Source organism: Pikeienuella sp., from assembly GCF_046290545.1.
Classification (GTDB): Bacteria; Pseudomonadota; Alphaproteobacteria; order Rhodobacterales; family Rhodobacteraceae; genus Pikeienuella.
Window position 1 is genome coordinate 1 of sequence record NZ_JBKAGV010000011.1, and the last position, 108,773, is coordinate 108,773.

At 69.3% G+C, this 108,773-nt stretch carries 104 protein-coding genes, 3 tRNA genes and 1 pseudogene (1 of these 108 running past the window's edge); 57 read left to right on the plus strand and 51 right to left on the minus strand.

Annotated elements, in window-relative coordinates; genetic code table 11:
• The first annotated feature begins 171 nt into the window (after nt 1–171).
• The 4 genes from ACE37J_RS09380 (at nt 172) to ACE37J_RS09395 (ending at nt 8,550) form a co-directional block, all read left to right on the plus strand.
• Entirely contained in the window at nt 172–729 is a 558-nt protein-coding gene (locus ACE37J_RS09380; RefSeq protein WP_409710558.1) for a T4SS efffector SepA family protein, read from the plus strand.
• Between the two features lie 163 nt (nt 730–892).
• Nucleotides 893–1,723 carry an HNH endonuclease gene (locus ACE37J_RS09385; RefSeq protein ID WP_409710561.1) on the plus strand — a complete coding sequence of 277 codons (831 nt, stop codon included), beginning with the start codon at nt 893–895 and terminating at the stop codon, nt 1,721–1,723.
• A 24-nt stretch (nt 1,724–1,747) separates the two neighbouring features.
• Nucleotides 1,748–7,564, plus strand: a complete 5,817-nt coding sequence (locus ACE37J_RS09390) for a hypothetical protein (protein ID WP_409710564.1) — start codon at nt 1,748–1,750, stop codon at nt 7,562–7,564.
• A 92-nt stretch (nt 7,565–7,656) separates the two neighbouring features.
• On the plus strand, nt 7,657–8,550 hold the full coding sequence (locus ACE37J_RS09395) for a hypothetical protein (RefSeq protein WP_409710567.1): 894 nt from the start codon (nt 7,657–7,659) through the stop codon (nt 8,548–8,550).
• Between the two features lie 117 nt (nt 8,551–8,667).
• On the opposite strand, the gene ACE37J_RS09400 is transcribed toward ACE37J_RS09395, so the two are convergent.
• The 3 genes from ACE37J_RS09400 to ACE37J_RS09410 all read right to left on the minus strand — a co-directional run bounded on the left by ACE37J_RS09400 (nt 8,668) and on the right by ACE37J_RS09410 (nt 14,184).
• The gene (locus ACE37J_RS09400) at nt 8,668–12,525 is read right to left on the minus strand and encodes a P-loop NTPase fold protein (protein WP_409710570.1); all 3,858 of its coding nucleotides are present in this window, start codon (nt 12,523–12,525) and stop codon (nt 8,668–8,670) included.
• A 372-nt stretch (nt 12,526–12,897) separates the two neighbouring features.
• Nucleotides 12,898–12,972: transfer RNA gene (locus ACE37J_RS09405), tRNA-Glu, on the minus strand.
• A gap of 60 nt (nt 12,973–13,032) precedes the next feature.
• On the minus strand, nt 13,033–14,184 hold the full coding sequence (locus ACE37J_RS09410) for an iron-containing alcohol dehydrogenase (RefSeq protein WP_409710573.1): 1,152 nt from the start codon (nt 14,182–14,184) through the stop codon (nt 13,033–13,035).
• Nucleotides 14,185–14,328: 144 nt separating this feature from the next.
• Between ACE37J_RS09410 and ACE37J_RS09415 the strand changes: the two genes are divergently transcribed.
• Genes ACE37J_RS09415 through ACE37J_RS09425 form a run of 3 tightly spaced genes read left to right on the plus strand, consistent with a single transcriptional unit; the run spans nt 14,329 to nt 15,959 of the window.
• The gene (locus tag ACE37J_RS09415; protein ID WP_409710576.1) at nt 14,329–15,564 is read left to right on the plus strand and encodes an acyl-CoA dehydrogenase; all 1,236 of its coding nucleotides are present in this window, start codon (nt 14,329–14,331) and stop codon (nt 15,562–15,564) included.
• A gap of 4 nt (nt 15,565–15,568) precedes the next feature.
• On the plus strand, nt 15,569–15,808 hold the full coding sequence (locus tag ACE37J_RS09420) for a hypothetical protein (protein ID WP_409710579.1): 240 nt from the start codon (nt 15,569–15,571) through the stop codon (nt 15,806–15,808).
• Between the two features lie 10 nt (nt 15,809–15,818).
• Nucleotides 15,819–15,959, plus strand: a complete 141-nt coding sequence (locus tag ACE37J_RS09425; protein WP_409710582.1) for a hypothetical protein — start codon at nt 15,819–15,821, stop codon at nt 15,957–15,959.
• Here the strand turns inward: ACE37J_RS09425 and bchO are convergent.
• Genes bchO through crtA form a run of 4 tightly spaced genes read right to left on the minus strand, consistent with a single transcriptional unit; the run spans nt 15,944 to nt 20,256 of the window.
• Nucleotides 15,944–16,816, minus strand: a complete 873-nt coding sequence (gene bchO, locus ACE37J_RS09430) for an alpha/beta fold hydrolase BchO (protein ID WP_409710585.1) — start codon at nt 16,814–16,816, stop codon at nt 15,944–15,946. The genes ACE37J_RS09425 and bchO overlap by 16 nt on opposite strands.
• Before the next feature lie 2 nt (nt 16,817–16,818).
• Entirely contained in the window at nt 16,819–18,477 is a 1,659-nt protein-coding gene (locus tag ACE37J_RS09435) for a magnesium chelatase subunit D (protein WP_409710588.1), read from the minus strand.
• 37 nt (nt 18,478–18,514) lie between these two features.
• Nucleotides 18,515–19,468 carry a magnesium chelatase ATPase subunit I gene (gene bchI, locus ACE37J_RS09440; protein ID WP_409710963.1) on the minus strand — a complete coding sequence of 318 codons (954 nt, stop codon included), beginning with the start codon at nt 19,466–19,468 and terminating at the stop codon, nt 18,515–18,517.
• Between the two features lie 47 nt (nt 19,469–19,515).
• The gene (gene crtA, locus ACE37J_RS09445) at nt 19,516–20,256 is read right to left on the minus strand and encodes a spheroidene monooxygenase (protein ID WP_409710591.1); all 741 of its coding nucleotides are present in this window, start codon (nt 20,254–20,256) and stop codon (nt 19,516–19,518) included.
• Between the two features lie 77 nt (nt 20,257–20,333).
• Between crtA and ACE37J_RS09450 the strand changes: the two genes are divergently transcribed.
• From ACE37J_RS09450 to ACE37J_RS09460, 3 genes are all read left to right on the plus strand, one after another.
• Complete coding sequence (locus ACE37J_RS09450; RefSeq protein WP_409710594.1) at nt 20,334–21,878, plus strand: phytoene desaturase; 1,545 nt, start codon at nt 20,334–20,336, stop codon at nt 21,876–21,878.
• Nucleotides 21,875–22,918, plus strand: a complete 1,044-nt coding sequence (gene crtB / locus ACE37J_RS09455; RefSeq protein ID WP_409710597.1) for a 15-cis-phytoene synthase — start codon at nt 21,875–21,877, stop codon at nt 22,916–22,918. The genes ACE37J_RS09450 and crtB overlap by 4 nt, the downstream gene beginning before the upstream one ends.
• A gap of 76 nt (nt 22,919–22,994) precedes the next feature.
• Nucleotides 22,995–23,573, plus strand: coding sequence for a class I SAM-dependent methyltransferase (locus ACE37J_RS09460; RefSeq protein ID WP_409710599.1), 579 nt, complete (start codon nt 22,995–22,997; stop codon nt 23,571–23,573).
• Nucleotides 23,574–23,580: 7 nt separating this feature from the next.
• On the opposite strand, the gene ACE37J_RS09465 is transcribed toward ACE37J_RS09460, so the two are convergent.
• The 5 genes from ACE37J_RS09465 to argH all read right to left on the minus strand — a co-directional run bounded on the left by ACE37J_RS09465 (nt 23,581) and on the right by argH (nt 29,389).
• Nucleotides 23,581–26,196 (minus strand): TIGR02302 family protein, encoded by a 2,616-nt coding sequence (locus ACE37J_RS09465; protein ID WP_409710602.1) that lies wholly within the window; start codon nt 26,194–26,196, stop codon nt 23,581–23,583.
• Between the two features lie 18 nt (nt 26,197–26,214).
• The gene (gene lysA / locus ACE37J_RS09470) at nt 26,215–27,483 is read right to left on the minus strand and encodes a diaminopimelate decarboxylase (RefSeq protein ID WP_409710605.1); all 1,269 of its coding nucleotides are present in this window, start codon (nt 27,481–27,483) and stop codon (nt 26,215–26,217) included.
• Nucleotides 27,483–27,782, minus strand: coding sequence for a DUF2834 domain-containing protein (locus tag ACE37J_RS09475; protein WP_409710608.1), 300 nt, complete (start codon nt 27,780–27,782; stop codon nt 27,483–27,485). Before ACE37J_RS09475 ends, lysA begins: the two co-directional genes overlap by 1 nt.
• A 69-nt stretch (nt 27,783–27,851) precedes the next feature.
• The gene (locus ACE37J_RS09480; protein WP_409710610.1) at nt 27,852–27,977 is read right to left on the minus strand and encodes a hypothetical protein; all 126 of its coding nucleotides are present in this window, start codon (nt 27,975–27,977) and stop codon (nt 27,852–27,854) included.
• A complete protein-coding gene (argH, locus tag ACE37J_RS09485) occupies nt 27,974–29,389 on the minus strand; it encodes an argininosuccinate lyase (RefSeq protein ID WP_409710612.1) in 1,416 nt (471 codons plus the stop codon). The genes ACE37J_RS09480 and argH overlap by 4 nt, the downstream gene beginning before the upstream one ends.
• 27 nt (nt 29,390–29,416) lie before the next feature.
• On the opposite strand from argH, the gene ACE37J_RS09490 reads away from it, so the two are divergent.
• Together ACE37J_RS09490 and ACE37J_RS09495 are read left to right on the plus strand one after the other, a co-directional pair.
• A complete protein-coding gene (locus ACE37J_RS09490; RefSeq protein WP_409710615.1) occupies nt 29,417–30,037 on the plus strand; it encodes a TlpA disulfide reductase family protein in 621 nt (206 codons plus the stop codon).
• A 68-nt stretch (nt 30,038–30,105) separates the two neighbouring features.
• Entirely contained in the window at nt 30,106–30,936 is an 831-nt protein-coding gene (locus ACE37J_RS09495; protein WP_409710618.1) for a transporter substrate-binding domain-containing protein, read from the plus strand.
• On the opposite strand, the gene ACE37J_RS09500 is transcribed toward ACE37J_RS09495, so the two are convergent.
• Nucleotides 30,933–31,679 carry a helix-turn-helix transcriptional regulator gene (locus tag ACE37J_RS09500; protein ID WP_409710621.1) on the minus strand — a complete coding sequence of 249 codons (747 nt, stop codon included), beginning with the start codon at nt 31,677–31,679 and terminating at the stop codon, nt 30,933–30,935. The genes ACE37J_RS09495 and ACE37J_RS09500 overlap by 4 nt on opposite strands.
• Before the next feature lie 87 nt (nt 31,680–31,766).
• Here ACE37J_RS09500 and ACE37J_RS09505 point away from each other — a divergent pair, with 87 nt between their 5' ends.
• Nucleotides 31,767–32,162: a RidA family protein gene (locus tag ACE37J_RS09505; RefSeq protein WP_409710624.1), complete on the plus strand. Its 396-nt coding sequence runs from the start codon at nt 31,767–31,769 to the stop codon at nt 32,160–32,162.
• Between the two features lie 102 nt (nt 32,163–32,264).
• On the opposite strand, the gene ACE37J_RS09510 is transcribed toward ACE37J_RS09505, so the two are convergent.
• Nucleotides 32,265–33,371 (minus strand): SMP-30/gluconolactonase/LRE family protein, encoded by a 1,107-nt coding sequence (locus ACE37J_RS09510; protein WP_409710627.1) that lies wholly within the window; start codon nt 33,369–33,371, stop codon nt 32,265–32,267.
• A gap of 190 nt (nt 33,372–33,561) precedes the next feature.
• Here ACE37J_RS09510 and ACE37J_RS09515 point away from each other — a divergent pair, with 190 nt between their 5' ends.
• Nucleotides 33,562–35,163, plus strand: a complete 1,602-nt coding sequence (locus ACE37J_RS09515; RefSeq protein WP_409710630.1) for a calcium-binding protein — start codon at nt 33,562–33,564, stop codon at nt 35,161–35,163.
• 22 nt (nt 35,164–35,185) lie between these two features.
• Here the strand turns inward: ACE37J_RS09515 and betI are convergent, their stop codons facing one another.
• On the minus strand, nt 35,186–35,764 hold the full coding sequence (gene betI, locus ACE37J_RS09520) for a choline-responsive transcriptional repressor BetI (RefSeq protein ID WP_409710633.1): 579 nt from the start codon (nt 35,762–35,764) through the stop codon (nt 35,186–35,188).
• 158 nt (nt 35,765–35,922) lie between these two features.
• On the opposite strand from betI, the gene ACE37J_RS09525 reads away from it, so the two are divergent.
• The 5 genes from ACE37J_RS09525 (at nt 35,923) to ACE37J_RS09545 (ending at nt 41,236) form a co-directional block, all read left to right on the plus strand.
• The gene (locus tag ACE37J_RS09525) at nt 35,923–37,131 is read left to right on the plus strand and encodes a BCCT family transporter (protein ID WP_409710636.1); all 1,209 of its coding nucleotides are present in this window, start codon (nt 35,923–35,925) and stop codon (nt 37,129–37,131) included.
• Between the two features lie 51 nt (nt 37,132–37,182).
• The gene (locus ACE37J_RS09530; protein ID WP_409710639.1) at nt 37,183–37,821 is read left to right on the plus strand and encodes a glutathione S-transferase family protein; all 639 of its coding nucleotides are present in this window, start codon (nt 37,183–37,185) and stop codon (nt 37,819–37,821) included.
• 3 nt (nt 37,822–37,824) lie between these two features.
• Nucleotides 37,825–39,483 (plus strand): choline dehydrogenase, encoded by a 1,659-nt coding sequence (gene betA / locus ACE37J_RS09535; RefSeq protein WP_409710642.1) that lies wholly within the window; start codon nt 37,825–37,827, stop codon nt 39,481–39,483.
• Nucleotides 39,480–40,466: an aldose epimerase family protein gene (locus tag ACE37J_RS09540; protein WP_409710645.1), complete on the plus strand. Its 987-nt coding sequence runs from the start codon at nt 39,480–39,482 to the stop codon at nt 40,464–40,466. The genes betA and ACE37J_RS09540 overlap by 4 nt, the downstream gene beginning before the upstream one ends.
• Nucleotides 40,467–40,564: 98 nt before the next feature.
• Nucleotides 40,565–41,236, plus strand: a complete 672-nt coding sequence (locus tag ACE37J_RS09545; protein WP_409710647.1) for a hypothetical protein — start codon at nt 40,565–40,567, stop codon at nt 41,234–41,236.
• 111 nt (nt 41,237–41,347) lie between these two features.
• Here the strand turns inward: ACE37J_RS09545 and ACE37J_RS09550 are convergent, their stop codons facing one another.
• Entirely contained in the window at nt 41,348–41,923 is a 576-nt protein-coding gene (locus ACE37J_RS09550) for an RsiV family protein (protein WP_409710650.1), read from the minus strand.
• Between the two features lie 43 nt (nt 41,924–41,966).
• Complete coding sequence (locus ACE37J_RS09555; protein ID WP_409710653.1) at nt 41,967–42,845, minus strand: branched-chain amino acid aminotransferase; 879 nt, start codon at nt 42,843–42,845, stop codon at nt 41,967–41,969.
• Between the two features lie 206 nt (nt 42,846–43,051).
• Here ACE37J_RS09555 and ACE37J_RS09560 point away from each other — a divergent pair, with 206 nt between their 5' ends.
• A complete protein-coding gene (locus ACE37J_RS09560; protein WP_409710656.1) occupies nt 43,052–43,567 on the plus strand; it encodes a MarR family winged helix-turn-helix transcriptional regulator in 516 nt (171 codons plus the stop codon).
• A gap of 11 nt (nt 43,568–43,578) precedes the next feature.
• The gene (locus ACE37J_RS09565) at nt 43,579–44,289 is read left to right on the plus strand and encodes a response regulator (protein WP_409710659.1); all 711 of its coding nucleotides are present in this window, start codon (nt 43,579–43,581) and stop codon (nt 44,287–44,289) included.
• A gap of 8 nt (nt 44,290–44,297) precedes the next feature.
• On the opposite strand, the gene ACE37J_RS09570 is transcribed toward ACE37J_RS09565, so the two are convergent.
• The 6 genes from ACE37J_RS09570 to ACE37J_RS09595 all read right to left on the minus strand — a co-directional run bounded on the left by ACE37J_RS09570 (nt 44,298) and on the right by ACE37J_RS09595 (nt 49,275).
• Nucleotides 44,298–45,014, minus strand: coding sequence for a cytochrome c biogenesis CcdA family protein (locus ACE37J_RS09570; RefSeq protein ID WP_409710662.1), 717 nt, complete (start codon nt 45,012–45,014; stop codon nt 44,298–44,300).
• 10 nt (nt 45,015–45,024) lie between these two features.
• Nucleotides 45,025–45,420, minus strand: coding sequence for a thioredoxin family protein (locus ACE37J_RS09575; RefSeq protein ID WP_409710665.1), 396 nt, complete (start codon nt 45,418–45,420; stop codon nt 45,025–45,027).
• A 94-nt stretch (nt 45,421–45,514) separates the two neighbouring features.
• Nucleotides 45,515–46,624 (minus strand): pyridoxal phosphate-dependent aminotransferase, encoded by a 1,110-nt coding sequence (locus ACE37J_RS09580; protein ID WP_409710668.1) that lies wholly within the window; start codon nt 46,622–46,624, stop codon nt 45,515–45,517.
• A gap of 67 nt (nt 46,625–46,691) precedes the next feature.
• Nucleotides 46,692–47,114 carry a hypothetical protein gene (locus ACE37J_RS09585; protein WP_409710671.1) on the minus strand — a complete coding sequence of 141 codons (423 nt, stop codon included), beginning with the start codon at nt 47,112–47,114 and terminating at the stop codon, nt 46,692–46,694.
• Nucleotides 47,115–47,137: 23 nt separating this feature from the next.
• The gene (locus ACE37J_RS09590; protein ID WP_409710674.1) at nt 47,138–48,535 is read right to left on the minus strand and encodes a TolC family outer membrane protein; all 1,398 of its coding nucleotides are present in this window, start codon (nt 48,533–48,535) and stop codon (nt 47,138–47,140) included.
• Nucleotides 48,536–48,606: 71 nt separating this feature from the next.
• Nucleotides 48,607–49,275, minus strand: a complete 669-nt coding sequence (locus tag ACE37J_RS09595; protein ID WP_409710677.1) for a protein-L-isoaspartate O-methyltransferase family protein — start codon at nt 49,273–49,275, stop codon at nt 48,607–48,609.
• 125 nt (nt 49,276–49,400) lie between these two features.
• Between ACE37J_RS09595 and ACE37J_RS09600 the strand changes: the two genes are divergently transcribed.
• Together ACE37J_RS09600 and ACE37J_RS09605 are read left to right on the plus strand one after the other, a co-directional pair.
• Nucleotides 49,401–49,474: transfer RNA gene (locus ACE37J_RS09600), tRNA-Cys, on the plus strand.
• A gap of 28 nt (nt 49,475–49,502) precedes the next feature.
• Nucleotides 49,503–49,787 (plus strand): PQQ-binding-like beta-propeller repeat protein, encoded by a 285-nt coding sequence (locus ACE37J_RS09605; RefSeq protein WP_409710680.1) that lies wholly within the window; start codon nt 49,503–49,505, stop codon nt 49,785–49,787.
• Between the two features lie 212 nt (nt 49,788–49,999).
• Here the strand turns inward: ACE37J_RS09605 and ACE37J_RS09610 are convergent, their stop codons facing one another.
• A complete protein-coding gene (locus ACE37J_RS09610) occupies nt 50,000–52,177 on the minus strand; it encodes a tetratricopeptide repeat protein (RefSeq protein ID WP_409710683.1) in 2,178 nt (725 codons plus the stop codon).
• 349 nt (nt 52,178–52,526) lie between these two features.
• On the opposite strand from ACE37J_RS09610, the gene der reads away from it, so the two are divergent.
• The 4 genes from der (at nt 52,527) to ACE37J_RS09630 (ending at nt 57,156) form a co-directional block, all read left to right on the plus strand.
• Nucleotides 52,527–53,891 carry a ribosome biogenesis GTPase Der gene (gene der, locus ACE37J_RS09615; protein ID WP_409710686.1) on the plus strand — a complete coding sequence of 455 codons (1,365 nt, stop codon included), beginning with the start codon at nt 52,527–52,529 and terminating at the stop codon, nt 53,889–53,891.
• Nucleotides 53,892–53,981: 90 nt separating this feature from the next.
• Nucleotides 53,982–55,010, plus strand: a complete 1,029-nt coding sequence (locus tag ACE37J_RS09620; protein ID WP_409710689.1) for a C4-dicarboxylate TRAP transporter substrate-binding protein — start codon at nt 53,982–53,984, stop codon at nt 55,008–55,010.
• Between the two features lie 116 nt (nt 55,011–55,126).
• Complete coding sequence (locus tag ACE37J_RS09625; RefSeq protein WP_409710692.1) at nt 55,127–55,780, plus strand: TRAP transporter small permease subunit; 654 nt, start codon at nt 55,127–55,129, stop codon at nt 55,778–55,780.
• Nucleotides 55,777–57,156, plus strand: a complete 1,380-nt coding sequence (locus ACE37J_RS09630) for a TRAP transporter large permease (RefSeq protein ID WP_409710698.1) — start codon at nt 55,777–55,779, stop codon at nt 57,154–57,156. Before ACE37J_RS09625 ends, ACE37J_RS09630 begins: the two co-directional genes overlap by 4 nt.
• 6 nt (nt 57,157–57,162) lie before the next feature.
• Here the strand turns inward: ACE37J_RS09630 and ACE37J_RS09635 are convergent, their stop codons facing one another.
• From ACE37J_RS09635 to proS, 3 genes are read right to left on the minus strand one after another with little or no spacing between them, the layout of a single operon-like run.
• A complete protein-coding gene (locus tag ACE37J_RS09635; RefSeq protein ID WP_409710702.1) occupies nt 57,163–57,837 on the minus strand; it encodes an ABC transporter ATP-binding protein in 675 nt (224 codons plus the stop codon).
• Nucleotides 57,830–59,092, minus strand: coding sequence for a lipoprotein-releasing ABC transporter permease subunit (locus ACE37J_RS09640; RefSeq protein ID WP_409710705.1), 1,263 nt, complete (start codon nt 59,090–59,092; stop codon nt 57,830–57,832). Before ACE37J_RS09640 ends, ACE37J_RS09635 begins: the two co-directional genes overlap by 8 nt.
• Nucleotides 59,089–60,411 (minus strand): proline--tRNA ligase, encoded by a 1,323-nt coding sequence (proS, locus tag ACE37J_RS09645; protein WP_409710708.1) that lies wholly within the window; start codon nt 60,409–60,411, stop codon nt 59,089–59,091. The genes ACE37J_RS09640 and proS overlap by 4 nt, the downstream gene beginning before the upstream one ends.
• A 161-nt stretch (nt 60,412–60,572) precedes the next feature.
• On the opposite strand from proS, the gene ACE37J_RS09650 reads away from it, so the two are divergent.
• The 3 genes from ACE37J_RS09650 to ACE37J_RS09660 all read left to right on the plus strand — a co-directional run bounded on the left by ACE37J_RS09650 (nt 60,573) and on the right by ACE37J_RS09660 (nt 64,076).
• Nucleotides 60,573–61,484, plus strand: a complete 912-nt coding sequence (locus tag ACE37J_RS09650) for an AAA family ATPase (protein WP_409710711.1) — start codon at nt 60,573–60,575, stop codon at nt 61,482–61,484.
• Nucleotides 61,485–61,782: 298 nt separating this feature from the next.
• Nucleotides 61,783–63,111 carry a vWA domain-containing protein gene (locus ACE37J_RS09655; protein ID WP_409710714.1) on the plus strand — a complete coding sequence of 443 codons (1,329 nt, stop codon included), beginning with the start codon at nt 61,783–61,785 and terminating at the stop codon, nt 63,109–63,111.
• Between the two features lie 77 nt (nt 63,112–63,188).
• The gene (locus tag ACE37J_RS09660) at nt 63,189–64,076 is read left to right on the plus strand and encodes a hypothetical protein (protein ID WP_409710717.1); all 888 of its coding nucleotides are present in this window, start codon (nt 63,189–63,191) and stop codon (nt 64,074–64,076) included.
• Nucleotides 64,077–64,133: 57 nt separating this feature from the next.
• Here ACE37J_RS09660 and ACE37J_RS09665 read toward each other — a convergent pair whose 3' ends face one another.
• Genes ACE37J_RS09665 through ACE37J_RS09680 form a run of 4 tightly spaced genes read right to left on the minus strand, consistent with a single transcriptional unit; the run spans nt 64,134 to nt 66,444 of the window.
• Nucleotides 64,134–65,006 carry a DMT family transporter gene (locus ACE37J_RS09665; protein WP_409710720.1) on the minus strand — a complete coding sequence of 291 codons (873 nt, stop codon included), beginning with the start codon at nt 65,004–65,006 and terminating at the stop codon, nt 64,134–64,136.
• The gene (gene rlmJ, locus ACE37J_RS09670; protein ID WP_409710723.1) at nt 65,003–65,779 is read right to left on the minus strand and encodes a 23S rRNA (adenine(2030)-N(6))-methyltransferase RlmJ; all 777 of its coding nucleotides are present in this window, start codon (nt 65,777–65,779) and stop codon (nt 65,003–65,005) included. The genes ACE37J_RS09665 and rlmJ overlap by 4 nt, the downstream gene beginning before the upstream one ends.
• Before the next feature lie 6 nt (nt 65,780–65,785).
• The gene (locus ACE37J_RS09675; protein ID WP_409710726.1) at nt 65,786–66,130 is read right to left on the minus strand and encodes an antibiotic biosynthesis monooxygenase family protein; all 345 of its coding nucleotides are present in this window, start codon (nt 66,128–66,130) and stop codon (nt 65,786–65,788) included.
• Nucleotides 66,127–66,444: an NIPSNAP family protein gene (locus ACE37J_RS09680; RefSeq protein ID WP_409710729.1), complete on the minus strand. Its 318-nt coding sequence runs from the start codon at nt 66,442–66,444 to the stop codon at nt 66,127–66,129. Before ACE37J_RS09680 ends, ACE37J_RS09675 begins: the two co-directional genes overlap by 4 nt.
• A 71-nt stretch (nt 66,445–66,515) precedes the next feature.
• Between ACE37J_RS09680 and ACE37J_RS09685 the strand changes: the two genes are divergently transcribed.
• The 6 genes and pseudogenes from ACE37J_RS09685 (at nt 66,516) to ACE37J_RS09710 (ending at nt 70,169) form a co-directional block, all read left to right on the plus strand.
• On the plus strand, nt 66,516–67,205 hold the full coding sequence (locus ACE37J_RS09685) for an ArsR/SmtB family transcription factor (protein WP_409710732.1): 690 nt from the start codon (nt 66,516–66,518) through the stop codon (nt 67,203–67,205).
• Between the two features lie 11 nt (nt 67,206–67,216).
• The gene (locus ACE37J_RS09690) at nt 67,217–67,651 is read left to right on the plus strand and encodes a GFA family protein (protein WP_409710735.1); all 435 of its coding nucleotides are present in this window, start codon (nt 67,217–67,219) and stop codon (nt 67,649–67,651) included.
• 137 nt (nt 67,652–67,788) lie between these two features.
• Nucleotides 67,789–68,427, plus strand: a pseudogene (locus ACE37J_RS09695) (MotA/TolQ/ExbB proton channel family protein); the annotation flags it as partial.
• Nucleotides 68,424–68,810, plus strand: a complete 387-nt coding sequence (locus ACE37J_RS09700; protein ID WP_409710738.1) for an ExbD/TolR family protein — start codon at nt 68,424–68,426, stop codon at nt 68,808–68,810. The pseudogene ACE37J_RS09695 and the gene ACE37J_RS09700, both read left to right, overlap by 4 nt.
• Nucleotides 68,811–69,197: a biopolymer transporter ExbD gene (locus tag ACE37J_RS09705; protein WP_409710741.1), complete on the plus strand. Its 387-nt coding sequence runs from the start codon at nt 68,811–68,813 to the stop codon at nt 69,195–69,197.
• A gap of 669 nt (nt 69,198–69,866) precedes the next feature.
• A complete protein-coding gene (locus ACE37J_RS09710) occupies nt 69,867–70,169 on the plus strand; it encodes a TonB family protein (protein WP_409710744.1) in 303 nt (100 codons plus the stop codon).
• Nucleotides 70,170–70,193: 24 nt separating this feature from the next.
• Here the strand turns inward: ACE37J_RS09710 and ACE37J_RS09715 are convergent.
• A tRNA-Val gene (locus tag ACE37J_RS09715) sits at nt 70,194–70,269 on the minus strand.
• A 180-nt stretch (nt 70,270–70,449) separates the two neighbouring features.
• Between ACE37J_RS09715 and aroC the strand changes: the two genes are divergently transcribed.
• The 5 genes from aroC (at nt 70,450) to ACE37J_RS09740 (ending at nt 77,280) form a co-directional block, all read left to right on the plus strand.
• On the plus strand, nt 70,450–71,550 hold the full coding sequence (gene aroC / locus ACE37J_RS09720; protein WP_409710747.1) for a chorismate synthase: 1,101 nt from the start codon (nt 70,450–70,452) through the stop codon (nt 71,548–71,550).
• Between the two features lie 40 nt (nt 71,551–71,590).
• Nucleotides 71,591–72,778 carry a chromate efflux transporter gene (chrA, locus tag ACE37J_RS09725; RefSeq protein ID WP_409710750.1) on the plus strand — a complete coding sequence of 396 codons (1,188 nt, stop codon included), beginning with the start codon at nt 71,591–71,593 and terminating at the stop codon, nt 72,776–72,778.
• A gap of 69 nt (nt 72,779–72,847) precedes the next feature.
• Nucleotides 72,848–74,962 (plus strand): NAD-dependent DNA ligase LigA, encoded by a 2,115-nt coding sequence (gene ligA / locus ACE37J_RS09730; RefSeq protein WP_409710753.1) that lies wholly within the window; start codon nt 72,848–72,850, stop codon nt 74,960–74,962.
• 1 nt (nt 74,963) lies between these two features.
• Nucleotides 74,964–77,060, plus strand: coding sequence for an ATP-dependent DNA helicase RecG (gene recG / locus ACE37J_RS09735; protein WP_409710756.1), 2,097 nt, complete (start codon nt 74,964–74,966; stop codon nt 77,058–77,060).
• Between the two features lie 94 nt (nt 77,061–77,154).
• A complete protein-coding gene (locus ACE37J_RS09740) occupies nt 77,155–77,280 on the plus strand; it encodes a hypothetical protein (RefSeq protein ID WP_409710759.1) in 126 nt (41 codons plus the stop codon).
• Between the two features lie 13 nt (nt 77,281–77,293).
• Here the strand turns inward: ACE37J_RS09740 and ACE37J_RS09745 are convergent, their stop codons facing one another.
• The 3 genes from ACE37J_RS09745 to ACE37J_RS09755 all read right to left on the minus strand — a co-directional run bounded on the left by ACE37J_RS09745 (nt 77,294) and on the right by ACE37J_RS09755 (nt 79,938).
• Nucleotides 77,294–77,953 (minus strand): hypothetical protein, encoded by a 660-nt coding sequence (locus tag ACE37J_RS09745; protein ID WP_409710762.1) that lies wholly within the window; start codon nt 77,951–77,953, stop codon nt 77,294–77,296.
• Nucleotides 77,954–77,956: 3 nt separating this feature from the next.
• Entirely contained in the window at nt 77,957–79,357 is a 1,401-nt protein-coding gene (locus ACE37J_RS09750) for a selenium-binding protein SBP56-related protein (RefSeq protein ID WP_409710765.1), read from the minus strand.
• Nucleotides 79,358–79,488: 131 nt separating this feature from the next.
• Entirely contained in the window at nt 79,489–79,938 is a 450-nt protein-coding gene (locus ACE37J_RS09755) for an iron-sulfur cluster assembly scaffold protein (RefSeq protein ID WP_409710768.1), read from the minus strand.
• Between the two features lie 63 nt (nt 79,939–80,001).
• Between ACE37J_RS09755 and hisI the strand changes: the two genes are divergently transcribed.
• Entirely contained in the window at nt 80,002–80,370 is a 369-nt protein-coding gene (gene hisI / locus ACE37J_RS09760) for a phosphoribosyl-AMP cyclohydrolase (protein ID WP_409710771.1), read from the plus strand.
• A 94-nt stretch (nt 80,371–80,464) separates the two neighbouring features.
• On the opposite strand, the gene ACE37J_RS09765 is transcribed toward hisI, so the two are convergent.
• The 6 genes from ACE37J_RS09765 to ACE37J_RS09790 form a co-directional block, all read right to left on the minus strand.
• Nucleotides 80,465–80,587 carry a hypothetical protein gene (locus ACE37J_RS09765; protein ID WP_409710774.1) on the minus strand — a complete coding sequence of 41 codons (123 nt, stop codon included), beginning with the start codon at nt 80,585–80,587 and terminating at the stop codon, nt 80,465–80,467.
• Between the two features lie 68 nt (nt 80,588–80,655).
• Nucleotides 80,656–82,278: a thiamine pyrophosphate-dependent enzyme gene (locus ACE37J_RS09770; protein ID WP_409710777.1), complete on the minus strand. Its 1,623-nt coding sequence runs from the start codon at nt 82,276–82,278 to the stop codon at nt 80,656–80,658.
• Nucleotides 82,279–82,288: 10 nt separating this feature from the next.
• A complete protein-coding gene (gene speB / locus ACE37J_RS09775; protein ID WP_409710780.1) occupies nt 82,289–83,239 on the minus strand; it encodes an agmatinase in 951 nt (316 codons plus the stop codon).
• Nucleotides 83,240–83,318: 79 nt separating this feature from the next.
• The gene (locus tag ACE37J_RS09780; protein ID WP_409710783.1) at nt 83,319–83,531 is read right to left on the minus strand and encodes a hypothetical protein; all 213 of its coding nucleotides are present in this window, start codon (nt 83,529–83,531) and stop codon (nt 83,319–83,321) included.
• Between the two features lie 63 nt (nt 83,532–83,594).
• The gene (locus ACE37J_RS09785; protein ID WP_409710786.1) at nt 83,595–84,359 is read right to left on the minus strand and encodes a sterol desaturase family protein; all 765 of its coding nucleotides are present in this window, start codon (nt 84,357–84,359) and stop codon (nt 83,595–83,597) included.
• Nucleotides 84,360–84,363: 4 nt separating this feature from the next.
• Nucleotides 84,364–85,116, minus strand: a complete 753-nt coding sequence (locus tag ACE37J_RS09790; protein ID WP_409710789.1) for a sterol desaturase family protein — start codon at nt 85,114–85,116, stop codon at nt 84,364–84,366.
• 121 nt (nt 85,117–85,237) lie between these two features.
• Between ACE37J_RS09790 and ACE37J_RS09795 the strand changes: the two genes are divergently transcribed.
• The 7 genes from ACE37J_RS09795 (at nt 85,238) to ACE37J_RS09825 (ending at nt 91,406) form a co-directional block, all read left to right on the plus strand.
• Nucleotides 85,238–86,128 carry a DMT family transporter gene (locus tag ACE37J_RS09795; protein WP_409710792.1) on the plus strand — a complete coding sequence of 297 codons (891 nt, stop codon included), beginning with the start codon at nt 85,238–85,240 and terminating at the stop codon, nt 86,126–86,128.
• 9 nt (nt 86,129–86,137) lie between these two features.
• The gene (dnaE, locus tag ACE37J_RS09800) at nt 86,138–89,578 is read left to right on the plus strand and encodes a DNA polymerase III subunit alpha (RefSeq protein WP_409710795.1); all 3,441 of its coding nucleotides are present in this window, start codon (nt 86,138–86,140) and stop codon (nt 89,576–89,578) included.
• 65 nt (nt 89,579–89,643) lie between these two features.
• Nucleotides 89,644–90,114 carry a CreA family protein gene (locus tag ACE37J_RS09805; protein ID WP_409710798.1) on the plus strand — a complete coding sequence of 157 codons (471 nt, stop codon included), beginning with the start codon at nt 89,644–89,646 and terminating at the stop codon, nt 90,112–90,114.
• Between the two features lie 63 nt (nt 90,115–90,177).
• Entirely contained in the window at nt 90,178–90,582 is a 405-nt protein-coding gene (gene mce / locus ACE37J_RS09810; protein ID WP_409710800.1) for a methylmalonyl-CoA epimerase, read from the plus strand.
• Nucleotides 90,579–90,848 (plus strand): DUF1467 family protein, encoded by a 270-nt coding sequence (locus ACE37J_RS09815; RefSeq protein WP_409710802.1) that lies wholly within the window; start codon nt 90,579–90,581, stop codon nt 90,846–90,848. The genes mce and ACE37J_RS09815 overlap by 4 nt, the downstream gene beginning before the upstream one ends.
• Nucleotides 90,849–90,927: 79 nt before the next feature.
• Nucleotides 90,928–91,065, plus strand: a complete 138-nt coding sequence (locus tag ACE37J_RS09820) for a hypothetical protein (protein WP_409710804.1) — start codon at nt 90,928–90,930, stop codon at nt 91,063–91,065.
• Between the two features lie 143 nt (nt 91,066–91,208).
• Complete coding sequence (locus tag ACE37J_RS09825) at nt 91,209–91,406, plus strand: hypothetical protein (RefSeq protein WP_409710806.1); 198 nt, start codon at nt 91,209–91,211, stop codon at nt 91,404–91,406.
• Here ACE37J_RS09825 and ACE37J_RS09830 read toward each other — a convergent pair.
• Entirely contained in the window at nt 91,403–92,098 is a 696-nt protein-coding gene (locus tag ACE37J_RS09830; protein ID WP_409710808.1) for an EI24 domain-containing protein, read from the minus strand. The two genes, ACE37J_RS09825 and ACE37J_RS09830, sit on opposite strands and share 4 nt — an antisense overlap.
• A complete protein-coding gene (locus ACE37J_RS09835) occupies nt 92,098–92,676 on the minus strand; it encodes a nitroreductase (protein WP_409710810.1) in 579 nt (192 codons plus the stop codon). Before ACE37J_RS09835 ends, ACE37J_RS09830 begins: the two co-directional genes overlap by 1 nt.
• 144 nt (nt 92,677–92,820) lie before the next feature.
• Here ACE37J_RS09835 and lpdA point away from each other — a divergent pair, with 144 nt between their 5' ends.
• A complete protein-coding gene (gene lpdA, locus ACE37J_RS09840) occupies nt 92,821–94,215 on the plus strand; it encodes a dihydrolipoyl dehydrogenase (protein ID WP_409710812.1) in 1,395 nt (464 codons plus the stop codon).
• Between the two features lie 115 nt (nt 94,216–94,330).
• Nucleotides 94,331–95,035, plus strand: coding sequence for a class I SAM-dependent methyltransferase (locus tag ACE37J_RS09845; RefSeq protein ID WP_409710814.1), 705 nt, complete (start codon nt 94,331–94,333; stop codon nt 95,033–95,035).
• Here the strand turns inward: ACE37J_RS09845 and ACE37J_RS09850 are convergent.
• On the minus strand, nt 95,022–95,621 hold the full coding sequence (locus tag ACE37J_RS09850; protein WP_409710816.1) for a LysE family translocator: 600 nt from the start codon (nt 95,619–95,621) through the stop codon (nt 95,022–95,024). The genes ACE37J_RS09845 and ACE37J_RS09850 overlap by 14 nt on opposite strands.
• Before the next feature lie 72 nt (nt 95,622–95,693).
• Here ACE37J_RS09850 and ACE37J_RS09855 point away from each other — a divergent pair, with 72 nt between their 5' ends.
• Nucleotides 95,694–96,146: an Lrp/AsnC family transcriptional regulator gene (locus ACE37J_RS09855; protein ID WP_409710818.1), complete on the plus strand. Its 453-nt coding sequence runs from the start codon at nt 95,694–95,696 to the stop codon at nt 96,144–96,146.
• Between the two features lie 51 nt (nt 96,147–96,197).
• Here ACE37J_RS09855 and glnA read toward each other — a convergent pair whose 3' ends face one another.
• A complete protein-coding gene (glnA, locus tag ACE37J_RS09860) occupies nt 96,198–97,604 on the minus strand; it encodes a type I glutamate--ammonia ligase (RefSeq protein ID WP_409710820.1) in 1,407 nt (468 codons plus the stop codon).
• A gap of 51 nt (nt 97,605–97,655) precedes the next feature.
• Nucleotides 97,656–97,994: a P-II family nitrogen regulator gene (locus ACE37J_RS09865; RefSeq protein ID WP_409710822.1), complete on the minus strand. Its 339-nt coding sequence runs from the start codon at nt 97,992–97,994 to the stop codon at nt 97,656–97,658.
• Nucleotides 97,995–98,190: 196 nt separating this feature from the next.
• Here ACE37J_RS09865 and ACE37J_RS09870 point away from each other — a divergent pair, with 196 nt between their 5' ends.
• Nucleotides 98,191–99,735, plus strand: a complete 1,545-nt coding sequence (locus ACE37J_RS09870; RefSeq protein WP_409710824.1) for an NAD(P)H-hydrate dehydratase — start codon at nt 98,191–98,193, stop codon at nt 99,733–99,735.
• Nucleotides 99,736–99,745: 10 nt separating this feature from the next.
• On the opposite strand, the gene ACE37J_RS09875 is transcribed toward ACE37J_RS09870, so the two are convergent.
• Nucleotides 99,746–100,354: a riboflavin synthase gene (locus ACE37J_RS09875; RefSeq protein ID WP_409710826.1), complete on the minus strand. Its 609-nt coding sequence runs from the start codon at nt 100,352–100,354 to the stop codon at nt 99,746–99,748.
• 87 nt (nt 100,355–100,441) lie between these two features.
• On the opposite strand from ACE37J_RS09875, the gene ACE37J_RS09880 reads away from it, so the two are divergent.
• Nucleotides 100,442–101,746, plus strand: coding sequence for a capsule biosynthesis protein CapA (locus ACE37J_RS09880; protein WP_409710828.1), 1,305 nt, complete (start codon nt 100,442–100,444; stop codon nt 101,744–101,746).
• Between the two features lie 81 nt (nt 101,747–101,827).
• On the opposite strand, the gene ACE37J_RS09885 is transcribed toward ACE37J_RS09880, so the two are convergent.
• Nucleotides 101,828–103,447 carry a DUF4157 domain-containing protein gene (locus tag ACE37J_RS09885; protein ID WP_409710830.1) on the minus strand — a complete coding sequence of 540 codons (1,620 nt, stop codon included), beginning with the start codon at nt 103,445–103,447 and terminating at the stop codon, nt 101,828–101,830.
• Nucleotides 103,448–103,613: 166 nt separating this feature from the next.
• Between ACE37J_RS09885 and ACE37J_RS09890 the strand changes: the two genes are divergently transcribed.
• Nucleotides 103,614–103,913, plus strand: coding sequence for a hypothetical protein (locus tag ACE37J_RS09890; RefSeq protein WP_409710832.1), 300 nt, complete (start codon nt 103,614–103,616; stop codon nt 103,911–103,913).
• A gap of 58 nt (nt 103,914–103,971) precedes the next feature.
• Complete coding sequence (locus ACE37J_RS09895) at nt 103,972–104,382, plus strand: hypothetical protein (RefSeq protein ID WP_409710965.1); 411 nt, start codon at nt 103,972–103,974, stop codon at nt 104,380–104,382.
• 3 nt (nt 104,383–104,385) lie between these two features.
• Here ACE37J_RS09895 and cobT read toward each other — a convergent pair whose 3' ends face one another.
• From cobT to cobS, 3 genes are read right to left on the minus strand one after another with little or no spacing between them, the layout of a single operon-like run.
• A complete protein-coding gene (gene cobT / locus ACE37J_RS09900) occupies nt 104,386–106,263 on the minus strand; it encodes a cobaltochelatase subunit CobT (protein ID WP_409710834.1) in 1,878 nt (625 codons plus the stop codon).
• On the minus strand, nt 106,263–106,955 hold the full coding sequence (locus ACE37J_RS09905) for an aspartate/glutamate racemase family protein (RefSeq protein ID WP_409710836.1): 693 nt from the start codon (nt 106,953–106,955) through the stop codon (nt 106,263–106,265). The genes cobT and ACE37J_RS09905 overlap by 1 nt, the downstream gene beginning before the upstream one ends.
• Before the next feature lie 4 nt (nt 106,956–106,959).
• Complete coding sequence (cobS, locus tag ACE37J_RS09910; protein WP_409710838.1) at nt 106,960–107,934, minus strand: cobaltochelatase subunit CobS; 975 nt, start codon at nt 107,932–107,934, stop codon at nt 106,960–106,962.
• Between the two features lie 109 nt (nt 107,935–108,043).
• Here cobS and ACE37J_RS09915 point away from each other — a divergent pair, with 109 nt between their 5' ends.
• Nucleotides 108,044–108,773: the 5' portion of a trans-sulfuration enzyme family protein gene (locus ACE37J_RS09915; protein WP_409710840.1), read on the plus strand. The gene runs 464 nt beyond the window's last position; only the first 730 of its 1,194 coding nucleotides appear in the window; it begins with the start codon at nt 108,044–108,046; its stop codon lies beyond the right edge, outside the window.

Consider the following 108,773-nt stretch of genomic DNA (forward strand, 5'->3'; position numbering starts at 1 on the left):
TCCTGCCTTCGCACCGGCCTCCTGCTCCCGCAGAACCCCGATGATCTGCTCTTCCGTGAACCGCTTCCGCTTCATCTGTCCGTCCTTCGATCAAGGGCCGGACTCTAATCTCAGATGGAGGAAAAACTCAGTGGCAGGTCAATATGAAATTATGAAGGAAAGGGGAATCGCATGCCGACCATCGAGATCACCGACCACGACTTCGCGCGCCTCCAGAAGGTCGCCGTCCCATTCATCGACACGCCGGCGACCGTCTTCACCAAGATCCTGGATGTATTCGAGCGCAGCAACGCACCTGCGGGCGCAACGGAGACGCCCCTCCGGGAGCAGAGTGCACTTCGCGTCTACCACCATGACAACCTGCCTCCGCTGACCCACACGAAGCTCCTCGAAGCCCGGTTCGGCGATCTCCAGCCGGAAAGGGACACCTGGGATGCGCTGGTTCGCCTAGCGCTCATCGAAGTGAAGGGCCGTGTCGGCACCCTACAGGACCTGCGCAGGATATCCGCGGCAAACGTCGTGGAAGGGCGAAAGGAAGACGAGGGCTACAAGTTCCTCCCCGGGCACGGTTTTTCCTATCAGGGCGTTTCGGCGGAAGACGCCGTCAAGATCGTCTTCCGTTGCGCCAAGGGGCTGAAGGTCGATTTCGCTGCCGAATTCGAGTGGCGTTCAAAGGACGAAGCGTATCTGCCGGGTGAGCGGGCCCGTCTCGAATACCGCGTGCGGTAGGCGCCAAGTTCGTTAGGAGAGAGAGCTACCCCTCCAAAGCTTTCGGCGTAATAAAGACCACCAAAATTCGCAAACTTGGCGAATACCGGACCCGTCGCTTCACCGTCGACGAGTGGGACCGAAGAGAGGCGGGGAGAGAGTTCACGGCTATGGGGATTTAGAAATGGAACGTGAATTGTACTTGATCAAAACGGCCGAGCAGGCCGTGCAGAACATTGTCCGATTGAACACATTTCTTGCTGAACATCCGATGGCCCTGAACAGGTCGATCTCCAGCGTTCGCCGTTGGTACGCTGCGCGGGTCGACGGATGCTGGCGGTTCGGTTTCTCAAAGTTCATCGGCTACGCCGACATGACGCCGGAACTCTACGACGATAACCTTGATCGCCTGCGTGGCGGTCGAACGGAGAGGGCGCTCAACTCCCTTTCGATGACCGTCGATGCATCCTCGCCTCTGTTTGCCTCCCTGTCTTCCCAGCTGCACGAGTTTCTTACGACTCTCGGGCGAGACAAGCCGAGCTCGAACGCTACCATCAGTTTTTTGCTGACGCTTCCCACATCCAACCAATCCTTCATCGAGGCGCGGACAACCGGTCTGCCGCGCGCGACCGAAGCGGAACAGCTCGTCATCCGCCGCATTGGGCAGGACGTATTCCGCGAAAGCCTGATGCGCTACTGGGGCGGCCGCTGCCCCATGACCGGCGTCGCTGAGCCCGAACTGCTGCGCGCCTCCCACATCATCCCGTGGGCGCAGTGCGAGAGCGACGTCGCGCGCCTCGACGTCCACAACGGCTTGCTTCTCTCGGCACTCTGGGACGCCGCCTTCGATTCCGGCCTAGCAACCTTTGACGATACGGGCACCCCGCTCTTCTCCACGCGTCTGTCGGAAGAGGCCCGCGCCCGCCTTACCACCCTCGCGCCGCTGCCTTTGACCGAGGCGCACCGAGCCTACATGGCATGGCATCGACAGGAGGTTTTCGAGCCGTCGCCGTGACAGAGATTGACGCGCGCCAAGGGCGTGCAGTTCAAGACCTTCCTTGACGAGCGACCTGCCGAAGGGGAAATCTTAAGCGCCATGCGAAAAGGCTGCGCGACACTGCGCATGAACGAGGTGCGCGCCAAGGTTACGTTATTTCGTTTCGATTTTGGATCGACTGGGGGGGGTATGGAAGACAACGCAGAGCAAGAATTCACGGCGGGCATAAGCGCTGACCTTGCGCAGGCGATCTTTCCCATAGCCCGGAGCGACAGGCGCAAGCACAAGGATCTGTTCAAAGACGTGATCCCTGAGGATCGGCTCAAGGATGACGACGCCTTCTACAAGGGTCTGCTTAAGATTGTCGCCGCCGGCGATCACGCGCGGCTGCGCCGTTACGATGAGCGAATGGTCAGGGCGGGCGACAGATCCAAGAGCTTCGGCTTCCGTGCGCTCCGGTGGCTCGTCAACCAGACGTCCGGTCAGTTTACGCCAGAAGACTTCGGAGGTCTTCCTGCGGATCATTTTCCCTTCGCAACGCCTGAGAGCGCGGTTCATCGGCTCTATCTCAGCATTGTGGAAACCGAACGTCAGACGCGGACCTCCTCGACGGTTATCGAGACGCATGGGGACCCAACTCGCGACTGGGCAGTCTTCGCTCGGGAACTGGCTGAAGACGCGCTGGCTCTCGTCCGGCCTGACGTGGAGGCGGCCGAACAACTGGTGGCGCTCGCCGAAGCGCTCGCCAAAGCGTGCCGCGTCGCCGCCAAGGCCGAGGCGGCCGAGACGGCCGTCGTCAACCGCGCCGTCGTCCTCCGCGACCGGCTCAACGTGCTTGACCAACAACTGGGCGCTACTTGGCCGGATGACGCCAAGTTGGAAGGCCTTGACGAAATCGAAGAGGCGATTGCGCAGGCAGAGGCCGCGTTCAAGGCGGCTGATGAAGCAGCGCAAGCTTTCGAGTCCGCTGATCTGGATTTGCGCAAGGCCGTGGAAGCGCGCGCCTACGCGCAGGCGTCAGATCTATCGCAGCGAGCTAGCAAGGCGGACAAGCGATCGCAAACCGCGCGCGCCCTCCGAAACGATTCTGTCATGCGGCTTATTGAGCTTTTGCGACTTGAGGGAGCCGGTGACGCTCCAGCCGAGAGCGGTCATGACACGGCGACCGCCACTGACGAACCTGAGTCGCCGCCAGACAGGGAGCGCGCGGGGTTCGAACCGAAGCCTGCTTCGCTCATGGTTACTCACTGCGAACCTGCTGAAGCGTCGAATTTGGTGGCCGGACCGGACCATTCGGCTGACACTGCCGTGTCTTTGCTTCACGCCGATGAACCGCCAGAAGCGCAAGTCTCGACTGATGTCGGTCGTGCCGGCGAGGGCGCCTCTGAGGAGGAACTGTCGGCAATCACGGCTGCCGGCACCGAGATTCTGCAGGACCTGAACGACGAAGATCTTGCGGCGCTGCTCGCAAGGTATCTAAAGAATGGAGATATCGCCTTTGCGTGGCATCTGGCGAGGCTTCGTTCTACGCCGACTCCAGCCCCTATCCTGCGAGCGCTCGCGATCCTGTCCTCGATCCAGCAGGCGGAGGACCTAGCCGATCCACGGCGCAGCAGCGCGCTGGCAGAACTGGCGTCCTCTCTTCCGGAAGCTGCCGATCGCATCGCAGCGGGCCGCCTCGCTCTAGCGGCGCTGTTGCGCCCGGCCTTGTTCGACCCTGACCACGGCGCTCGCGGGCATCTCGAGAACATGCTCGGAACGCCTGGGCTCGAATCGCAGACTGCGCTCATCGAGGCGCTCTCCAGTCTCGGCTATGATGTTCGCCTTTCCGTCGGACTGCTCGCGGAGCTCGCCGGAACCCGGCCATCGTCGGCGGAACCGGCGGCTCGCAGCCGCCTTGCAGGCTGGCTGACGGAGGCGCGCGTCCGAAAGACTTTGCATCAGCCTACCTATGCGATTTTCCATCGCGAGTTGCACCCCGAAGGCGAGATCGGACGCGTGGCGGAAGCCGTTCTGGCGGAAGCGGTTGACGCAGAAGCGCTCGCAGATTCAATGATCGAACGGCTGGCCCACGACCGGAGCGCGCAGGAAGCCTTCGTTTCAGAAGCCGAACGTCGCAGCGGCCGGCCGCGGCGCGACCGTATCGAAGGCATGGCCCTCGACTGGTTCTGCCGGGGCATTCAGGAGGCCTGCGAGCAACTTGCCGACTGGCTCGAGTCGCGGCGTCAAGACGCGCGCCAAATGAAGAGCCTCGGCCCGGAACGGCTCCTGCGCGCGCTTGGACCCATCCGAAAGGCGCTCGCTGGCAGCGCTGTAGAGCATGTCGAAGGCGAAGGCGCGCTTGCCGAAGCCGCAGGTCTCGTCCTGCAATCGAAGCTGGACGATCTCTCAGCGCTGATTGAGGGGCGGGCCGGCATCGCCGCGTCTCCTCGTTTGCGCGAGAGTCTAGAAGCGCCGCTCCTACGGCTTCCCGGCGGTTGCCAGGACTGGACGGAAGAAGGTCTTCCCGCCTTCGATGATGAACGCGATGCGCGAGATCGCCGCCTCGCCGCTGCCTTGTCCACGCCCGACTCGATCGCGCCAGATGAAGCGGCCGCCTTCGAAGCGCGGATGGCGGAGTACGCGACGCTAGCGGCCCGGCGCCTGCTTGATCGAAGGAAGTCAGGCGAGGCCGACTCTGGCCGGCACGGTGCGAACCTGCAGCGGCTCGACGAAGCGGTTGAAGCCGCCAGAAGGCGGGCGCGGGAGCGATTGGCGCGTCTTCGGCAATCATTGACCACGATAGGCTATCTTGATCTCGACGCCGCGACGGCGCTGCCTGAGGATCTTTCGCGGCTCTCGGTAATCGACACCGCTCTGTCCGCCCCGGCAAAAGGTGACGACATCAGCTTGCCGGCGCTGAACCAGATCCGTCGGCCCGACGTGCCGCCCGATTTTCCGGAGCTCGACGCTCTCCTCAGTGAGATGGAGGCGCGCCGCGATACATTGCGGGCCCAGATCGCCGCTCGCCAGCGCTCGGAGCTTGAGCGGCTGGCGCGCTCGACCCAGGGGGAATCGGCGGAGGCGCTTCTTGCGATTTTCGACCGGCTCGATCCGGTCACGGCGGACGATGCGATCGCCGAGATCAAGGCAGGGCGCGCCGTTCCGATGCCGGAAGCGGTCGGTCCCGACGTCTTCACCCGATTCTACCCGGGCTTCGTGGCCGCATTAAAGGCGGAACCTGAAGAGAGCAGACGCGGGCGCATTCTCGCCGCCCTTGAAGGGCGCGGATCAGCTGGGCCACTCGACTTTACGAATGTCGAAGAGCGGCGGGCCCGGAGGCTCAGGGAACTTCTGGAGGTCTGGGGTCAGGGTGAAAACGCGTTGCGGCAGGGCCAGTCTGCCCGGCTGCGCGACGCTTTGGCGAAGCTTTTCGAACTCATCGGTTTCAGCGGCGTGCTTCTCGCCGATGGGCGTGACGCCATTCCCGGGCGGCTGCGCCTGTTGACGATGAACTGTGATGCACCGCGCCGGATCGATGGCTTTCTTCCCCCTGTCTTCGGCAGCGCTTCGGGAGGCCGATATCACTTGATAGCGGCGCGAGCGGACGCGACGATCGACCAGCTGCTGCGCCAGATCGGCGGCGAAGCCCCTGATGCGCCATGGATCGTCATGCTCTTCGGTCGTCTAGACGCGAAGGATCGAGCTCGCCTCGCGCGACAGCTGCGTTCGGACGCCCGGTGCGCCCTCGTTGTGGACGAGGCCTTATTGCTTTTCGCCGCCCTCGAAGGCGATGACCCATTCGCAACCTTGCTTGACTGCGCCATGCCCTTCGCTTGGGTGCAGCCTTACACGATCAGTCCCGGCCAAATCCCTCCCGAGATATTCTTCGGGCGCGAGGCCGAGATTGACAGGATCGTAGCGCGCGATGGCGGCGGATGCCTGATCTATGGCGGTCGCCAACTGGGAAAGTCCGTCCTTCTCAATCACATCCGCGGAGAGCGGCATCGCCCCGAACGCGGCGAGTTGGCGCTCTATCTGGACATCAGGTCGATTGGCGGGCCGGGCACGCCCAGCGAGGAAATATGGCAATCGCTTGCGCACGATCTTCGTCGGCTTAAGGACTTCGAGAAGTGCCCGATCGATTCCAAGAATCTGGTCGGCGCGATCGGAACCTGGCTGGAGAAAGATCCGGCCCGGCGGCTGCTCGCGATGTTCGACGAGGCCGACAACTTCCTCCGCGCGGAGCATGCTGCAGGCTATCCCAATCTCCTCCAGCTCAAGGGACTCATGGAGAGGACCGGACGGCGCTTCAAGGCGGTTTTCGCCGGCCTGCACAATGTCCGTCGAATGGCGCGGGCGCCGAACTCGCCGCTGCCGCATCTCGGCGAACCGATCTGCATCGGACCGATGAACCAGACCCCCGCCAACCGTTCGGCGCTGCGGCGACTTGCGGTCGAACCGATGCGCGCGGCGGGTCTCGACTATGCCGATCCCGGACTGGCTTCGGACATGCTGGCGAGGATGAATTACTATCCGTCGCTGGTTCAGGTCTTCGGCCGCCAGATCGTGGAGAGCTTCGGCAAGCGCCCGCGGCCCGGCGAAGAGGGGCCGCGCTGGACCCTCGATCGGGAAAGCCTTTTCGAGGGCCCCGCGGCCGAGCGTATCGCCGAACAGATCCGGGACCGGTTCCAGCTGACGCTGAACCTCGACGTCCGGTACGACTGCATTGCCCGCTCCATCGCCCTTCATCGGCTGGAGGCGACGGGCGGCGACAGCCGGGTTCTGGCGCAAGGGCTGACGGCTGCGGAAGTCCGCAAGGTAACTCATTGGCCGAAAGCGCTCGCCCACCCGACCATGACGGATTTCGAGGAACTGCTTGAGGAGCTGGTGGATCTGGGCATCCTCAGCCGCTTCCCAGACAGCCGGTATGGCTTGCGCAGTGCTCAGGTGGCGCAGATGCTCGGCAGGCAGGATGAGCTGGAGGAGGCGCTCCTACGCCTCGACGAACGCGAGGACGACCCAGCCTATGATGCGGCTCTATTCTTCCGGTTGTTGAGGCCGGAGTCGACGGTCGCCCGCGCCCCGCTCTCCGACCGCGACCTCCAGCGGCTGTTTGATCGAGGCGCACCCGGAGCGAGGATGGTGCGCTCCTGCCCGGCGGTGGCCGGGGGCGACGTAGCCGCGCGTATCCTCACCGCGGCGCGGCTTTGGTTGCCGGAGGGGGACCATGCCCGCGCGGCGGGGGAAGATGCACAGCTGCGGCGCGCGCTAGACAGCGTAAAGTTGGCCCCGGCTGTTCTCGTGATCGAAGGCGCAATGTCCGCCGCCTCCGCCGCCCAGCTCATCCGGCAAACGAAGGTCGCGCGGGGTGACGTTCTGCCGGTCTGGTGCGCGCCACCGGGCGCCGCGGAGGTTCGGGGGATGATCGTCTTCGATGCGGGCGCATGGCCCGAGGCGATGCTCCGCCACTGGCTGGCGGACGAGGGGCTGGCTCCGGCGCTGGACGACCCGTCGACGCGTGAGGCCTTGATGAGGGCAACAGGGGGCGCACCGGCCAGGCTCGCGGTCCTGCGCAACATCCTTTCAGACCTTACGGTCCGGCCGGTCGCCGAGCGCGTTGGGGATCTCATCGACTGGGCGGAGCAGACGCCACTTTCCGCTGCTGCGCTGGGCCTTCATAGCGCCGACATATCCTGTCTGAACACGCTTCGCGAATTCGAGGGGCTTGACCCGTCGCTCGAGGACCTGGTCGCGGAGTGCCCCGCGGCGACCGAAGAGAGACTGGAAAAACTCAGCTCCCTGCGTCTGCTTCGACAGGGAAGGGAGCCCGACGCCGCGCCCATACTGACACCGCTGGGCCGGCTTATCGCCCCATGACGACGAGCCCAGACCCGTGGGCGCTGCCGGGCCTCGGCCGGTGGCTTGACGCTCTTGCGCGGACGCTAGCTCATGGGTTGGCAGTTCTCCCGGTGGACCTGAGCCGCCCGCCCGGCGCCGTCGAGGCGCTGCGGCGGTGCGTGCCGCATCAACCTGTCGAAATATTCGCGACGGCGTCCCAGTCGCCCGCTTCCGCCATAGCCGACGCCTTCGGCACGGCTCCGACGCTTGAGGCGTTGCTCAGCCCGGTTCTAGATCAGGAAGTGGCCGTCCTTCGTCTTTACGGGGGCGATCTGCCGGCCTGGTCGGTGTTCCTCGAGCGATTCGCAGCGGCTCGAGCTTCCGGGCGTTCCGGCCCCGCATTGCTTGTCGTCGATCCTCCGTCAGGCCTTGGCGAGCCGGCCGGCGCGCTATTGGCGAGCTGGCGAACAGGCCTAAGACGCGGCGATCTCGTGATCTGGGCGGAAGAGCATCTGCCGGCCGCACGGGAAGGCGTCGCGGCCGATGTCGCCGTCGCCCTGGCGGTGGATCTCTGCGGATGGCGGCTGGATCTCGGAGCGGCCTTCGTGCAGGCCAGCCTTGAAGACCTAGCCGATCCCGTTGCCTGGCTCTCTCGGCGCGCCGAGCGGCCAATCTTCAGCGGAGAGGCGCCCTGTCCTCTCGCGCTTCTCGCCGAAGAGCGCTCGAAGGAGTTGCATCAGCGAATCTGGAAGGCGCAATTGATGTCGCTGTTTCCAGAGCTAGAAAGTTCGCGTCTGGCCATCGTGGAGACATACAGGGTTCGACTGCATGTGGACGAGCACCTTCTCGGCCTCGGGGTGAGATCGATCGAGGAAATCGAGTTCGGCGCCCTTCGGTTTCAGCTCCGGCGCAGCCTTTCCAGACCCGAGGCTGACCGGCTGGACGCGCTTACGCGCGCGCGAAACGCCCTGGCGCACCGGAAGCCGGTTGATCCGCAAGACGCTCTCCAGATCCTTCGTGCATGAGGCGGGCGCGCCGGGGCCAACCTTGCGGACGGCGCTCCGCTGCGCCGGCCCGATGCAGGGCGCTCCTGAAGTCAGCGGAGGCGTCGACGCCTTCGCTTCCGCCGCCGGCGCTTCCGCTCACGACAATGACGAACGAGCCGCGTCCCCTCGCGCGAACCACGGGGGCAACACACCGGCGATCTCCTCGAACGCCGCCCGTTGCTCCTCATCGACGGAGCGCGCCATCACTGCAAGGCGCGCTCGGTCCTCTTCCGTCGAGGCAGCCTGCGCCGCCCCGAGGAGTATGAGTGTACGCTCGTCCAGGCCGGGCTCGCTCCGCGCGAACCAGCTGCCCGGAAGCCAGCGGCGGAACAGCCGCTCGATCCAGTCCGGGCGGCGCGGGTTGGCTTCGGCGTCGAGCCTCGCAGCGAGGTAGCGCATCCGGTTCTCGAACCGCTTGACCGCACGCGGCGTGGCGTTCGCGTTGCGCACGAAGGGGATCGCCGTGAGCAGCGCCTCGGTGAAGGCGGGCGAGTCGCGCTCCACCTCGATGCGCCGTCGGGCAGCGTCGATGGCGAAAAAAAGAAAGCCGAGGCCGGTAAGCGCGGCTGAGGCGACCCACCAGAGCCAGCGAAGGGCTGGGCCGCTCTCCGACGCCGGTGACAGTGCGAATTCGAAGGACGGTTCATCCAGCGCCGGTTCCGGCGCCTGCGCGGCGATGGCAGGCGCGGGCGTGTCGGCGGCCGCCGCGTCGACGGGAGGCGGAAGCTCACCTTCGGCGGAGACCGGGGCAATAGGTGGAGGGGTCTCCCCGCCCGAACTGGGCGCGAAGACTACGGTTGCTAAAGCGGCGGCGAGGATGCCGGCCAGAGCCGCCACAAAGGCCATGCGGAGATAGTCGTGGACGAAACGCGCCGCCCGTCGCGCCGGGGCGAGCCAGCCCGGTTCCGCCTCCGGATCGGGCCCCTCCGACGCGACCATCGCCTTCGCTTTCGCCTCGTCCATCTCCGGCGCAGGAACCTCGATGTTGACCAGCTTCTCCAGGTAATGGCGGGCATAGGCGCGGCGCCGGCGCGTCTGCTGCGCCGTCTCGCTCTCTCCCGCCGACTTGGCTTCGAGCCCCGGGATTTCTTCGTCCGGCAAACCGTCCACAAGTTCGGCATGGGCAAGGCCGATCACATGCTCGATTTGTCGCCGGTCCATCCCGAGCACGATGAAACACGGCCCCGCGGAGACAAGGTAGTTCACCGCCTCCAGCACCTGCATCACCGCTCCAAGGTCGCAGCGGTCGAGATCGTCGACGATGATGACGAGCCCTGGCTCGTCATCCCTGCGGAGCGCGCGGCAGACATCCTCGAACGCCGCCGCGAAATGGTGGCGAAAGCTCAGCTTGTCCTGGAAGTCCCTCACCCGCGCACGGGCCGAGAGATCGGCGAGGAGCCGCGCCGGGTCCTGAGGGAGCGCACGCGCCTTCACGAGGACGAGGAGGAGCGCGCCAGCTCCGCCGAGCCCGGCGGCGAGCGGCGCAAGTTGCGCCTCCAGCCACGCCGCGGCCTCCCCGCCGACAAGCGCTTCCGCATCCCCGGCCCGTGCGGCTAAAAAGGTGAGTAATCCCCCGTCGAGTCCGGCATGGAAGGCGAGGCCGGCCACGGCGATCAGGCTGAGCGCGAGGAGCGCGGCGAGGGCTTGACCTTTCGTCCGCCGCCACACGAGGCGGGCGCGGAAGGCGAAGCCGCGCCAGGCGAGCGCGGAAGGGATCGCCTGCGCGCGGATCGCCTCCAGCAGCGCGGCGAGGAGATGCGTCTCCTCCCGGTGATGCCAGGCGTTGAACCATACCGGGCGGCCGCCATGCCGGCGGATATCCTCCTGCATCAGGTTCATGAGAGAGGATTTTCCGGTTCCCCATCCGCCGGTTACGGCGATGGTGAGGGGCGGCCTTGTGTCCACGTTCCGCACGAAGCGGGAGAGCGCTCGCGCCAGCGGCTTGAAGGCGAGCGCGTCGCGGTCGTCCCAGCCGATCGGCCGGTCGGACACCGGAGCGGGGGCGATTCCCAGCGCCTCGCGGGCCCCTTCGCGCCACGCCCCGATGGCGAGAAAGCCGGTGAGGAGGATGAATGCGGGCGCCGACAGGAAGGCCCAGATTGCCGGGTCGTCCCGCCGCTCAACCCAGGGGCCCGCCGCCGGGTCCGCTGCATGGATCACGAAGCGCCGCCGCTCCGGCTCCTCCCCGCGAAGGAGGCGGGGAAGGACGAGCGCGTTTTCCACGAAACTACGGAGGAGGGAGCGCGAAGCCGGCATGTCCCCGGCGATCCAGCCGCCCGAGGCGTCGAAACGGAGGCCCGTCAGCCGCTCCTCCGGCGCGGCGCGAAGGAGGGCGAAGGCCGGCTCCTGCGCCTCCGGGTCCTCCGCCCGGAGGATCACGCCTTCCGTTCCGATCACGTAGAGCGCGCCTTCCGGCCCATAGGCGAGCGCCGTGAGCGTCGCGCCTTCGGGAAGGTCCGGGAGGATGGCGGGCGCGGGCTCCGCGCGCTGGACGAGCGGCTGCGGCAGGAGCTGTTGCTGTTGCTGTTGCTGCTGTTGCTCCTGTTGGAGCGGCGCCTCCTTCCCGTCGCCCCCTGCCTCGTCCGGCCCGAGCGTCCGCGCGAGCGGCCCGAGCGCGGCGGCGGGATGGGCGCGGATACGGGAGAGGACGCGCGGCGCCGCCGCCCCCTCCGCGCATTCCCAGCCGAGCCCCGGCCCCGGCAAGCAGACATCGCCGGAAGGCAGGACCACGCCGGAGGCGAGGAGGGACCAGAGCCGCGCAGGTCCGAACCCGGAGCCGGTGAGGACGAGAGATTTGTCGTTCGAGAACGCGCCTTCCACGACAAAGCCCATAATCCCTTCAAAGCGCCTTATCTCCGCCCCGGTCGCCGCGTCCCAGAGCCGCGCTGTGAGGTCCGACAATCCTGTGAGGACGCGCGCGCCGTCCGCCGAGAGTGCGACGCTCGTGACCACCTCCTCATGCCCTTCGAAGCGCCTGATCTCCGTTCCCGTCTCCGCGTCCCAGAGCCGAGCGGTCATGTCCCTCGACCCCGTGAGGAGGCGCGCTCCGTCCGCCGAGAACGCAACTCCCAATACTGCGCTATCATGCCCTTCGAAGCGCCTGATCTCCGCCCCAGTCACCGGATCCCAGAGCCGCGCTGTGTTGTCCTCCGACCCTGTGAGAACGCGCGCGCCGTCCGCTGAGAGCGCGACGCTCCAGACAAGGCTTTGGTGCCCTTCGAAGCGCCTGATCTCCGTACCCGTCTCCGCGTCCCAGAGCCGCGCGGTCCTGTCGTCGGACCCTGTGAGGACGCGCCTGCCGTCCGCCGAGAGCGCGACGCTATTGACGTCGCCCTCATGCCCTTCGAAGCGCCTGATCTCCGTCCCCGTCTCCGCGTCCCAGAGCCGCGCGGTCATGTCCCTCGACCCTGTGAGGAGGCGCGCCCCATCTGCCGAGAGCGCGACGCTGTTGGCTCCACCCTCATGCCCGTCGAAGCGACTAATCTCCGCCCCCGTCGCCGCGTCCCAGAGCCGCGCCGTGTTGTTGGCCGACCCGGTGAACACCCGCGCGCCGTCCGCCGAGAGCGCGACGCTTGCGATCACGCCCCCGTGCCCCGCAAACTGCCTAACCTCCCCCCCGCTTCTTGCCCGGAACGGAGTCCGCCCCGGAAGATAGGCCCGCCCGTCCTCCGCCACGAGCCCGGCGCGCCCGCTGGCCCAAAGCGCGCGGCCCGATATCCGCCCGGCATGGGTCACAGAGAGTGCGCCCGACGCATCGTCCCATTCGAGCCCTTCTCCGCCGCCCGCGGGCGCCCAGCCCGTTCCGGGCCAAGGCAGGGGCCGCTCCGGGAGCGCGGTGAGCGCGGGGTCGGGCCACGTGGCGAAGATCCGTGCTACGTGCCCGGGCTCCGGCGCAAAGGGATCGGCGCGCGGCGGCTGGAGGAAGAAGCCGTAGAGGATGGTCAGCGCGGACATGACCGCCGCGGCGCCCGCATAAGCCCACTGCGCCCGAGCGCCACGCCGGCGAGATGGCCCCTGGGGCATGACTTTGGTCGTCGCAACCATCGGAGGACAATGCCAGCGACCGCGCCTGATGCGCCAGAACTATCCCGGTAGTTCTGGCCGCGGTAGGTGTAATCGGCCGGGTCGGTCCGACCCTCGCGAGATTAACCTCGGGCACCGTTCGGATAAGGGAAGCGGATCACAATTTCAACTTAGCCGCAGATGAGTCCCCCAGTCCGGTGGCGGAAACTCGCGTTTCAAATTCATTCTGGCGGGAAAAATGGCGGGAAGGAAGCCAGCTTGCGCCAAATTTCCCTTTTCCACCAAAACTTTACGGAAAGCCGATGGTATCCCGTAGGGGAATCGAACCCCTGTTTACGCCGTGAGAGGGCGTTGTCCTAACCGCTAGACGAACGGGACGCTTGCGATGGGGCTCACCTAGATAATCGCCGCGGCGGCGTCAACCCCCGGCGGTTGCGGTCAGAGCGCGGCCTCGTAGATCGCCTGCGCCGCCTCCAGCGTCATCTCCCGGGGGTTGTTCACAAGGAGGCGGGTCTGCTTCATCGCGTCCTCGGCGAGCATCGGGATGTGGTTGTGGCTCACGCCGACCTCGGAGAGGCGGGATTGCATGCCGAGTTCCGGACCGAGCCGGCCGAAGGCCTCCGCCATCGCCGCCGCGCCGTCCCTCGCGCCGGCGAGTTCCGGGAAGGCCAGCGGCGCGATCTCCGCATAGAGCCCCGCCGCCTCCGGCATGTTGAAGCGCAGCACATGCGGCAGCACCAGCGCGTTGGAAAGCCCGTGCGGCACGTGGAAATGCCCGCCGAGCGGATAGGCCAGCGCATGGACCGCGGCGACCGGCGCATTGGCGAAGGCCATGCCCGCCAGCATCGAGCCGAGCAGCATCGCCCCCCGCGCCTCCCGGTTTCCGGGCTCGGCGCAGACGGTGCGGATGTTCGCGCCGAGAAGGCCGAGCGCCTGCCGCGCCAGCGCGTCCGACATCACGTTCTTCTTGTGGCGGGAGGTGTAGGCCTCGATCGCGTGCACCATCGCGTCGATCCCCGTCGCCGCCGTCACCGCCGCGGGCAGGCCGACGGTTAGCTCGGCGTCCAGCACCGCCCAGTCGGGGAAAAGCTGGGGCGAGACGACGCCCTTCTTCTCCGCCGCGCCCGTGGTGACGATGGAGATGGGCGTGACCTCGGAGCCGGTGCCGGCGGTCGTGGGCGCGAGGATGAGGGGGAGGCGACCGCCCTTCACGTTGCCGATTCCATACATCGTTTCAATCGGCTGGTCGGAAATGGCGAGAACGGAGACAAGCTTCGCCGCATCGAGCGAGGAGCCGCCGCCCACCGAGATCACGCCGTCCACCCGCTTCTCCCGCGCGAAGGCGGCGGCGCGGAGGATCATCGCCTCCGGCGGGTCCGGCACGACATGGTCGATCAGGATAACAGCGATCCCGGCCTCCTTCAGGCTCTCCATGGCCGGCCCCGCGATCCCCGCCGCGAGGATGCCCTTGTCCGTCACGAAGGCGGCGCGGGTCATGCCGAGCCCCTTCGCGAGCTCGCCGATTTTCGCGGTCGCGCCCGTCTCGGAGAGAATCGCGCGGGTGGTCTGGAAGGTGAAGGCGGTCTGCATGGTCGGGCTCCCTCGATTCGCGGGAGGATAGGTAAGGCCGCGGCGCGCCGGAAGGGCGGGGCGACATTTCATGCCTGAAGCGTTCATTGCCGCGAGGCCCCCGCTGCGCTATCCCCTTCCCGCAGATGACGGAGGAGCGAACCCATGCTGAAAGCGGTTGACGACCACGAGACGCAGACCCCGGAAGCCGCGCGCGCGAAACCCGCGGCGTTCACCTGGGACGATCCCTTCCTCCTCGACGACCAGCTGTCCGAGGACGAGCGGATGATCCGCGACACGGCGGCCGCCTATTGCCAGGACCGCCTGATGTCCCGCGTCACCGAGGCGAACCGGCACGAGATCTTCCATCGGGAGATCATGAACGAGATGGGCCAGCTCGGCCTTCTCGGCCCGACGATCCCGGAGGCCTATGGCGGGCCGGGGGTCAACTATGTCTCCTACGGCCTCATCGCGCGGGAGGTGGAGCGGGTGGATTCGGGCTATCGCTCGGCGATGTCAGTCCAGTCCTCCCTCGTCATGCACCCGATCTTCGCCTACGGGACGGAGGAGCAGCGGCTCAAATATCTCCCGAAGCTCGCGACAGGCGAATGGGTCGGCTGTTTCGGCCTCACCGAGCCGGACCACGGCTCGGACCCGGGCGGGATGATCACGCGGGCGAAGGCGGTGGACGGCGGCTACCTCGTCTCCGGCGCGAAGAACTGGATCTCCAACTCCCCCATCGCGGACGTCTTCGTCGTCTGGGCGAAGTCGGAGAGGCATGGCGGCGGCATCAAGGGCTTCATCCTCGAAAAGGGCATGAAGGGCCTCGCCGCGCCGAAGATCGAGGGCAAGTTCTCCCTCCGCGCCTCGATCACCGGCATGATCCAGATGGATGAGGTCTTCGTGCCGGAGGAGAATCTCCTGCCGAACGTGCAGGGCCTCGCCGGCCCCTTCGGCTGCCTCAACCGCGCCCGCTTCGGCATCGCCTGGGGCGCGATGGGCGCGGCGGAGTTCTGCTGGCATGCCGCGCGGCAATACACGCTCGACAGGAAGCAGTTCGGCCGGCCCCTCGCCGCCAACCAGCTCATCCAGAAGAAGCTGGCGGACATGCAGACCGAAATCTCCCTCGGCCTCCAGGGCGCCCTGCGCCTCGGCCGGCTGATGGACGAGCACCGCGCCCCGGCGGAGCTCATCTCCCTGATGAAGCGCAACAATTGCGGCAAGGCGCTGGACGTGGCGCGCGTGAGCCGGGACATGCACGGCGGCAACGGCGTCTCTGACGAATACGGCGTGATTCGCCATGTGATGAACCTCGAGGCGGTGAACACCTATGAGGGGACGCACGACGTCCACGCGCTGATCCTCGGCCGGGCGCAGACGGGGATTCAGGCGTTCAGCTGAGCGGATGTCGAAGCACGCGGCGAAGGTCTTCAACGAAAGGCTGAAGGCCTTCGTCTCCGTCGTGAACACGCTGGCGAGCGGCGTGCTCCTCCTCGGGCTCATCAAGCCGAACCTGGAGGGCGCGCCGCCGCCGACCAATCCGTCTTGGGTTCCGCCGGATTACGACATATATTGGGTTGTGGGAGCCGTGCTCGGGTATGCCGCAGGGCAGTATTTCCTGGGCTTCATGAAGGACGAAAGTTGAGGAGACAGCGATGATCGTCAGCGCTCCGGACTGGGTCGTGCCGCTCGGCCTTCTGATTTTCGCCGGTTCCGGTGGGATTTTCTTCTGGTTCTACGGTCGCCGCGTCGACCGCCAGATGCGGGAAGAACGGAACCGTCACCCCGCCGAATAGGCCTTCGCCGCCGTCCTGATCGCCTCCGCCGCCCGTTCCGGCGCCTCCTCATGGGCGAGGTGGCCGAGGCCGGGCCAGCGTTCCGCCCGCCCCGCCTTTATCCTCCCCGCCGCCTCCTCCGAGGTTTCCGGCGGCACGGCGAGGTCCTTCTCCGCCGCGATGAGGAGCGCGGGAAGCTCGAGCCGCGGCAGGTCCGCGTTCAGCCGGTCGAGGGACCATTGCGCCATCATCCGCAGCGCCCCGTCCACATGCGCGCGGTCGGAGATGAGGCGGCCATAGAGCGCGAGCCCCTCCGCGTCGATCCGGCTCCCCGTCCCCTCGATCAGCCGCGCGACGCTCGCCTCCGTCGAGAGGCGGGAGGCGACGAGGGCGGTGAGCGGGTTCGCGGCCAGCATCTTCGCCATGATCGGGAAGAGCCAGCCGGCAAGGCCGGGGAAATTGCCGAGCGCGGCGTTGAAGCCGATCACGAGCCGTGGCGGCCGCTTCATGTCGAGCGCGAGGCGCAGCGCCACGGCGGCGCCGGCGGAATGGCCGACGATGACATCCGGCGCGAAATCCTCCGCCGCCATCAGCGCCGCCGCATCCTCCGCCATCGCCGGAAGGCCGGAGCGCCAGCGGGCGCCGAGCCGGGTGAAGCCGTGCCCCGGCAGGTCCGGCGCCATCACGCGATGATCGCGCGCGAGATCGGGGAGAACGCCGCGCCAGCTATGCGTCGCCCCGCCCGCGCCATGGAGCAGAAGCACACGCGGCGCATCCGCCGGCCCCATGATCTGCAGATGCCAGCGATGCGGGCGGCTGTCCACGAAGCGGCTCGCCTCCCGGTTCGGCCAGCCCGCGCCCTGCCGCGCCCAGTCCACGCTCAGGCCCCGAGCGCGGAGGAGACGGCGGCGGCGAGCCGGCCCGAATCGGCGCGCGGCAGGGCGAGCCAGGCCGCGCCCATCGTCTTCGCCAGCGCGGCGAGCTGCGGCTCCGGCCGGGCGCCCATGTCGATCACGAGCGCGGGAAAGCCGTAGGCGCGAAGCGCGCGCGCCATCGCCTCCGCATCCGCCGCGGCCTGCGGGCGCCCGGGCTCGCCGGCGAGGGTGATGTTCGCGCGCCCGTCCGTCAGCAGCGCGAGCGCGGGGCTCCGCCCCTTGCCGCGTTCGGACAGCGCGAGCGCGAGCGCCGCCTTCAGCCCGGAGGCGAGCGGCGTGCCGCCGCCGCCCGGCAGCGCGGCGAGGGATTTCTTCGCGCGCACCAGAGAGCGCGTCGGCGGCAGCAGAACCTCCGCCCCCGTTCCGCGAAACGCGATGAGCGCCACCTGATCCCGCCGCGCATAGGCTTCGGCGAGCAGAAGCTCCACCGCCCCCTTCGCCTCCGCGAGCCGGGAGAAGGCGGCGGAGCCGGAGGCGTCCACGATGAAGAGGAGGAGCCGCTCCGCCTGCTCCTCGTAGCGTCGAAGGCGAACGTCCTCCGCGCGGAAGGCGAGCCGCGCGCCCTCGGGCTTCGCGCGGAGCCGCTGCCAGGGCGCCGCGGCGCGGAGCGTGGCGGGCACGTCCACCGGCCCGGCGCCGATCCGGCCGGGGCGTGAGGGGAGGGGGCGGCCGCGCCGCGCGCCCTTCCGCTTCTCCCCTGCGCCGGCCCCGGCGGCGCGGGCGCGGGCGGCGCGGCCCATCGCGAGCCGGGCGAGGAGATCGGCGGGGAGGAGCGCCTTCGCCGCTTCGAGCAGCACGTCCTCGGGAAGCTGCGCCGTCTCCTCCCGCTCGCCGCCCTCCGCTTCGGGCTCGCCCTCGGGCGGCTCCGGAGCCGGCTGTTCGGGCTCCTGCGCCTCTTCGGCGGGGGAGATTGTCGCCCGTGGCGCGAGGACGAGTTCGGCGGCCAGCACCATGTCCGCCTCCGAAGGCTCATCCCGCCCGCCCAGCGCCGCGGCGGCGCGCGCGGCGCGGAGCGCCATGAGCGGCGCGCGAAGGCTCCACACGCCGAGCCGCGCCGCGACGCGGACGAGGTCCGCCGCCGCTTCCTGCGGGGAGGAGACATGCGGGAGCCGAGCGCGCGCCTCCGCAAAGTCGACATGGGGAATCGGCGCGGTCTCTCCGAAAGGCACGTCATCAAGATCGACCTGGAGCGCCAGCCGGTCCAGCAGGGCGGGCGCGAGCGCCTCCTCCGGCCCGGCGCCCTCGTCGAGCGCAAGGAGCATGTGCGCGCGCTCGTCCAGCGCCCCGGCGAGGCGGGCGGCGAGGCCGGGCGTCGCCCGCTCCGCCATGGGCAGGAGGAGCGCGGCGGGCTCGTCCAGAATGCCGGCGCGCCGGACCACCCGGCCGACGGAGAGCGCGGCGGCGAGGTCCAGCCCGCCGAAAAGCGCCTCGTCGCCGATGGCCGGGTGAAGCCGGCGGAGGGGCAGGGGCGGGCGAAACCCTTCCAGCAGCCGGTCCCGCACCGGGCCGGCGCGCGCGCGAAGGGCGAGGCCGCCGAGGCCCGCAGGATCAACCGAGAGGAGCGCGAGCGCGGCGACGGCGCGGCGCCAGGCGGGGGCGGTCATGCGCCGGAGGGGCGGCGGCGCCCGCGGTCGTTTGCGCTCACGCGAACGCCTCCGCAATCGCCCGCTCGATCCGCACGGTCGAGCCCGCCTCGTCCAGCGGGTCCCGTCGCAGGCGATGGCGGAGCGCGGAGGGGGCCATCCGGCGCACATGATCCCGCGTCACCGCCTCCGCCCCTTCCCAGGCGGCGAGGGCGCGGGCGGCCCGCAGCAGCGTGAGTTCGCCCCGGAGCCCGTCCGCCCCCATCGCAAGGCAGAGCGCGGCGCAGTCCCGCAGCGCGGCGTCGGGCGCGGCGGGCTTGCGCTCGCGCGCGGCGACGATGGCCTTCCTGAGCTTCGAATCCTTCGGCTTCCACTTCTTCATGAAGGCGTCATGGTCCGTCTCGTAGGCGTCCCGCCGGCGCACGACCTCGACGCGCTCGTCGATGGTCTTCGGGGAGGAGACTTCCACGGAGAGCCCGAACCGGTCGAGCAATTGCGGCCGCAGTTCCCCCTCTTCCGGGTTGCCGGAGCCGACCAGCACGAACCGCGCCGGATGGCGAATGGAAAGCCCCTCGCGCTCCACCACGTTCTCGCCCGATTGCGCCACGTCGAGCAGGAGGTCGACGATGTGATCCTCCAGCAGGTTCACCTCGTCGATATAGAGATAGCCGCGGTTCGCGCGGGCGAGGAGGCCGGGCTCGTAGGCCTTCTCGCCCCGCGTCAGCGCCCGCTCGATGTCGAGCGCGCCGGTCACCCTGTCCTCCGTCGCGCCGAGGGGGAGGTCGACGACGGGCGTCGGCTTCTTCACCAGCTTGCGGTCCGTCACGGTCGCCCAGTCCGGGATCGCGGCGACGGAGGGGCTGCTGACGGGGCAGCCCGCCACCGCCTCGATGGGCGGAAGAAGCGCGGCGAGGCCGCGGACGGCGGTGGATTTCCCCGCGCCCCGGTCCCCGAACACCAGAACGCCTGCGATGGCCGGGTCGATCGCGGTCAGGATCAGCGCCTGCTTCATCTCCTCCTGACCGACGATGGCGGAGAAGGGGAAGGGGGGCCGCGCGCTCACGCCTCCGCTCCGGCGAGGAGCGGCGGCGCGGCGGGCCAGGATCCGGCCTCCCCGATGACGCGGAAGCGGGCGTAGAGCTCTTCCGCAAACCATCCGCCCTCCCGCACCGCGCGGATCGCCTCCTGATGCGGGCCGCGGCGGGCGAAGGCGCACATGCGCTCCTCGTCCGGCCAGATCGAGAAGGTGACCTGCTGGAGCCAGGGCGCCTCGCCGACGCCGATCTTGAAGATCACGTTCGGGTCGCCCCCGATGCGGGCGGAAATCCCCGGCTCGTGGCTCCAGAAGCGGAGCAGGCTTGCAGGGCGGATCGTCGCCCGCGTCAGCACGGCGAGCGGCCCGCCGCCCGGATCGGGATCAGGCGCGAAGGGCGCCGCGCCGGACCATCGGCCACGGGCCGAAAGCGTGGAAAGGAAGATCGTCCAGCTCTCCGCGGCATGGTCGGCCCAGCGGGCGAAGACGCCCTCGGACGCGCCGCGGCGGGCGGCGGATTCGTCAGGCCAGGTGGCGAGTAGGCCCCAGACGGCGGTGTTCGGCTTCGGGGTGAACCCTTCCCCGGTTCCGCTCCCGAAGAGCTTGGCGAAGCCGATTCCCGGCGTCCGCGCCAGCGGCCGGCGGGCCGCCGCCATCTGCCCGAAAACCCAGAGCCTGTCGACGATGGCGGGGAATCGATAGAGGCTGAACGTCGTGACGGAAATGGCGGGCCTCCTCGCTTCCAGGCTGTCAATCTTGTCTGACACGCTTTGGCGCCATTGAAAAGATCGTCGCCGCCGCATCGATGATTGTAAACTCAGATTTACAGATATACCCTCTCCCCATGGTGACAAGAGTCGACCCCGAGGCGCTCGCGCCGACACTGGACGGGCGCGGGAGGGCGATCGTGATCGGCGCCGGGCTCGGCGGCCTCGCCGCCGCCATGCGCCTCGGCGCGAAGGGCTGGCGGGTGACGGTGATCGACCGGCTGGACATGCCGGGCGGGCGCGGCTCCTCCATAAGCCGGGGCGGCCACCGCTTCGACCTCGGGCCGACCATCGTGACCGTGCCGCAGGTCTTCCGCGAACTCTGGGCGGCGACGGGGCGGGACTTCGACAAGGACGTGGACCTCCGCCCGCTCGACCCCTTCTACGAAATCCGCTTCGAAGACGGCTCCGCCTTCGCCGCGACGGGGGACCGGGAACGGCTCCGCGCCGAGGTGGAGCGGCTCTCTCCCGGCGACCTGAAGGGCTTCGAGCGCTTCCTGAAGGACAGCCAGGCGCGCTACCGCTTCGGCTTCGAGGACCTGGGGCGCCGGCCGATGAACCGCCTCTGGGATCTCGTGAAGGTGTTGCCGACCTTCGGGCTCCTGCGGGCGGACCGCTCCGTCCACGCCCATGCCGCCCGGCGGTTCCGGGACGAGCGGCTCAGGATGGCCTTCTCCTTCCATCCGCTCTTCATCGGCGGCGACCCGCTGCACGTCACGTCGATGTATATCCTCGTCAGCCATCTCGAAGCCGCCTTCGGCGTGCATTACGCGATGGGCGGCGTCGCGGCGATCGCGAAGGCGATGGCGCGGGTGATCGAGGATCAGGGCGGCGCGCTCCTGCTCGGAGAGGAGGCGGACGAGATCCTCATCGAGAACGGCGCCGCCGCCGGCGTGCGACTGACCGGCGGAGAGGTGCTGAAGGCGCCGCTCATCGTCTCCAACGCGGACGCGGGGCACACCTACACGCGCCTTCTCCGCAATCACGGCAAGCGGCGCTGGACCGACGCGAAGCTGAAGCGCGCGCGCTGGTCCATGGGTCTCTTCGTCTGGTACTTCGGAACGAAGGGCACGAAGGGCATGTGGCCGGATGTCGGCCACCACACGATCCTCAACGGGCCGCGCTATGCCGGGCTTCTCGACGACATCTTCATGAAGGGCCGGCTGGCGGAGGACATGAGCCTCTATGTCCATCGCCCGAGTGTGACGGACCCGACCGCCGCGCCCGAGGGCGACGACACGTTCTACGCCCTCTCGCCCGTCCCCCATCTCGGCCATGACAACGGGGTGGACTGGGGGCGGGAGGCCGAGACCTATCGCCGGAAGGTCGAGGCGGTGCTGGAGGAGCGGCTCCTGCCCGGGCTGAAAGGGCGCGTGACGGAAAGCCTCGTCTTCACGCCCGAGACGTTCAGGGACCGGTATCTCTCCCCGCTCGGGTCCGGCTTCTCCATCGAGCCCCGCATCTTCCAGAGCGCCTGGTTCAGGCCCCACAATGTCTCTGAGGAAGCGAAGGGGCTCTATCTCGTCGGCGCGGGAACGCATCCGGGCGCGGGGTTGCCGGGCGTCATCGCCTCGGCCGAAGTGCTGTCGAAGCTCGTCCCCGACGCGGCGCCGGTAAGATGATCGCGCCGGCGGATCTCGAAGCCTGCCGCGCCGCGATCCGCACCGGCTCGCATTCCTTCCACGCCGCCTCGAAGCTGCTCCCGCCATCGGTGCGGGACCCGGCGCTGGCCCTCTACGCCTTCTGCCGCCTCGCCGACGACGCGGTGGACCTGCGGCGCGACAAGGCCGCCGCGGTGCTCCGCCTCAGGGACCGGCTGGAGCTCGTCTATGCCGGTCGGCCGCTCGACTCTCCGGCGGACCGGGCCTTCGCCGCCGTGGTGGAGGACTTCGCCATGCCGCGCGCGCTGCCCGAGGCGCTGCTCGAAGGCCTCGCCTGGGATGCGATGGGCAGGCGCTGCGCCGATCTTTCCGCCCTGCTCGACTATTCCGCGCGCGTCGCCGCCGCCGTCGGCGTGATGATGTGCGTGCTGATGAAGGTGAGGGACAGGCACACGCTCGCCCGCGCCGCCGATCTCGGCCTCGCCATGCAGCTCACCAACATCGCGCGCGACGTGGGCGAGGATGCGCGGGAGGGAAGGCTCTACCTGCCGCTCGACTGGCTGGCGGATGCGGGGATAGACCCGGAGGCCTTCCTCGCCGCGCCCTCCGCGACGCCGGCCCTCCGCTCCGTCGTCGCGCGGCTGCTGAAGGAGGCGGAGCGGCTCTATCTCCGGGCCGATCCGGGGGTGCAGGGGCTGCCGCTCGCCTGCCGCCCGGGCATCTTCGCCGCCGGGCGCATCTATCGCGGGATCGGCCTGAAGGTCGCCGCCGCCGGGTTCGACAGCGTCACGAGGCGCGCCCGGACGACGAAGGGCGAAAAGCTCCTCTGGCTCGCCGGCGCCGCGGCGCGGACGGCGGCGACGGCGATCATGCCCCGCCCGGCGACGATCTTCGCCGCGCCTGCGGCGGAGACGGCCTATCTCGTCTCCGCCGCCGCGCGCCGCCCCGCCGCCCCGGGCTTCTGGGGCGATGGGCGGGCGGGTGCGCTGATCGAGGTTCTCGCCCAGCTCGAGGCGCGGGACCGCGCCCGCCGCGGGGAGGACGGGCCCCGCGCCGTCTGACCGATCCGTTTCGCCTTTTCTTCCCCGCGCGGGCGCGCTAGGGCGACGCGGGCAGAGCGCGGCGAGGGAGCGGGGCGTGAGAATACTGACCGAGGACGAGCCGAGCGCGACGCAGATGCGCTGCAAGCGGCGCCTGCGCGCCATCGCGCCCTTTCTCGCAAAGGGCGGGGTCGGCGCCGAGGTCGGCGTCTTCAAGGGCACGTTCGCGGAGCATCTCCTCGGCTCCGCCCCGTCGAAGATCTATCTCGTCGATCCCTGGTACCGGCTCGGTCCGGAATGGCGCTGGGCGAAGGGGGAGCGCTCCACCCTCGCCGCCTTCCGCCGTATCCTCGACGCCTTCGCGCCCGAGATCGCCTCGGGCCTCGTGGAGCCGCGCGTCTCCTTCAGCGGGGAGTTCTTCGCGACGCTTCCCGATCATCATCTCGACTGGGTCTATATCGACACCTCTCACAATTACGAGGCGACGATGGCCGAGCTCGAATGGTGCCTGAAGAAGGTGAAGCCCGGCGGGCGGATCATCGGGGACGATTACGTCGCCGATCCGGAGGCCCGGCACCATGGCGTCTGGCGCGCGGTGCAGGACTTCGCGAAGGCCGGGCGCATCCGCCTCCTGCTGGACGGGGAGGTGCGGCAGTTCTGCGCCGAGCCGGTCTGAGCCCGGCTCAGAACCGGTCCAGCAGCCGCTCCAGGTAATCGAGCTCTTCCGCCGGGCGCTCCCGCTCGCCCGAGCGGCGGCGGATTTCCTCCTGCAGTTCGCGCGCCCGCTTGCCGAGCGTGGCGGAGGGAACCTCCACGCTCTCGCCGTCCATCGGCCCGTCAGAGGCCCGGGGGCGGCCGAGCGGATCCTCCCGCTCGTTGTCCATCCCGCGGCCGTCGCGCCCGGCCTGGTCGCCCTCGCCGCGACCCTCGGCCTCGGCAAGATCCTGCCCCATCTCGCGGCGGCCTTCGCGCAGCGCGTCGAGCGCGCGCACCTGGTCGTCGACCGCGCCCCGCGCGTCGCCGCGTTCGAGGTTCTCCACCGCATCGCCCATCGCGCGATCCGCCTCTTCGAGCGCGCGGCGCGCGCCTTCTCCGACGGAGCCGGGGACATTCCCGCGAAGATCGTCCAGCAATTGCTGGAGCGCCTGCTGGTCCCGCGCGATGTCTCCGAGGCTGTCGCCCGGCTGTCCGCCGCGACCCTGGCCCTGGCCCGGCCGCTGGCCCTGTCGATTCCCCTCTTGGCCCTCGCCTTCGCCCTGGCCCTGGTTGCGATGCGCGCCCTCGCCCTCGCCCTGGCCTTCGCCGGGTTGGCCCTCTCCGGGCTGCGACTGGCCGAAGGAGCGGTCGGCGAGGCCCTGCTGCTCGCCGATCATGTCCCCCATCTGGTCCATCATCTGCTGGCCCTCGCCGGGCTGGCCCTGCCCGGGCTGCGCCATCTGGAGATTCTGCATCATCTCCGCCAGCGCCTGCAGCATCTGGCGCGCCAGCTCATGCTGGCCGTTGCGGATCGCCTCCTCAAGCTCCTGCAGCATCCGTTCGAGATCGTTCTGGGAGAGCGTCTGCCCGTCCTGCGGCGCCTGCTGCGGCTGCTGGCCGTTGGCCTGGTCGCGCAGCATCTCCTCCGCCATCGCCTGCATGTAGTCCCGCATCGCCTCGCGCAGTTCCTGCATCAGGCGCGCCAGCTCCTCGTCCGAGGCGCCGTTCTCGATCGCGTCCTTCAGCCGCTCCTGCGCGCGGGCGAGCCGCTCCGCCGCATTGGCGAGGTCCCCGTCCTCCAGTCTGAGCGCGGCGCGCCAGAGGAGATCGACGATGGACTCGGTCTCCTCCGCCAGCCGCCCGTCCTCGAGCGCATAGCCGAGCCGGCGAACCGCCATGCGGGCGAGAAGAAATCCGGTCTCGTCGTCGATGATCTCTTCCGGGAAGATCATCACCGCTTCGAGCACGTCGAGCGCGCGCGGCGCGGCTGCGGCGGAGAAGGCCAGCGCCCGGCGCTGTTCGATCAGCGCCTTGGCGACGGGATGGTAGAAGCGCCGGGCCGGCAGCGTCGCGGCGAGCGTGGCTTCCGCCATCTGTCCGGCCGCATCCTCGCCTTCGAGCCGGTAGAGGACGGGGAGGCCGGCCCACGGATGCTCGGTCAGATCCTCCACAAGGGACTCCGCAACCTCCTGCGCCGCCGAGCCCGCGGGCAGCGGCAGTTCCAGGGAGATCGGCGGAAAGGCGGAGCCCGCGCTCTCGATCCCGAGAAGCGCCGCCGCCTCAGCCTCGTCGAGCGCGATGTTCGCCCGCGCCTCGGTGAGCCCGTAATCGTCGGACGCGCGATAGGCGAGGACAAGCGCGCCGCGCTCCCCCTCCGCCGGCGGTCCGTCGAAAGAGATTTCGGGCGGCATGTCCGGGATCGCCGTCACCGTCCAGGCCCCGAGCGTTCCTTCGCCCACGGTCACCCGAACCTCGCCGTCGGCCTTCACGACGAACGCGGCGTCATAGACGCCGGCGCCCTGATTAGCGAAGGCCGCCGCCGCGCCGCTCACCCCTTCGGCGAGAGCGGGCGGAGCCGAGGTGTCGAACGCGCGGAGCGTGATCTCGGAGCCCGCAGGGAGCGCGACCGACGCGCCCGGCTCAAGCCGGGTGAGATAGACGGCTCCGACCCCGGTATAGGCGGGGGGAGAGGCCCACGCCTCCAGCGTCGGTGCCGGCGCGGGGGCGGAAGGCGTGAGAGCGCCGGGGCTGAGCTGGTCGGCGAGCCGGACCGCGGAACCCTCCTCCGCCGCGAAAAAGGCGATGGCGCCCGCGGCGAGCGCGATGAGCCCGCCATGCCGGAGGGCGTAGCGGTCCCGGCCCGAGACGCGGAGATCGGGCGCCCGGGCGCGGAGCGCGGCCGCCCGCGCCGCCAGCGCGCGCTGATGCGCCGCCCATAGCGCCTCCGCCCCGCCATCGCCGGCGCCCGCGGCCAGGCGGTCGGAATAGCTCTGCGCCGGGCGGCCGGGAACGCCCTCGTCGAGGCGGGCCAGCGCGGCGCGCTCCGTCGGCCGGTGAAGGCCCATGGCGCCGCGCACGAGGAAGAAGAGCGCCGCCGCTCCGAACCCGGCGAGGAGCGCGGCATGCCCGGCCGGCGGCAGCAGCGCGGGAACGCCGAGGAGGACGAGGCCGCCGAAGAGCGCGCCAAGCGCCCAGACCGGCCAGAACGCGGCGATGCCCCTTTCGAGCCAGAGCGCGCGCGCGGCCTTCCGCGCCTCGCGCTCAACCGAGGCACGGGCGAGGAGAAGCGTCGTTCCGGTCGAAAGCCGCGTCTTCTCCGCCATGCGCCCGCTCCTTTCCGCTCAGGCGAGCCAGTCGGGAATCCGCTCGCGCGACAGCATTTCATCATATGTGGGGCGCGGGCGCACCACATCAAACCGTGAGCCGGAGACCAGCACCTCCGGAATCAGCGGCCGGCTGTTGTATTCCGACGACATCACCGCGCCATAGGCGCCCGCCGAGCGGAAGGCGACGAGGTCCCCCGCCTCCAGATGCGGCAGTTCGCGCTGGCGCGCGAACGTGTCCCCGCTCTCGCAGACCGGCCCGACGAGATCGACCGGCGCGACAGGAGCGCCCGGCGCCGGCTGGCGGAGCGGAACCACGTCATGCCATGCGTCGTACATAGCGGGGCGGATCAGGTCGTTCATCGCCGCGTCGAGAATGAGGAAGTCCCGCCCCTCGCCGGACTTCCGAAAGATCACGCGGCTGACGAGCACGCCGGCGTTGCCGACGATGAGCCGCCCCGGCTCCACCTCGATCTCGCAACCGAGATCGCCCACTGTGCGGCGCACCACCTCGCCATAGTCGAAGGGCAGCGGCGGCGCCTCGTTGGCGCGGCGATAGGGGATGCCGAGCCCGCCGCCGAGATCGAGCCGCCTGATGTCGTGCCCGTCCTCGCGGAGCGCGAGCGCCAGTTCCCGCACCTTCAGGAAGGCGGCCTCGTAGGGTTCCAGCGTCGTGATCTGGCTTCCGATATGCACGTCGATCCCGACGACGGCGATCCCGGCCATGTTCCCCGCGGCGGCGTAGATCGCGCGGGCGCGGGAGATCGGCACGCCGAACTTGTCCTCCGCCTTGCCGGTGCTGATCTTTGCGTGGGTCTTCGCGTCCACATCCGGGTTGACGCGCAGCGTGACGGGCGCGCGGAGCCCCTTATCCCGCGCAATGCGGTCGATTTCCGCAAGCTCCGGTTCGCTCTCGACATTGAACTGGCGAATGCCGGCGTCGAGCGCCAGGGCGATTTCCTCCGTCGTCTTGCCGACGCCTGAAAAGACGATCTTTTCCGGCGGGCAACCCGCCGCAAGCGCCCGCCGAAGTTCCCCGCCGGAGACGACGTCGCAGCCGGCCCCGGCGCGGATCACCACGCGGAGCACGGCGAGGTTGGAATTCGCCTTCATCGCATAGCAGACGAGATGCGGCATACCCTTGAGCGCCTCGTCGAAGACGCGCACATGCCGCTCCAGCGTCGCTGTCGAATAGCAGTAGAAAGGCGTGCCGACCGAAGCGGCGATCTCCGCGAGGTCCACGTCCTCGGCATGGAGCGCGCCGCCCCGCCAGTCGAAATGGTCCATCAGCGGCTCCGGAGCCAGAAATAGAGCGGCAATCCGCAGGAGACGCCGATGCAGAAGGTCGCCGGAATGGCGACAAGGTTGATCCAGCGGCGGTTCCGGACTGTCTCCCAGATCACGAAGAGCGTGAGCGCGACGGCAGCGATGGTGAGGTCGTAGACGAGCCCCGTCGTCGCGTCGTTCACGTTCCACGCCTCGACCATCGCGCCAAGGCTCCAGCCGAATTCGTTGAACCAGCTGACGAAATAGAACATCGGCACGATCGCGCCGACAATGGCGAGGAGAAGGAAGATGGTTCGCATCGGAAGCCCCCGGATCGCGCCGCCCGTCGCGGCCCCGCATCAGTTAGCGCCGGGCGGGCCGGCGCCCATTCATTCCGTCTCGGCCGCCGGCTCCGGCGTCGCCGGCTCGCCCTTGCGCCCGCAGGAGCCCATCAGCGCGGCGGAGATCGCGACGAAGATCACGATGATGAGGATGTTTCTGAGCCTCGGGTTCATGCCAGTCGCTCCTTCCACCGGGCGACCTGCTCCTTCACCCGCGCCGGCGCCGTGCCGCCATAGCTCATGCGGCTGGCGACGGAGGCCTCAACGCTGAGAACGGAAAAGACCGCCTCGGTGATCCGAGGCTCCACCGCCCGCATCTCTTCGAGCGTCAGGTCGGAAAGCTCCGCGCCCCGGTCCTCCGCCTTCTTCACCAGCGCCCCGGTCACGTGATGCGCATCCCGGAAGGGCAGGCCGAGCGCGCGCACCAGCCAGTCCGCGAGGTCCGTCGCCGTGGCGAAACCGGCGCCCGCCGCCTCGCGCAGCCGCGCCTCGTTCGGCGCGAGGTCGCCAAGCATCCCCGTCATCGCGGCGAGGGCGAGGGCGAGGCTGTCCGCCGCGTCGAAGACCGGCTCCTTGTCCTCCTGCATGTCCTTCGAATAGGTCAGCGCGAGGCCCTTCATCACGGTCGAGAGCGCGACGAAGGCGCCGAGGATGCGCCCGACCTTCGCCCGCGCCAGCTCCGCCGCGTCCGGGTTCCGCTTCTGCGGCATGATCGAAGAGCCGGTGGTGAACCGGTCCGAAAGCCGCGCGAAGCGGAACTGGGCGGAGGACCAGATCACCAGCTCCTCCGACAGGCGGGAGAGATGCGTCGCTGTGATCGAGGCTGCCGCGAGATATTCGAGCGCGAAATCCCTGTCGGCCACCGAGTCGAGGCTGTTCGCCGTCGGCCGGTCGAAGCCGAGCGCCTTGGCCGTCATCTCCCGGTCGATGGGGAAGGACGTGCCGGCGAGCGCGGCGGCGCCCAGCGGGCATTCGTTCATCCGCGCCCGCGCGTCGCGAAAGCGGGATAGGTCCCGCCCGAACATCTCCACATAGGCCATCATGTGGTGGCCCCAGGTTACGGGCTGCGCGCTCTGCAAGTGCGTGAAGCCGGGCATGACCATGCCCTCCCGCCCGTCCGCCTGTGCGACGAGCGCGCGCATCAGCGCCTCCAGCCCCGCCATCGCCTCGTCGCAGCGGGCCCGGACCCACATGCGGAAATCGACGGCCACCTGGTCGTTCCGGCTCCGCGCCGTGTGGAGCCGCCCCGCCGGCTCCCCGATCAGCGCCTTGAGCCGGGACTCCACGTTCATGTGGATGTCCTCGAGAGCCCGGGAGAAGGCGAAGCGCCCCTCCTCGATCTCTGACAAGACCGTGAGCAGCCCCTGGTCTATCGCCGCCGCGTCCGCATCTGTGATAACGCCCGCCTTGGCGAGCATCGCAGCATGGGCGCGGCTGCCCGCCACATCCTCGCGCGCGAGGCGGCGGTCGAACCCGATGGAGGCGTTGATCTCCTCCATGATCGCGTCGGGGCCGTCGGAGAACCGGCCGCCCCACATGGCGTTTTCGGGCGCGTTGCGGCCGGAATGAGGATCGGACTTGGTCATGCGGCCCCGGGGGTCGAAGGAGGCGGAATGCGGATGATGCGCGGTCTTTTCGCGGCGATGCTATACGGCGCGGCGGCCCTCGGCGCCACCCCCGCCGCGGCGGAGCTGGACGCGGCGGAGATCGCGGCGCTGAAGGCGTCGCGGACGGGGGACATGGAGAAGCTGATCATCCATGACGCCCCGCGCCCCCGGCTGGAGACCGCGTTCGAGACCGGTTCGGGCGAGGCGCGCACGCTCGCGGACTGGGAGGGGAAGGTCGTCCTCCTCAACTTCTGGGCCACCTGGTGCCCGCCCTGCCGCAAGGAGATGCCCTCGCTCGACCGGCTTCAGGCGGAAATGGGCGGGGAGGGGTTCGAGGTCGTCGCGCTCTCGATGGACCGCGCCTCGACGGAGCGGATCGAGGCCTTTTACGCCGAGGTGCCTCAAGCGGAAAGTGCGCCATGGCGCGTCTCCAACCTCGCGGTCTATCGGGAGCCGACGATGCGGATTGGGGCGGAGGGCGGCATTCTCGGCCTGCCAGTGACGCTGGTGCTGGACCGGCGGGGCAGGGAGGTCGCCCGGCTTCAGGGCGAGGCGGAGTGGGATTCGGAGCGCGCGAAGGCGATGCTGAAGGCGATCATCGAAGCGCTCGACTCGCCCGCCTCCTGAGGCGTCTTCGCCCTTCGCGCGCCGCGAATCCGGGTTATGCTCTGCGGAAAGCAGCCGCGGAGCCCACCATGCGCATCCTTTTCGCCCTCCTCTTCCTCGCCGCGCCCCCCGCATTCGCGGACGCGCTGGACAGGATCGCCGAGCGCGGCGAGATCCGCTTCGGCGTGCGGGAGGCCTCCGCGCCCTTCTCCTACCGGAACGAGGCGGGGGAGGCGGCGGGCCTCGCGCCGCGGCTCTGCCTCCGCGTCGCCGCCTCCCTCACGGAGCGCCTCGGCAAGCCGCTCGCGGTGAGCTGGGTGACGGTGGATGCGGCGACGCGCTTTTCCGCCGTCGAGGAGGGCCTCGTCGACGTCCATTGCGGGCCGATGACGCAGACGCTCGCGCGACGCGAACGGCTCGACTTCTCGATCCCCTATTTCATGGACGGGATCGGCGCCGCGCTGCGCCGCGATGGCGTGCAGGAACTCTCGGACCTCGCCGGCCAGCCGGTCGGCGCCCTGAACGGGACGACGGGCGTGGCGATGGCGGTGGAATGGGGCGCCCCCGGCGGCTCGCCGGTGACCCGGTTCGACTCGCACCGCGCCGGGCTCGAAGCGCTGGCGCGGGGGGAGATCGACGCCTATTTCGGCGACCAGGGCCTCCTCCTGCACCAGCTCGCCGTCCTGAAGCGGGAGGACCGTCTGATCCCGATCCGCGTCCTGCCGGACCAGTTCTCCTACGAGCCCTATTCGCTGGCGATGGCGGCGGGGGAGCGGCGGCTCAGGCTTGAGGTGGACCGTGCGCTCTCCGCGGCCTTCCTAACGCAGGAGGTGTTTTCCGACATCGAGGCGGAGCTCGGCGAGTTCGCGCTCTCGGAGTTCGCGGCGTTTCTCTATGTGCTGGTGGCGCTGCCGGATTAGGCGCTCATCGGCCCGGAACCGTTCCAGCGAGGCAGGTCTGAATAGGGGCAAACATCATCTTCGAACGGCACATGCCGTTGCCGGAAGCCCGCCCCTTCGACCGGTTCCGGCTCGCTGACCCGATCCATACGGAAATGCCGGAAGTCCTCACGCGCCGGGTCCCACGCCACCAGGTACCAGAGCGGCGGCAGGATCAGCATCGCCTGCGGCTCGACCTCGCGCCTCGTCTCGCTCCCCCCGGCGTCTCGGTAGCGGAACCTCAGCCGCAGGCGCTGGAGGAAAGCCGTTTCGAAGGCGGGCAGGAGGGCCGGGTCGATCGGCCCCATGTCCGAAAGGTGCTGTTGCGGAGAGAGTTTTCCGATGTGCAGGCAGGCCAGAAACCGGCGCAGGTCGCGCAGCTTGTCGGGGGGCAGGGCTCTCTCGATCTTGGCGAGCCCAGCGTCCGCGAGGCCGGAAAAGGGCAGGTTACCCGCCGCGCGCATGGCGGCGACGCTGATCAGGAGCGCAAAGACCTCCGTGACCGCGAGCCGGGCCGTCGTCTGCACCGACTGCGGATCGAGCTGGAGGCCGCCGCCACGGCCGGCCTCGGAATGAATGACGAACCCCTGGTCGCGCAGCGCGGCGATATCGCGGAGGACCGTTCGCCTCGACGCCCCGACCTCCGCCGCGAGCTCGCCGACCGTCGCTGACCCGGCGCGGCGGAGGCTGCGGACGATGGCGTCCTGTCGGGAGCGGATGTTCATGGCGTGACGATACCATCTTCGGTGACAGAATATGGCGCCATCGAAGGCTAGGCGGAGCGAGCAAACGAAGAAAAGGAGACTCACTCAATGCGACGCACAGCCGTGAATCCGTGGGAATGGTCATTGAAGCTTGGCTACAATCAGGCCGAAAGCGTCGAGGGCGCCGCCCGCCACCTCTACTGCGCGGGGCAGACCGCGGTCGACGCCGAGGGCGCGCCGCAGCATCCGGGCGACATGCGCGGCCAGATCGGCCTCGCGCTCGACAATCTGGAGGCTGTCCTCGCCAAGGCGGGCATGGGCCTCGGCGACGTGGTCCGGCTCGGCGTCTTCGCCACCGACGTCGACGAGGCGCTGAAGAACTTCGATCTTCTCGGCATGCGCTTCGGAGCGGCGGGCTCCGCTCCGCCGATGACGCTGCTTGGCGTCACGAGGCTGGCGGTTCCCGGCCTGATGTTCGAGATCGAAGCGACCGCCGTGGCCTGAAGCCGCCGCGACGGCTCCGCCGGCGAGCCCGCCGTCTCCCGCCCGCGAAGCCGGGCGGATGCGCGCGCCCCCTCCCGCAGGCGGGGGCGCGCGCCTTGCGCATCAGGTGATGTGCGCGCCCTTCGTCTCGACGAAGACGGAATAGAGCGACTGGCTCGCCGTCATGAAGAGCTGGTTCCGCTTCGTGCCGCCGAAGCAGACGTTGGAGCAGATCTCCGGAAGGCGGATCTGGCCGATCCGCTCCCCGTCCGGCGCGAAGACGTGGACGCCGTCATATCCGTCGCCCACCCAGCCGGCGGAAGACCAGACATTGCCGCTCTCGTCGCAGCGGATGCCGTCGGCGAAGCCGGTCTTGCCCTCCCAGGTCATCGAGGCGAAGCGACGCGGATTCTTCAGCGTCGCGCCGTCCACGTCGAAAGCCCAGATCTGGCTCTCGGCGGCGGGATAGTGGGAGACGCCGGTGTCGGCTACGTAGAGGATCGAGTAGTCGTGGCTGAAGCAGAGCCCGTTCGGCTTGAAGGGCGCGTCCGTCACTTTCGTGATGGCTCCGGACTGTGCGTCCACCCGGTAGACCGCCTCCTTCTGGATCGGCTGGACGGAGCCGGTGTTCAGACGGTTCCCCTCATAGTTCATCAGCCCGCCATAGCCGGGGTCGGTGAACCAGATCGACCCGTCCTCCGGGTGGACCACCGCGTCGTTCGGGGCGTTGAACTCCTTGCCCTCGAAGCTGTCGGCGATCACCGTGACAGTCCCGTCGTATTCATAGCGAACGACGCGCCGCGGCCCGTGCTGGCAGGAAATCTGCCGCCCCTGATAATCGAATGTGTTGCCGTTCGAGTTTCCCGCCGGATAGCGGAACTGGCGGGAGACCTTGCCGTCCTCCTCCGTCCAGCGGAGTTGCTCGTCGTTCGGGATGTCGCTCCAGATGAGGTAGCGGCCGACGCCGTTCCAGGCCGGGCCCTCGGCCCAGAGCGTGCCGAGATGATGCCGCCGGATCGGCGTGTTGCCGAGCTTGGCGCCGAAGCGCGAGTCAAGCGCGATGATGTCCGGGTCGGGATAGCGGACCGGCTCCGCGCCGGGAGCAAAATTGCGCGCGAACGCCTCAGGCGCCATGCCCGCGATCCCCGCCACGCCGGCGGCGGCGGCGAGAAAGGCGCGGCGGTTCAGAGCCTTGCGCTCTGCGGCCTCTTCCTTGTCTTCCGTGGTCATCGTTTCCTCCATTTATGGTTGTTGTGGGTCGAGCCCGGTCAATCTGAGCGCGCAGGATCGCGCCGCGTCAAGAAATCATTAACCCCTCGGGTCGCCGTGTCGTTAAAGTGACGTCCTGCGCGATACGCGCTTCGTTTGATCGCCCGCTGCGCATGGCCGCCTGTGCAAGATCTTTGGGAAGGACGATGTAATGGCCGTGATTGTCGTCACGAATACCGCAAACAGCGGATCGGGCTCGCTACGCGCCGCCATCGAGCTTGCGAACGGGACCGTGGAGGCCGACCGGGTCGTCTTCGACCCCGCGCTCTCGGGCGCGACGATCCGGCTCTTCGATTTCGACCCGGCGACGGAGCTGCCCGAGACAGGCGGGCTGCGGAACGGCGCGCTTTTCGTCTCTTCATCCTCGCTCTCGATCGACGGCGACATAGACGGCGACGGCGAGGGCGACATCACGATTTCGGGCGACGCTGACGCCGACGGCTTCGCAAGCGCGGCCGACGTGCAGATCTTCGCCGTGAACGGCGACGTGCCCGCCTTCACGCTCAACGGACTCAACCTTGTAGGTGGCTACGGCCGTTCGGCTCCGGATGCGCCGGGCGCGCCTGTCGTGGCGCGGGACGGCGGCATCGCTGTTTCCGCCATCGATTCCCGCGCGGGGGAGACGCGCGTCAGCAATGTCGTCATCGGCCCCGGCGAGGCCCGGGCCGAGAACGGCGCCATCGACGGTGACGGCGGAGCCGCGGCGACCGTGGTGGTGACGGGAACGAGCGTGTTCGAGAACGTGCTCTTCACCGATGTCCGCGCCTATGCCGGCCAGGGCGCAGGCGACGGGCGCGGCGGCTCGGCGGTGGCCGGGATCCTGAATACGGGCGACCTTACGCTCCGCGAGGTAGGCTTCACGGGGAGCTACGCCCTCGCCGGCGCGCGGCCCGAGGCCGGCCGCGCCGCCGTCGGAGTGCTCAACACGGGGACTGTGTCGGGCTTCGGCGAGGCCGGGCCGACCATCCTGTTCGGAGAGGCTGGCGGTTATTTCGGCAACGCCGCGATCGCGCAGGGCGGCGGCGTTATCGGGATAAACGAGTACGCAGGCGGCGTTACGACAGGGCCGCTGGAACGCGGTTTCGCCGGCGGCCTGCTCGACGACCGGTTGACTGTGGCCAGTCTCGGCGAAAACCGGCTTGTCGCCGGCTTCGCCGGCGATGACGTCATCCGCGGCTCCGGGGCGGCGGAGACGCTGCTCGGCGGTGCGGGGCAAGACCTCCTGTTGGGCGCGCGCGGGGACGACGAGATTATGGGCGGGTCCGGAGCTGACACCATTCGCGCGGGCGGAGGCGACGACTCGGTTTCCGGCGGCGGCGGCGGCGACCGGATTCTCGGAGGGGGCGGGAACGACCTGCTGCGCGGCCAGGCCGGGGATGACTTCGTCGGCGGCGGCCGTGGCGACGACACGCTTCAAGGCGCCCGCGGCGACGACAAGTTGCGCGGCGGCGCGGGTGAGGATCGGCTTGCGGGCGGGGCCGGGGACGACACGCTTGAAGGCGGGGCCGGGAACGATACGCTGGTTGGCCGCGCAGGGGCCGACTTGTTCGTCTTCGCGGCGGATCACGGCGCGGACCTCATCCGCGGCTTCCAGCAAGGGTCGGACCGGCTGGACTTCTCGTTCCTCGAAGGGATCGGCGACCTCACGATCACGCAGCAGGGCTTTTCGACCATCATCGTCCACTCGACAGGCTCGGTGCGGCTCGCGGGCCAGTTCGTCGAGGATTTTGACGAGGCCGACTTCCTCTTTTGAGCCGCTTGTGTGTCGGGCCGCCTCACTCCCGCAACGTCATGGCGACAAAGGCCGCCGCCTCGCGACGTACGGCGGCTGCGTCGAGAGGGCCCTCCTCCTGCGCCGCCTCAAGCCAGACGCCGTCCATCCACGCCTGGAGCGCGGCCCGCGCCCGCTCCCGCTCCCGTTCCGGAAGCAGTGGGCGGAGCGCGGCGGCGAAGAGGCTGCGTACGCGCGCGCGGTTGATCCGCTGGAGCCGCGCTAGGCGGGGCACATGCGGCGCGAAGGCCCAGAACTGCATCCAGACGGCGCAACGCTCCCGCGTGAAGAGCGCATCGTCGAAATTCGCCGCCACCGCCGCGTCGAGCCGCGCGCGCGGCCCCTCCGCCTCCGCGAGCCGCCGCAGCGTCGCCTCGCGCAGCACGCCGAGCAGCCGGCGCATTGTCGCCTCCAGCAGCCGCTCCTTCGTGCCGAAATAGTAGTTGATGGAGGCCGCGGAGGCGCCGGCCTCCCGCGCGATCTCCTGCATCGTGACTGCAGCGAAGCCGGAGCGGCGAATCGCCCGGATCGTCGCCTCGATGAGTTCATCGTGCCTCAGGTCACGGATTCGCCTTCGCGTCATGTCGCCTCCATCGTGAGGCTACCATATCTGTGCGACTATTCAAAAACTTGAATAATCATACAAGAAATTGGTCGAAGCCGACGCAAGCCCGTGCTAAGTCGTGCGTCATGAGGCCGCAACAGGCCCGCCCGGACCAAGGGGCTCGACAGGGGGTTTGCATGCTCACGACCATACTTTCCGCGGGGGTGCTGCTGGCCTTCGCGCTCGTCATCTTCATCGTGGTGAGATGGCCGAACCTGCGCTGCATCGGGGTGACGCCGGTGCCGCTCTTCACCTTCATCGCCATCCTCTTCACCTCCGGCCTCGATGTCGGGCTCATCATGTTCCCGCTCGGCGAATTCCCGGTCTACGCCGATACGGCGACGAGCCCGGAATACGGCTTCACCAACCCGCTCGCGATCGAGTTCGGGTTCTGGGGTTTCCTGATCTGGGCCTTCTACTTCCTCACCGCGTTCTATTTCTGTGTGATCGAGCCCCGCGTGCGGTTTTTCGAGATTCCGGCGGTACGGATCATCAACAACATTGTCATCATCGGAACCTGCGCCTTCACCGCAAGTCTCTTCCTAGTCTACCTCCCGTCATACATCCCGGAGATCGGGGATGGGGAGAGCGTGGTGACGACGTTTTACGTCATCGTCTTTGCGGTGATCCTCGCCGCAGCCTATTCCTCGACTGACATCAAGTACGTGAAGATCCTATCCGTCGGTTCGGTCTGGCTTTTCGCAGCGCTGATCCTCGGCCTCGCCGTCTATGGCGGGATGGGACCTGCGGCTTTCGCCTCGACCATATCCAACGTCGGCGGGTATTTCGCGAACCTGCACGAATTTGTGCTGCCGATGAACGAGTACCACGAGTTCTACCTCTTCTGGTGGTTCGCCTGGTCGATCATGATCGGCCAGTTCACCTCCCGCTTCGTCGGCGGGCTGAAGGCCTGGCAGCTGCTCGCCGCGCTGCTGGTGATCCCCTCGATCCCGCTAGCGATCTGGTTCTCCGTCCTTTATTTCTACCACGAGAACGGGATCGACACGACCGGCCTCGTCAACCTCGCCATGATCGTCGTCGGCGTCACCTTCGTCATCAATTCGCTCGACTCGCTGATCCGGCTCTATTCCGACAATCTGAATCTCACCGTGCAGCGCTTCGGGAAGGCGCCCTATGTGGTCGGCAACGTCGTCGCGCTCTTCGGCCTCACTCTCGCCTTCCAGACGCAATGGCTCCAGATTCAGTGGATCGGAGCCATCGTCGTCGGCATCTACTTCGCCTGTCTGTTATACGTCCTGACCATAAGGCGCGCGCAGGTCGCAGCCATCACGTCCTCTCCCGAAGGTCGGGTGCTGGACTTTGGCAGAATCGACAAGGTGAACTGATACGCACCGCCCGGGCGGCCGCGCGCCGCCCGGTCCCTACCGGAGACCTGCATGATCACAGTCTATGGCCGCGCCACCTCCTCCAATGTCCAGATCGTCATGTGGGCGATCGGGGAACTCGGCCTCGCATGCCAACGGCTCGACTACGGCCACAGCTATGGCGGGACGAAGACGCCGGAATACCTTGCGATGAACCCGAACGGCCTCGTCCCGACGGTCCGCGACGGCGACCTCGTCCTCTGGGAAAGCGGCGCCGTCCTCCGCTATCTCGCGGCGCGCTATGGTGCGGAGCCGTTTTGGCCCGCCGATCCTGCGAAGCGCGCCCCGCTCGACATGTGGGCGGAATGGGCCAAGACGACCTTCGGCCCGGCGCTTTTTCCGATCTTCCAGCATCTGGTGCGTCTGCCGAAGGCGCAGCGCAGCGAGGCCGCGCTCGAAGCAGGAGTGGCGGGCATCGCGCCCGTCGCCCGCATCCTCGACGCGCGCCTCGGCGCCGGGCCGTGGCTGGCCGGGGAGGATTTCACCTTCGCAGACATCGCGGCGGGCACGCTCCTATACCGCTACTACACCTTCCCGTTCCAACGAACCGAGACCCCGAATCTTGACGCCTATTTCGAGCGGCTGAAGGCCCGCCCGGCCTATGCCGAGCACGCGATGGTCTCCTACGAGCCGCTCCGCGCGCGCGACTGACGCATGGAGGCTGATTTCGTGATCGTAGGGGCTGGTTCCGCCGGCTCCGCCCTCGCCGCCCGCCTGTCGGAGGAGGGGCGCAATTCCGTGATCGTGCTGGAGCACGGCGGGACGGACGCCGGACCCTTAATCGCCATGCCGGGCGCGCTCTCCTATCCGATGAACATGGCGCTCTATGATTGGGGATACCGCACCGAGCCCGAGCCGCATCTCGGCGGGCGGCGGCTCGCCGCTCCGCGGGGAAAGGTGATAGGCGGCTCCTCCTCTATCAACGGAATGGTCTATGTCCGCGGCCATCCGCGCGACTTCGACAGCTGGGCTGATATGGGCGCCGAAGGTTGGTCCGGCGCAGAGGTCGCCCCCTATTTCGACCGGCTGGAGGCCTGGGACGGGAACGGGGAGGGCGATCCGGACTGGCGCGGCCGCGAGGGCCCGCTCCATGTCACGCGGGGCAGGCGAGAAAATCCGCTCTTCGACGCCTTCATCCGCGCCGGCGCCGCCGCCGGGTTCGAACTGACCCCGGACTACAACGGCGAGAAGCCGGAGGGCTTCGGCCCGATGGAGCGCACGATCTGGCGAGGCCGCCGCTGGTCCGCCGCCGACGCCTATCTCAAGCCGGCGCTGAAGCGCCCGAACCTCTCGCTCCTTCGCTGTCTTGCGCGCCGCATCCTGATCGAAGAGGGGCGCGCTACCGGTGTCGAGATCGAGCGCGGCGGGCTTGTGGAAGTGATCCGCGCCCGGAGGGAGGTGATCCTTTCCGCTTCCGCCTTCAATTCTCCGAAGCTCCTGATGCTCTCCGGAATCGGCCCCGGCGCTCATCTGGCGGAGCAGGGGATACCCGTGGTCGCGGACCGGCCCGGCGTCGGCGCCAACCTGCAGGACCACCTCGAAGTCTACATCCAGCAGGCCTGCACGGAGCCCATCACGCTTTTCCGGCACTGGTCTCTCTTCGGGAAAGCGATGGTCGGGCTCGAATGGCTCTTCCGCCGCACGGGCCCCGGCGCCTCCAACCAGTTCGAAAGCGCGGGCTTCGTCCGGTCCCGCGCGGGCGTGGAATGGCCGGACATCCAGTTCCATTTCCTGCCCATCGCCGTCCGTTATGACGGGAAGGCGGCGGCGGAGGGGCACGGTTTTCAGGCCCATGTCGGGCCGATGCGCTCCCGCTCCCGCGGGGCCGTCACGCTCCGCTCGTCCGAGCCGAAGGCGGCGCCCGTCATCCGCTTCAACTACATGAGCCATGAAGAGGATTGGGCTGAGTTCCGCCATTGCGTGCGCCTGACGCGGGAAGTTATCGCGCAGCCGCCCTTCGACCGCTGGCGCGGGAAGGAGATACAACCGGGCGCCGGCGTAGAGACGGACGAAGAGATCGACAGCTTCATCCGCGACCATGCCGAGAGCGCCTATCACCCTTGCGGGACCTGCCGCATCGGCCGGGCGGACGACCCGCTTGCGGTGGTCGACCCGTCCCTCCGCGTAATCGGCGTGGATCGGCTGCGTGTGGCGGACAGTTCGGTCTTCCCCGTCATCACCAACGGCAATCTGAACGCCCCCTCGATCATGACGGGAGAGAAGGCGGCGGACCTGATCCTCGGCCGCCCGGCGCCGCCGCCCACGAACCGCCGCCCGTGGATAAACCCGAGATGGCGGGAGAGCGACCGGTGAGCGTGCGCCTCTTCGGAGAGACGGCGGAGGGCGAACCCGTTCGCGCCGTGCGGATCGCGGGAGGCGGGCTTTCCGCAGAGTTCATCGAATGGGGCTGCGTGACGCGGGACCTGCGACTTGAAGGGCTCGACCGCTCGCTTGTCCTCGGCCTCGCAACCTTGCGGGACTACGAGGCGATGGCCGGCGGGCATGTCGGAGCCGTCGCCGGGCGCTGCGCCAATCGCATCTCGGGCGCGCGCTTCGTGCTCGACGGGCGGGAGCACCGGCTGGAGGAGAACGTGCCGGGCGCCACGCTCCATTCCGGCTCCGCGGGTTTCGGCCGCGCGCTCTGGCGGCTGGAGGACCACGGCGCCGCGCATGCCCGCTTCCGCATCCGGCAGGAAGACGGGGCCGGCGGCTTTCCCGGCGCGATCGAGGCGGAGGCGGAGTACCGGCTTGAGGATCGCGCCTTGCTGATGGTCCTCACCGCGCAGGCCGGGGCGCCGACGCTCTGCAACCTTGCGCAGCACAGCTATTTCAATCTGTCAGGGGAAGCGCGGATCGACGATCACCGTCTGACGCTCGCCGCCGGGCGGCTCACCCCGCTCGGCGCCGACATGTGCCCGACGGGCGACGTGCGGGCCGTCTCGCCCGCCGAAGACTTCCGCGAGGGGCGTCTCGTCGGCGCCCGCTCGATCGACGTAAACTACGTGTTGGCGGAGGCGCCGCGCGCTGAGCCCGCCTCCGCCGCCCGCCTCGAAGCCGGGCGCGTCATGCTAGAGGTCGAAACCACCGCGCCGGGCCTCCAGGTCTACACGGCGGACGGATTGGGCCCGGCTCTCGCCGCGCCCGGCGCCGTTCCGCCCGGCCCTCGCGCAGGACTCTGCCTTGAGGCGCAGCTCTGGCCCGATGCGGTGAACCGCCCCGGCTTCCCCTCCGTCGTGCTGCGGCCCGGCGAGGTCTGGCGTCAGAAAACCCGGCTGCGCCTTTCGGCCCGGGGTTAACCGGCCGCGATTTTCCCCCAGTGAAGCCAGTCCCGTTTGCGAATTGGCAACCGCGAATCGCGATGGTGACGCCGTGGTCTCGGGGGTGTGACATGACGATGAGTGTGGACAGCGTCGGCGCGGCGGCGGCGGAGCGGGAGGCGGGCGGCCGCCGCCGCGCCTTCGAGACGAACCTGAAGAGCGAACTGGCGGAGGCGCTGGGCGACCGGATGCATCCCGCCGCCCGCGCCGAACTTGTGCGGGCTCTCGGCGAGGCGCATGAGGCCGTGCGTCATGCGTTCGATGCGCGGGCGAGCTTCGGCCTGTCCGGGCGACGGCTCTACACGGTGATGCAGTTTGGCGCTCGTGCGCTCCTGAAGGGGCCGGACGAAGTCTCAGCCGGGCCCCTTTCGGCGAGGGTCTTCGCACGCATACCGGATGCTGCGCTGGAGGGCCTCACGACGAGGGAGCGGCAGACGGTCGCGGTCGCGGTCGAGCGTTCGGAAATCCGGTCCGTTCATCCTGTGGACCTGCGCCCCCGGTTGCGACTGGGCCTCGCCGAACTCTACGCTAATATTCTTATCGGGCGTGATCGCCGCGCCGGCGATCCCGCTGTGAAAGACGACCGCCGTGTGCCGCCTGAGGAGACCTTGGGCCTCGCCGCCGTCCTCGCCATTGCGGTCGTTTTTGCGGGGATCGGCCTCTGGATGATCGGCGGCGTGCTCGCCGGCGCAGCGGCGCTCTTCGCCGACCCCCGGATCAGCGCGCTCTGGAACGCCCTTGGCGGCTGAATCGGTTTCCTTCCCGGCTGACTCAGCCAGAACGGAAACCAAGGCACGAGGGCGATTCGAGCTGTCGTGTGTTTCATCCGGAGCGGTGCTCCGGTCCGGATGAAAACCGAACTAGCGAAAAAGCGCCCGTCCCTCCTCATTGAGATGCGGGGCGAAGCGGGCCGTCGGAACCCGCGCCTCGACCGGCCCTGCGTCCTTCGGCGCGACCTCGCCGGGAGCGAAGTGGAAGGCGAGGCCGGCGCCTTCCTCCATCAGGGTAAAATTGGAAAGGACGGCGACATCCGGAGCCGTAGCCTGCATCCGCGGTCCGAACTCGGGAGCCGTGCCGAACTCCCGTTCCATCAGCGCGCGAAGATGAGCCGAGATCGCTGCGAGCGCCTCGTCCCGCGCCGCGCCCCCGTCGAAGAACCGGTCGAGCCGCACCGGTCCGGTCCTGTCCCATGTCGCCGCCTCGAGGAGGATTTCGTCCCCCGCGCGGATCGTTCTGAGATGCGAGGCAAAGCCGCCGCCGGATCCGCGCGTCTCGTCCTTGAAAGTCACCGGCCGGGCGCCCGCGGCTTCGAGATCAGCCTTCGCCCCCGCCCTCTCGGCGGCGAGAAAGGCGGCGAAGGCGGGAAAGCCGTTAAGATCCTCCGCCGCGGCGGTGGCGGTGAGCGTGGCGAAGAGGAGAGGGGCGAGCCGCACCATACGCGAAGGAGAGCATGGCGGGGCCGGACCCGCCAGCCCCGTCTTACCGGTTCCCGCGCACCAGCTTCTCGTAGTCCTCCGCGATCGTGCGCGTCAGCGCGCCGACCTCGAAGGTATAGTCCCCGATCTGGCCGACGGGAGTGACTTCAGCCGCCGTGCCGGTAAGCCAGCACTGCTCGAAGCTCTCCATCTCCTCCGGCATGATATGCCGCTCCACCACCTCGACGCCTCGAGCCTTCAGGAGCTCGATCACCGCCTGCCGCGTGAGCCCGTTGAGGAAGCAGTCGGGCAGGGGCGTGTGGACGACGCCCTGCTTCACGAAGAAGACGTTGGCGCCGGTCGCCTCGGCCACATAGCCGCGATAGTCCATCATGAGCGCGTCGGAGCAGCCCTTCGCCTCGGCGGCGTGCTTCGACATGGTGCAGATCATGTAGAGCCCGGCTGCCTTGGCGTGGCAGGGGATCGTCTCGGGCGAGGGGCGCTTCCATTTCGAGATGTCGAGCTTTGCGCCCTTCATCTTCGCGTCGCCATAATAGGCGCCCCAGCCCCAGACGGCGACCGCCATTCGCGTCGGGTTACGGGCGGCGGAGACGCCCATGTCCGGGCCCGAGCCGCGCCACATGAAGGCGCGCACATAGGCGTCGGCGAGGCCCGAGGCCTTCAGCGCGGCCTCCTTCGCGGCGTCGATCTGCTCAGCAGTGTAGGGCGAGGGAATGTCCATCGCGGCCGCGCTGCCGAGAAGGCGCAGAGAATGCTCGTGGCCCTTGAAGATCTTGCCTCCATAGGCCCGCTCACCCTCGAACACCGAGGAAGCATAGTGCAGCGCGTGGGTCAGCACATGCACCTTCGCCTCCCGCCAGGGGACCATCGCCCCATCCAGCCAGATCACGCCGTCGCGGTCGTCGTAGGCTTCGCCGGCCATATTCTTTCCTCTCTTCGCCGCTAGGACAGCGGAGCGTTTCCCCGTGGATTCGCGAAAGTTTCGCAAACCGGCCCCTTTGGGAAATGAAATAACCCAAGGATTGTCGATCGCGTAGCATTCGGGTATTTCTAAGTCAACAAGGCTGACATAAAATGTGAGTCAGGACGACGGAGCAGAGAGGCCAACGCGTGCAGCAGGCAAACCGCATGAACCCGCCGCGCCCGAAAGCGCAGGGCGCGGCGATCCGCGCCGACCAGAGGCTGTTCCTGACGGACGAACAGCTGCGCTCGGGCGTAGAATTGCTTTTCTTCGCTTATCGCGACTTCACCGGGGACCCGGACCGGATCTTGGCCGAGCGAGGCTACGGGCGGGCGCATCACCGCGCCATCCACTTCATTCGCCACCGGCCCGGCCTGACTGTAGCCGGGCTGATCGACCTCCTCGGCGTCACAAAGCAGTCGCTCAACCGCGTGCTTCGGCAGCTCATCGCGGATGGTCTGGTGGAACAGGCCGTGGGCGAGGCGGACCGGCGCCAGCGCATCCTCCACCTGACCCAGTCCGGCCGCGAACTCGAGGCTTCGCTGTCGGAGACGCAGCGGGAGCGGCTGCGCCGCGCCTATCTGGAAGCCGGGCCGGAAGCGGTTGCAGGTTTCCGCGAGGTGCTGCACAGAATGATGGACGAAGGCGCGCGCCGCCTTGTGGGCGGGGCGAGCCGGTCATGACGGGAGGTAGGATGCAGACGGGCACTGAGCCGCCGGCCCACATCCTCGTCGTCGACGATGACCAGCGCATCCGTACCCTGCTGAAACAGTATCTGATCCGGCATGGCTATCTCGTCACCGAGGCGCGCGAGGCGGCCCATGCGCGGCGCATCCTCGCCGGTCTCGCTTTCGACCTTCTGATCGTCGATGTGATGATGCCGGGGGAGGACGGTTTCTCGCTCACCCAGGGCGTGCGGGACAAGACGGATTGCCCCATTCTCCTCCTTACCGCCCGCGGCGATACGGAGGACAGGATCACCGGGCTGGAGGCGGGGGCGGATGACTATTTGCCGAAGCCGTTCGAGCCGAAGGAGCTTCTCCTCCGCGTCGCCGCCATTCTTCGCCGCGCCGCGATCGTGCCGGCGAAGGACGAGCCGCCGAAGACGCTGGTCTTTGGCGAAACGCGCTATGACATCTCCCGCGGGGAGCTTTGGCAGGGCGACGCGCCTGTCCGGCTCACGTCCACCGAGGCCGCGCTCATGCGGGTCTTCGCCCGCACGCCCAACGAGGCGCTGACGCGCGCGCGTCTGGTCGAGGAGCTTGGCGGCCCCACCGGCGGCGCGCAGGAGCGTGCGGTCGACGTGCAGATCACCCGCCTCCGCCGCAAGATCGAGGCGGACCCGAAGAACCCCCGTTACCTCCAGACGGTGCGTGGCGAAGGCTATATGCTCACGCCGGATTGAAGTGCGCCTCAGAACCGCGTCGTGAAGGCGATGAGCCAGTCAGGCATGGCGTTCAGCAGCGCGGTCTCGACCGCCTTGTCCGCCCCGGAGAGGATCATCGCCCCCACAAGGAGGAGGGAGGCGCCGAAGGCGGGTTTCGCATAGCGGGCGAAGGCCTGGAGCCGCGCCTTGCCCGCGCCGAGCGCCTTCCGCGAGCCATAGGCGAAGCCGAGGATGGAGGCGGCGACGCCGAGGCCGAAAACGAGGAAGGTGACGAAGGCTTCGAAGAGGTTCTCCCCCCGGCTCGCCGCCGCGATCGCGACGCCGAGCGTCGGCCCCACGCAGGGCGCCCAGACGAGGCCAAGCAGCGCGCCGACGGCGAACTGGCCGGAGAGCCCCTCGCCCGTCACGCGGCCGAGGAGGCGGTTCCCGCCCGAGACGAGCGGGCCCGTGGCCGTGGCGAAGGCCGCCTGAGCCTGCGGCACAAGCAAGAGGACGCCCGCCGCGACGAGGACGACCGCCGCCCCCGCCCGCACCGTGGCCTCGTCGAGCCCGACCGAGAAGCCGAAGGCGACGATCAGCAACCCGAAGGTCGAGAACGAAAGGACTAGCCCGCCCGCCAGCGCCGCCGGGCCGAACCGGCTCTGCCCCAGCGCCGAGGCGATCAGGATCGGCAGGATTGGCAGAACGCAGGGATTGAGGATCGTCACGAAGCCCGCGACCCATGCGAGCAGCAGGGCGGTCATCCCGCCCGCCTCACCGGCCGGCGGCGAGGAGCACGAAATCGCGCAGACGGTCGCGATCCGTCTCCGCGACCGAGCGGTTCACTTCATTCGCGCCCTCGAAGACGATGATGGTGGACTGCCGCGGAACGCGGTGCTCGCGCAGAAAATCCTTGTGCTGGTCGAAGTCGAGGCGGACGAAGAGGACGCCCTCCATCGCCGGATCGGCGGCCAGTTCATCGAGGATCGGCTTCTGCGCCCGGCAGGTCGGGCACCAGCTCGCGGATACGTCGACAAGGATCGTCTTTCCCTCAGCCTGCGCGGCAGAGAAGGCCTCTGGCGTGTAATCCACCCAGGCCGCGACGGCGGGCTGGGCGGCGAGGCCGATGAGGAGAAGAAGGGCGGCGAACGCGGCGCGAAGTCTGTTCATGGCGATACTCCCTTTGGTTCGGGAGCGGGATGCCGTCGCCCGCGACCACGCGCCAGTCACGCCGCCGTGACCTCGCGGAGCGGTGATTTCGCCGTCATGCGCCCCGCGCCGCAGCCAGCGCGGCCGGCAGCGCCGCCTCGAAGGCGTCAAGATCGGCGGGCCGCCCGGCGCTGATGCGGATGCAGCGGTTCTGCGGCGCGGCGAAGGGCATCCGCGCGAAGATCCCGCGCGCGATCAGGCCCTCCAGCACGGCCTTCGCGAAGGCGCCGTCCGCCCCGCAATCGATGGCGACGAAATTCGCCGCCGAAGGCAGGGCGGTGAGCCCGTTCGCCGCGGCGACCCGCCCGATCCGCGCGCGCGCGGCCTCGACCTCGCCCCGCACATGGGCGAGCCAGCCCGGATCCGCCAGCGAGGCGAGCGCGCCGGCCTGCGCCACGCGGTTCACGCCGAAATGATTCCGCACCTTGTTGAACGCCGTGGCGAGCGGCGCGGCGGAGATGGAATACGCCACCCGCGCCCCCGCCATGCCCCAGGCCTTGGAGAAGGTGCGGAAGCGGATCACCCGCGGGTCCGCCGGGTCGATCTCCGGCGCCGTCCCTTCCGGAGCGAAGTCGATATAGGCCTCGTCGAGGCAGAGGAGCGCGCCCGCGGGCAGCCGCTCGACCATCGCCTCGATGGTCTTCCCCGGATGCCAGGAGCCCATCGGATTGTCCGGGTTGGCGAGATAGATCAGCCGCGCCCCCTCCCGCGCCGCGAGGGCGAGGAGCGAGTCAGGGTCCTCCCGGTCATCGACGAAGGGCGCCGTCACCAGCCGCCCGCCATAGCCCGCGACATGGAAGTTGAAGGTCGGATAGGCGCCGAGCGAGGTCGCGACCGTCACGCCCGGCTCCACGAACATGCGGTTCAGATAGCCGAACATCCCGTCGATCCCCTCGCCTATGGCGATATGGGCGGGGTCGACGCCGTGACGCTCCGCCAGCGCATGGCGAAGGTCGTGGTTCTCCGGATCGCCGTATTTCCAGCACTCCGCCGCAGCCGCCTGCATCGCCGCGACCGCCTTCGGCGAGGGGCCGAACACGCTCTCGTTCGCGCCGAGCCGGGCAGCGAAGGCGGAGCCCCGCGCACGTTCCTGCGTTTCCGGCCCGACGAAGGGCACGGTCGAAGGCAGGCTCTCCACGAGGGGGGTGAAGGCGGGTCCGGTCATGAGGCGCTCCGTTTCGCGGCGCGGCCTTATCGGGCGCGAAGCGGGGCGGATCAAGGGCCGGGAAGGCTCAGATCAGCGGCTCGTCCTCGTCCATGATCCGCCGCACCTCCTCGCGGATCGACGCCTTGACCTTGCGGCTGATCTCGAGCCCGACAGGGCCCTTCAGCTCCTCCCGCAGCACGCGGCGCACGATCTCCTCGATCTCGTTCACGTTCAAGCCCGGCGCCGGCGGGAAATCCGGCCGCGGCGGGGGCGCGACGAGGCGCGCGGCGCGGCCGAGGTCGAGCGGGCCGTCTTCGGGCTCCGGCTCCGCCGCCTCTTCAGGGGCCGAGGCGCGCATCGCCGGCGTCAGGTCGAGCACATCGTCGGAGCGGCCTTCGTCTTCCGCGGCGGCGCGGCGCGCGCGCTCCTCGTCGGTCACGATGCGGCGGATGGAGGCGAGGATCTCGCCCATCGAACGGTCGTCCGCTCCGCCTCTCTGCTCGCTCATCCTCGCCTCTCAGGCCGGGCCGCTCACGGGCTGAGCGGGTTCTTCCATTCGGTCAGTTCGTCCTTCTGGAACCCGAAGAACCGGTCGTTCACCGCGACGTAGTTCTCGTTCGGGTCGTAGGGCTCCACCGGAACGCCCAGCCCCTGCACGGAAAGCCGGCCGATCGCGGAGAGCAGCGCATAGGCGGCGACGTATTCGTCCCGCTCCGAGGAGACGACGTTGGAGCGCGCGTTCAGCAGCTCCTGCTCCGCGTCCAGCACGTCGAGCGTGGTGCGGGAGCCGAGCTTCGCCTCCTCCGTCACGCCCTCGAAGGCGAGCTGGGCGGCGGCGACCTGCTCGCGCCCCGCGCGGGTGGTGATGCGCGCCGTCTCGAGATCGGTCCAGGCGTTCTCCACCGCCTCCTGCACGGCGCGCGTCGTCTCGTGAATCTGGGACATGCGCTGGCTCCGCACGGCCTGCGTGCGGCGGATGCCGGCATAGGCGGCGCCGCCCTGATAGAGCGGGATGCGGGCCTGGAGCTGGACCTGACCGGAGGTGATCCCGTTGGAGAGGGTCGCGCTCTGGTCCTCGGAATAGGAGACGGAGCCCGAAAGCGTCACGGTCGGGAGGAGCGCGCCCTGCGCGGTCGCGATGTCGAACCGCGCTTGCTCCTCGTCGAACCGTGCGGCGCGGACGGCGGGGTGATTGTCCAGCGCATCCTGCACCGCGTCCGCCAGCGTGGCGGGGAGCGGCGGCACGGGCGGCGGGGCGGAGAGATCGCCCGGCGGCGCGCCGACGACGCGGCCATAGGCCTGGAAGGAGCGGGCGAGCGCCCCCTCCTGCGCCGCCAGCGAGGCGCGGGACTGGGCGAGCCGCGCATTCGCCTGGCTCACATCCGTTCGCGTCACCTCGCCCACGGCGAACCGGTCCTCCGCCGCGCGGAGCTGTTCGGAGATCACGCGCACGTTGTTCTCGGCGAGCTTCACGAATTCCTGGTCGCGCCGTACGTTCATGTATTGCGTGACGACCTGGAGAAGAATGTTCTGCTCGGTATCCGCGAGCCGGGCGCGCGCCGCGTCGACGCCGGAAATCGCGGCGTCCACCGAATTCCAGGTTCGCCCGCCGTCATAGAGCGCCTGGCTTGCGTTGAGCGCGACAGAGCGCGGCTCGGACGATGAGCCGCTCGGCGCGCCGTTGATCGAGGTGCGGGAGGCGCCGACCGTCGCAGTCGCGTCGACCTGCGGACGCATCCCCGCGCGGGCCTGCGGCACCGCCTCGTCCACCGCCTTTACGCCGGCGCGTGCGGCGATCAATGTGGGGTTGGAGGCGTAGGCTGTAGCCATCGCCGACTCCAGCGTCTGGGCGTCGGCGTTCACAGTGAGGAAGCCGCCCAACGCCGCCGCGATGGCCAAGGCGCTGATCTTGCTTGAACGTCGGGTCATAAGCCCATTGCCTCCAACGATTTCTCGCGCACGTAAAGTAGCGGAAACGGCGCAATAGGCAACCGCTTTCCTCAGAAGACGAACGTCGCCTCCGCCTCGAACCCGTGGAGGATGGCAGCGGAGGCGCCGAAGAGAGGCCGCATCTGAAGGCGCTCTCCCGTGCGCGTGAAGGCGCAGGCGCGGCCAACCGGCCCTTCCATGAGCACGGCGACGATCCGCCCGCCCTCCCGCAGCATCGGAGTCAGCGCTTCGGGCGCGCGCGCGACGCCGCCATTGATGAAGATCGCATCGAACGGGCCATGCGCCGGGTCGCCCTTCGCCGGGTCGCCTGCGGTGAGGATCGCATTGTCGATCTGCTCCGCCGCCAGCCGCTCAGCCGCCGCCGCCGCCATCTCGCCATCGGGCTCGATCGCGATCACCGCCGCGGCCATGCGCGCGATCACGGCGGTCGAGTAGCCGAGGCCGGGGCAGAGATCGAGCACGAGGTCGTCCGGCCCGATCCGCGCGCCGTCCAGCATCTTGGCGAAGTCGCGCGGGGCCAGCATTTCCCGCCCGGGCGCGAGCGGGATCGGCGCGTCGGAATAGGCGACGGCCTGCAGGCGGCGCGGCGTGAACCGCTCGCGCGGTATGGCGAGCATCGCCTCGATGATCGGAAAGCTCGTCACGTCCGAAGGGCGGACCTGCCGGTCCACCATCGCCGTCCTCGCCGCCGCGAAATCATGCGCCATGCTCTCGCCCATTCGCTTCGTCTCCCGGCCCGCCGCCTGCGCTCCGCGGTCTTTGCCACAGCCCCGCCCTCCCCGCAACGCCGCAAGCCGCCGCGCTCTTGCCGCCCTGCGGGCGCGTTGCTATAGGCCCGTAGCAGGGCGACGTGGCGGAATGGTTACGCAGCGGATTGCAAATCCGTGCATCCCGGTTCGATTCCGGGCGTCGCCTCCATGACTTGGGGTCATGCGCGGCCATTTGTTTGCACTCTGATCAAGAGCACGATCGGCGGCTCTGGTCCGTCCCGCTCCTCGAACACGACGACCCGGACGACCGCACGGGCGCCTTTGCCTATGGCGCGCCGGCGCCCGCCGGCGGGCGGCTGCTCCTCACAAGCTCCGACGGCGCCCTCCTCAGCTTGGACCCGGCGACGGGCGCGGCGGGGGCGAGCGTGCCGATCTCCGGCCTCTCCGGCGTCCCGACGGTGGTGGCGGACGGGACGGTCTATGTGGTCACCACGGGCGGAGAGCTGGTCGCGCTCCGCTGAGGCGGGGCGTGTGCACACAGTGAGCAGGGGGGTCAGGGCGTTGGAATCGCTCGGCTTTCCGATTTACGACAGTTTTGTGACAATGTGAGGCGCGGGGCGCCTCCGGCTCCGATCTCGGCCCGGCCCCGGCCTTGAGCCGGGGCCTCGCTGGGCAGGGCGCTCCTATCATCGGGGCCCCGGATCAGGTCCGGGGGTGCGGGAGGACGGGCGGGCTACGCCTCTTGCGGGGAGTCGGGGTATTGGTGAGAGACGCGCTCCTGTTCCGCGAAGTCGAACCCGTATTCCGCACAAAGCCGCTTCGCCTCCGCCACACGCCTGCCGCTGTTAACCCCGGCGCGGGCGCGGACGAGGAGGCAGAGGATCAGCAAGGATGCCGAGTTCTTAAGGCTCGGATGATCGGGTTCAAGCACCTGCGCTCGTTTGGACACGTCGAGACTCTCGCGCAAGTGCGACTCTGCCTTGCCAGCATCGCCTGCGTAGAGGAGCGAGAGGCCGATATTGGCTAGATATGGCGAAAGTCTTAGATCGCCATCCGGGAGTATTTTCCTGATTATTCTTAAAGCTGCACTGTATAGTCTTGCGGCTGCGCGCCGTCGGCCCTGCATATCGCGCACCGTTCCGAGATTATTGAGCGACCCGGCCACGTCCTGCGCATCTCTCTTGAGTATGCGGCGGCGAAGGGCAAGAGCGTGCTGATGGAGTTTCACGGCCTCCGGCAGTTTGTCTATTGCGCCGGCGCCAGCGGCTTCGAAGAGTAGAACGCCCAATTGATTGAGGCCTCCCGCGAAGAGTTCAGAGTCCGAACGATGCGCCTGATGAAGCGCCACGCCGGTCCTCATCGCCTCCTCTGCTTCGGCCCATCGCTTGACCCCTTTATAGGCGCTTCCGAGATTAATGTAGGCGATCGCGAGATTGGCGTCCGTTTCTGGAAGGTGAGCAAGCGTGATCGCCAAGAATTCCTCAGCCAAAGGGACGCGCCCCTTGAAGTCTCCGATGATCTCCAGATAGATGCCGACTTGACTAGACAGAGATACCCTTAGTCCGACCTGACATTCCGTATTGGTCGTTAGGAAGGCCCGAAAATGATGCGTTAAAACTGAAAGCAATGGGAAATTAGTCGGAATCGATATTTCTGAACCATTTGGACAGACCGCCGCCAGCAGCGCAACCGCCGAATCTGCGAGGGCATTGCCTCCAACTTCCCGCAGCGCCATCGCCGTCATACGGTGCATGGCGCGTTCCTCGCCTTGGCCTGTTAAGAGCGAGCAAGCGACGAGATCATTGAAGGCAGTGCGGATGCCGGCGCCATCCTTCGCTAGGGACTGGACGGGTTCGGGGATGAGGTGTTCGCGCAATTGATCCCAGAGATGGCCCTTCGGCGCGTCCGCGATCAACTTCGGCCCCAACCCTTCCGCCGCCCAGAACGAACAAAGCTGCGCGACGATCTTCGCGTCATCGCTCAATTTCTCATAGCTGAGGCGCACGGCCCCGAGGAGGGACGTGGGATAGCCCTCGTTCATTGGCGCCCGCGCCATCGCCTCCTTCAGATGCTCCGCACCCGCGGCGAAGCCCATCCCCTCCGCCTTCAGGAAGCCGCCGATCAGTACGAGGGCGAGGGGGAGGCCGCCGAGGGCCTCCGCCAGCGCCCGCGCCGCCTCCGGCTCGTCCGCCCGCTCCGCCGCCTGCATGAGGAGAGCGGGGCCCGGGTCCTCCGCCCTGTCGCAGGGGAGGGTTTCGATCCCGAAGGGCGCCCAGCCGGCCCATCCCTGCCCCTGCCGCGTGGTGACGAGGATATGGGCGCCGGCGGGCAGGAGCCCCTCGATATCCGCCCGCGTCTCCACATTGTCGAAGATCAGGAGCCACGGCTTCCCCTCCGCGACCTGCCGCGCGATGGCGGCGACGACCGCCTGGGCGTGGGGTTCCTGCGGTTGTTCGGGGATGGGAAGGTCGAGCGGCCCACAAGCGGCGCAGAGGCTGTAAATGGCGCTCTGCCGCGTTTCGGCCCCGAGCCAGATGCGTCCTCCTCGATATTCGTCGCCGTAAACCTCGGCGTAGTGGCGGGCGAGGGTGGACTTGCCGAAGCCGCCTTGGCCCGCAAGGACGACGCCGGAGTTGGTGATCTCGACGCCCTTTGCGGGGTCGGCGAGGAGGGCGCTTAAGGTTTCTACATCCTCGTCCCGCCCGAGGATGGGGCGGCCGGATTGGGGGGTGATGAAGGGGAGGGGAGGGTCTTGCGGCGGTGGCGGCGCGGGCGGCTCCTTGCGGAAAATCCCTCTGCCGGTTCTCCAGAGCCAACCGAGAACAAGGACGCCGCCGCCGATGATGAAACCGATAACTTCCGCGACGTTCGCCCAGAACTCCCAATCGATCACATTGAATGTCTCGTTCATGCGGCGCCCCGGTCTCATTGAGCATACCCCAACCCACCGCCTCGCAAAGCGGAACCTCCGGCCCCTTCCCCGGCCTCGATCAGCGGGTCTCCGGGGGAGACCCGCAGAGGCCGTCGGCCGGAGGCGCGAGCCGGAGGGCGAGGGGCGCCAAGCCTTCCCGAACGTCGAAGATCTGACCGGGGTCGCCGCGGCGGGCGCGGCGACGCGGCCGCCGGGGGGCGGCGGCCGCGGGCGGATCAGCCGCTTGTCTGATCCGCCGGGCGCTCTTGCGGGCGGGGCGGCGACTCCGGGTCGGGAGCCGCGTCCCCCCCCGCTGGACGGGCGGCCCCCGTCAGCGTAAGGGGCGGATATGAGCTATGTCGTCGCCCTGATCGGACGGCCCAATGTGGGCAAGTCCACCCTCTTCAACCGGCTGGTCGGCAAGCGCCTCGCGCTGGTCGACGACCAGCCGGGCGTCACGCGCGACCTGCGCGAGGGCGACGGGCGGATCGGCGATCTCCGCTTCCGGGTGATCGACACGGCGGGGCTCGAAGTCGCGGACGCCGAGAGCCTGCCGGGCCGGATGCGGAAGCTGACCGAGCGCGCCGTGGGCATGGCCGATACATGCCTCTTCATGATCGACGCCCGCGCGGGCGCGACGCCGGCGGACAGGGAGGTGGCCGAGGTGCTGCGGAAGGCGGGGGCCGACGTCATCCTCCTCTGCAACAAGGCCGAGGGCCGCGCGGCGGACGGGGCGCATGACGCATGGAGCCTCGGCTTCGGCGAGCCGTTGCCCGTCTCCGCCGAGCATGGCGAGGGGATGCAGGAGATCTACGCCGCGCTCCAGCCGCGGATTGACGCCTTCGAGGAGGCCGCCGCGGCGGAGGAGGCGCCTGACGAGGCGCAGGCGGGCCGCCCGCTCCAGATCGCGGTGATCGGCCGGCCGAACGCCGGCAAGTCCACCCTGGTCAACGCCATCCTCGGGGAGGAGCGGCTCCTCACCGGCCCCGAGGCCGGCATCACGCGGGACGCGATCGGGCTGGAGACCACCTGGGCGGGCACGCCCGTGCGCATCTTCGACACGGCGGGAGTGCGGAAGCGCGCGCGGGTGGAGGAGAAGCTCGAAAAGCTCTCCGTGGCCGACGCGCTCCGCGCCGTGCGCTTCGCCGAGGTCGTCGTCATCCTGATGGACAATGCGAGCGCCTTCGAGACGCAGGACCTCCGCATCGCCGACCTCGCAGAGCGGGAGGGCAGGGCGGTCGTCCTCGCCATATCGAAATGGGATACGGAGATGGAGCGCGGAACGCGCCTCGCCGCGCTTCGGGAGATGCAGGCGCGGTTCCTGCCGCAGCTTTCGGGAGCGCCGCTCGTCACCCTTTCCGCCCTCACGGGCCGGGGGCTCGACCGGCTTCATGCGGCGGTGACGGAGATCGCCGCGATCTGGAACATGCGGGTGACGACGGCGCGGCTCAACCAGTGGCTCGCCGCCCGCACCGCCGCACATCCGCCCCCCGCGCCCGGCGGAAGGCGCATCCGCCTCCGCTACATGACGCAGGTGAAGGCCCGCCCGCCGAGCTTCATGATCTCCTGCTCCCGGCCCGAGGACCTGCCGGAAAGCTATATGCGGTTCCTCGTCAACGGCCTCCGCGAGGATTTCGGGCTGAAGGGCGTGCCGATCCGCATCGACATGAAGAAGGGCGACAACCCCTATGCGGGCAAGAAACGGCCCGGCTGAGGCCGGACATATCAGATTGCCCCCCTACGAAAACGCCGTATGTTCTGCGCACAAGGCGCGAAGCGCCATCAACCGACAAGGGAGACGACCATGAAATTCTCGAAGTTGAAGACGACGGCCCTCGCCGTCACGCTGGCGGCCTTCGCGGGCGAGGCGATGGCGACGGAGTGGAACGTCTCCACCTGGGGCAAGCGCCGGGCCTTCACGGAGCATCTGGAGAAGGTCGCTGAGCTCGTCAGCGCCAAGACGAACGGGGAGTTCACCATGAACATCTCCTATGGCGGCCTCTCCAACGAGAAGGAGAATCTCGACGGCATCCAGATCGGCGCCTTCGAGATGGCGCAGATCTGCGCCGGCTACCATGAGGACAAGAACCCGACGCTGACGGTGCTGGAGCTGCCCTTCCTCGGCGTCTCCACGCTGGCCGAGGAAGTCGCCGTCTCCGACGCGCTCTACGCCCATCCGGCGGTGAAGGCGGACCTCGCGCGCTGGAACGCGACGCTGCTCATGCCCTCCCCGATGCCGCAGTACAACCTCGTCGGCACCGGCGAGCCGCGGGAGACGCTGGACGCATTCAAGGGGATGCGCGTGCGCGCCACCGGCGGGCTCGGCTCCGCCTTCTCCGCCGTCGGCGCGGTGCCGACCTCGGTGACCTCCTCCGAGGCCTACACGGCGATGGAATCCGGCGTGCTCGACACGGTGGCCTTCGCGCAGCACGCGCATCTGAGCTTTCGCACCATCGACCTCGCGACCTGGTGGACGGAGAACCTGAACCCCGGCACGGTGAACTGCCCCATCGTCGTCAACACCGACGCCTATGAGAGCCTGCCGGCGGCGCATCGGGAGGCGCTGGACAGCTCGGTGCCGGAGGCCATCGCCTTCTACATCGAGAACTACGAAAACAAGGTCATCGCCCAGTGGAACAAGATCCTAGCCGAGAAGAACGTGAAGAAGGTCCAGATCCCCGAGGCTGAGCTCGCGGCCTTCCGCGAGGCGGCGGGCGGGCCGGTGCGCGCCGCATGGATGGAGAAGATGCAGGCGCAGGGCGTCCCGGCGCAGGAGCTCTACGACACCGTCACCCAGGCGCTCGCCGACTTCCGCGCCAAGCAGACGAACTGACCGCCATTGGCCGAGGTCCCGGCCCTGAGTCGGGACCTCGGCGAACGCGGCGCTTCGCTCGTCGGGGCCCGGGATCAGGTCCGGGCCCTTGAGCGCTCCGCACAGGGGGACATGACATGGCCGGACCTTCGCTCGTCCGGGAGGACGGGAGTCTTCTCTCCCGTGCCGACCGGTCGCTTCACCGCTTCGAGACGTGGCTGAGCCTCGTCGCCGGAATCGTGATCTTCCTCCTCATGCTTCTCGCCGTGGGGCAGATCCTCGGGCGGAAGCTCTTCAACATGCCGGTGCCGGGTTTCATCGACTGGGTGGAACAGGCGATGGCCGTCTTCGCCTTTCTCGGCATCGCCTATTGCCAGCGCGTCGGCGGGCATATCCGGATGGACATCCTGATCGGGCAGCTCCGGCGGCGCTGGCTCTGGCTGGCGGAGATCGTCTCGACGCTCCTCATGCTCTTCCTCTCGATCGTGCTCACGATAGGCTCCTGGCGGCATTTCCAGCGGGCCTTCGACTGGAACGCGCCGATGTTCAGCCGCGACAGCTCCATCGACATCGCCCTGCCGCTCTGGCCCGCGAAGCTCCTCGTGCCGCTGGCGCTCGGCCTGCTGACGCTCCGGCTGCTGCTCCAGCTCTGGGGTTATATCCGCGCGCTGAAGGAGGGGACGGAGGAGCCTATCGCCGTGCCGATGATCCTCTCCGCCGCGGAGGAGGCGGCGCTCGAAGCCGAGCATGTGCAGGGCGCCGAAGAGGAAATCCGGGGGCGCCGCACATGACCGCCTATGAGATCGGGCTCATCCTCTCCGCCGTCCTCGTCGTCCTTGTCGTCATCGGGGTGCGCGTCGCCTTCGCGGCGGCGCTGATCGGTTTTGTCGGCCTCGTCTGGATCTTCTCGCAGCGCATGGGGTTCGAGCGGGGCTTCGACGTCGCCATGTCGATGGCGGGCTCGGTGCCGCATTCTAAGGCGACGGGATACACGCTCTCCCTGATCCCGACCTTCATCCTGATCGGCTATCTCGCCTATTACGCGGGGCTCACGGCCTATCTCTTCGAGGCGGCGAAGCGCTGGCTCGGCTGGATGCCGGGCGGGCTCGGCATTGCGACCGTGTTCGCGACCGCGGGCTTCGCCGCCGTTTCCGGCGCCTCCGTCGCCACTTCCGCCGTCTTCGCGCGCATCGCGATCCCGGAGATGCAGAAGCTCGGCTACGACAACCGCTTCGCCGCGGGCGTCGTGGCGGCCTCCGGCACGCTCGCCTCGCTGATACCGCCCTCCGCGATCCTCGTGATCTATGCGATCATCGTGGAGACTTCGGTGGGGCAGCTCCTGCTCGCCGGGTTCATCCCGGGGCTCTATTCCGCCGTGCTCTATGGCGGGCTCGTGATCATTCTCGCGAAGATCAATCCGAAGCTCGGCCCGCCTGTCGGCGGTTTCACCTGGCGGGAGCGGTTCGAATCCCTGCCCGGCGCCATGCCGATCCTCTTCGTCGTCGGCATCATCATCTACTGCATCTATTTTGGCTGGGGCACGCCGACGGAGGCGGGCGCGCTCGGCGCTTTCGTCGTGCTCCTCATGGCGCTCTGGAAGGGGATGCGCTGGGGGCAATTGAAGGACGCATTGATCGAAAGCGCGAAGCTGACGGTGATGATCTTCACCATCATCTGGGGCGTTCTGATCTATGTCCGCTTCCTCGGCTTCGCGGACCTGCCGGGGGCGTTTGCGGACTTCATCGCGGGGCTCGACCAGTCCCCCATGCTGACGCTGCTCCTCATCCTCTGCGCCTATGCGATCCTCGGCATGTTCATGGACGCAATCGGGATGCTCCTCCTGACCCTCCCGGTCGTCTTCCCCGCGGTGATCGCGCTGAACGGCGGGGAGGGGGTATCCGTCGCGGACAGCGCCTTCGGCATGACCTCGACGGAATGCGCGATCTGGTTCGGGATCATCGTGGTGAAGATGGCGGAGCTATGCCTCATAACCCCGCCCATCGGGCTCAACTGCTTCGTGGTGGCGGGGGTGCGGCCCGACATCTCCGTGCAGGACGTGTTCCGGGGCGTCGCGCCGTTCTTCGTGGCGGACGCGGTGACGATTGCCGGGCTGATCGCGTTCCCGGGGATCGTGCTGTTCTTGCCGCGGTTGCTGTTGGGGGGGTGAGGGGGCTCACACCAACCTCCCCCCCTCCAGCCTGACAATCCGGTCCATCCGCGCCGCGAGTGCGGGGTTGTGCGTGGCGATCAGCGCCGCCAGCCCCTCCTCCCGCGCGAGGCCGAGGAGGAGGGCGAAGACCGTCTCTGAGGTCTCCACGTCGAGATTGCCGGTCGGCTCGTCCGCCAGCAGGAGCCGGGGGCGGTTGGCCAGCGCTCGGGCGATGGCGACGCGCTGCTGCTCGCCGCCGGAAAGCTCGCCGGGGCGGTGCTTCGCACGCGGGGCGAGACCGACGCTGGTGAGGAGTTCGGAGGCCCTGCGGCTCGCCTCCGCTCGGCCCTTGCCCGCGGCGAATTGCGGGACCATCACGTTCTCCTCCGCCGAGAATTCGGGGAGGAGGTGGTGGAACTGGTAGACGAAGCCGATCTCCGCCCGCCGCGCCGCCGTCCGCTCGCCGTCCGAAAGCCCGGTCATCGCGCGCCCGCCGATGCGGATTTCGCCGCCGTCCGGCTTGTCCAGCAATCCGGCGAGCTGCAGGAGCGTCGATTTTCCGGCCCCCGAAGGCGCGACGAGAGCGACGACCTCGCCCTTCATCAGCGTCAGGTCCGCGCCCTTCAGCACCTCCACGCGCGTCGCCCCGGCACCATAGGCGCGGCAGAGCCCGGCGAGCGCCAGCGCTGGCTCATTCATGCCGGAGCGCCTCCACCGGGTCCATCCGCGCCGCGCGCCAGGCGGGATAGAGCGTCGCGAGGAAGGAGAGGCAGAGCGCCAGCGCGAGGACGGAGCCGACGTCCGACCAGCGCAGGATCGCCGGAATCTCGGTGAGATAGCGCACCGTCGGGTCCCATACCGAGACGCCGAGCACCCATTCCACCGCCGCCTGCACCTTCCTGATGTTGAGCGCGAAGACGATCCCGAGCGCGACCCCCGCCGCCGAGCCGACGACGCCGATGGAGGCGCCGCAGATGAAGAAGACGCGCATGACCGCCCCCCGCGTCAGCCCGATGGTGCGGAGGATGCCGATATCCCGCCCCTTGTCCTTCACCAGCATGATGAGGCCGGAGATGATGTTGAGCGCGGCGACGAGGATGATGAGCGAGAGGATCACGAACATCACCACCCGTTCCGTCCGCAGCGCGCCGAGATAGCCGGAATTCTGGTCCTTCCACGTCCAGTAGCGGACGGGGCGGTCGAGCGCGGCGGCGAGGCGGTTCACCGCCGCCTCGATCTCGTCCGGATGGTCGACCATTACCTCGACCATGTCGGCGCCGCCCGGCTTCAGGAAGAATTTCTGCGCCGCCTCCAGCGGCATGTAGACGAGCACCTTGTCGTATTCGCTCATCCCCATGCGGAAGATGTAGGCGACCTCGAAATTCCGCACCGTCGCCGGCGCGGCGCCGAGCACGGTGCGGAGGCCGCGCGGGGAGATGAGCTTCACGCTGTCGCCGACCGTGACGCCGAGCTCCTCCGCCACGCCCGAGCCGAGTGCGATGCGCTCGCCGCCGAAATTCTCGAGCCGCCCGACGGACTCCTCAGGGGAGACGAGCGCCTCCAGCGTCATCGCATCCGCCTCCGAGACGCCGCGGACGAGCACGCCCGTCGCCCCCGGCCCGGAGGAGGCCATCACCCGTCCCTCGATCAGCGGCGCCGCGCGCACCACGCCCGGCACGCCGCGGGCCGCCGCCGCCAGCGCTTCCGGCTCCTCCAGCGTCCGGCCCACGGGGAGGAGGAGGACATGGCCGTTCACGCCGAGAATGCGCGTCACCAGTTCGTCCCGGAACCCGTTCATCACGGACATGACGACGATCAGCGTCGCGACGCCGAGCATGATGCCGACAAGGGAGAAGCCGGTGATGGCGGAAATCGCCCGCTCCCGCCGCCGCGCCCGGAGATAGCGGAGCGCGATCAGCCATTCGAAGCCGGCGAAGGGCCGGGTTCCGCTCACGCCGTCAGCCGCGCCAGCGCGCTTTCGAGGGAGAGCTCCTGCGTCTCCCCCGTCTTCCGCCTTGTCAGCTCCACCGTGCCGGCGGCGAGGCCGCGCGGGCCGATGGTCAGCCGCCAGGGCAGGCCGATCAGGTCCATCGTCGCGAATTTCGCCCCCGCCCGCTCCTCCCGGTCGTCATAGAGCGGGTCGAGCCCGGCGGCGGAAAGCTTCGCATAGGCGTCCTCGCATGCGGCGTCCGCCGCCGCGTCGCCCTGCTTGAGGTTGACGATCCCGACGCCGAAGGGCGCGACCTCGTCCGGCCAGACGATGCCCTTCTCGTCATGGCTCGCCTCGATGATCGCGCCGACGAGGCGGGAGACGCCGATGCCGTGCGAGCCCATGTGGACGGGCACGCGCTCGCCCGCCTCGTTCGTCACCGTCGCGCCCATCGGCTCGGAATACTTGGTGCCGAAATAGAAGATCTGGCCGACCTCGATGCCCCGCGCGCTCTTCCGCCGCTCCTCCGGGATGGCGTTGAAGAGCGCCTCGTCATGCGTCTCGTCAGTGCGGGCGTAGCGGGAGGTGAACTCGTCCAGCACGGCGCGGCATTCCTCCCGGCTGTCATAGTCGATGGCGCGGTCGCCGAAGGTGAGGTCGGTGATCGCGCTGTCATAGAAGACCTCGGACTCGCCCGTCTCCGCCAGCACGAGGAATTCGTGCGTGTCGTCCCCGCCGATCGGCCCGCTATCCGCCCGCATCGGGATCGCCTGGAGCCCGAGCCGCTCATAGGTGCGGAGATAGGTGACGAGGTGGCGGTTATAGGCGTGGAGCGCGTCCTCCTTCGTCAGGTCGAAATTGTAGCCGTCCTTCATCAGGAACTCGCGGCCGCGCATCACGCCGAAGCGCGGGCGCACCTCGTCCCGGAACTTCCACTGGATGTGGTAGAGCGTGAGCGGCAGCGCCTTGTAGGAGCCGACATGGGCGCGGAAGATGTCGGTGATCAGCTCCTCGTTCGTCGGGCCATAGAGCATGTCCCGCTCGTGCCGGTCCTTGATGCGGAGCATCTCCTGCCCGTAATCGTCATAGCGACCGCTCTCGCGCCAGAGATCGGCGGACTGGATCGTGGGCATGAGGACGGGGATATGCCCGGCCCGCTGCTGCTCCTCGTGCACGATGTCCTCGATCCGCTTCAGCACCTTGTAGCCGAGCGGGAGCCAGGAATAGATCCCCGCGCTCGCCTGCCGGATCATGCCCGCGCGGAGCATGAGCCGGTGCGAGACGATCTGCGCCTCGGCGGGCGTCTCCTTGAGGACGGGGAGGAAGTAGCGGGAAAGGCGCATCGCTTGGGTCCGGGTTCGGGGCGGGTCGCGCGGGTTTAGGCGATGGGGCGGCGGTTCGCAATCGGGCGGCGCGGCGCAGGCCGGCGTCTTGCGACCCTTGTCGCCCTTGAAATCCCCGGCCCGAGGCTCTCCATTGAGGGGACGCAAGCACAAGAGGCCACATGACCGCCCTGCCGAACTCCATCGACGCGACACAGACCCTTCTCTCGGCGGAAGGCTATGTCTGCGGCCGGGCGCTGGCGACGGTGACCTATCTCGCCCTCACGCTCGGCAAGCCGCTCTTCCTCGAAGGCGAGCCCGGCACCGGCAAGACCGAGATCGCGAAATCCCTCGCCTCCGCCCTCGGCCGTCGGCTGATCCGCCTCCAGTGCTATGAGGGGCTGGATGCGGGCTCCGCCGTCTATGAGTGGAACTTCGCCGCGCAGATGATCGCCATCCGCACCGCCGAGGCGGCGGGGGACAGGGACCGGGAGACGCTGACCTCCGATCTCTTTTCCGAGCGCTACCTGACCGAGCGCCCTCTGCTGGCCGCGATGCGCCCGCAGCCGGGCGGCGCCCCCGTCCTCCTCATCGACGAGCTGGACCGGACGGACGAGCCCTTCGAGGCCTTCCTGCTCGAAGCCCTTTCCGACTTCCAGGTGACGATCCCCGAGCTTGGCACGATCAAGGCGCCGGAGCCGCCCATCGTCATCATCACCTCGAACCGGACGCGGGAGGTGCATGACGCGCTGAAGCGCCGCTGCCTCTATCACTGGGTCGGCTACCCGGATTTCGAGCGGGAGATGCAGATCCTCCGCGCCCGCGCGCCGGAGGCGACCGAGTCGCTCTCCCGCGAGATCGTCGCCTTCGTACAGGCGCTCCGCTCGGAGGACCTCTTCAAGCGCCCCGGCGTCGCGGAGACGATCGACTGGGCGAAATGCCTCATCGCGCTCGACGCCATCGCGCTTTCGCCGCAGGTGATCTCCGACACGCTGGGCGCGATCCTGAAATACCAGGACGACATCGCGGCCATGCAGGGCTCCGAGGCGAAGCGCATCCTCGATGCGGCGAAGGCGAAGCTGGAGCCGGCGTGAAACCTTCCATCATCGCCGCTCTGCCCATCCAGTTTTCAAAAGCGCCCGGCCGATACGCCCCGCGTATCGGCCCGCGGCCGCCCGCCCCCCCATTTGTTTGGACGGGGCGGCCGCGAGACGCGTCCGCCCGGGCGGCCGCGGGCCGATGCAACCCGACGCGGCGGCTTGGCGCCCCTCGGTCTCCGGCTTGCGCCTCCGCCCGAACGGCCCCTGCGGCTTTCCCCCGGAAAGCCGCTTGCCGGGGCCGCGGCGCGATCTCGCCCGCCGTCTCCGCCACAACAGGCCGCGAACCCGCCTGATGGTCCAGTTCGCCGACCTCCCCATCCCGACGGACGGCAAGCTCGCCGCCAACATCGCGCATTTCGCCCGCGCGCTGCGGAAGGCCGGGATGCCCCTCGGCCCCGGCCGCGTGATCGACGCGATCCGCGCGGTGGAGGCCGCCGGCTTCTCCTCGCGGGACGATTTCTACTGGACCCTCCACGCCTGCTTCGTCACCCGCCCCGAGCAGCGGGAGCTCTTCGGCCAGACCTTCCGCCTCTTCTGGCGGGACCCGCAATTCCTCGAACACATGATGTCCATGCTAATGCCGCAGCTCCGCGGCGCGCAGGAAGAGCATGTGCCGGAGGCCGCGGAGAAGCGCGCCGCCGAGGCGCTGATCGACGAGATGCCCGAGCGGGAAACGCCGGAGGAGGAGGGCGAGAAGGAGGAGATCGAGATCGACGCCTCCCTCACCTTCTCCGCCGACGAAAAGCTGAAGCAACAGGATTTCGAGCAGATGACGCTCGCGGAGCAGGCCGAGGCCCTCCGCGCCATCGCACGCCTCAGCCTCCCGATCCGCCCCATCGCCTCCCGCCGCACCGAGCTTTCGCAGCGCGGCCGCCAGATCGCCCCCCGCCGCACCCTCCGCGCCGCGATGCGCACCGGGGGGGACATCCAGACGCTGATGATGAAGAAGCGGCGCGAGCGGTTCCCCGCCCTCGTCGCGCTCTGCGACATTTCAGGCTCGATGTCGGGCTATTCCCGCATGTTGCTGCACTTTCTTCATGCGGCGGCGAATGCAAAGGGGGCGGGCTGGTCCGCCGTCCATTCCTTCACCTTCGGCACGCGGCTCACCAACATCACCCGCCATCTGAAGACGCGGGACGTGGACAGCGCGTTAAAACGCGCGGGCCGCGAGGCGGAGGACTGGGAGGGCGGCACGCGCATCGGCGCCTGCCTCCACCGCTTCAACCGGGACTGGTCTCGCCGCGTGCTGGGGCAGGGGGCGGTGGTGGTGATCATCACGGACGGGCTGGACCGGGACGATCCGGACATCCTCGCCGCCGAGATGGAGCGCCTCCACCTCTCCTGCAAGCGCCTCGTCTGGCTCAACCCGCTCCTGCGGTGGGAAGGCTTCGCCCCCCGCGCCCGCGGCGTCCGCGCCATGCTCCCGCATGTGGACAGCTTCCGCGCCGCCCATTCCGTCGCCTCGCTGGAGGCGCTGGCCGACGCGCTCTCGAAGCCGGATCACGGGGGCGACAGGGCGCGGCTGATGCGATTGCTGGGCGCGCCGCCGCCGGAGGAGAGGCGGGCGGTGGGGTCGGCGGGGTTCCCCCCGCCGAAGGACCCGAGGCCGGGGCGAGGGTAGGGGATGAAGAGAGAGACAAGATATTGCTATCTCCCGCTACTCTGTGATCGACGCTACACCAACCATGATGAAGCTCAATGATGGGGTTTCAAGAAATTATCCTTTCTAGGAACAAAAAAGTGTTCAGCCTTAAGTCAACTATCCAGCAGATCGAGTCACTCTTGTCAGAGGATACACAGGCGAGCTTAACCTACGCAGCTCTGGAATGCCGTTTGGCTCTTGAGATAATTTGCTATGAGCGACTGCGTATTTGTCATGACTACATTTCTCACAAGGACCTAAGGAAATGGCAGCCAAGAGATATTGTGAATAAGCTCATCAATGAGGTTGACGCTTACGCGAAAGAAACCCAAACATTGTCAGTGTCGCAAAGCATCACGGACCAAAATAATATCGTAAACGTCGATATTGAAGGAGAACAAACTCCAAAATTGATAATCGGAACTCAAGTAGGCTTTGACCCGCAGAAAATTGGAAGGTTATGGAATGCGCTATCGGGAATCGCTTTACATGTTAGAATTCCAATTAAAAAAGCCGATCGATTCGCAAAATACAGTGATAAAGAAGCGATCCGCATAAAGGTAATTGAAGCTCTCGATGAAATTCGCCGGATCGGCGAGGGGACGTTAATTTCCTCGGGTTTCGGGGAGAACATTAATTTCACATGTTATTGTGGGTCGAAAATCTCTAGACGATTATCGCTGCTAAAAGATAGACAGAAGATCAGCTGTATCAATCCAGACTGTGACGAGACTTACGAGTATTTTATTGATGGTCAAAAATTTCTTAGGAGGACCATTGATGTCAAATGCAAGAGCTGTGGAGAAGTTAAAAATATTCCGAGCAATATGGTTGAGGCAATGAAGAGCGACCAGCATTTGAGTTTCAACTGTGTGAGTTGTGGGGATCAGATAATTATTGCTTATCGCCTGATGCAAGCTCAAAAAAAGTCAGAATCAGGCTAGGAAAGGTGGGATTTCTAAGGAATGTCAGGGTGTCCTTCTGTGATTTGTCGCCCCCCCTCACCGCCGGTTGATCAGCCACACCCCCAGCAGCGCCGCCGCGAGCCCCAGAAACACCGCCGGCTCCGGCCGCTCCCCGAGCAGAACCACCCCGAGCGCCACGCCGATCCCCGCCCGCAGATAGGCCTGGCTCGCCACGCCGAGCGGCCCCAGCGTCTTCACCAGCCGGAAATAGAGGATGAGCGCGACGCCGGTGGAGAGGAGCCCGAGCGCCGCCGCCGCGCCGAGCGCGGCCCAGGAGGGCGAGAGCGCCCAGGGTTCGTCCACCGCCAGCGAGAGCGGGGCGACTACGGCCATAGAGCAGAGCATCGTTCCCGCCGCAGTCGCGGTCGGCGTCAGATGCGCGAGCCGCCGTCCGTGGAGCGCCGCGCCGGCATAGAGCATCGCGCTCGCCAGGGCTGCGATCTGCCCGAGGACGGAGGCGCCGAACCCGCCCCAGGCCTCCCCGCCCACGATCAGCAGCACCCCGCCGAAGCCGAGCGCGACGCCGAGAGCCCGCGCCGGGCTCGCCCGCTCCGAGGGGACGAACATCAGCGCCAGCAGCGTGACGAACAAGGGCGAGGTCGAGTTCAGCACCGCCGCCACCGCGCTCTCCACATGCTGCTGCCCCCAGGCGAGCAGCAGCCAGGCCCCCGTCGCGTTCAGCACGGACTGGATGGCGAGCCGCCCCCAGCTCCGCCCGTCCCGCGGCAGCCGCCCGCCCTGCATGGAGAGAACCCCGAGCAGGAACACGCAGGCGACCGCGATGCGGAGCGCGATGAGCGTGAAGGGCGGCAGCCCCGTCAGCCCGATCTCGACGAAGAGATAGGAGGAGCCCCAGAGGAGCGCGAGAAGCCCGAGCAGCGCCAGCTCCCGAGCCGGAGCGCGGCTCATGAGCCCAGCCCCGCGAACCGCGCCTCCAGCGCCTTCGCCGCCTCCGCGAGCCCCCAGGGCGGGTTGGCGACCCAGAGCCCGCTGCCGATCATCCCGTGGCCGGGCCGTGCGGGCGGGAAGCGCGCCTCGCTCAGAAGCGCCTCGCCGCCGAGGTCGTCGAGCCGCTCGGCGAGCCCCCGCTCCGCCCCGCTGGCGAGGATCGGCCACCAGAGCATGATCACCCCCACGGGCCATTTCCGCCTGAGCTTCGCGACGAGCGCCGGCATCGCCGCGAACTCCGCCTTCAGCTCATAGGAGGGGTCGATCAGCATCAGCCCCCGCCGCGGCGTCGGCGGGGCGAGGGCGAGGGCGAGCGCCGGCCCGTCCTCCTCCCGCACATCCGCGCCGGGCAGCGCGAGGCGCAGCGCCGCCGCCTCCTGCGGGTGACGCTCCGCAAGCACAATCCTGTCCCCCGGCCGGAGCAGCGTCGCCGCGATCAGCGGCGAGCCCGGATAGGCCGAGGGCCCCGCTCGCTCCCGCGCCGCCCCCAGCGCCCGCGCGTAAGGATGCTCCGCCGGGAACCAGGGCTCCATCCGCCCGATCCCCGCCGCCGCCTCTCCGGTCTTCAGCGCCTCCGGCCCCGAGAGGTCATAGAGCGCGCGGCCCGCATGGGTTTCCAGATAGGAAAGCGGCTTCTCCTTCGCCGCCATGTAGCCAAGCGCGAGGGCCAGGAGGGCGTGCTTGTGCACGTCCGCCGCGTTCCCGGCGTGATATGCGTGCTGGTAGGAGAGCATCGCCCCTCAGCCGTGCAGCGCCCGGCTGTCCTCCGGCGCCTCCGCCCGCTCGTGCATCCCGTAATCGCGGATCACGGCGGCGACGCGGAGCCGGTAGCCGGCGAACATCCGCTCCCGCCCCGCCTTCTGCGCGTCGCGGTGGCGGGAGAGGCGGCGCCATTCGTCAAGCGCGGCCTCGTCCCGCCAGAAGGAGATCGAGAGGAGCTTTTCAGGGTTCATAAGGGACTGGAAGCGCTCGACCGAGATGAACCCGTCGATCCCCTCCGCCAGCGGGCGCATCTCCGCGGCCATGGCGAGATAGGGGTCCGTCATCCCCGGCTTCGGCTCCACCTCGAATATCACCGCGATCATCGGCCTGGCTCCCTGTCTGCGCGCTTCACGAAGGTGCGCTCCTCCGAGAGGAGGAATCGCTCGGCTTGCGCGAAGGCGTAATTCTCCCGCCCCGCCGGGTCCATGGCGAGCTTCGCGCGATAGGCCTCGTAGGCGGCGAGGCTCTCGATATGGTAGATCCCGAAGGCGAGGGTGGAGGAGCCTTCGTGCGGCGCGAAATAGCCGACAAGATCGGCCCCGCAGCGCGGGATCGCCTCCGCCCAGCCCCGCGCATAGCGGGTGAAGAGCGCCGGGCGGGCCGGGTCGATCCGGTATCTGATGACGCAGGTGAGCATGGCTGTCTCCTTCTTGGCTGCGCCCCTTCTGCCCGATTGCGCCGCGCCAATGCTTCGGCCATGATCGAACCATGAAGGAAGGACCGGACATCGCCCGCTACGCCGCCCTGATCGGGGACCCGGCCCGCGCGAACATGCTGACGGCGCTGATGGCGGGCCGCGCGCTCACCGCCACGGAGCTTGCGCATGAGGCGGGCGTGACGCCGCAGACGGCGAGCGCGCATCTCGCCCGGCTGGAGGAGGCGGGGATGCTGCGGCGGGAGCGGCAGGGGCGGAGCCGCTATTTCACGCTCGCAGGGCCCGACGTCGCCGCCGCGCTGGAGGCGCTGATGGGCCTCGCCGCCGGGCGGGGCGGGCTCCGCACGCGCCCCGGCCCGCGCGACGCGGCGCTCCGCCGGGCGCGCACCTGCTATGACCATCTGGCCGGGGAGGCGGCCGTCTCGATCCTCGATTCGCTCCGCGCGGGCGGGGGCGTCGCGGGGGAGGCCGAGCTGCGCCTGACGGAGCCGGGCCGCGCCGCCTTCACGGCGCTCGGGATCGACCTTGCGCCGCTCGAAGCGGGCCGCCGCCCGCTTCTTCGCCCCTGTCTGGACTGGTCGGAGCGGAGGGCGCATCTTGGCGGCGCGCTCGGCGCCGCGCTCCTCTCCCGCCTCCTCGCGCTCGGCTTGGCGCGGCGCGGGGAGGGTCGGGCGGTGACGATCACGCCCGAAGGCGCGCGGCGCCTCGGCGAAGCCTTTCCGCCGCCCGCGCGGGCGGCCTGACGGAGACCCGGATGACCGACAGGACGACCCTCACTGGAGGCTGCCTCTGCGGCGCCGTCCGCTATCGCGCCGAGGCTTCGGCGACGCTCCCCTATGTCTGCTGGTGCGCGGATTGCCGGCGCTGGGGCGGCGGGCCGGCGCATTGGGCTGTCGTGGTGGCCTCGCGGGAGGTGGCCATCGAGGGCGCGCCGCGCGTCCATGTCGTGACGGCGGAAAGCGGGCGGGAGGTCGCGCGCTATTTCTGCGGCGCTTGCGGCGGGCATCTCTTCACCTCGCCCTGGCCGGAGGTCAGCCGCTATTCGCTGAAGGCCGGCACGCTGGACGACCCGACACTCTACGAGGCGCAGCACGAGATCTGGGCGCGGAGCCGGGCGCCGTGGGCGGACCGGAATCCGGAGGCGGACCGGCATGAGGCGGGGTTCCCAGGCCCCGTCCCGATTGGATGAGGCTGGATTAGTCTTTGACTGAAATGCTCGGAAAACGGTAGGCCGGAACCGCAAGGCGGCGGAGACGCGGAATGGACGAGGGCGGGATCATCGAGCCGGGCGCGGTGCCCGCCTCCCCTTGGGCGGCGGCGTGGGACTTCCTTGCGCTCGGCGGTCCGGTGATCTGGGCCATAGCCGCGCTCTCCGTCCTCTGCCTCGCGGTGATCCTCTGGAAGGCCTGGCGCCTCGCCCGGCTCGGCGCCTGGTCCCGCCGCCGCGCCCGCGTGGCGCTGACCGTGCTCGCCGCCGGCCGCCCGGCGGAGGCCGAGGCGGTGCTGGCGAGCCGGGGGGACGCCCGCTCCCGCCTCGTCCGATCCGCCATGGCCGCCCGCGCCGCGCTGCCGGAGCCGCAGGCGCGGGAGGAGGTGGAGCGCGCCGCGCGGGCGGAACTCGCCGCCGCCCGCTCCGGCCTCCGCGCGCTCGAACTGATCGCGACTGTGGCGCCGCTTCTCGGCCTTCTCGGCACCGTGCTCGGCATGATCGCCGCGTTCCAGGCCTTGCAGGAGGCCGGCGCGCGGGCGGACCCGGCGGCGCTCGCGGGCGGCATCTGGGAGGCGCTGCTGACCACCGCCGCCGGCATGGCCGTCGCCATCCCGGCCTCCGCCGCCCTCGCCTGGTTCGAGAGCGTGATCGAGGGCCTCCGGCACGACATGGAGGATGCGGCGACGCGCGTCTTCCTCGCGCCCGCCCCGGCGCCCCGCGCGCCTGCGCCGCTCCAGGCCGTCTTCTCGCGATGACCGGATTCCGCTTCGCCCCGCCAGCACCCCCGCGGCGGCGCGCGGCGCTGACGCCGATGATCGACGTGGTGTTTCTCCTCCTCGTCTTCTTCATGCTCGCCGCGCGGTTCGGGGCGGAGGGCGCGCTGCCCGCCGCCGCCGCGGGCGCGGGCGCCGAATGGCGCGGGCCACCGCGCCTCGTGGAGATCGCGCCGGAGGGGCTGCGCCTCAACGGGGCTGTGATCGCGGAGGCCGCGCTCCCCGCCGCGCTCCGCCCGCTGATGACGGGGGAGGGGGACCCGGTGATCCTCCGCGGGGCCGAGGGCGCGAGCCTCCAGCGCGTGATCGACGTGGCGGACGCCTTGCGCGCGGCTGGCTTCGGCGCGCTCGTCCTGGCGGAGTAAATGCGGATCGAGCCCGCCCCCCCGCGGCGCGCCGGCGAGCCGATCCTGCCGATGATCAACGTCGTCTTTCTTCTTCTGGTCTTCTTCGTGATGACCGCGGAGATCGCGCCGCCCGAACCCTTCGAAGTCTCGCCCCCCCGTTCTGCGGCGGCGGAGGGCGGCGCGGCCCTCGCCCTCCATCTCTCGCCGGAAGGGGAGTTCGGCTTCGGCGACCTCCGGGGCGACGAGGCGGCGGCGGCGGCCATCGAGGAGGCGGCGGGCGGGCCGCTCCGTCTCCGGGCGGATGGCGGCATGGAGGCCGCGCGGGTCGCCGCGGCGCTCGCCCGCCTCGCCGCGATGGGCGCGGGGGCGGTCGAACTCGCCGCCGCGCAGGGGTCTCGTCCATGATCGCCGCGCCGTTCCCGCGCGGGGGCGGGGCGGCGGAGGCGGGGGGCTTCCTCGCCCTTGCGCTCCTCCTCCACCTCGCCGCCTTCGCGCTTTTCGGCGGGCCTTCGGGCCTCGTCTCCGGCGGCGCGGGCGGCGATGCGGAGGCGACGATCTCCGGCGCCGCGCCCGCGCTCTCCGCCCTTGTCGAAATCTGGAGCGAGGCGCCCGAGGCCGCCGCCCCCGCGCCGCGCGCGCCCGCCCCGACGCATGACGCCGCACCGGAAACCTCGGCGCCGCTCCCGGAGGCCGTCATGCTGGCGCCCCTCCGCGCATCGCCGGCCCCGGCGGCGGCGGCGGCGCCGGGCGCCGCCGCCGCCCGTCTCCCCCGGCCTCGCGCCCGCGCCCGAACGCCGCGCGGACCGCCGCCGGAGGCGGCCGCCCCCGCCGCGCCGCGCGACATCGCGCCCGCCCGCGCCCCCCCCCCGCCGCGCCGGCCCGGGCGAGAGCCGCGCCGCCGCCGCCCGCCGCCGCGGCGGAGCCGAGGCCGCCCCCGCAGGCGGCGAGGGCGACCGCCGCGCCCGCCCGAGGCCCGCGCCCGGCCCGGGCCCCGCAGAGGAGGCCGCCCCGTCCGCGCGGGCCGAAGGCTCCGGCGGCGGCGCCGAGGCGGGGCCGGGAGACGCGCCCGAAAGCGTGGGCGACGCGGCCGCGCGCGCCTCCCTCGCCGAACGCTGGGGCGGCGCGATCCGCCGCGCGGTGGAGCGGGAAAAGCGCGCCCCCGCCTTAATCCGCCGCGCGGGCGTGGTCGAGATTTCGTTGATGGTGGACCGGTCCGGCGCCCTCCTCTCCGCATCGGTCGCGAAGAGTGCGGGCGCCCCTGCGCTGGACGAGGCGGCGCTGGCTGCGGTGCGCGCCGCCGCGCCCTATCCCGCGGCGCCTGGGGCGCTCGGCCAGGGGCCGTTCGGCTTCACGCTGCCGGTGGTGTTCCGGCCGTGAGGCGCGCCATCGAAGGGGGGCGGATGGTGGGACGTACTGGGCTCGAACCAGTGACCCCAGCGATGTGAACACTGTGCTCTACCAACTGAGCTAACGTCCCGCCGGCGCGGTGGATAGGCCGCGCCCCGCGCCGCGTCAAGCGCTTTCGCCCCCCGCCCGGCGGCGCCTCGCTCCCCGTCGCGCGCCCGGCCCCGGAGGCGACGGATGCGGGCGGGCCCGCTGCGCCGCGCTTCCCTTCGCCCCGCCGCTCCGCTACATCGCCCGGCGAAGGAGCGGCGCCATGTCCCACAACACGTTCGGCCATCTCTTCCGCGTGACGACCTGGGGGGAGAGCCATGGCCCCGCCCTCGGCGCGGTCGTGGACGGCTGCCCGCCGGGCGTGGCGCTTTCCGAGGCCGATATCCAGCCCTGGCTGGACCGGCGGAAGCCCGGCCAGAACCGCTTCACCACGCAGCGCCGGGAGGCGGACGAGGTGGAGATCCTGTCCGGCGTCTTCGAAGGGGTGACGACGGGGACGCCGATCCAGCTCCTCATCCGAAACACCGACCAGCGCTCGAAGGATTATTCCGAGATCGCGGCGAAGTTCCGCCCCGGCCATGCCGATTTCACCTACGAAGCGAAATATGGCCTCCGCGACCCGCGCGGCGGCGGCCGCTCCTCGGCGCGGGAGACGGCGGCGCGCGTGGCGGCCGGGGCCGTGGCCCGGGCGGCGCTTGCTGCGCTCCTCTCCGGCGTCACGATCCGCGGCGCGATGGTGCAGATGGGTCCGCACAAGGCGGATCGTTCGGCATGGGACTGGGACGAGGTGGATCGCAACCCGTTCTGGACGGGAGACGCGAAGGCGGCCGCCTTCTGGGCCGATTATCTCGACGGGGTGCGCAAGGCCGGCTCCTCCGTCGGCGCGGCGATCGAGATCGTCGCCGCGGGCGTCCCCGCCGGGCTCGGCGCGCCGCTCTATGGCAAGCTCGACGCCGACCTTGCGGCGGCGATGATGTCGATCAACGCGGTGAAGGGCGTGGAGATCGGCGCCGGCATGGGCGCAGCGGCCCTGACCGGGGAGGAGAACGCGGACGAGATGCGCATGGGAGAGGATGGCCCCGTCTTTCTCTCCAACCATGCCGGCGGAATCCTCGGAGGCATCTCGACCGGGCAGGAGATCGTCGTCCGCTTCGCCGTGAAGCCGACATCCTCCATCCTCAGCCCGCGCCGGACCGTGGACGGCGCGGGGAACGAGACAGAGATCGTCACGAAGGGCCGGCACGACCCCTGCGTCGGCATCCGCGCCGTGCCGGTGGGGGAGGCGATGATGGCCTGCGTGCTTCTCGACCATCTCCTGCGGGATCGCGGGCAGACGGGGCGGGGCGGGCCGTCACGAAACTGACGCCTGCGCCCCGCAAGACGGGCGCGACAGGGAGGCGCGGATGGAGCGGGGCGGCGTCGGCGAGGTGTTCCTCGCCTTTCTGAAGCTGGGGTTTTCCTCCTTCGGCGGCCCGATCGCGCATCTCGGCTATTTCCGGGAGGAGTTCGTCGCGCGCCGCCGCTGGCTCGACGACGCGGCCTATGCCGATCTCGTCGCGCTCTGCCAGTTCCTGCCCGGCCCGGCCTCCAGCCAGGTCGGATTCGCGCTCGGCCTGATGCGGGCGGGATGGGGCGGGGCGCTGGCCGCCTTCATCGGCTTCACCGCGCCTTCCGCGCTGATCCTCCTCACGCTCGCCCTCGGGGCCTCCGCGCTCGAAGGGCCGTTCGCCGCCGGGGCGCTGAACGGGTTGAAGATCGTCGCCGTCGCCATCGTCGCGCAGGCCGTGCTTGGCATGGCGAAGAGCCTCTGCCCGGACCGGGAGCGGGCGGCGCTCGCCGTCCTCGCCGTCGCGATTCTTGCGGCGCTGCCGGGGGCGGCGGGGATGGTCGCCGCGATCCTCGCCGGGGGGCTCGCCGGCCTCGCGCTCGGGCGGGGCGCGGGGGATGCGGGCGGGCCGCTCGCGGCGCCCGTCAGCCGGGGCGCGGGCCTCGCCGCGCTTTGCCTCTTCGCCGCGCTCCTCCTCCTCGCGCCGCTTCTCGCCGGGGTCTCGCAGGCGCTTGCGATGTTCGACGGGTTCTACCGCGCCGGCGCGCTCGTCTTCGGCGGCGGCCATGTCGTCCTCCCGCTGCTGGAGGCGGAGACGGTTGCGACCGGATGGGTGAGCCGTGAGGATTTCCTCGCCGGCTATGGCGCGGCGCAGGCGGTTCCGGGCCCGCTCTTCACCTTCGCGGCATGGCTTGGCGCGGTCTCCGGCTCCGCGCCGAACGGGGCGGCCGGGGCGGCGCTGGCGCTTTTCGCCCTCTTCCTGCCGGGCTTCCTCCTCCTCGTCGGCGTGCTGCCCTTCTGGGAGCGGCTCCGCGCCCGGGCCTCCGCCCGCTCCGCCATGCAGGGGGCGAACGCGGCCGTCGTCGGCGTGCTCGGCGCGGCGCTCTACGATCCGGTCTTCACCGGCTCGGTCGGCTCGATGACCGATTTCGCGCTGGCGCTGCTCTGTCTCGTCCTCCTCGTCGCGTGGCGCGTCTCGCCGCTCGCCGTCGTCGCGCTCGCGGCCGCGGCGGGCGCCGGGCTGGCCGGGGCAGGTTTGTCATGAGAGGCGCCTAACGCGCTTGACCCGGCCCTCCCGCCGCGGAAACTCGCGGCCCGGGAGCGAGGACAGGCGATGGACGAAGGCAAGGCGGTCGAACAGCTGAGCGAGGAGGAGGCCGCGGCGGCGCTTGCCGCGCTCGCGGCGGAGATCGCGCGGCATGACCGCGCCTATCATCTGAACGACGCGCCGGAGATCGACGACGCCGCCTATGACGCGCTCCGCCGCCGCAACGCGGCGATCGAGGCGCGCTTTCCGGACCTCGTGCGGGAGGACAGCCCCTCGAGCCGCGTCGGCACGGCGCCCTCGGAGGCCTTCGCCAAGGCGCGCCACGAAGTCCCCATGCTCTCCCTCTCCAACGTCTTTTCGGCGGAGGAGGCGGCGGAGTTCGACGCGCGGATCCGCCGCTTCCTCGGCCTCGCGCCCGAAGCGCAGCTCGCCTACACCGCCGAGCCGAAGATCGACGGCCTCTCCCTCTCCCTCCGCTACGAATCGGGCCGACTCGCCGTCGCCGCCACGCGGGGCGACGGGGAGATTGGCGAGACGGTGACGCGGAATGCGCTCACCCTCGATGATATCCCCGAGCGGATCGAGAACGCCCCCGCGCTCCTCGAAGTCAGGGGTGAAGTCTACATGAGCCACGCCGATTTCGCCGCGCTGAACGCCCGGATGGCCGAATCCGGTGGAAAGACCTTCGCCAACCCCCGCAACGCCGCCGCCGGAAGCCTCCGCCAGCTCGACCCGGCGGTCACCGCCTCCCGCCCGCTCCGCTTCTTCGCCTATGCCTGGGGCGCCGCCTCCGAACCGCTGGCCGGTACGCAGTTCGACGCCGTGGAGCGCCTCGGCGCCTTCGGCTTCCCCGTGAACCCGATGATGAAGCGTTGCGAGAGCGTCGAGGCGCTTCTCGCCCATTACCGGGAGATCGAATCGCGCCGCGCCACGCTCGGCTATGACATCGACGGCGTCGTCTACAAGGTGGACGATCTCGCGCTCCAGGCCCGGCTCGGCTTCCGCTCCAACAACCCGCGCTGGGCGACGGCGCACAAGTTCGCGGCGGAAAAGGCGGAAACGGTGCTGGACGCGATCGAGATCCAGGTCGGCCGTACCGGCGCCCTCTCTCCCGTCGCGCGGCTCCGGCCCGTCACGGTCGGCGGCGTCGTCGTGTCGAATGCGACGCTCCACAACGAGGATTATATCGCCGGGCGCGGCGCGAAGGGCGAGCCGATCCGGGAGGGGAAGGATCTCCGCGTGGGCGACACCGTGACGGTCTATCGCGCAGGCGACGTGATCCCGAAGGTGATCGACGTCGACCTCTCCCGCCGCCCGGAAGGCGCAGCGCCCTACGTGTTCCCCACGACATGCCCCGCCTGCGGCTCCCCGGCGGTGCGCGAGGAAGGCGAGGCGGTGCGCCGCTGCACCGGCGCGCTGGCCTGCCCGGCGCAGGCGCTGGAAAAGCTGAAGCACTTCGTCTCCCGCGCCGCCTTCGACATCGAGGGGCTGGGCGCCAAGCAGGTCGAGGCGTTCTGGACGGACGGCTGGGTGAAGACCCCGGCGGACATCTTCCGGCTCGAATCGCGCTATGGCGAGGGCCTGCAACAGCTGAAGAACCGGGAGGGATGGGGCGAGACCTCCGCCCGCAACCTCTTCCGCGCCATCGCGGAGAAACGGCGGATCGGGTTCGACCGGCTCCTCTTCGGCCTCGGCGTCCGGCATGTGGGGGAGACCTCGGCCCTCACACTCGCCCGCGCCTATGGGGACTGGCCGGCCTTCATCGCGGCGATGGACGCGGCCGCGCCGATGGAAGGGGATGCCTGGGAGCATCTCCTCGCCATCGACGGAATCGGCAAGGTCATGGCCGCGGCCCTCGTCGGCTTCTTCGTGGAGGCGCACAACCGGAAGGTGGTGGACGATCTTGTCCCGGAGCTTGAAATCCTCCCCGTCGCCGCCGCCGCGAAGGAAAGCCCGGTTTCCGGCAAGACGGTCGTTTTCACGGGAACGCTGGAGCGGATGACCCGCGCCGAGGCGAAGGCGCGCGCCGAGGCGCTGGGCGCGAAGGTCTCGGGCTCCGTCTCCGCGAAGACGGACATCCTCATCGCCGGGCCGGGGGCGGGCTCCAAGCTGAAGGAGGCGCAGAAGCACGGCGTCGCGGTGCTGGACGAGGAGGGCTGGCTCGCCCTGATCGGCGGCTGAGATGGCCGAGGGCCCGCAAGGACGCCCTGAAATCCTCTGGCCCCTCTTCGCCGGCGCGGAGAGCCTGCCCGGTGTCGGCGGCAAGACGGCGAAGCTGATGGCGAAGCTCGGGATCACGCGCCCGCGCGACCTCCTCTTCACCCCGCCGACAGGCGTGGTGGACCGCCGCCTCCGCCCCTCCCTCGCCGGCGCCCCGCTCGGCGAGCCGGCGACGGTGGAGGCCGAGATCGGGGAGCATCATCCGCCGCGGACGAAGAGCCAGCCCTATCGCGTGATCGCGCGGGACGCGGGCGCCGAATTCGTCCTCGCCTGGTTCCGCCCGCGGGCGGACTGGCTGCGGGAAAAGCTGCCGACCGGCTCCCGCCGCATCCTCTCCGGCAAGGTCGAGATCTTCGACGGCGTCCTCCAGATGACGCATCCCGACCATGTGCTGACACCGGCGGAGGCCGGGGCCCTGCCGGAATTCGAGCCGGTCTATCCGCTCACCGCCGGGCTCTTCCAGCGGCAGATGGCGCGGGCCGCGGCGGAGGCGCTGGCGCTCGCGCCCGACCTGCCCGAATGGCACGACCCGGCGCTGATGAAGCGCGAGGGCTGGCCCGCCTGGCGCCACTCCCTCGCCGCGCTTCACGCGCCTTCGGGCCGCGCCGCGCTCTCCCCCGAGGCGCCGGCGCGGCGGCGGCTCGCCTATGACGAACTGCTCGCCCACGCCCTCGCCCTCGCGCTCGCCCGCGCGCGGATGCGGAAGGGCAAGGGCCGGGCGAGCGCGGGCGACGGGCGGCTCCGCGCGAAGCTCCTCGCCGCGCTGCCCTATGCGCCGACCGGGGCGCAGAGCCGCGCGGCGGCGGAGATCGCGGCGGACATGGCGGCGCCCGAACGGATGATGCGCCTCCTCCAGGGCGATGTCGGCGCGGGCAAGACCCTCGTCGCCATGCTCGCGCTCCTCGCCGCGGTGGAGGCGGGCGGGCAGGGCGCGATGATGGCCCCGACCGAAATCCTCGCCCGCCAGCATGAGGCGAATCTCCGCCCTCTGGCCGAGGCGGCGGGCGCCCGCCTCCTCCTCCTCACCGGGCGGGACAAGGGCGCCGCGCGGGCCGCCAAGCTCGCCGCGCTGAAGGCGGGGGAGGCGGACATCCTCGTCGGCACCCATGCGCTCTTCCAGAAGGAGGTGGAGTTCGCGGACCTTCGCCTCGTCGTGATCGATGAGCAGCACCGTTTCGGCGTCCGCCAGCGAATGGACCTCCTCGAAAAGGGCCTCCGCGCCGACATGCTCTCGATGACGGCGACGCCCATCCCCCGCACCCTCGCCCTCGCCAGCCACGGCGATATGGACGTCTCCGTGCTGGACGAGAAGCCGCCGGGCCGTCAGCCGATCGACACGCGCCTCGTGAACGCGGAGCGGGTCGGGGATGTGGTGGCGCGCCTCCGCGCGGCGCTGGAGGAGGGGCGGCGGGCCTACTGGGTCTGCCCGCTTGTCGATGAATCCGAACTCGTGGACCTCACCGCGGCGGAGGAGCGGGCGGCGCAGCTTCGCCTCGCCCTCGGGCCGGAGCGCGTCGCCCTTGTCCACGGCCGCATGGCGCCGGCGGAAAAGGATGCGGCGATGGCCGCGTTCCACTCCGGCGCTTCGCAACTCTTGGTTGCAACGACCGTGATCGAAGTGGGCGTGGACGTGCCCGAGGCGACGATCATGGTGATCGAGCAGGCGGAGCGCTTCGGCCTCGCGCAGCTTCACCAGCTCCGCGGGCGGGTCGGCCGCGGCGCCGGCGCCTCCACCTGCCTCCTCCTCTATCGCGGCCCGCTCGGCGAGGCGGCGCGCGCCCGGCTCACCACGCTGCGCGAGACGGAGGACGGCTTCCGCATCGCGGAGGCCGACCTGAAGCTCCGCGGGGCGGGCGATCTCCTCGGCGCGGCGCAGTCCGGCCTCCCCGATTTCCGCATCGCGGACATGGAGACGGACGGCGCGCTCATGCAGGTCGCGCAGGCCGACGCCCGCCTCGCCGCGGAGCGCGGGCTGGACGGCGCGCGGGGCTCCGCCCTCCGCACGCTCCTATATTTGCATGACCGTGATGCGGCGATCCGCTACCTCGCCGGTGGATAACTTGTTTCTCTTTTGTTCTTGACGTTGGGGAAAAATAAGAACATGAAAGGAACAGAACGGTTGCTCACGCAACCTGAGGCAGAGGAGCCCCGAAATGACCGCAGCGCGCCGCATCGCCCAACTCGCCGCCGCCCGCCCCGGCGGCGCCTTCGCAGACATTCTCGGGCTCGCCGCCATGTGCGCCATGGTCTTCGCAGGGTTCGCGCTGACGGCGGCCTGAATTCGCCCGCTGCTCAGTGGACGAGGGCGCCGTGGAGCCCAAACGCCCCGACCGCGACAAGGCTGAGCGCCCACAGTAAATCGAGATTGAACCAGCTTCGGGACAGGAACTTCAGCCCGAGCCAGTAGTACACCCCGCTTGCGAGCGCGCCGCCCGCCGCCATCATCGCCGCCGTATGTGCAAGGGCGACGAGCAGGGCGGCGCCGACGGTCGAAGACATGAGAGCCGCGGCCTCACCGGAGCCTTCGCCTGGGAGCGCGCAGAGGCCGAGATAGACCGGCAGCAGCATCAGCCCCGCGCCATGGGCCGTCGCCGCCAGAAACGACCAGAGCGCGAGCCTCGTCGGCGGCACCCGCGCGAGAAACCGGGGATGCTTGCGGCGAACCGCGAGGAAGAGCCCCATCCCGATGACAAGGCAGGCCGCGCCGACGCGGAGTTCACGCTCCCAGGCGATCAGCGTCGCCATGAGCGCGAAAGGCGCCAGGATCGCGGCCATCGCCAGAAAATGGCCGATCCCGAGCGCCGCAAGCGCCCCCGGCAGGGCCGAGGCCCGCCGCTCCATCAGGGCGGCGGAGACGGCGAGAGGCCATCCCATGCCGGGGTTTAGCCCGTGATAGAGGCCCGAGGCGATGACGGCCCACCAGAGGGCCGCCGCGTTCGCCGCGTCGATCAAGGCTCAGACGTTCGGATAGCAGAAACTGTCGGTCGAGCAGTCCCCGCCCTCGAGCCGGATCTGGTGGCTGCGATAGCCCTTCGGGAACTCCACCCAGAAGTCCTTGTTGAGCGTCAGTCCGCCCTCCGGCCCCACATCGGCGCAGACCATCGCCGCCCCGCGCTCGCCCGGATAGAACTGGTCGTCCCAGGTCGAATAGAGCGAATTAGTCCAGTAGACGCGCTTCCCGTCCCGGCTGATCTCCACCATCTGCGGGCCGTAGCCGAAGGTCTTCCCGTTCGGATGCGGCGCCTTGGCGACGATCCCGCCGATCTCCACCTTGCCGGTCAGCACGGGGTTCATCGGGTCGGACACATCGTATTGCCGCATCTCCCCCAGCCCCCAGCAGGCGACATAGAGGAACCGGTCGTCGAGGCTGAGGTCGATGTCGGTCACGAGCGGCGGAACGGCGCCGAAACCCTTCAGGAGGTCCGGCAGGTCCGCCGGGTCGGCCGGCTTCGGGTCGATCGTGATGGTCTTGACCGCCTCGAAGCTCCCGTCAGCCTTTCGCCGCCAGGTGAAGATCGCGCCCTGGAGGTTTGTCGTGTCCACCACCACGCCGCAGAAGCCGTATTCCTTCGCCGGGTCGTGCGCAGGCCGGATTTCCAGCGCCATCTGGTGGTTCGCGCCAAGGTCGATGCTCTGGACGCAGCGACGCGCGCGCAGGTCCCAGAAATGGATCATGTGGCCGTACTTGTTGGAGAGCAGGTCCTCCGGCACGATCCCGTTCTCGAATTGCGGCGGCAGGCCCCATTCGGAACTCACCATGTAGTCCCGCGGCAGGTTCCACCAGAAATCATAGTGCTTCGACTGCGCCCCGCGGTCCATTTCGTAGCGGCCGCGGATCTCGAAGGTCTCGCAATCCATGATGAAGATGCCCGGCGGCCCGTCCGTCCCGTCCTTCCCGCCGCCGCCGAGAGTGGAGACGTAGATTCCCTCAGGCCCGCAATGGATCGTGTGCGGGCGGGAATAGCCGGTCTTGGCGAAGAGCTCCTCCGGCTCGATGATCTTGTGGATCTTCGCCTTCAGCGGCTCCTTCACGTCGATGACGTAGATGCGGCTGGAGCGGATGCCGGGGATGATGAGATAACGCCGTTCGAGGAAGGCGTGCCCGGTGAGCGGCGAGAGGGCGGAGGAGCAGGCGTTCCAGCCGAAATGATGGAACTCGTCCCCCTTGTTCGGCATGAAGAGCGAGTGGACGATCTCGCCATAGCTCTTCGATTTCGGATCGACGTCGATCACCGCGAGCCCGTCGGGCTGCGAGCCGTCCGGGCTCAGCAGCAGGGTGAAAGCGAGCGTCTCCGGCGGGGCCTCCATCGCCATCCGCGGGGTCGGGTGGAATGTAGGATCGGGTCGCATGTTCATGGCGTTGACTCCCCTTGCGGCTGTGCCGGCGCCCCGGTTCTCCGCGGCGCCTTCGGGCCGTCTCTCGCGGCCCCGAAGGGAAGCCTAGTCCCGGCAGGCCCGAGGGGGGAGTCTTTTCTGGGAGTCCGGGCTCAGCCGGCGCGCCGCTTCGCCGCCTCGTCGAGCGCCTGAAGCGTCGCGTCCCATGCCAGCAGGATGGAGGCGTGGCGATTGCGGTAGTCCTTCGCCGGCTCCAGCACCTCCAGCGCCTCGAACGGCGCGCCCGGCGGCGGCGCGCCTTCCTTCAGCATGGCGCGGAGCGCCTCCCGCCCCGCCGCGATCTCCTCCCGGCTCCGACCGAGCACGGCCCCGCCAAGCACGGCGGCGGAGGCCTGGCCGAGCGCGCAGGCCTTCACGTCCTGGCTGAAGCCGGCGACCCTGCCGTCCTCCTCCCGGAGCGATACGGAAACCGTGGAGCCGCAGAGCGGGGAGCGGGCCTTGGCGGCGCCGTTCGCGCCCTCGATCGGCGCGGTCAGCGGCATGTCCGCCGCGAGGGCGAGGATGCGCTTCGAGTAAAGCTGGATCAGGTCCGTCTCGGCCATGTCATTCTCCCGTCCAGCGTCATAGATAGCGCCGCAAGACCGATCCGCAAAGAGGAGCCCGCCATGCCGGCGCCGTTCGACCCCGCCGCCCTCGCCTGGGATTCCCGCGGCCTCATCCCCGCCATCGCGCAGGAGGCGGCGACGGGCGAGGTGCTAATGCTCGCCTGGATGAACGAGGCGAGCCTGCGGGAGACGCTGGAGACCGGGCGCGTCTGCTACTGGTCCCGCTCCCGCGCCGCCTTCTGGCGGAAGGGGGAGACGTCCGGCCATGTCCAGCGCCTCGTCGAGCTGCGCTTCGACTGCGACCGGGATTGCCTCCTCCTCCTTGTCGAGCAGGAGGGCCCGGCCTGCCACACCAACCGGCGGAGCTGCTTTTACACCGCGGTGCGCGGGGGCGAGGCGGTGGAGATCATGGAGCCGCAGGCGGGGTGAGCGTTCCGGGCGGAAGCAAGTGACGCCTAAGACCCGGCCGGATCGTCTTTCGGGCCGTCCCATAGAGCGCCCGGCTGATCTGACCCGCGTCAGATCAGCCCGCGCCCACCGCGGCGGTCACAGCCTGATCTTCGACCGAGGCGGCGGCTTGGCGCCCCTCGCCCTCCGGCTTGCGCCTCCGGGCGACGGCCTCCGCGACCTTCCACTGGAAGGTCACTCATCGAGGCCGGACAAAAGGGATGGTGAAGGCGCGCCCCATAGAGCGCCCGTGGGCAGACGCCCCCCTCACCCCTTGATGATCAGCGGCCAGGGGCTCACCTCGTCCTCCAGCCTCACCGGAACATGAACCAGCGTCGGCCCCTCCGCCGCCAGCCCCTCCCGCGCCGCCGCCTCCAGCGCCTCGGCCCCCTCGGCGCGGGCGTAACGCCAGCCATAGGCGCGGGCGAGGAGCTCGAAATCCGGATTGTCGAAGTCGGAGGCGAACGCGCGGCCCTCGTAGAGCCGCATCTGGTCCCGCTTCACGTTGCCATAGGCGCCGTTGTCGAAGAGGACGACCGTGACGTTCAGCCCCTCCCGCGTCGCCGTCGCCATCTCGCTCGCGCCGTAGAGGAAGCCGCCGTCCCCCGTGATCGAGAGCACGGGCAGCTCTGGCCGCGCCGCCTTCACGCCGAGCGCGGTCATGAAGCCGTAGCCGAGATTGCCCTGGAAGCCGCTCGTCACATAGGTGCGGGGCGCGAACACGTCCCAGGCGAAGAAGGCGGCGTAGCCGGCCTGCGTGAGCTCGTCGACGAAGATCCCCTCTCGCGGCAGGGCGCGGCGGAGCGCCTCGAGATGGCCGACATGCGGGCGCACCTCCGCAATCGCCTGCGCCGCGCGGGCGCGCGCCTGCTGGAGCCGCTCCCGCCCCGCCGGTTCATGGCCTTCGAGCGCGGCGCGGAGCGCCTCCGCCCCCGCCGCCGCATCCGCCACGATCCCGACATGGGGCACGAGCCGCCCCATCTCGTCGGGGTCGATGTCGATCCGGATCAGGTGCGGCGGCGCCTCCGGCTCCACGATCCGCGTCCCCATGCCGGACCAGCGCATATAGGGCATCTCGAGCCGGGAGCCGATTCCGATCAGAAGGTCCGTCTCCTCCCAGAGCGTGCGCGCGGCGTAGGAGGAGAGCGCGAGCGGATGGTCCGAAGGCGCGATCCCCCGCCCGCCGCGATGGGAGACGACCGGGGCGCCGAGCGCCTCGGCGAGCGCCAGAACCTCCGGCCCCGCATGCCGCGCCCCCGTCCCGACCGCGATCATCGGCCGTTTCGCCGCGCGGGCGAGCCGCGCCGCCTCCGCAATTGCCCCCGCATCGGGCGCGGGCGGCGGCGCAAGGGGCAGGAGGGCGAAGGGCTCCGCCTCGCCCTCCTTCGCCAGATCGTCCCAGCACATCTCGATCAGCGCGGGGCCGGGGCGGCCCGAGAGCATGGCGCGGAACGCCTCCGCCACGATGCGCGGCGCGTCCTCCGCCCGCTCGATCCGGGAGGCGTAGTTGCAGAACCGGCCCGCCGCGCCGAGCTGGTCCGGAATCTCGTGGAGATGACCGCGCTTCGCCTCAAGGAAGGCGCGCGGCGTCTGCCCCGTCACGCAGAGGACGGGAAGGCTGCAGCCCCAGGCGGTCGAGAGCGCGGCGAGTGTGTTGAGCACGCCCGGCCCGGGCACGACGCAGTAAACGCCGGGCCGCCCCGTCGCCTGCGCATAGCCGAAAGCCATGTAGGCCGTCGCCTGCTCGTGCCGCGCGCCGATGGTGCGGATCGCGCCCGCCCGCTTCGCCAGCCCGTCGAAGATCGGATAGGTCTGCACGCCCGGCAGGCCGAACACCGTATCCACCCCATGCTCCGCCAGCGCGGCGACGATGGCCTCTCCCCCGCTCATCCGCATCGGCTCAGCCCTTGCCCGCGGCCATGACGCAGAGAAGCTCGAACATCACGGTCGCGCCGTTGAGCGCGGTGACCCCGCCGACGTCGAAGGGAGGGGAGACCTCCACCATGTCCGCGCCGATGATCTCGCAGCCCCCCAGCATCCGGATCATCCCCTGCGCCTCCCGCATCGTGAGGCCGCCGGCCTCCGGCGTGCCGGTGCCGGGCGCGAAGGCGGGGTCGAGGCTGTCGATGTCGAAGCTGACATAGATCGGCCCCGCGCCGACGAAGTCCAGCGCCTCCGCCATCGCCGCGCGCCAGCCCTTCTCCTCCACCTCCTCCATCTTCATGACGCGCATGCCGCTGTCATAGGAGAACTTCCACATGTCCGGGTTGTACATGGTCCCGCGGATGCCGATCTGCGCCACGCGCTTCGGGTCGAGCAGGCCCTCGTCCACGGCGATCTTGAACGGCGCGCCGTGATGGAAGCGGCTGCCGCCGTAATCGTTCCCCGTATCCGCATGGGCGTCGATATGGATCATGCCCACCGGCCCCTCCTTCGCCAGCGCGCGGAGGATGGGGAGGGAGACGGAATGATCTCCGCCGCAGGTCAGCGGGCGGATTCCGGCGGCCTTGACCCGGTCGAAATAGGACTGGATCTCGCGGTGCGCGCCTTCCAGCTCGAACGGCTTCTGGATCCAGGCGTCGCCGATATCCGCGACCTTCGCCTTGAGGAACGGCGCCTCGCCCGTGGCCTGATTGTGGCCGCGGATGAGGGAGGACTGGTTCCGCACCTCGCGCGGCCCGTGCCGCGGGCCAGGCCGGTTCGTCACGCCGCCGTCATAGGGCACGCCGCAGACGCCGATATCGAGGCCCGAGCCCGCGAACTCCTCGACATAGGGCATGCGGAAGAAGGTCGCGAGGCCGGTGAAGCGGGGGCGCTGGCGCGGGTCGGAGAAGTCGAGCGTTTCAGACATGCGGGGCTCCTTTTCCCGCAGCATGGCGGGAGGGCGGAGCCGCCGCAAGGCCGACGCTTTCGCGCGTGGCGCAGCGCGATCAGAAGAGGTTGCGGAAGGCCGAGCGTGTGTCGGTCTGGGTGCTCACCGCCGCGACGAGGTCCAGCCCCTCCGGCGTCGGTGCGCCCGCCTCATCAAGCCAGTGGCGGGCGCGCGCGGCGCTCAGCGCATCGGTTTCGTTGGCGCCGCCGGAGATGAAATGGGCGAGGCTTAGGATCTTCCGCTGGTCCTGGTCTGCGTGCTGTTTCTGCATCTTTGTCTCCCTCTTGCGGGGGAGGAAGATGCAGCGCCGCGCCTCCCAGTCAAATCGCCGCGCTCATTCCGCCGGCGTCTTCTCCGCCCGCCCCGCTTCGCCGCTCCGCGCGTCGACGAGCCTGTCGTAGTCCGGATGAATCGTTCCGCAGAGCCGGTCCCAGAAGGAGAAGAAGTTGGCGTAGTTGTAGCCGAACTTCTCATGATGCTGGTCATGGAAGGTGACGCAGACCATGGGCGAGGGGAAGCGCGTCGTCCTGTCCGCGAAATGCTCGAAGCCGGAATGGCCGATCTGCCCGTTCACATGATCCCAGAGCCGGTGAAGGAGCAGCACCAGCGGCGGGATCGGGAGGAGGACGGGCGCGATCAGATAATAGGACTGCATCGCGAAGGCGTCGGGCAACGAGTCCGAATAGTTGGACCATACGGTCGGCGCGACGGAGCGGTGATGCCAGAGGTGATGCCGGTAGAGCGGCTTCCAGTGCATCAGCCGGTGGCCCCAGTAGAACCAGGCGTCGTAGAGCACGACCGAGAGCGCGAACATCCCGGCAAGGCTCCAGATCGAAAGGTCCAGCGGGGACCAGAGCGTCCAGCCCATCCATTGCAGCCAGAGCCCCCCTGCGAGGCAGCCGCAGGTCACGACGAGCGACTTGAGGGACTGGACGATCTCGACCCGCGCCCGGTCCTCCCCCCGCCGGCGCTTCTGGATGCGCCGCTCAGGCCGGCGCGCGTTGATCCGGAGAAGGAGCAAGCCCTGCGCGAAATAGAGCGAGACGGTGGCGGCGTAGACCGCGGCCCAGAGCCCGAGAAGAACGCCGAGCTCCGCCACAGCGCTACTCCGCCGGCGCCGGCGGGGCCGTGGCCTCGCGCGCCTTCACAAGCTGGTCGTAATCCGGGTGGAGCGTGCCGTGCAGGCGATCCCAGATCGAGGTGAAGTTGCCGTAATTCCAGCTGTAAAGCTCGTGGTGCTGGTCATGATAGGTTGTGCACACGAGCGGGGAGGGGGCCCGCGTGCTCCGGTCCGCGAAGAACTCGTAGCCGCAATGGCCGAGTTGGCCGTTGAAATGGTCATAAAGCCGGTGGACGACGAGCGCGAGAGGCGGGATCGGGAGGAGGATGACCGCAAAGATCATCCAGCTCTGGATCATCAGCGTTTCCACAGGGCTCTGGCTGTCGGTGGACCAGACGGTGGGCGCCCGGCTCTGATGGTGCCAGCGGTGGAAGCGGACGAAGCGCTTCGTGTGCAGCAGCCGATGCGCCCAGTAATAATAGAGATCATAGCCTAGGATCAGCAGCGCCGCGCCGATGGCGATTCCGATCCAGCCTTCCATCGGGCTCCAGAGCGTCCAGCCGAAGAGAGAGAGGCAGATCGCGAGCGCCATGCAGAAGCTGGTGATCGCGATGGAACGGAGGCTTTCCATGATCTCCGCCCGCGCCCGCGCCTCCCCGTCCGCCCGCGCCTGGATCTTCCGTTCCGGATACCGGCGGGCGTAGGCGCGGATCGCGAGGCCGCCGGCGAAATAAAGCGCTGTCGTCGCCGCCCAGATGAGCGCGGTGAGAACGGCGAGATGCGCGGCGAACGCCATGAGGGTCTTCCTTCTCCTGCGCCGCAACATAGCGCCCAAGACGCCAAGGCGCCACCGCCCCTGTCTTGACTCAGGCCCGCGCCCGGCGCCCCTTCGCGCCACGGGCGGAAAAGGGGCGGCTTTGGGCGGCGGATCGCGATACGGAACGGCGCTGATCGTCCTGGCGGTCGGTCTCCTATGGGGGCTAAACTGGCCGGCGGTGAAGTTCATGATGACGGAGCTGCCGCCGCTCACCGTCCGGGCGCTGGCCTTCCCCATGGCCGCCTGCCTCCTTGCACTCGTCGCGCTGGCGCTCGGCCATCGGCTGCTGCCGCCGCGCGAGGAGATTCCGGCGCTGGTCCGCACCGGGCTCCTCAGCGTCTTCGCCTTCAACGCGCTGACTTCCATCGGCCAGACGCTGACGGAGGCGTCGAAGGCCGCGATCGTCGCCTACACGATGCCGGCGCTGACCGCCGTCCTCGCAGCATTCTTCCTCGGGGAGCGTCTTACGGGCCGCCGCGTCGCAGCGCTGGGGATCGGGCTCGCCGGCCTAGCGGCGCTCGGCTGGGGGAGCTACGCGCAGGTTGCGGCGGCGCCGGCGGGGCTCCTTGTCATGCTGCTTGCCGCGTTCTGCTGGGCGCTCGGGAACGTTTCGATGAAGGCGCGGAACTGGGCGCTGTCGCCCCTTGCGCGCACCGTCTGGTTCTTCGTCGTCTCGACCGCTGCGATCTGGCCCGTCGTGCTCATGCTGGAGGAGCCCTGGACAGTCCCGCTCCCCTCCGCGCCCGTCCTCGCCACGCTGGCCTTCCATGTGCTCGGGCCGATGGTCGTCTCCTACACGCTCTTCGCGGTGCTGGTCGGGCGCCTCCCCGCCTCCGTCGCCGCCATCGCGACGCTGACGGCGCCGGTCGTCGGCGTCCTCTCCTCCATCCTCTTCCTCGGGGAGGCGGCGACGGCGGCGAAGGCGGTCGCGCTCCTCCTCATCGTCGCCTCCATCGCGATGACGCTGGCGCCGCGGCGGGGGGCGTCCTAGCCTCCGCCCATGGCCGACTCGTTCATCCATCTCCGCGTCCACACGATCTATTCGCTCCTCGAAGGCGCGATCCCGGTGAAGGCGCTTCCGAAGCTTTGCGCGGCGGAGGGCATGCCCGCCGTCGCGATCACCGACACGAACAACCTCTTCGGCGCGCTCGAAGCGTCGGAGACGCTTGCGAAGGCCGGGGTGCAGCCGATCATCGGCTGCCAGCTCGACCTGGCCTACGCCCCGCCGCCGCAGCCCGGGCAGCGCGCTGCGGCGCCCGCGCCGGTCGTTCTTCTCGCCATGTCGGAGGCGGGGTATCGCAACCTCATGGCCCTCTCCTCCGCCGCCCATCTCGAAGCGGGGGACGCGCCGCATCATGTGACGGTCGAGCGCCTGATCGAGCGGAGCGAGGGGCTGATCCTCCTCACCGGCGGGCCGGACGGGCCGCTGGGGCGCCTCGTGCGGGAGCGGCGGGCGGCGGAGGCGGGGGCGCTGCTCCGGCGTCTCTCGGAGGCTTTCGGCGACCGGCTCTATGTCGAGCTTCAGCGCCACGGCCAGAACGGCGCCCTTCGCACGCCGGACGAGGAGGCGACGGAGCGCTGGTTCGTCGAGGAGGCCTATGCCCGCGCGCTTCCCCTTGTCGCGACGAACGACGCGCACTTCCCCGATGAGGCGATGTTCGAGGCGCATGACGCCTTCCTCTGCATCGGCCAGGGCGCCTATGTGAACGAGGAGAGCCGGCGTCGGCTCACGCCCGATCACCGCTTCAAGTCCGCCGCGGAGATGACGCAGCTCTTCAGCGACCTGCCGGAAGCCGTCGAGAACACGGTGGAGATCGCCCGCCGCTGCCACTGGCGGCCCGTCACCATCGCGCCGATCCTGCCGAAGTTCGCCGATGACGAGGTGGAGGAGCTGCGCCGGCAGGCGCGGGAAGGGCTCGCTGAGCGGCTGGCGACGGTCGATCCCGTCGCCCCGCCCGAAGAGTATGCGAAGCGGCTCGACTACGAGCTCGGCGTGATCGAGGGGATGGGCTTCCCGGGCTATTTCCTCATCGTCGCGGATTTCATCAAATGGGCGAAGGCGCGGAACATTCCGGTCGGCCCCGGCCGCGGATCGGGCGCGGGCTCGCTGGTCGCCTGGGCGCTGACGATTACGGACCTCGACCCGTTGCGCTACGGCCTCTTGTTCGAGCGCTTCCTGAACCCCGAGCGCGTCTCCATGCCGGATTTCGACATCGACTTCTGCATGGACCGGCGGGAGGAGGTCATCGCCTATGTGCAGGAGCGCTACGGGCGGGACCGGGTGGCGCAGATCATCACCTTCGGCGGCATGATGTCCAAGGCCGCCGTGCGGGATGTGGGGCGCGTGCTCCAGATGCCCTATGGCCAGGTGGACCGTCTCTCGAAACTCATCCCCATGGAGGGCGTGAAGCCCATGTCCGTCGCCCGCGCCCGGGTGGAGGAGCCACGGCTGGCGGAGGAGGCGGCTTCCGATTTCGTCACCGGGCAGCTCCTCGACCTCGCGGAGAAGGTGGAGGGGCTGCTGCGAAACGCCTCCACCCACGCCGCCGGCGTCGTGATCGGGGACCGGCCGCTGGTCGAGCTGACCCCGCTCTATCAGGACCCGCGCTCCGACATGCCGGCGACGCAGTTCAACATGAAATGGGTTGAGCAGGCCGGGCTCGTGAAGTTCGACTTCCTCGGCCTCAAGACGCTGACGGTGATCCGCTGCGCGCTCGACCTCCTGAAGGCCCGCGGCGTGGAGATCGACATCAACGCCATCCCGCTCGATGACGAGAAGACCTATGCGCTCTACGGCTCGGCGAACACCGTCGCCGTGTTCCAGGTGGAAAGCCAGGGGATGCGGGACGCGCTGCGCCAGCTCCAGCCGACCTGCATCGAGGACATCGTGGCGCTCGTCGCGCTCTACCGGCCCGGGCCGATGGAGAACATCCCGAAATACTGCAACGTGAAGAACGGGCGGGAGAAGCGCACGGGCATCCACCCGCTGATCGACGAGATTCTCGACGAGACGCAGGGCATCATCGTCTATCAGGAGCAGGTGATGGAGATCGCCCGCAAGATGGCGGGCTATTCCCTCGGCGGCGCCGATCTCCTTCGCCGCGCGATGGGCAAGAAGGTGCAGGCGGAGATGGACGCGCAGCGCCCGCTCTTCCTCGAAGGCGCGGCGAAGAACGGGGTTCCGGCGGCGAAGGCGCAGGAGGTGTTCGACCTGCTCGACAAGTTCGCCAATTACGGCTTCAACAAGTCCCACGCCGCCGCCTACGCCGTGGTGAGCTGTCAGACGGCATGGCTGAAGGCCAACCACCCCGTCGAGTTCCTCGCCGCGGCGATGACCTGCGACCTCCACCTGACCGACAAGCTGGCGATCTACCATCGGGAGGCGCAGCGGCTTGGCCTCGCCATCGTCCCCCCCGACGTGAACCGCTCCGCCGCCGATTTCGACGTGGAGGCCAGGGGGGAGGACGGCTGCATCCTCTACGCCCTCGGCGCGCTGAAGAATGTCGGCGCCGAGGCGATGAAGCTGATCGTCGCCGCGCGGGACGAAGGCGGGCGCTTCACCGACCTTTTCGATTTTGCGCGCCGTGTGGAGCTTAAGCGGATCGGCAAGCGCCCGCTTGAGATGCTCGCCCGCGCAGGCGCCTTCGACGGCCTGGAGCCGAACCGCCGCCGCGTCTTCGAATCGGTCGACACGCTCATCGCCTTTTCGGCCGGAAGCGCGGAGGCGGCGGGCTCCGCGCAGGTCTCGCTCTTCGGCGGGGCGGGGGAGGCGTTGCCGCCGCCCCGCCTCCCCGCGCCGGAGGACTGGGCGCCGATGGAGCGGCTGACGGAGGAGTTCGCCGCAATCGGTTTCTACCTCTCCGGCCATCCGCTGGACGACTACGCCCCCGCGCTCAGGCGCAAGAGGGTGGAGCGATACGCCGACATCGTCGCCCGAGGGCGCACCGGCGTCGCCACCCGCATCGCCGGAACCGTCATGGCGCGGCAGGAGCGGAAATCCGCCCGCGGCTCCCGCTTCGCCTTCGTCCGCCTCTCGGACCCGACCGGCGTCTACGAGGTGACGGTCTTCTCCGAGATCCTGCTGGCGCATCGCGACGATCTCGAACCCGGCCGCAACGTCGTCCTCTCCGTGACGCCGGAGATTGACGGCGATCAGGTGAAGTTCCTCACGCAGGGCGTCCAACCGCTCGACAAGGCGGTGGAGGGGGACGCGGCGGCGGGCCTCCGCGTCCACGTGCGGGAGGCGCGGGCCTTCCCCAGCATCCGGGCGCGGCTGGAGGATGCGAAGGCGGCGCGGGGCGGCCCCGTCTCCCTTGTCATGATCCTCCCGGAGGACGGGCGGGAGGTGGAGATCGCCGCGCCGGGCGCCTACCGCGTGCCGCCCGCGATCCGCAGCGCGATCAAGGCGATCCCCGGCGTGCTGCATGTGGAGGAGTTCTGAGGGGCTGGCGCCGCGCGAGGCCGCCCCTTATGTGAAGGGTGTTAACATTCGGATCGGGAGCCTCCATGCGCGCCGCCCTCCTTGCCCTCGCCCTTCTCGCCGCCCCCGCCGCCCCCGCCGCGGCGGAGGAGATCGGGGAAGTCGACACCGCCTTCAAGCTGCTCGGCGCGAACCACAAGATCGTGGTGGAAGCCTTTGACGACCCTGATGTTCCGGGCGTCACCTGTTTTCTCTCCCGCGCCAAGACGGGCGGCATCTCCGGCTCGCTCGGTCTGGCGGAGGACACGTCGGACGCCTCCATTGCCTGTCGGCAGACCGGGCCGGTTACGATCCCCGAGGATCTGGAGGAAGGCGAGCAGGTGTTCCGCCAGCGCACCTCGCTCCTCTTCAAGGCGCTGCAGGTCGTGCGGTTCCATGACGAGGCGCGGAACACGCTCGTCTATCTCTCCTATTCTGACAAGCTGATCGACGGGAGCCCGAAGAACGCGATCTCCGCCGTCGTGATCCGTCCGTGGGAGAGCGCGGCGGCGGAATGACGCGCCGCATTGTCGTGCGCGCCGGGCGCGGCTAGACCGGTGAAAGCCAATACGGAGACGCCCATGATCGGCCGCCTGAACCATGTCGCCATCGCCGTGCCGGACCTTGAAGCCGCAGCCGCGCAATATGCCGGCACGCTCGGCGCAAGGGTGAACCCGCCGCAGGACGAACCGGACCACGGCGTGACAGTCGTCTTCATCGAGCTCCCGAACACGAAGATCGAGCTTCTTCACCCGCTGGGGGAGAATTCGCCCATCGCCGGCTTCCTCGAAAAGAACCCGGCCGGCGGCATCCACCATATCTGCTATGAGGTGGAGGACATCATCGCCGCCCGGGACCGGCTGAAGGCGTCCGGCGCCCGTGTGCTCGGCACGGGCGAGCCCAAGATCGGGGCGCATGGCAAGCCCGTCCTGTTCCTCCATCCGAAGGATTTCCAGGGCGCTCTGGTGGAGCTGGAGCAAGTATGAGCCTCACCAATGGCATCGTTCTCTACGCGGTCTTGTGGTTCGTTGCGCTCTACTTGATCCTCCCGCTCTTCGTCCGCAGCCAGGAAGAGGCGGGCGAGGTCGAGCCGGGGACGCCCGCGGGCGCCCCGGACCAGCCGTTGATGAAGAAGAAGCTGATCTGGACGACCATCGCGGCCGCGGTGGCCTGGGTCGCCGCTTTCGCCTTTATCGAGAGCGAAATCCTGACCGTGGCCGATATTGCGACGGTTTTCAGCCGCCCGCAGTGACGCGCAGGTTTTCATTTGAGGTCGCGCTGAATCGCGCTACTCTTTTTCCGTGCAAGACCCCCAACAGAGGAGACTGACGATGAAAGCCCTGACGATCGCCACCGCCCTTCTCGGCGGCCTCGCCTTCGCCTCCGCCGCCTCCGCCGGCCCCTGCTCCTTCTCTTCCAAGGCGACGACGGCCGAAGCGCCGATCGTTGCGCCCTCCACCGGCTCCTGAGCCCGGACGGCTGAACATCGCGCCGCGGGCGGCCTCCGCCCGCGGCGCTTCCGTCTCCGCGCTCTCGCTCTTGTGACGAAGCGGGATTTCCCGGCAGGCCTCCCGCCGCCCATGTCTCGGTGGTCAACCGGAAGGATACGACCATGAGACTGGCAGCCGCCCTCACGCTTCTCGCCGCGCTTGCCGCCTGCGCCCCGTCGCCCGCCGTGCGGACCGCCGCGCCGACGCCGGCGGAGGTGCGCGCCGCGCCCCCGCTGAACGCCTCGGAACTGCCGACCGAGGGAACCGCGAACCGCCCCGCCTGGCAATACTGGGGCTTCAGCGGCGGCGGCAGCCGCTAGCGGGCCGCCCCCGCCTTGCCATGATAGAGGTGGACGAAGGCGGCGACGCCGACCAGCGGCGCCACGAGATTCACGATCGGGATCGAGAGCGGGAAGGCCAGAAGCGCCCCCATCGTCCACACGCCGATCAGATGCTTCCGCCGGAACGCCTTCGCCTGCGGGGGCGTCATGCGCCTCAGCGCGACCAGCTCGATATACTCCCGCCCGAGCAGAAAGCCGTTCACGATCCAGAAGATGAAGGGCGCGAGCGCGGTGGAGAGGATATAGACGATCAGCGCGGCCGCGTTGGCGAGAACGAGGACGAGCGCGAAGGAAAGACCGTTCCTCAGCATCTCGCCCCATCCCTGCCGCCGCGCCGGCGGCAGATGCGGGAAGTGCCGCGCCTCCACCGCATCCGCCACTTCGTCGAGGAAGAAGCCGACGAAGATCGCCGCCACCGGGAACATCAGGAATGCGGAAAGCACGAGAATGAGCCCGATGGAGAGCCCCGCCGCCAACTCGTCGAAGAAGGTCACCGAGAGGTCGGTGAAGGGCAGGGTGAAGGTCACCTCCGGCAGGAAGCCGAGCGCCCAGATCGCCGCGGCGATCAGCACGGCGAGAAGACCGACCGTGAGCACGAGCGAGCGGACCAGAATGCCGAGAAAGCGCGGGTCGAAGACCTGCGCCAGCGCCTTCGCGATCGCTTCGAGCATCAGGCGTCGATCCACTGCGTGACGAGGGAGAGATCGGGCCGCGGCCGGTCCGGCGGCGCGGACGTCTCGCCGCCGACATGGATGAACCCGGCGATCCGCTCATGCGCCGCGAGCCCGAGATCGCCCTCGAGGAAGGCGCGGGACTCGGAGGCCCAGCCCGTCAGCCAGTTCGCGCCCCAGCCCGCGGCGAGCGCGGCGTTGAGAAGCGCGAGGCAGGCGCCCCCCGCCGCCAGATGCTGCTCCCATTCCGGAATCTTCTCCGAGGGCTTCGGCGAGAAGACGACCGCAACGATCGCCCCGCCATGGAGGAATCCGCCCGCCTGTTTCGCGATCTTCTCGGGCTCCTCCCCCGCCTCCTTCATGTGATGCGCGCAGCGTTCGGCCAGCCGCGCGCGCGCCGCGCCGCGGATCACAAGGAAGCGGAAGGGTTCGAGCTTGCCGTGGTCCGGCGTGCGGGACGCCGCCGTCAGCAGGGTCAGGATCTCCGCCTCGTCCGGCGCCGCGTCCGTCAGCGTCTTGGCGGGGCGGGAGCGGCGGGTGAGGAGGAAGTCGAGCGCGGCCTCGTTTCGTGCGGGCATGGTCTCTCCGGGGATGTCGTTTCTCGCGGCGCGCTCGGGCGTGGCTCTCCCGCCCATCTCCGCAGCCGCCTGCCTGTTGTCAAGGTTGCCCCCCTCGGCCCCAGCGCCTAATCTCCGGCGAAATCAGGCGGGAGGGAGCCGTTCATGGCCAGCGAATACGACGTCATCGTGATCGGCGCCGGCCCTGGCGGTTATGTCGCCGCGATCCGCGCCGCGCAGCTCGGGCTGAAGGCCTGCGTGGTGGAGCGCGAGAATCTCGGCGGCATCTGCCTCAACTGGGGCTGCATCCCCACGAAGGCGATGCTTCGCACCTCCGAGGTGTTCCACCTCATGCACCGGGCCAAGGAATTCGGCCTGAAGGCGGAGGGGATCGGCTACGATCTCGACGCCGTGGTGAAGCGCTCCCGCGCCATCGCCAAGCAGCTCAATTCCGGAGTCGGCCATCTCCTGAAGAAGAACAAGGTCGCCGTGGTGATGGGCGAGGCGACGATCCCCGCCAAAGGCCAGGTCAAGGTCAAGACGGCGAAGGGGGAGGAGGCGCTCTCCGCCCGTGCGATCATCCTCGCCACCGGCGCCCGCGCGCGGGAATTGCCCGGGCTGGAGGCGGACGGCGATCTCGTCTGGACCTACCGGCACGCGCTCGTCCCGCCGCGGATGCCGAAAAAGCTGCTCGTCATCGGCTCCGGCGCCATCGGCATAGAATTCGCCAGCTTCTACAACACGCTCGGCGCCGAGACGACGGTTGTGGAGGTGCTGGACCGGATCCTGCCGGTCGAGGACGCGGAGATCAGCGCCCATGCGAAGAAGCAGTTCGAGAAGCAGGGCATGAAGATCCTCGAAAAGGCGATGGTGAAGTCGCTGGACCGGGGAAAGGGCAAGGTCACCGCCCATGTCGAGCAGAACGGCAAGACAGAGGCGATGGAGTTCGACACGGTGATCTCCGCCGTCGGCATCGTCGGCAATGTCGAGGGGCTGGGGCTGGAGGCGCTGGGCGTCAAGGTCGAGCGCACCCATGTCGTGACCGACGAATATTGCCGCACCGGCGTCGAGGGGCTCTACGCCATCGGCGACGTGGCGGGCGCGCCCTGGCTCGCGCACAAGGCGAGCCATGAGGGCGTGATGGTGGCGGAGCTGATCGCCGGCAACAACCACGCCCATCCCGTCCGCCCCGAATCCATCGCCGGCTGCACCTATTGCCAGCCGCAGGTCGCCAGCGTCGGCCTCACCGAGGCGAAGGCCAAGGAGAAGGGCTACGAGGTCCGCGTCGGCCGCTTCCCCTTCATCGGCAACGGCAAGGCCATCGCCCTCGGCGAGTCGGAAGGGATGATCAAGACCGTCTTTGACGCGAAGACGGGGGAGCTTCTGGGCGCGCACATGGTCGGCGCCGAGGTTACCGAGCTCATCCAGGGCTATGTCGTCGCCCGCACGCTGGAATCGACGGAGGAGGAGCTGATGAACACCGTCTTCCCGCATCCGACCCTCTCCGAGATGATGCACGAGGCCGTGCTGGACGCTTATGGAAGGGCGGTGCATTTCTGAGAATTGCGCCGACTTTCAGCGCCTTCGCGCGCTTTCGCCGCCTTGACTGCGCCGCCTGACCCGTGGCTCAAGGCGGACTAATCCGGACGACGCGGTCTTTGAGGGGAAAGCCGGCATGGATCTGAAGGAACGCAACGCCCTCGGCGACAGCGCGGACACGCACTGGTACTACACGTCCAAGGCCCGCATGGTGGCGCGCAAGCTCACCCCCCGGCCGAAGGAAATTCTCGATGTCGGCGCCGGGCTCGGCTGGTTCAGCCGCTGGTTCCTCGACAACGGCTATGGCCAGCGCGCGGTCTGCGTCGATCCCGGCTACGACGAGGAGCGGGAGGAGACGCTCGGCGGCGGGCGCTCCGTCGCCTATGTGAAGGGCGTCGAATCCTACGGCTCCGATCTCGTCCTCCTCATGGACGTGCTCGAACATGTCGATGACGATGTCGGGCTCCTGAAGGAATACTGGGACAAGGCGCCGAAGGGCGCGACCTTCGTCATCACCGTGCCGGCCTTCGAATTCCTCTGGAGCGCGCATGACGATTATCTCGACCATCGCCGCCGCTATACCTGCGCGCGTCTGGCCAGGACGATCCGCGCGGTCGGGGCGGAGCCGGAGGAGCTGCATTATTATTTCGGCGCGATCTTCCCCATCGCCGTCGCCGTCCGCCTCCTGAAGCGCGGCAGCAAGGCGGACAGTTCGGACATGAAGCCCGTGCCGGCTCCGCTCAACGCCGTTCTGAAGGCGGTCTGCGGCGTCGAGGCGCTCTTCTGCCGCTGGAACCGCATCGCCGGGCTCAGCGTCGTCGCCCGCTTCACCAAGCGCTAGGCGCGAGGACGGGCCAGAGCGAGGCGACGAGCAGGAGCGCCATCGCCCGGTTGAAGAGGCGGAGCCGCGCCGGCGTCGTCAGCGCCCGCCGCGTCAGCACGCCGAGCGCGGCCCAGGAGCCGACGGAGGGCAGGTTGATCGCCCCGAAGATGAGCGCCACCGCCGCCAGCGCGGCGAGGCTCCGGTCCGGCGCATAGACCGTCACCGCCGTCAGGGCCATCGTCCAGGCCTTCGGGTTGACCCACTGGAAGGCCGCGGCCTCAAGGAAGGTCATCGGGCGGGCGCCAGCCTCCGCCGTCTTTGGCGCCGCATTGGCGATTCGCCAGGCGAGCCAGAGGAGATAGGCGACCGAGACGACCATCAGGATGTCATGCAGGATCGGCCAGCGTGCGAAGACCTGCATGAGCCCGAGCCCCACCAGCACCGCCATCGCCACGAAGCCGAGCGCGACGCCGAGCATGTGCGGCAGCGTCCGGCGGAAGCCGAAATTGGCGCCGGAGGCCATCAGCATCATGTTGTTCGGCCCCGGCGTGACCGAAGAGGCGAAGGCGAAGGCCGCGAGGCCGAGGAGGAGATCGGTTTCCATGCCCGAAGGATTCTCCGGATCGCGCGACGAGAGATTGCGATTTCGCGCGCCCGGGGCCAAAGATCGCAACAAATGGCGAAGATGGACCCGATCAACGAGCGGATATTGCGGGAACTCTCCCGCGACGGCCGCATCAGCAACCTCGACCTCGCCGCGCGCGTCGGCCTCTCCCCTTCCGCCTGCCTCCGCCGGGTGCAGGAGCTGGAGCGGGCGGGGGTGATCGCCGGCTATCGCGCGGTGCTGGACCGGGGGAAGCTCGGCTACGGCTTCACCGCCTATGTCGCGGTCGGGCTTTCGCAGCACACGAAGGCGAGTCAGGAGGCGTTCGAGCGGGCCATGGCGCTCGCGCCCGAAGTGGTCGAATGCCACAACGTGACCGGGACGGTGGAGTATCTCCTCCGCGTCGAGGTGGCGGACCTCGTCGCCTACAAGGCCTTCCACACGGAGAAACTGGGCGCCCTCGCGCAGGTGAACGTCATAACGACCTATGTTGTGATGGGCTCTCCGAAGGACGGGCGCGCCTGAAAGCAGAAGGGGCCCCGTCTCCGGGGCCCCTCGCCGCTTCGCCCCAGGGGCTCAGCAGGAATAGTACATCGAGTATTCGACCGGGTGCGGCGTGTGCTCGAAGCGGTAGATCTCCTCCCACTTCAGCTCCATGTAGCCTTCGAGCTGCCCGCGGGTGAAGACGCCGCCCTGCAGCAGGAAGTCCATGTCCGCCTCCAGCGCGCCCATCGCCTCGCGGAGAGAGCCGCAGACAGTCGGGATGCCGGCGAGCTCTTCCGGCGGCAGGTCGTAGAGGTCCTTGTCGGAAGCCTCGCCCGGATGGATCTTGTTCTTGATCCCGTCGAGCCCGGCCATCAGCAGCGCCGACATGGCGAGATAGGGGTTGCAGGACGGGTCCGGGAACCGCGTCTCCACGCGCTTGGCCTTCGGGCTGTCCGTCCACGGAATGCGGACGGAGGCGGAGCGGTTGCGGGCCGAATAGGCCAGCAGCACCGGCGCCTCGAAGCCGGGGATCAGGCGCTTGTAGGAGTTGGTCGAGGGGTTGGTGAGCGCGTTCAGCGCCTTGGCGTGCTTCAGGACGCCGCCGATGTAGTAGAGCGCCTCTTCCGAAAGGTCGGCGTACTGGTTGCCGGCGAAGAGCGGCTTGCCGTCCTTCCAGATCGACTGGTTGACGTGCATCCCCGTGCCGTTGTCGCCCGCGAGGGGCTTCGGCATGAAGGTCACCGTCTTGCCATAGGCGTTGGCGACGTTGTGGATGACGTACTTGTACTTCTGGAGGTTGTCCGCCTGCGCCGTCAGCGTGCCGAAGATCAGCCCGAGCTCGTGCTGGCAGGAGGCGACCTCGTGGTGGTGCTTGTCCACGTTCATGCCGATCTGCTTCATCGTCGAAAGCATCTCGGAACGCATGTCCTGCCCGTGGTCCACGGGCGGAACGGGGAAGTAGCCGCCCTTCACGCGCGGGCGGTGGCCCATGTTGCCGGCCTCGTATTCCGTGTCCGTGTTCCAGGCCGCGTTCACCGCGTCGATCTCGTAGGAGACCTTGTTCATCGAGGTGGAGAAGCGCACGTCGTCGAAGACGAAGAACTCGGCCTCGGGGCCCCAGTAGGAGACGTCGCCGATGCCGGAGGATTTCAGATAGGCCTCGGCCTTCTTGGCGGTGCCGCGCGGGTCGCGATCATAGAGCTCGCCGGTGTCGGGCTCGACCACGTCGCAATGCACGCAGATCGTCTTTTCCGCGAAGAACGGGTCCATGTAGGCGGAGGAGACGTCCGGCATCAGTTTCATGTCGGACTGGTCGATGGACTTCCAGCCTGCGATCGAGGAGCCGTCGAACATGAAGCCCTCGGCGATGAAATCCTCGTCCACCTGGTTCTCGAGCACGGTGACGTGCTGGAGCTTGCCGCGCGGGTCGGTGAAGCGGATATCGACATAGGCGATATCCTCGTCCTTGATCTTCTTCACGAACGATGCTGCGTCCATGGGTCTCTCTTCCTTCCTCGTTCTGTCTTGTCTGGGGTGCGGGCTGGCGCGTCAGAGCGCGTCGTTCCCGTCCTCTCCGGTGCGGATGCGGATGGCGCGGCTCACGTCGGAGACGAAGATCTTGCCGTCTCCGATCTTGCCGGTCTTCGCCGCTGCGACGATGGCGTCGATCACCTGATCGACCTGTTCGTCCGTCACGACGAGCTCGATCTTCACCTTCGGCAGGAAATCCACGACATATTCGGCGCCCCGATAGAGCTCGGTGTGCCCCTTCTGCCGGCCGAACCCCTTGGCCTCGGTGACGGAGAGCCCCTGGATGCCGATTTCCTGCAGCGCCTCCTTCACTTCGTCGAGTTTGAAGGGCTTGATGATCGCCTCGATCTTTTTCATGTCGTTTTCCTTCCCTTCGGGCCGGGCGCGGCGAATGCCCCCGCAGGCGAGGGCGCCGCAACCACTTGGAAACACCCGGCGGCGCGGTTTTCAATGCGGCCCGGCGCGGTTCCGGTCCGCGTGAGTCGGATTCAGGAGAGTATGCACAGGAAATGGGCAAATTGCCCATAGCCTGAGCGAAGGCGGGAGGTTGGACATGGAAGTGCTCACCGCGGCGGAGATGCGCGCGATCGAGCGCGCGGCCATCGAAAGCGGCGCCGTCAGCGGGCTCGAACTCATGGAGCGGGCCGGCCGCGGCGTCGTCTCCGCGGTCATGGACTGGCGGCCGGAACTGGCGAAGGCGCCGGGCCGCGCCATCGTCCTCTGCGGGCCGGGCAACAACGGCGGGGACGGGTTCGTCGTCGCGCGGCTGCTTAAGGAGCGGGGCTGGGAGGTGGAGGTCTTTCTCTATGGCGAGGAGGCGAAGCTGCCGCCGGATGCGGCGGAAAATTCCTGGCGGTGGAAGGCGATCGGGGATGTTGAGGCGCTCTCGCAAGCGGCTGAAACGCAGGTGAGCAAAGCCGATCTCGTGATCGACGCCTTTTTCGGGATCGGCCTCGGCCGCTCGCTGCCGCCGGAGATCGCGTCCATCGCGCGCGCGGTCGTCCAATCCGCCCTGGCGGCGGGGGGCTCGTGTCTCGTCGCGGTCGATGTTCCCTCCGGCCTTTGCGCTGACAGCGGGCGCGTGATCGGTGAGAGCGCGTTTCAAGCCGATCTGACGGTGACCTTCGCGCGCGAGAAGATCGGTCATCGGCTTGGCCTCGGCCCCGCCCATTGCGGGCGCGTCGCCGTGGCGGATATCGGACTCGGCGACGCGGATATTCGTGCGCTTGCGCCGGCCGTGCTTGCGGGGCCGGGCCACGGGCTCGGCAAGGGCGCTGTCGACCACAAATATTCCCACGGCCACGCGCTCGTCCTCGCCGGCGGCGTCGGCAAGGGCGGCGCTGCGCGCCTCGCGGCGCGGGGCGCTCTCAGGATCGGGGCGGGGCTGGTGACGGTCGGCGCGCCGCCCGCCGCTCTGATCGAGAACGCGGCGCGGCTCGATGCGATCATGCTCAGGCGGATCGGCGACGCCGCCGCGCTCGCCGAGGCGCTGGAGGACCGGCGGATCAACGCCGTCGTCCTCGGGCCCGGGCTTGGAGCCGGGGAGGGGACGCAGGCGCACGCCACGGCGGCGCTCTCGGGCGGGGAGAGGGGCGTCGTGCTAGACGCCGACGCGCTGACGGCCTTTGCAGGCGAGCCGGAGGCGCTCTTCGCGCTCACCCGCCGGACGCGAACCGTTCTGACGCCGCATATGGGCGAGTTCGGACGGCTCTTCCCCGATATCCGGGAGCGGCTGGAGGCGCCCGCGACGCGCGGCCCCGCCTTCTCCAAGGTCGACGCGGCGCGGGAGGCGGCTTCGCGCGCCGGCTGCGTCGTGCTGATCAAGGGGCCGGATACGGTGGTGGCGGGGCCGAAAGGCCGGGCCTCCATCGTCTCCGCCGCCTATGAGCGCGCCTGCCCGTGGCTCGCGACGGCGGGGGCCGGGGACGTGCTCGCGGGCATGATAGGCGGCCTCCTCGCGCGCGGCTTCGAAGCGATGCAGGCGGCGGAGAGCGCCGCCTGGCTCCATCAGGAGGCGGCGCGCGATTTCGGCCCCGGCCTCATCGCGGAGGACATTCCGGAACAGCTGCCCGCAATCTTTCGCCGCCTCGGCCTCTAGGCAGGCCGCCTCAGAGCCCTTCGGCCTCCTTCAGCCGCGCGACGTAACGGGCGAGCACGTCGATCTCGAGATTGACCGCCTGCCCGAGCCGCAGCGCGCCGAAGGTCGTCGCCGCGCGGGTGTGGGGGATGAGGTTGACGCCGAACCGCGCCCCCTCCACCTCGTTCACCGTCAGCGAGGCGCCGTCCATCGTCATCGAGCCCTTCGCGGCGATGAAGCGGGCGAGGGCGGGCGGCGCCGCGACCGTGACGCGCAGGCTTTCCCCGTCATCGGCGAGGCCCGCGATCTCGCCCACCCCGTCCACATGGCCGGTGACGATATGGCCACCGAGCTCGTCCCCCACCTTCAGCGCGCGTTCGAGGTTGAGCCGGTCGCCCGCGCCGAGGCCGCCGAGCGTCGTCTTGGTCAGCGTCTCGTGGCTCACATCGGCGGCGAACCAGCCGCCCCGCTCATGGGCGCCCTTGTCCGTCACCGTCAGGCAGACGCCCGAACAGGCGACGGAGGCGCCGATGACGAGGGTCTCGGGCCGGTAGTCGCAAGCGATCCTGAGCCGGAGATCGTCCCCCCGCCGCTCCGCCGCCGCGATCTCGCCCACGGAAGTGATGATGCCTGTGAACATGAAGCTTCCCTTGAAGGTCGGGGGAGGAATAATCACGATGGGAGGCGGCGCCAAGGGCGGGCGGCTTCGAGGCAGGGGGCGTGGCGGATGATCGGGCGCGGGGCGGGGCGGACCTTCCTCTTCCTTCAGGGGCCGCACGGCCCCTACTTCGCCGCGCTCGCCCGCGCGCTGCGGGCCGAGGGCGCGCAGGTCCTCAAGGCGGGACTCAGCCGCGCGGACGAGCGGGAATGGGCCGGCGCCGGCCCCTGGCAGCCCTTCACGGGGCGGATGGAGGACTGGCCCGGCTGGCTGGAAACCCTCGTGGCGGAGCGGGGCGTGACCGACATCGCGCTCTATGGCGACGCGCGCCCCGCCCACCGTGCCGCTGCTTTGCTGGCGGAGGCGCAGAACCTGCGGCTCCATGTGTTCGAGGAGGGCTATCTCCGCCCGCATTGGGTGACCTATGAGCGCGGCGGCGCGAACGGGTTTTCCCGCCTGATGGACCTCTCCGTCACGCAAATGGCCGCCGCCTCCCGCGCCGCGCCCTATGACGTGGAGCCTGCGCCGCCTGTCTGGGGCGCCGCCTGGCGGCACGCGGCGCTCGGCTTCCGGCATCATTTCGACATCCTCTTTCGCAACCGCGCCTGGCCGCATTTCCGGCCGCACCGGGAGGCCGGGGCGGCGCGGGAGCTTGGGTTCTACCTTCGCCGCCTCCTCGTCCTGCCCCTGCTCGGGCCGGAGCGGCGCTGGCGGGAGCGCCGGCTGATGCGCGGCGGGCGGCTCTATCACCTCGTCCTCCTCCAGATGGCGGGCGATTCCTCGCTCCGCGCGCACGGGCCCTTCGGCTCCGTCCCCGCCTTCATCGACCATGTGCTTGAAGCCTTCGCCGCCGGCGCCCCGCGCGATCATCTGATCGTCTTCAAGACCCATCCGTTCGAGGACGGGCGGGAGCGGCTGGAGGCGAAGGCGCGGGAGACGGCGCGGCGCCTCGGGCTCGAAGGGCGCATGGTCTTCCTCCACGGCGGCCGCCTCGGCCCGCTGCTGGACCGGGCGCGCACCGCCGTCACCGTGAACTCCACCGCCGGGCAGCAGGCGCTCTGGCGCGGCCTGCCGCTCCACGCCGCGGGGCGGGCCGTCTATTCCAAGCCGGAATTCGTGGACGCGCGCCCGCTCGAAGCCTTCTTCCGCCGCCCCGCGCCGCCGGACGCCGTGGCCTATCGCGAATACCGCCAGTTCCTGCTGATGAGCTCGCAACTCCGCGGCTCCTTCTACACCGCCGCCGGGCGGCGGGCGGCGGCGGAGGCGGCGACGGAGAAGATGCTCGATCCGCTCGATCCCTATGAACGGGTCCTCACGGCTGCGGAGGGGGGCGATGTCGTCGCACTTGCGTCTCGTCGTCGTGTCGGAGCCTGAGAAGGTCTTCTCCTCCAGCTTCGACCGGCGCCGCCGCTCCACGTCTGCGACTAGGGCCGGAATTCGCCAGAACTTCCGGAGCTAGTCGCTGTCGCTATCCGTATCGTAGTTGTAGGTCAGCCTGCTCTCTGTCCGTGAAAACGTCGCATGAGAGATCGCCCCGTTGTCGCGCGCGTGCTTCACCACCTCGGCGACAGTGAGGCCGCCGAGGCCGGCATTCGAATCCCACATCGGGCCGGCGCGAGCGTTCACGAGCCTCAGGGCGACGCTGCAAACCATGCAGGGTCGCTTGACGCCTGCGAGATTTTGCTCCTGGAGCCGTTCCCCGAAGGACGTCGCGATGTGGTCGGCGATCCGACGCTCCGCATGCCGGTCGTCCGGATAGTCGGCGTAGGGCGCGCTCACGATGCGCACGCGCTTGTTGACGATCGCGTCGATCACGGGGCCCTGCTCCCGGTATCGCGGGCCATTCCGGATCGCGGAAACGAGCTTGGTTCGATGCCGGAGGTCTCTGCCGCGGTCGAACTGGTCGAAATGGCGCACAGTCGAATAGATGATGTCGTCGAGGTCGCCGCCGCCCATGGCCCTGTTCGTCTTCGTCTTGTTGCTGGAGACATAGATGGTCCGGTCTGTGTCGCGATAGTAGCACTGAATCTCGACAACGGCGGCGCCGCCATACCGGGTGAAGAAACTCGTCGCGAGCCAGCGCAGGGCCTGCTTCGGGCGCTCGCCGGCGAAGGAGCGCTGAGAGCGGCGCCCTTCGCTGGCGGCCGGGTAGAACTGCTGGTCGAGCGTTCCGCCACCCGGCGGCTGATCGCGCGGAAGGAAGTGGTGCTGGTTTTGCCCGCGGCCGAGCCCTTTCGTTTCTGTCCGGATCGGTCGCGCGGCTGGCGGCGCGCCGCTGGCGAGAACGGAGTCATAGGCCCATGTTGCGCCAAGGCCGATCGCCCCTGCGATCGCGATGCCCATGGCGCCGAAACCGAACAGGAACGCGCCGCCTGCAACCGCGGCGGCGCCGGCCGGATAGCGCCAGTCGGGCCACGCCTGCCCCACGGGCGCGCCAGGGGTCGCAGGATGAGGCGGAGCGATCCGCCGCTGCGATGGCGCCGGCTTCAATTGCGCGGCGCGAAGACTGAGGCGGTCCGCCTCATCCTCCAGCAACCGGTCCTGCACGATCCATACGCCATTGGGCGACGGTGCGCGCACGCGCCCGGCGCGCTGCTGGAGGACGTGGGCGAGCTCATGGCCGAGCAGCCTTCGCCCCGCCGCCGCTTTCGGCTGATACTGGCCGGGCGCAAAGAAGATGTCCTCGCCCATGGTGAATGCGAGTGCGCCGATGGCTGCCGCCTGCCGCCCCACATGCACACGCACGCTTGAAAAGCTGGCGCCGAGACTCCCCTCCACTCCGGCGCGAACGTCGTCGGGGAGGGGGGAGCCGGGGCCGATCTTCCGGATGATCGACGGGTCAACCGGGGACGCGCCCGGTCCCTGCGCGCTGTAGCCCCGAGGCGCTTGCCCCTCGCGCGCCGTAGCGGACGAAGGACTGAGAAACCGCCCTTGAATGACGTATGACTGCAGAAAGCTGACGAGAGCTCCTTCCATGACGGATTTCAGGTTATCAGGCGCCGGCTGCGCTTCCAACAGGCTTCGGTAGCGCCGCGCCAAGCGAACCGGGCCGTCGGCCGCCTCGGCCTTCGGCAATCCGCCCCTGCCTCGGCCCTCGCTTGAGCGGCAGGGCAGGCGGAGGCTCAGCGCAAGAACTGCGTCTGGCGGAGCGATCTGAACCAGGCCAGATGCCTGCCCGGCTCCGATTGTCGGCGCCGCATCCCCGCGTTAACTTTTCTGGGAGGCTGTCGAAGGGGGCCCCATGCGCCGGTTTCTCGCCTATCTCTGCAGCGCGCTCGCGCTCGGCGCGCTCGCCTGGGATGTCTGGACCGGGCCGATGCAGGGCGCGCCGCTCCTCTTCACCTCCACCGCCGAATTCTGGGCCTCGGCCCATCGCGGAAGCCTCGTCGCCTTCGGCGGGGAGATCGAGGCGATGGTCTCCACCGCCGCCTGGCAGGAGGTTGTCCTGCCCGCGCTGCTCCTGCCTGCAGTGGCCGGCTTCGGCGCGCTTGCGCTCCTCTTCTTCCTTCTGGCGCGGATCGGAGGGCGGCGTGCGCGCTGAGCGCGCCATCGCCTTCAAGCGGCTGCCGGAGGTTCCGCCGGCGGAGATCGCCGCGCATATGGCCGACCCGCGGCTGGCGGAACACATGCCGCTCCTTTCCGGCGCATGGGACGAGGCGCGCGCCGCCGCCTTCGTCGCGGCGAAGGAGGCGCGCTGGGCGGAGGACGGGCTCGGCCACTGGGCGATCTTCGCGGGCGGCGCCTATGCCGGCTGGGGCGGGTTCCAGAAGGAGGGGGAGGACTGGGATTTCGGCCTCGTGCTGAAACCAGGCCTCTTCGGCCTCGGCCCCGCCATCGCCCGGGAGGCGCTCGCCTTCGCGCGGGCCGATCCGCGGATCGGCTCCGTCACCTTCCTCCTGCCCCGCTCCCGCGCGCGGCTCGGCGCGCTGGCGCGGCTCGGGGCGAGGGCGGAGGGGGAAGTGGACTATGAGGGCGTCCCGTTCCGGAAATACCGGCTCGAGACGCCCTGAGTCTCAGGCCCGCCGCCGCTGCGGCATGCGCCGCTCCGCCCGCGCGCGGGCCCGCGGGTCCGCCTCGAAGAGCGCGGCGAGCTGCTCCGTCATCGCGCCGGCGAGCTGCTCGACATCGGTGATGGTGACCGCGCGGGAATAGTAGCGCGTCACGTCGTGGCCGATGCCGATGGCGAGAAGCTCCACCGCCTTCCGCCGCTCGATCATCGCGATCACGTCGCGGAGGTGGCGTTCCAGATAATTGGAGGGGTTCACCGAGAGCGTGGAATCGTCCACCGGCGCGCCGTCCGAGATCACCATGAGGATGCGCCGCTGCTCGGGGCGGCGTTCGAGCCGGCGATGCGCCCATTCGAGCGCCTCGCCGTCGATGTTCTCCTTGAGGAGCCCTTCGCGCATCATCAGGCCGAGATTGCGCCGCGCCCGCCGCCACGGCGCGTCCGCGGCCTTGAAGACGATGTGGCGGAGGTCGTTGAGCCGACCGGGCAGGGCGGGGCGCCCCGCTTTCAGCCAGTCCTCCCGCGCCTGCCCGCCCTTCCAGGCGCGCGTGGTGAAGCCGAGGATCTCCACCTTAACGTGGCAGCGCTCCAGCGTCCGCGCCAGAACGTCCGCCGAGATCGCGGCGATGGAGATCGGCCGGCCGCGCATCGAGCCCGAATTGTCGATGAGGAGGGAGACGACGGTGTCCTTGAAATCCGTCTCCTGCTCCATCTTGAAGCTGAGCGGCGTCAAGGGGTTGGTGACGACGCGGGCGAGCCGCCCGGCGTCCAGCACGCCCTCTTCGAGGTCGAACTCCCACGAACGGTTCTGCTGCGCCTGGAGCCGGCGCTGGAGCTTGTTCGCCAGCCGCCCGACCGCGCCCTTCAGCGGGTCGAGCTGCTTGTCGAGATAGGAGCGGAGCCGGTCCAGCTCCTGTTCGTCGCAGAGCTCCTCCGCCCGGATCTCCTCGTCGTGCGCGCGCGTGTAGATGCGGTAGTCCCTGGAGGCGTCGCTGTCCGGGAGGGGCGGGGGCTGGTCCGGCGGGGCGCCCTCGTCCTCGGCCGGGGTCTCGTTCTCCTCCCCGTCCGTCTCCTCGAGTTCGGCCTCGACCTCGGCGCGCTGCGTCTCCGCACTTTCGGATTCGTCGGGGGCGAAATCCTCCGGCTCCTGCTCGTCGCCGCCTTCCTCGTCCCCCGAATCCGCCTCGTCCTCCTCGGGCGCGTCCTCGCCCTCCTGCTCGTCGTCCTCCGGCGCGTCCGGGTCGTCGCCGAGCTGGTCGCCATAGCCCATGTCGGAGATGAGGCGCCGCGCCTGTTTCGCGAAAGCGGTCTGGTCCTCCAGCAGGGTCGCGAGATCGGCCAGCGCCTCGCCGCCCTCGCCCTCCAGCCGCTCGCGCCAGAGTTCGAGCACGTTGGCGACGCCAGCCGGAGCCTTCCGCCCCGTTGCGGCGCAGCGGAGCGCCATCGCCGCGGCGTCGGCGAGCGGCGCGTCCGCCACGTCCCTGATGTCCCCGAGCCCGCGCCGCGTCGCGTCGTCAGAGAGCCGCGCGTCGAGATTGTCCGCGACGCCCGGCATGGCGCGGGCGCCGAGCGCCTCGCAGCGCGCCGTCTCCATCGCCTCGTAGATGCCGCGCGCCATCTCGCCCTGCGGGGCGTAGCGCGCATGGGCGCCCGGATTGTGGAAGCGGAGCTTCAGCGCGGCCGCATCCCCCGCCCCGCGCGCCAGCATCACCTCCGCCCGCGTCATCCGGCGGGAGACCTGGGGGAGCCGCAGCGTGTCGTTCGACATGCCCGGAGGGTCGACGGAGAAGGCGACCGTGAGTTCGGGGTCGTTCGCCATCGCCCGCGTCGCTTCGCCGAGCGCCTTCTTGAACGGGTCCGCCGGGCTGTCGTTCTTGCCGCTCATCAGGCCGCCTCCCCGCGCGTCAGCGCCGTCTCCCCCGCCGCGATGCGGGCGAGGAGATCGACATGGATGTCGAGCGCGTCGATCACGGGGTAGCCCGCATCGCGCCCGTCGAAGGCGAGGCCGAGATCGGTGCCGGCGAGGATCACCGCCTCCGCCCCAGCATCGATCAGCTTCCGCCCCTCGGCGAAGAAGAAGGCCCGCCGCGCCTCGTCGCAGGCGCCGGAGATCGCCGTCTCCCGATAGGCGGCGCCGACCGCCCCGATGTCGTGCGGGATCACGGCCTCCGTCCGCCGCAGCGCCCCGTAGAGCCGGGAGCGCAATACGCCCTCGACCCCGAGAAGCCCGACCCGCCTGAGCCCCGCCGCCGCGAAATGCTCGTCGAGCGGCGCGACGGCGGAGACGAGCGGGAGGGAGGAGAGCGCCTGCGTCTCCGCATAGCAGAAATGCCCGCCGATCGAGGTGATCGCCGCGCACTCCGCCCCCGCCGCCTTCAGCCGGTCGATGAGGCGCGCGTAGATCGCCGCCTGCGCCGCCCGGTCGTCCGCCGCGTTGTTGCGCGCGAGGTCCTGCACCTCGGCATGGGCGATGGTCAGCTCCAGCCGCTTCCCGCGCGCCGCCATCGCCGCCGTGAGCCGCCGGTAATAGGCGATTGTCGCCGCGACGCCGATTCCGCCGATCAGCCCGATATGCATGGCCTCATCCGAGGCTCAGGCTCGCCGCGCTCTCGGGCAGCTCCTCGCCGAAGCAGCGCTGGTAGAACTCGGCGACCGTCTGCCGCTCCAGCTCGTCGCACTTGTTGAGGAAGGTGACGCGGAAGGCGAAGCCGACATCGTGGAAGATCGCCGCATTGTCCGCCCAGGCGATGACGGTGCGCGGGCTCATGACGGTGGAAAGGTCCCCGTTCATGAAGGCGCTGCGCGTCAGGTCCGCGACGGTCACCATGCGGGAGATGACCTTCTTGTCCGTCATCGGGCACTTGGCGTGGACGATCTTCGCCTCGATGTCGTGCGGCAGGTAGTTGAGCGTCACGATCATGGACCAGCGGTCCATCTGGCCCTGGTTGATCTGCTGCGTGCCGTGATAGAGCCCGGTCGTATCCCCGAGGCCCACCGTGTTCGCCGTCGCGAAGAGGCGGAAGGAAGGGTGGGGGTGGATGACCTCGTTCTGGTCGAGGAGCGTCAGCTTCCCGTCCACCTCCAGAACGCGCTGGATCACGAACATCACGTCCGGGCGCCCGGCGTCGTACTCGTCGAAGACGATCGCGGTCGGGTTCCGCAGCGCCCAGGGAAGGATGCCCTCCTTGAACTCGGTCACCTGAACGCCGTCCTGCAGGCGGATCGCGTCCTTCCCGATCAGGTCGATGCGGGAGATGTGGCTGTCGAGGTTCACGCGCACGCAGGGCCAGTTGAGCCGCGCCGCGACCTGCTCGATATGCGTCGATTTGCCCGTGCCGTGATAGCCCTGGATCATGACGCGGCGGTTGAAGGAGAAGCCGGCGAGAATCGCCAGCGTCGTGTCACGGTCGAAGACATAGGCCGGGTCGAGGTCGGGCACGCGCTCGGTGCGCTGGGAGAAGCCCTTGACCGGCATGTTCACCTTGAAGCCGAAGACCTTCTCGCAGTCGATCTCCGTGTTCGGCCCGTCCGCCAGGCTGGCTCCGCCATCCGCCATCGTTCGCATTCCCTCGTTTCGCATCGCGCCACGTTGTAGGGGCGGGGCAGGGGCGAAGCAAGCGGGGCCCGTTGACAGCCGGCGCCTCCGCGCGCCATCTCGCGCCGCCATGACCCATGATCCCCGCTCCGTCACCCGCCGCGTCGCCGCGCCCGTTTCCGTCTCGCGGCCCGTCTCCTCCCCGATCCACACCTCGGTCGTCTATCGCTCGACCGACGCGGACGAACTCGACTCGCAATACGAGGGCCGGGCGAAGGGCTACACCTACAGCCGCGAAGGGCACCCGAACGCCACCATCGTGGCGGAGAAGATCGACTGGCTGGAAGGCGTGAAGCCGGAATGGGGCGGCGGCGTCGTCGTCGCCTCCGGCATGGCCGCCGTCTCCGCCATGCTGCTCGCCCTGATGCGGGCGGGGGACCATGTGGTGGCCGGCAACCAGCTCTACGGCCGCTCGCTCCGCCTGATGACGCAGGACATGCCGCGCATGGGCTTCGGCGTGACGCTGGCGGACCCGACGGACGCGGCGGCGATCCGCGCCGCGATCCGGCCGGAGACGCGGCTGATCCTGGTCGAGACCGTCTCCAACCCCACGCTCCGCGTCGCGGACATGGCGGGGATCGCCGCGGCGGCGAAGGAGGCCGGCGTCCTCCTCGCGGTGGACAACACCTTCACCACGCCCCGCGGCTGGAAGCCGTTCGAGAACGGGGCGGACATCGTGATCCATTCGCTCACCAAGCTCCTCGCCGGGCATTCGGACGCGATGCTCGGCTATGTCGCGGGCCGGACGCCGGAAATGAACAAGGCCTTCTACGACGCTGCCGTGACCTGGGGCTTCGCGC

Excerpts from the sequence above, each read along its gene's own strand:
- ACE37J_RS09380 (WP_409710558.1), top strand. The coding sequence starts at position 172 with ATGCCGACCATCGAGATCACCGACCACGACTTCGCGCGCCTCCAGAAG.
- ACE37J_RS09385 (WP_409710561.1), top strand. The coding sequence starts at position 893 with ATGGAACGTGAATTGTACTTGATCAAAACGGCCGAGCAGGCCGTGCAG.
- ACE37J_RS09400 (WP_409710570.1), bottom strand. The coding sequence starts at position 12,525 with ATGTCCGCGCTGACCATCCTCTACGGCTTCTTCCTCCAGCCGCCGCGC.
- ACE37J_RS09410 (WP_409710573.1), bottom strand. The coding sequence starts at position 14,184 with ATGCAGACCGCCTTCACCTTCCAGACCACCCGCGCGATTCTCTCCGAG.
- ACE37J_RS09415 (WP_409710576.1), top strand. The coding sequence starts at position 14,329 with ATGCTGAAAGCGGTTGACGACCACGAGACGCAGACCCCGGAAGCCGCG.
- ACE37J_RS09420 (WP_409710579.1), top strand. The coding sequence starts at position 15,569 with ATGTCGAAGCACGCGGCGAAGGTCTTCAACGAAAGGCTGAAGGCCTTC.
- ACE37J_RS09425 (WP_409710582.1), top strand. The coding sequence starts at position 15,819 with ATGATCGTCAGCGCTCCGGACTGGGTCGTGCCGCTCGGCCTTCTGATT.
- ACE37J_RS09435 (WP_409710588.1), bottom strand. The coding sequence starts at position 18,477 with ATGACCGCCCCCGCCTGGCGCCGCGCCGTCGCCGCGCTCGCGCTCCTC.
- bchI (WP_409710963.1), bottom strand. The coding sequence starts at position 19,468 with ATGAAGCAGGCGCTGATCCTGACCGCGATCGACCCGGCCATCGCAGGC.
- ACE37J_RS09450 (WP_409710594.1), top strand. The coding sequence starts at position 20,334 with ATGGTGACAAGAGTCGACCCCGAGGCGCTCGCGCCGACACTGGACGGG.
- crtB (WP_409710597.1), top strand. The coding sequence starts at position 21,875 with ATGATCGCGCCGGCGGATCTCGAAGCCTGCCGCGCCGCGATCCGCACC.
- ACE37J_RS09465 (WP_409710602.1), bottom strand. The coding sequence starts at position 26,196 with ATGGCGGAGAAGACGCGGCTTTCGACCGGAACGACGCTTCTCCTCGCC.
- lysA (WP_409710605.1), bottom strand. The coding sequence starts at position 27,483 with ATGGACCATTTCGACTGGCGGGGCGGCGCGCTCCATGCCGAGGACGTG.
- ACE37J_RS09475 (WP_409710608.1), bottom strand. The coding sequence starts at position 27,782 with ATGCGAACCATCTTCCTTCTCCTCGCCATTGTCGGCGCGATCGTGCCG.
- ACE37J_RS09480 (WP_409710610.1), bottom strand. The coding sequence starts at position 27,977 with ATGAACCCGAGGCTCAGAAACATCCTCATCATCGTGATCTTCGTCGCG.
- argH (WP_409710612.1), bottom strand. The coding sequence starts at position 29,389 with ATGACCAAGTCCGATCCTCATTCCGGCCGCAACGCGCCCGAAAACGCC.
- ACE37J_RS09490 (WP_409710615.1), top strand. The coding sequence starts at position 29,417 with ATGCGGATGATGCGCGGTCTTTTCGCGGCGATGCTATACGGCGCGGCG.
- ACE37J_RS09495 (WP_409710618.1), top strand. The coding sequence starts at position 30,106 with ATGCGCATCCTTTTCGCCCTCCTCTTCCTCGCCGCGCCCCCCGCATTC.
- ACE37J_RS09500 (WP_409710621.1), bottom strand. The coding sequence starts at position 31,679 with ATGAACATCCGCTCCCGACAGGACGCCATCGTCCGCAGCCTCCGCCGC.
- ACE37J_RS09505 (WP_409710624.1), top strand. The coding sequence starts at position 31,767 with ATGCGACGCACAGCCGTGAATCCGTGGGAATGGTCATTGAAGCTTGGC.
- ACE37J_RS09510 (WP_409710627.1), bottom strand. The coding sequence starts at position 33,371 with ATGACCACGGAAGACAAGGAAGAGGCCGCAGAGCGCAAGGCTCTGAAC.
- ACE37J_RS09515 (WP_409710630.1), top strand. The coding sequence starts at position 33,562 with ATGGCCGTGATTGTCGTCACGAATACCGCAAACAGCGGATCGGGCTCG.
- betI (WP_409710633.1), bottom strand. The coding sequence starts at position 35,764 with ATGACGCGAAGGCGAATCCGTGACCTGAGGCACGATGAACTCATCGAG.
- ACE37J_RS09525 (WP_409710636.1), top strand. The coding sequence starts at position 35,923 with ATGCTCACGACCATACTTTCCGCGGGGGTGCTGCTGGCCTTCGCGCTC.
- ACE37J_RS09530 (WP_409710639.1), top strand. The coding sequence starts at position 37,183 with ATGATCACAGTCTATGGCCGCGCCACCTCCTCCAATGTCCAGATCGTC.
- betA (WP_409710642.1), top strand. The coding sequence starts at position 37,825 with ATGGAGGCTGATTTCGTGATCGTAGGGGCTGGTTCCGCCGGCTCCGCC.
- ACE37J_RS09545 (WP_409710647.1), top strand. The coding sequence starts at position 40,565 with ATGAGTGTGGACAGCGTCGGCGCGGCGGCGGCGGAGCGGGAGGCGGGC.
- ACE37J_RS09550 (WP_409710650.1), bottom strand. The coding sequence starts at position 41,923 with ATGGTGCGGCTCGCCCCTCTCCTCTTCGCCACGCTCACCGCCACCGCC.
- ACE37J_RS09555 (WP_409710653.1), bottom strand. The coding sequence starts at position 42,845 with ATGGCCGGCGAAGCCTACGACGACCGCGACGGCGTGATCTGGCTGGAT.
- ACE37J_RS09560 (WP_409710656.1), top strand. The coding sequence starts at position 43,052 with ATGAACCCGCCGCGCCCGAAAGCGCAGGGCGCGGCGATCCGCGCCGAC.
- ACE37J_RS09565 (WP_409710659.1), top strand. The coding sequence starts at position 43,579 with ATGCAGACGGGCACTGAGCCGCCGGCCCACATCCTCGTCGTCGACGAT.
- ACE37J_RS09570 (WP_409710662.1), bottom strand. The coding sequence starts at position 45,014 with ATGACCGCCCTGCTGCTCGCATGGGTCGCGGGCTTCGTGACGATCCTC.
- ACE37J_RS09575 (WP_409710665.1), bottom strand. The coding sequence starts at position 45,420 with ATGAACAGACTTCGCGCCGCGTTCGCCGCCCTTCTTCTCCTCATCGGC.
- ACE37J_RS09580 (WP_409710668.1), bottom strand. The coding sequence starts at position 46,624 with ATGACCGGACCCGCCTTCACCCCCCTCGTGGAGAGCCTGCCTTCGACC.
- ACE37J_RS09585 (WP_409710671.1), bottom strand. The coding sequence starts at position 47,114 with ATGAGCGAGCAGAGAGGCGGAGCGGACGACCGTTCGATGGGCGAGATC.
- ACE37J_RS09590 (WP_409710674.1), bottom strand. The coding sequence starts at position 48,535 with ATGACCCGACGTTCAAGCAAGATCAGCGCCTTGGCCATCGCGGCGGCG.
- ACE37J_RS09595 (WP_409710677.1), bottom strand. The coding sequence starts at position 49,275 with ATGGGCGAGAGCATGGCGCATGATTTCGCGGCGGCGAGGACGGCGATG.
- ACE37J_RS09610 (WP_409710683.1), bottom strand. The coding sequence starts at position 52,177 with ATGAACGAGACATTCAATGTGATCGATTGGGAGTTCTGGGCGAACGTC.
- der (WP_409710686.1), top strand. The coding sequence starts at position 52,527 with ATGAGCTATGTCGTCGCCCTGATCGGACGGCCCAATGTGGGCAAGTCC.
- ACE37J_RS09620 (WP_409710689.1), top strand. The coding sequence starts at position 53,982 with ATGAAATTCTCGAAGTTGAAGACGACGGCCCTCGCCGTCACGCTGGCG.
- ACE37J_RS09625 (WP_409710692.1), top strand. The coding sequence starts at position 55,127 with ATGGCCGGACCTTCGCTCGTCCGGGAGGACGGGAGTCTTCTCTCCCGT.
- ACE37J_RS09630 (WP_409710698.1), top strand. The coding sequence starts at position 55,777 with ATGACCGCCTATGAGATCGGGCTCATCCTCTCCGCCGTCCTCGTCGTC.
- ACE37J_RS09635 (WP_409710702.1), bottom strand. The coding sequence starts at position 57,837 with ATGAATGAGCCAGCGCTGGCGCTCGCCGGGCTCTGCCGCGCCTATGGT.
- proS (WP_409710708.1), bottom strand. The coding sequence starts at position 60,411 with ATGCGCCTTTCCCGCTACTTCCTCCCCGTCCTCAAGGAGACGCCCGCC.
- ACE37J_RS09650 (WP_409710711.1), top strand. The coding sequence starts at position 60,573 with ATGACCGCCCTGCCGAACTCCATCGACGCGACACAGACCCTTCTCTCG.
- ACE37J_RS09655 (WP_409710714.1), top strand. The coding sequence starts at position 61,783 with ATGGTCCAGTTCGCCGACCTCCCCATCCCGACGGACGGCAAGCTCGCC.
- ACE37J_RS09660 (WP_409710717.1), top strand. The coding sequence starts at position 63,189 with ATGATGGGGTTTCAAGAAATTATCCTTTCTAGGAACAAAAAAGTGTTC.
- ACE37J_RS09665 (WP_409710720.1), bottom strand. The coding sequence starts at position 65,006 with ATGAGCCGCGCTCCGGCTCGGGAGCTGGCGCTGCTCGGGCTTCTCGCG.
- rlmJ (WP_409710723.1), bottom strand. The coding sequence starts at position 65,779 with ATGCTCTCCTACCAGCACGCATATCACGCCGGGAACGCGGCGGACGTG.
- ACE37J_RS09675 (WP_409710726.1), bottom strand. The coding sequence starts at position 66,130 with ATGATCGCGGTGATATTCGAGGTGGAGCCGAAGCCGGGGATGACGGAC.
- ACE37J_RS09680 (WP_409710729.1), bottom strand. The coding sequence starts at position 66,444 with ATGCTCACCTGCGTCATCAGATACCGGATCGACCCGGCCCGCCCGGCG.
- ACE37J_RS09685 (WP_409710732.1), top strand. The coding sequence starts at position 66,516 with ATGAAGGAAGGACCGGACATCGCCCGCTACGCCGCCCTGATCGGGGAC.
- ACE37J_RS09690 (WP_409710735.1), top strand. The coding sequence starts at position 67,217 with ATGACCGACAGGACGACCCTCACTGGAGGCTGCCTCTGCGGCGCCGTC.
- ACE37J_RS09700 (WP_409710738.1), top strand. The coding sequence starts at position 68,424 with ATGACCGGATTCCGCTTCGCCCCGCCAGCACCCCCGCGGCGGCGCGCG.
- ACE37J_RS09705 (WP_409710741.1), top strand. The coding sequence starts at position 68,811 with ATGCGGATCGAGCCCGCCCCCCCGCGGCGCGCCGGCGAGCCGATCCTG.
- aroC (WP_409710747.1), top strand. The coding sequence starts at position 70,450 with ATGTCCCACAACACGTTCGGCCATCTCTTCCGCGTGACGACCTGGGGG.
- chrA (WP_409710750.1), top strand. The coding sequence starts at position 71,591 with ATGGAGCGGGGCGGCGTCGGCGAGGTGTTCCTCGCCTTTCTGAAGCTG.
- ligA (WP_409710753.1), top strand. The coding sequence starts at position 72,848 with ATGGACGAAGGCAAGGCGGTCGAACAGCTGAGCGAGGAGGAGGCCGCG.
- recG (WP_409710756.1), top strand. The coding sequence starts at position 74,964 with ATGGCCGAGGGCCCGCAAGGACGCCCTGAAATCCTCTGGCCCCTCTTC.
- ACE37J_RS09740 (WP_409710759.1), top strand. The coding sequence starts at position 77,155 with ATGACCGCAGCGCGCCGCATCGCCCAACTCGCCGCCGCCCGCCCCGGC.
- ACE37J_RS09750 (WP_409710765.1), bottom strand. The coding sequence starts at position 79,357 with ATGAACATGCGACCCGATCCTACATTCCACCCGACCCCGCGGATGGCG.
- ACE37J_RS09755 (WP_409710768.1), bottom strand. The coding sequence starts at position 79,938 with ATGGCCGAGACGGACCTGATCCAGCTTTACTCGAAGCGCATCCTCGCC.
- hisI (WP_409710771.1), top strand. The coding sequence starts at position 80,002 with ATGCCGGCGCCGTTCGACCCCGCCGCCCTCGCCTGGGATTCCCGCGGC.
- ACE37J_RS09770 (WP_409710777.1), bottom strand. The coding sequence starts at position 82,278 with ATGAGCGGGGGAGAGGCCATCGTCGCCGCGCTGGCGGAGCATGGGGTG.
- speB (WP_409710780.1), bottom strand. The coding sequence starts at position 83,239 with ATGTCTGAAACGCTCGACTTCTCCGACCCGCGCCAGCGCCCCCGCTTC.
- ACE37J_RS09780 (WP_409710783.1), bottom strand. The coding sequence starts at position 83,531 with ATGCAGAAACAGCACGCAGACCAGGACCAGCGGAAGATCCTAAGCCTC.
- ACE37J_RS09790 (WP_409710789.1), bottom strand. The coding sequence starts at position 85,116 with ATGGCGTTCGCCGCGCATCTCGCCGTTCTCACCGCGCTCATCTGGGCG.
- dnaE (WP_409710795.1), top strand. The coding sequence starts at position 86,138 with ATGGCCGACTCGTTCATCCATCTCCGCGTCCACACGATCTATTCGCTC.
- ACE37J_RS09805 (WP_409710798.1), top strand. The coding sequence starts at position 89,644 with ATGCGCGCCGCCCTCCTTGCCCTCGCCCTTCTCGCCGCCCCCGCCGCC.
- mce (WP_409710800.1), top strand. The coding sequence starts at position 90,178 with ATGATCGGCCGCCTGAACCATGTCGCCATCGCCGTGCCGGACCTTGAA.
- ACE37J_RS09815 (WP_409710802.1), top strand. The coding sequence starts at position 90,579 with ATGAGCCTCACCAATGGCATCGTTCTCTACGCGGTCTTGTGGTTCGTT.
- ACE37J_RS09820 (WP_409710804.1), top strand. The coding sequence starts at position 90,928 with ATGAAAGCCCTGACGATCGCCACCGCCCTTCTCGGCGGCCTCGCCTTC.
- ACE37J_RS09825 (WP_409710806.1), top strand. The coding sequence starts at position 91,209 with ATGAGACTGGCAGCCGCCCTCACGCTTCTCGCCGCGCTTGCCGCCTGC.
- ACE37J_RS09830 (WP_409710808.1), bottom strand. The coding sequence starts at position 92,098 with ATGCTCGAAGCGATCGCGAAGGCGCTGGCGCAGGTCTTCGACCCGCGC.
- ACE37J_RS09835 (WP_409710810.1), bottom strand. The coding sequence starts at position 92,676 with ATGCCCGCACGAAACGAGGCCGCGCTCGACTTCCTCCTCACCCGCCGC.
- lpdA (WP_409710812.1), top strand. The coding sequence starts at position 92,821 with ATGGCCAGCGAATACGACGTCATCGTGATCGGCGCCGGCCCTGGCGGT.
- ACE37J_RS09845 (WP_409710814.1), top strand. The coding sequence starts at position 94,331 with ATGGATCTGAAGGAACGCAACGCCCTCGGCGACAGCGCGGACACGCAC.
- ACE37J_RS09850 (WP_409710816.1), bottom strand. The coding sequence starts at position 95,621 with ATGGAAACCGATCTCCTCCTCGGCCTCGCGGCCTTCGCCTTCGCCTCT.
- ACE37J_RS09855 (WP_409710818.1), top strand. The coding sequence starts at position 95,694 with ATGGCGAAGATGGACCCGATCAACGAGCGGATATTGCGGGAACTCTCC.
- glnA (WP_409710820.1), bottom strand. The coding sequence starts at position 97,604 with ATGGACGCAGCATCGTTCGTGAAGAAGATCAAGGACGAGGATATCGCC.
- ACE37J_RS09865 (WP_409710822.1), bottom strand. The coding sequence starts at position 97,994 with ATGAAAAAGATCGAGGCGATCATCAAGCCCTTCAAACTCGACGAAGTG.
- ACE37J_RS09870 (WP_409710824.1), top strand. The coding sequence starts at position 98,191 with ATGGAAGTGCTCACCGCGGCGGAGATGCGCGCGATCGAGCGCGCGGCC.
- ACE37J_RS09875 (WP_409710826.1), bottom strand. The coding sequence starts at position 100,354 with ATGTTCACAGGCATCATCACTTCCGTGGGCGAGATCGCGGCGGCGGAG.
- ACE37J_RS09880 (WP_409710828.1), top strand. The coding sequence starts at position 100,442 with ATGATCGGGCGCGGGGCGGGGCGGACCTTCCTCTTCCTTCAGGGGCCG.
- ACE37J_RS09890 (WP_409710832.1), top strand. The coding sequence starts at position 103,614 with ATGCGCCGGTTTCTCGCCTATCTCTGCAGCGCGCTCGCGCTCGGCGCG.
- ACE37J_RS09895 (WP_409710965.1), top strand. The coding sequence starts at position 103,972 with ATGGCCGACCCGCGGCTGGCGGAACACATGCCGCTCCTTTCCGGCGCA.
- cobT (WP_409710834.1), bottom strand. The coding sequence starts at position 106,263 with ATGAGCGGCAAGAACGACAGCCCGGCGGACCCGTTCAAGAAGGCGCTC.
- ACE37J_RS09905 (WP_409710836.1), bottom strand. The coding sequence starts at position 106,955 with ATGCATATCGGGCTGATCGGCGGAATCGGCGTCGCGGCGACAATCGCC.
- cobS (WP_409710838.1), bottom strand. The coding sequence starts at position 107,934 with ATGGCGGATGGCGGAGCCAGCCTGGCGGACGGGCCGAACACGGAGATC.